The sequence below is a fragment of the Marivivens donghaensis genome (assembly GCF_011806565.1).
Lineage (GTDB): Bacteria > Pseudomonadota > Alphaproteobacteria > Rhodobacterales > Rhodobacteraceae > Marivivens > Marivivens donghaensis_A.
The window spans coordinates 1-114375 of record NZ_JAATOP010000008.1 but is presented as its reverse complement, the minus strand read 5'-3'; the positions used below and the strand labels follow the sequence as shown (position 1 = coordinate 114375).

At 60.6% G+C, this 114375-nt stretch carries 104 protein-coding genes and 2 tRNA genes (1 of these 106 only partly in view); 53 read left to right on the top strand and 53 right to left on the bottom strand.

All coding sequences use genetic code 11. The features are described from left to right. From yaaA to pbpC, 3 genes are all read left to right on the top strand, one after another. A protein-coding gene (yaaA, locus tag HCZ30_RS12580) for a peroxide stress protein YaaA (protein WP_167638646.1) crosses the window boundary here: on the top strand, window positions 1-157 show its 3' end. Its footprint begins 617 nt before the window's first position; the window shows 157 of its 774 coding nt (coding positions 618-774); the start codon falls outside the window, past its left edge; it ends in the stop codon at window positions 155-157. An 87-nt stretch (window positions 158-244) separates the two neighbouring features. Continuing rightward, complete coding sequence (locus HCZ30_RS12575; protein ID WP_167638645.1) at window positions 245-5677, top strand: alpha-2-macroglobulin family protein; 5433 nt, start codon at window positions 245-247, stop codon at window positions 5675-5677. After that, window positions 5641-7698 (top strand): penicillin-binding protein 1C, encoded by a 2058-nt coding sequence (gene pbpC / locus HCZ30_RS12570; protein WP_167638644.1) that lies wholly within the window; start codon window positions 5641-5643, stop codon window positions 7696-7698. Before HCZ30_RS12575 ends, pbpC begins: the two co-directional genes overlap by 37 nt. On the opposite strand, the gene HCZ30_RS12565 is transcribed toward pbpC, so the two are convergent. Beyond that, window positions 7695-8870: an acetyl-CoA C-acyltransferase family protein gene (locus tag HCZ30_RS12565; RefSeq protein WP_167638643.1), complete on the bottom strand. Its 1176-nt coding sequence runs from the start codon at window positions 8868-8870 to the stop codon at window positions 7695-7697. The two genes, pbpC and HCZ30_RS12565, sit on opposite strands and share 4 nt — an antisense overlap. A gap of 74 nt (window positions 8871-8944) precedes the next feature. On the opposite strand from HCZ30_RS12565, the gene HCZ30_RS12560 reads away from it, so the two are divergent. From HCZ30_RS12560 to selD, 5 genes are all read left to right on the top strand, one after another. Continuing rightward, complete coding sequence (locus tag HCZ30_RS12560) at window positions 8945-9097, top strand: hypothetical protein (RefSeq protein ID WP_167638642.1); 153 nt, start codon at window positions 8945-8947, stop codon at window positions 9095-9097. A 64-nt stretch (window positions 9098-9161) separates the two neighbouring features. Next, window positions 9162-9815 carry an ABC transporter ATP-binding protein gene (locus tag HCZ30_RS12555; RefSeq protein WP_348640390.1) on the top strand — a complete coding sequence of 218 codons (654 nt, stop codon included), beginning with the start codon at window positions 9162-9164 and terminating at the stop codon, window positions 9813-9815. Beyond that, complete coding sequence (locus HCZ30_RS12550) at window positions 9812-12175, top strand: ABC transporter permease (protein WP_348640389.1); 2364 nt, start codon at window positions 9812-9814, stop codon at window positions 12173-12175. Before HCZ30_RS12555 ends, HCZ30_RS12550 begins: the two co-directional genes overlap by 4 nt. Then, a complete protein-coding gene (locus HCZ30_RS12545; RefSeq protein ID WP_167638641.1) occupies window positions 12165-13184 on the top strand; it encodes a lipocalin-like domain-containing protein in 1020 nt (339 codons plus the stop codon). The genes HCZ30_RS12550 and HCZ30_RS12545 overlap by 11 nt, the downstream gene beginning before the upstream one ends. 12 nt (window positions 13185-13196) lie before the next feature. Beyond that, window positions 13197-15347 (top strand): selenide, water dikinase SelD, encoded by a 2151-nt coding sequence (gene selD / locus HCZ30_RS12540; protein ID WP_167638640.1) that lies wholly within the window; start codon window positions 13197-13199, stop codon window positions 15345-15347. Here the strand turns inward: selD and mnmH are convergent. The 4 genes from mnmH to HCZ30_RS12520 form a co-directional block, all read right to left on the bottom strand. Continuing rightward, window positions 15334-16383, bottom strand: coding sequence for a tRNA 2-selenouridine(34) synthase MnmH (gene mnmH / locus HCZ30_RS12535; protein WP_167638639.1), 1050 nt, complete (start codon window positions 16381-16383; stop codon window positions 15334-15336). The two genes, selD and mnmH, sit on opposite strands and share 14 nt — an antisense overlap. 9 nt (window positions 16384-16392) lie before the next feature. Then, window positions 16393-17106 (bottom strand): metallophosphoesterase family protein, encoded by a 714-nt coding sequence (locus HCZ30_RS12530; protein ID WP_167638638.1) that lies wholly within the window; start codon window positions 17104-17106, stop codon window positions 16393-16395. Between the two features lie 114 nt (window positions 17107-17220). Beyond that, window positions 17221-18816, bottom strand: a complete 1596-nt coding sequence (serA, locus tag HCZ30_RS12525) for a phosphoglycerate dehydrogenase (protein ID WP_167638637.1) — start codon at window positions 18814-18816, stop codon at window positions 17221-17223. 76 nt (window positions 18817-18892) lie between these two features. Beyond that, complete coding sequence (locus HCZ30_RS12520; protein WP_167638636.1) at window positions 18893-20038, bottom strand: phosphoserine transaminase; 1146 nt, start codon at window positions 20036-20038, stop codon at window positions 18893-18895. A gap of 230 nt (window positions 20039-20268) precedes the next feature. Here HCZ30_RS12520 and serB point away from each other — a divergent pair, with 230 nt between their 5' ends. From serB to HCZ30_RS12495, 5 genes are all read left to right on the top strand, one after another. Further along, window positions 20269-21144, top strand: a complete 876-nt coding sequence (serB, locus tag HCZ30_RS12515; RefSeq protein WP_167638635.1) for a phosphoserine phosphatase SerB — start codon at window positions 20269-20271, stop codon at window positions 21142-21144. A 38-nt stretch (window positions 21145-21182) separates the two neighbouring features. Beyond that, the gene (locus HCZ30_RS12510) at window positions 21183-21911 is read left to right on the top strand and encodes a TSUP family transporter (protein WP_246212797.1); all 729 of its coding nucleotides are present in this window, start codon (window positions 21183-21185) and stop codon (window positions 21909-21911) included. A gap of 179 nt (window positions 21912-22090) precedes the next feature. Further along, entirely contained in the window at window positions 22091-22621 is a 531-nt protein-coding gene (locus HCZ30_RS12505; protein WP_167638633.1) for a hypothetical protein, read from the top strand. 103 nt (window positions 22622-22724) lie between these two features. Then, the gene (gene rlmN, locus HCZ30_RS12500; RefSeq protein ID WP_167638632.1) at window positions 22725-23906 is read left to right on the top strand and encodes a 23S rRNA (adenine(2503)-C(2))-methyltransferase RlmN; all 1182 of its coding nucleotides are present in this window, start codon (window positions 22725-22727) and stop codon (window positions 23904-23906) included. Window positions 23907-23957: 51 nt separating this feature from the next. Then, entirely contained in the window at window positions 23958-24176 is a 219-nt protein-coding gene (locus HCZ30_RS12495) for a DUF2945 domain-containing protein (RefSeq protein ID WP_167638631.1), read from the top strand. 26 nt (window positions 24177-24202) lie between these two features. Here the strand turns inward: HCZ30_RS12495 and HCZ30_RS12490 are convergent, their stop codons facing one another. The 7 genes from HCZ30_RS12490 to HCZ30_RS12460 all read right to left on the bottom strand — a co-directional run bounded on the left by HCZ30_RS12490 (window position 24203) and on the right by HCZ30_RS12460 (window position 32667). Continuing rightward, window positions 24203-25336, bottom strand: a complete 1134-nt coding sequence (locus HCZ30_RS12490; RefSeq protein ID WP_167638630.1) for a Gfo/Idh/MocA family protein — start codon at window positions 25334-25336, stop codon at window positions 24203-24205. A gap of 11 nt (window positions 25337-25347) precedes the next feature. Beyond that, window positions 25348-26088: a sugar phosphate isomerase/epimerase family protein gene (locus HCZ30_RS12485; RefSeq protein ID WP_167638629.1), complete on the bottom strand. Its 741-nt coding sequence runs from the start codon at window positions 26086-26088 to the stop codon at window positions 25348-25350. 12 nt (window positions 26089-26100) lie between these two features. Then, window positions 26101-28464, bottom strand: a complete 2364-nt coding sequence (locus HCZ30_RS12480; protein WP_348640388.1) for a beta-mannosidase — start codon at window positions 28462-28464, stop codon at window positions 26101-26103. Beyond that, entirely contained in the window at window positions 28461-29540 is a 1080-nt protein-coding gene (locus HCZ30_RS12475) for an ABC transporter ATP-binding protein (protein WP_167638628.1), read from the bottom strand. The genes HCZ30_RS12480 and HCZ30_RS12475 overlap by 4 nt, the downstream gene beginning before the upstream one ends. Before the next feature lie 7 nt (window positions 29541-29547). After that, complete coding sequence (locus HCZ30_RS12470) at window positions 29548-30453, bottom strand: carbohydrate ABC transporter permease (RefSeq protein ID WP_167638627.1); 906 nt, start codon at window positions 30451-30453, stop codon at window positions 29548-29550. A 10-nt stretch (window positions 30454-30463) separates the two neighbouring features. Then, window positions 30464-31357, bottom strand: coding sequence for a carbohydrate ABC transporter permease (locus HCZ30_RS12465; protein ID WP_167638626.1), 894 nt, complete (start codon window positions 31355-31357; stop codon window positions 30464-30466). An 86-nt stretch (window positions 31358-31443) separates the two neighbouring features. Then, a complete protein-coding gene (locus HCZ30_RS12460) occupies window positions 31444-32667 on the bottom strand; it encodes an extracellular solute-binding protein (RefSeq protein ID WP_167638625.1) in 1224 nt (407 codons plus the stop codon). A 219-nt stretch (window positions 32668-32886) separates the two neighbouring features. On the opposite strand from HCZ30_RS12460, the gene HCZ30_RS12455 reads away from it, so the two are divergent. From HCZ30_RS12455 to HCZ30_RS12445, 3 genes are read left to right on the top strand one after another with little or no spacing between them, the layout of a single operon-like run. Continuing rightward, window positions 32887-33924 carry a LacI family transcriptional regulator gene (locus HCZ30_RS12455; RefSeq protein WP_167638624.1) on the top strand — a complete coding sequence of 346 codons (1038 nt, stop codon included), beginning with the start codon at window positions 32887-32889 and terminating at the stop codon, window positions 33922-33924. Window positions 33925-33942: 18 nt separating this feature from the next. Next, window positions 33943-34998, top strand: coding sequence for a sugar phosphate isomerase/epimerase family protein (locus HCZ30_RS12450; protein ID WP_167638623.1), 1056 nt, complete (start codon window positions 33943-33945; stop codon window positions 34996-34998). Further along, window positions 34995-36104, top strand: coding sequence for a Gfo/Idh/MocA family protein (locus HCZ30_RS12445; RefSeq protein ID WP_246212796.1), 1110 nt, complete (start codon window positions 34995-34997; stop codon window positions 36102-36104). Before HCZ30_RS12450 ends, HCZ30_RS12445 begins: the two co-directional genes overlap by 4 nt. Window positions 36105-36134: 30 nt before the next feature. On the opposite strand, the gene HCZ30_RS12440 is transcribed toward HCZ30_RS12445, so the two are convergent. Beyond that, a complete protein-coding gene (locus HCZ30_RS12440; protein ID WP_167638622.1) occupies window positions 36135-36626 on the bottom strand; it encodes a gluconokinase in 492 nt (163 codons plus the stop codon). Next, window positions 36623-37474, bottom strand: a complete 852-nt coding sequence (locus HCZ30_RS12435; protein ID WP_167638621.1) for a TIGR00730 family Rossman fold protein — start codon at window positions 37472-37474, stop codon at window positions 36623-36625. The genes HCZ30_RS12440 and HCZ30_RS12435 overlap by 4 nt, the downstream gene beginning before the upstream one ends. An 88-nt stretch (window positions 37475-37562) precedes the next feature. Between HCZ30_RS12435 and dapD the strand changes: the two genes are divergently transcribed. After that, the gene (dapD, locus tag HCZ30_RS12430; protein ID WP_167638620.1) at window positions 37563-38390 is read left to right on the top strand and encodes a 2,3,4,5-tetrahydropyridine-2,6-dicarboxylate N-succinyltransferase; all 828 of its coding nucleotides are present in this window, start codon (window positions 37563-37565) and stop codon (window positions 38388-38390) included. Window positions 38391-38722: 332 nt separating this feature from the next. Continuing rightward, window positions 38723-39070, top strand: a complete 348-nt coding sequence (locus HCZ30_RS12425) for a hypothetical protein (RefSeq protein ID WP_167638619.1) — start codon at window positions 38723-38725, stop codon at window positions 39068-39070. Here the strand turns inward: HCZ30_RS12425 and HCZ30_RS12420 are convergent, their stop codons facing one another. Continuing rightward, on the bottom strand, window positions 39071-40150 hold the full coding sequence (locus HCZ30_RS12420; RefSeq protein ID WP_167638618.1) for a Hint domain-containing protein: 1080 nt from the start codon (window positions 40148-40150) through the stop codon (window positions 39071-39073). Then, on the bottom strand, window positions 40147-41724 hold the full coding sequence (locus HCZ30_RS12415; RefSeq protein ID WP_167638617.1) for a Hint domain-containing protein: 1578 nt from the start codon (window positions 41722-41724) through the stop codon (window positions 40147-40149). Before HCZ30_RS12415 ends, HCZ30_RS12420 begins: the two co-directional genes overlap by 4 nt. A gap of 286 nt (window positions 41725-42010) precedes the next feature. On the opposite strand from HCZ30_RS12415, the gene dapE reads away from it, so the two are divergent. From dapE to HCZ30_RS12400, 3 genes are all read left to right on the top strand, one after another. Further along, a complete protein-coding gene (gene dapE, locus HCZ30_RS12410; protein WP_167638616.1) occupies window positions 42011-43156 on the top strand; it encodes a succinyl-diaminopimelate desuccinylase in 1146 nt (381 codons plus the stop codon). Between the two features lie 77 nt (window positions 43157-43233). After that, window positions 43234-45492, top strand: a complete 2259-nt coding sequence (gene rnr, locus HCZ30_RS12405; RefSeq protein ID WP_167638615.1) for a ribonuclease R — start codon at window positions 43234-43236, stop codon at window positions 45490-45492. A gap of 80 nt (window positions 45493-45572) precedes the next feature. After that, window positions 45573-46757: a lytic murein transglycosylase gene (locus tag HCZ30_RS12400; RefSeq protein ID WP_167638614.1), complete on the top strand. Its 1185-nt coding sequence runs from the start codon at window positions 45573-45575 to the stop codon at window positions 46755-46757. Here HCZ30_RS12400 and HCZ30_RS12395 read toward each other — a convergent pair. The 5 genes from HCZ30_RS12395 to mbfA all read right to left on the bottom strand — a co-directional run bounded on the left by HCZ30_RS12395 (window position 46754) and on the right by mbfA (window position 52364). Next, window positions 46754-47236, bottom strand: a complete 483-nt coding sequence (locus HCZ30_RS12395; protein ID WP_167638613.1) for an RNA pyrophosphohydrolase — start codon at window positions 47234-47236, stop codon at window positions 46754-46756. The two genes, HCZ30_RS12400 and HCZ30_RS12395, sit on opposite strands and share 4 nt — an antisense overlap. A 48-nt stretch (window positions 47237-47284) precedes the next feature. Then, on the bottom strand, window positions 47285-48619 hold the full coding sequence (locus HCZ30_RS12390) for a S41 family peptidase (RefSeq protein ID WP_167638612.1): 1335 nt from the start codon (window positions 48617-48619) through the stop codon (window positions 47285-47287). Between the two features lie 10 nt (window positions 48620-48629). Then, complete coding sequence (locus HCZ30_RS12385; protein ID WP_167638611.1) at window positions 48630-49751, bottom strand: murein hydrolase activator EnvC family protein; 1122 nt, start codon at window positions 49749-49751, stop codon at window positions 48630-48632. Continuing rightward, complete coding sequence (gene gpmI, locus HCZ30_RS12380) at window positions 49751-51271, bottom strand: 2,3-bisphosphoglycerate-independent phosphoglycerate mutase (protein ID WP_167638610.1); 1521 nt, start codon at window positions 51269-51271, stop codon at window positions 49751-49753. The genes HCZ30_RS12385 and gpmI overlap by 1 nt, the downstream gene beginning before the upstream one ends. A 115-nt stretch (window positions 51272-51386) precedes the next feature. Next, a complete protein-coding gene (gene mbfA / locus HCZ30_RS12375; RefSeq protein ID WP_167638609.1) occupies window positions 51387-52364 on the bottom strand; it encodes an iron exporter MbfA in 978 nt (325 codons plus the stop codon). A 193-nt stretch (window positions 52365-52557) separates the two neighbouring features. Here mbfA and HCZ30_RS12370 point away from each other — a divergent pair, with 193 nt between their 5' ends. Continuing rightward, window positions 52558-53178, top strand: a complete 621-nt coding sequence (locus tag HCZ30_RS12370; RefSeq protein WP_167638608.1) for a TetR/AcrR family transcriptional regulator — start codon at window positions 52558-52560, stop codon at window positions 53176-53178. A 30-nt stretch (window positions 53179-53208) separates the two neighbouring features. Here HCZ30_RS12370 and HCZ30_RS12365 read toward each other — a convergent pair whose 3' ends face one another. Next, complete coding sequence (locus tag HCZ30_RS12365; protein WP_167638607.1) at window positions 53209-54339, bottom strand: S-(hydroxymethyl)glutathione dehydrogenase/class III alcohol dehydrogenase; 1131 nt, start codon at window positions 54337-54339, stop codon at window positions 53209-53211. Window positions 54340-54523: 184 nt separating this feature from the next. Here HCZ30_RS12365 and HCZ30_RS12360 point away from each other — a divergent pair, with 184 nt between their 5' ends. Together HCZ30_RS12360 and HCZ30_RS12355 are read left to right on the top strand one after the other, a co-directional pair. Beyond that, entirely contained in the window at window positions 54524-54748 is a 225-nt protein-coding gene (locus tag HCZ30_RS12360) for an I78 family peptidase inhibitor (RefSeq protein ID WP_246212794.1), read from the top strand. A gap of 57 nt (window positions 54749-54805) precedes the next feature. Then, window positions 54806-55144 carry a DUF2794 domain-containing protein gene (locus tag HCZ30_RS12355; RefSeq protein ID WP_167638605.1) on the top strand — a complete coding sequence of 113 codons (339 nt, stop codon included), beginning with the start codon at window positions 54806-54808 and terminating at the stop codon, window positions 55142-55144. On the opposite strand, the gene HCZ30_RS12350 is transcribed toward HCZ30_RS12355, so the two are convergent. From HCZ30_RS12350 to HCZ30_RS12340, 3 genes are read right to left on the bottom strand one after another with little or no spacing between them, the layout of a single operon-like run. Then, entirely contained in the window at window positions 55141-55947 is an 807-nt protein-coding gene (locus HCZ30_RS12350) for a C40 family peptidase (protein ID WP_167638604.1), read from the bottom strand. The genes HCZ30_RS12355 and HCZ30_RS12350 overlap by 4 nt on opposite strands. Further along, on the bottom strand, window positions 55944-57317 hold the full coding sequence (locus HCZ30_RS12345) for a leucyl aminopeptidase family protein (RefSeq protein WP_167638603.1): 1374 nt from the start codon (window positions 57315-57317) through the stop codon (window positions 55944-55946). The genes HCZ30_RS12350 and HCZ30_RS12345 overlap by 4 nt, the downstream gene beginning before the upstream one ends. Window positions 57318-57374: 57 nt before the next feature. Then, window positions 57375-57794: a hypothetical protein gene (locus HCZ30_RS12340; protein ID WP_167638602.1), complete on the bottom strand. Its 420-nt coding sequence runs from the start codon at window positions 57792-57794 to the stop codon at window positions 57375-57377. 114 nt (window positions 57795-57908) lie between these two features. Between HCZ30_RS12340 and HCZ30_RS12335 the strand changes: the two genes are divergently transcribed. Then, window positions 57909-58556, top strand: a complete 648-nt coding sequence (locus HCZ30_RS12335; protein ID WP_167638601.1) for a carbonic anhydrase — start codon at window positions 57909-57911, stop codon at window positions 58554-58556. 141 nt (window positions 58557-58697) lie between these two features. Here the strand turns inward: HCZ30_RS12335 and HCZ30_RS12330 are convergent, their stop codons facing one another. The 4 genes from HCZ30_RS12330 to hemN form a co-directional block, all read right to left on the bottom strand. Continuing rightward, window positions 58698-58859: a hypothetical protein gene (locus HCZ30_RS12330; protein ID WP_167638600.1), complete on the bottom strand. Its 162-nt coding sequence runs from the start codon at window positions 58857-58859 to the stop codon at window positions 58698-58700. Between the two features lie 1022 nt (window positions 58860-59881). After that, complete coding sequence (locus tag HCZ30_RS12325) at window positions 59882-60904, bottom strand: aspartate-semialdehyde dehydrogenase (RefSeq protein ID WP_167638599.1); 1023 nt, start codon at window positions 60902-60904, stop codon at window positions 59882-59884. Window positions 60905-60979: 75 nt separating this feature from the next. Continuing rightward, entirely contained in the window at window positions 60980-62158 is a 1179-nt protein-coding gene (locus HCZ30_RS12320; RefSeq protein WP_167638598.1) for an MFS transporter, read from the bottom strand. Window positions 62159-62219: 61 nt separating this feature from the next. Then, a complete protein-coding gene (gene hemN / locus HCZ30_RS12315; RefSeq protein WP_167638597.1) occupies window positions 62220-63575 on the bottom strand; it encodes an oxygen-independent coproporphyrinogen III oxidase in 1356 nt (451 codons plus the stop codon). Window positions 63576-63645: 70 nt separating this feature from the next. Between hemN and fnrL the strand changes: the two genes are divergently transcribed. Continuing rightward, complete coding sequence (fnrL, locus tag HCZ30_RS12310) at window positions 63646-64389, top strand: transcriptional regulator FnrL (protein WP_167638596.1); 744 nt, start codon at window positions 63646-63648, stop codon at window positions 64387-64389. 29 nt (window positions 64390-64418) lie between these two features. Here the strand turns inward: fnrL and HCZ30_RS12305 are convergent, their stop codons facing one another. Further along, window positions 64419-65261: a universal stress protein gene (locus tag HCZ30_RS12305; RefSeq protein ID WP_167638595.1), complete on the bottom strand. Its 843-nt coding sequence runs from the start codon at window positions 65259-65261 to the stop codon at window positions 64419-64421. A 180-nt stretch (window positions 65262-65441) separates the two neighbouring features. Between HCZ30_RS12305 and ccoN the strand changes: the two genes are divergently transcribed. The 8 genes from ccoN to ccoS all read left to right on the top strand — a co-directional run bounded on the left by ccoN (window position 65442) and on the right by ccoS (window position 73411). Then, window positions 65442-67049 carry a cytochrome-c oxidase, cbb3-type subunit I gene (gene ccoN, locus HCZ30_RS12300; protein ID WP_167638594.1) on the top strand — a complete coding sequence of 536 codons (1608 nt, stop codon included), beginning with the start codon at window positions 65442-65444 and terminating at the stop codon, window positions 67047-67049. A 12-nt stretch (window positions 67050-67061) separates the two neighbouring features. Then, window positions 67062-67787 (top strand): cytochrome-c oxidase, cbb3-type subunit II, encoded by a 726-nt coding sequence (gene ccoO / locus HCZ30_RS12295; RefSeq protein WP_167638593.1) that lies wholly within the window; start codon window positions 67062-67064, stop codon window positions 67785-67787. Between the two features lie 11 nt (window positions 67788-67798). Then, a complete protein-coding gene (locus HCZ30_RS12290) occupies window positions 67799-67990 on the top strand; it encodes a cbb3-type cytochrome oxidase subunit 3 (protein WP_167638592.1) in 192 nt (63 codons plus the stop codon). Further along, window positions 67987-68919 carry a cytochrome-c oxidase, cbb3-type subunit III gene (gene ccoP, locus HCZ30_RS12285; RefSeq protein ID WP_167638591.1) on the top strand — a complete coding sequence of 311 codons (933 nt, stop codon included), beginning with the start codon at window positions 67987-67989 and terminating at the stop codon, window positions 68917-68919. Before HCZ30_RS12290 ends, ccoP begins: the two co-directional genes overlap by 4 nt. Before the next feature lie 263 nt (window positions 68920-69182). Continuing rightward, window positions 69183-70613: a cytochrome c oxidase accessory protein CcoG gene (gene ccoG / locus HCZ30_RS12280; RefSeq protein WP_167638590.1), complete on the top strand. Its 1431-nt coding sequence runs from the start codon at window positions 69183-69185 to the stop codon at window positions 70611-70613. After that, window positions 70613-71080: a FixH family protein gene (locus HCZ30_RS12275; protein WP_167638589.1), complete on the top strand. Its 468-nt coding sequence runs from the start codon at window positions 70613-70615 to the stop codon at window positions 71078-71080. Before ccoG ends, HCZ30_RS12275 begins: the two co-directional genes overlap by 1 nt. 1 nt (window position 71081) lies before the next feature. Further along, entirely contained in the window at window positions 71082-73247 is a 2166-nt protein-coding gene (locus HCZ30_RS12270) for a heavy metal translocating P-type ATPase (RefSeq protein ID WP_167638588.1), read from the top strand. A gap of 5 nt (window positions 73248-73252) precedes the next feature. Beyond that, window positions 73253-73411, top strand: a complete 159-nt coding sequence (ccoS, locus tag HCZ30_RS12265) for a cbb3-type cytochrome oxidase assembly protein CcoS (RefSeq protein ID WP_167638587.1) — start codon at window positions 73253-73255, stop codon at window positions 73409-73411. Window positions 73412-73489: 78 nt separating this feature from the next. Here the strand turns inward: ccoS and HCZ30_RS12260 are convergent. From HCZ30_RS12260 to HCZ30_RS12225, 8 genes are all read right to left on the bottom strand, one after another. Beyond that, a tRNA-Pro gene (locus HCZ30_RS12260) sits at window positions 73490-73566 on the bottom strand. A 68-nt stretch (window positions 73567-73634) separates the two neighbouring features. Next, window positions 73635-74618, bottom strand: a complete 984-nt coding sequence (locus HCZ30_RS12255; protein ID WP_167638586.1) for a DMT family transporter — start codon at window positions 74616-74618, stop codon at window positions 73635-73637. Between the two features lie 146 nt (window positions 74619-74764). Further along, on the bottom strand, window positions 74765-75871 hold the full coding sequence (leuB, locus tag HCZ30_RS12250) for a 3-isopropylmalate dehydrogenase (protein ID WP_167638585.1): 1107 nt from the start codon (window positions 75869-75871) through the stop codon (window positions 74765-74767). A gap of 87 nt (window positions 75872-75958) precedes the next feature. Next, a complete protein-coding gene (locus HCZ30_RS12245) occupies window positions 75959-76837 on the bottom strand; it encodes an endonuclease/exonuclease/phosphatase family protein (protein ID WP_246212792.1) in 879 nt (292 codons plus the stop codon). 23 nt (window positions 76838-76860) lie between these two features. Next, a complete protein-coding gene (locus tag HCZ30_RS12240) occupies window positions 76861-77664 on the bottom strand; it encodes a hypothetical protein (protein WP_348640385.1) in 804 nt (267 codons plus the stop codon). A 359-nt stretch (window positions 77665-78023) separates the two neighbouring features. After that, entirely contained in the window at window positions 78024-78629 is a 606-nt protein-coding gene (leuD, locus tag HCZ30_RS12235; protein ID WP_167638582.1) for a 3-isopropylmalate dehydratase small subunit, read from the bottom strand. Next, on the bottom strand, window positions 78629-80035 hold the full coding sequence (gene leuC / locus HCZ30_RS12230) for a 3-isopropylmalate dehydratase large subunit (RefSeq protein WP_167638581.1): 1407 nt from the start codon (window positions 80033-80035) through the stop codon (window positions 78629-78631). Before leuC ends, leuD begins: the two co-directional genes overlap by 1 nt. Before the next feature lie 266 nt (window positions 80036-80301). Beyond that, window positions 80302-82221: a calcium-binding protein gene (locus tag HCZ30_RS12225; RefSeq protein WP_167638580.1), complete on the bottom strand. Its 1920-nt coding sequence runs from the start codon at window positions 82219-82221 to the stop codon at window positions 80302-80304. 340 nt (window positions 82222-82561) lie between these two features. Between HCZ30_RS12225 and rsfS the strand changes: the two genes are divergently transcribed. From rsfS to HCZ30_RS12195, 6 genes are read left to right on the top strand one after another with little or no spacing between them, the layout of a single operon-like run. Then, the gene (rsfS, locus tag HCZ30_RS12220) at window positions 82562-82927 is read left to right on the top strand and encodes a ribosome silencing factor (RefSeq protein ID WP_167638579.1); all 366 of its coding nucleotides are present in this window, start codon (window positions 82562-82564) and stop codon (window positions 82925-82927) included. Beyond that, on the top strand, window positions 82927-83397 hold the full coding sequence (rlmH, locus tag HCZ30_RS12215; RefSeq protein ID WP_167638578.1) for a 23S rRNA (pseudouridine(1915)-N(3))-methyltransferase RlmH: 471 nt from the start codon (window positions 82927-82929) through the stop codon (window positions 83395-83397). The genes rsfS and rlmH overlap by 1 nt, the downstream gene beginning before the upstream one ends. A 45-nt stretch (window positions 83398-83442) precedes the next feature. Next, window positions 83443-84369, top strand: coding sequence for an AEC family transporter (locus HCZ30_RS12210; RefSeq protein WP_167638577.1), 927 nt, complete (start codon window positions 83443-83445; stop codon window positions 84367-84369). Between the two features lie 14 nt (window positions 84370-84383). Further along, window positions 84384-85214 carry an S-formylglutathione hydrolase gene (fghA, locus tag HCZ30_RS12205; RefSeq protein WP_167638576.1) on the top strand — a complete coding sequence of 277 codons (831 nt, stop codon included), beginning with the start codon at window positions 84384-84386 and terminating at the stop codon, window positions 85212-85214. Then, window positions 85211-85663, top strand: a complete 453-nt coding sequence (locus HCZ30_RS12200; RefSeq protein WP_348640384.1) for a YaiI/YqxD family protein — start codon at window positions 85211-85213, stop codon at window positions 85661-85663. Before fghA ends, HCZ30_RS12200 begins: the two co-directional genes overlap by 4 nt. Next, window positions 85660-86280 (top strand): HAD family hydrolase, encoded by a 621-nt coding sequence (locus HCZ30_RS12195; RefSeq protein WP_167638575.1) that lies wholly within the window; start codon window positions 85660-85662, stop codon window positions 86278-86280. The genes HCZ30_RS12200 and HCZ30_RS12195 overlap by 4 nt, the downstream gene beginning before the upstream one ends. Here the strand turns inward: HCZ30_RS12195 and HCZ30_RS12190 are convergent. Then, a complete protein-coding gene (locus HCZ30_RS12190; protein ID WP_167638574.1) occupies window positions 86277-87512 on the bottom strand; it encodes an MFS transporter in 1236 nt (411 codons plus the stop codon). The genes HCZ30_RS12195 and HCZ30_RS12190 overlap by 4 nt on opposite strands. A 141-nt stretch (window positions 87513-87653) precedes the next feature. Between HCZ30_RS12190 and zapE the strand changes: the two genes are divergently transcribed. Next, a complete protein-coding gene (zapE, locus tag HCZ30_RS12185; protein ID WP_167638573.1) occupies window positions 87654-88721 on the top strand; it encodes a cell division protein ZapE in 1068 nt (355 codons plus the stop codon). A gap of 234 nt (window positions 88722-88955) precedes the next feature. Continuing rightward, a complete protein-coding gene (locus HCZ30_RS12180; RefSeq protein WP_167638572.1) occupies window positions 88956-90227 on the top strand; it encodes a 4-aminobutyrate--2-oxoglutarate transaminase in 1272 nt (423 codons plus the stop codon). Between the two features lie 109 nt (window positions 90228-90336). Here the strand turns inward: HCZ30_RS12180 and HCZ30_RS12175 are convergent, their stop codons facing one another. The 3 genes from HCZ30_RS12175 to HCZ30_RS12165 all read right to left on the bottom strand — a co-directional run bounded on the left by HCZ30_RS12175 (window position 90337) and on the right by HCZ30_RS12165 (window position 93619). Continuing rightward, on the bottom strand, window positions 90337-91605 hold the full coding sequence (locus HCZ30_RS12175; protein ID WP_167638571.1) for a bifunctional folylpolyglutamate synthase/dihydrofolate synthase: 1269 nt from the start codon (window positions 91603-91605) through the stop codon (window positions 90337-90339). 108 nt (window positions 91606-91713) lie between these two features. After that, on the bottom strand, window positions 91714-92652 hold the full coding sequence (gene accD, locus HCZ30_RS12170; RefSeq protein ID WP_167638570.1) for an acetyl-CoA carboxylase, carboxyltransferase subunit beta: 939 nt from the start codon (window positions 92650-92652) through the stop codon (window positions 91714-91716). 58 nt (window positions 92653-92710) lie between these two features. Beyond that, window positions 92711-93619: a CPBP family intramembrane glutamic endopeptidase gene (locus HCZ30_RS12165; protein WP_167638569.1), complete on the bottom strand. Its 909-nt coding sequence runs from the start codon at window positions 93617-93619 to the stop codon at window positions 92711-92713. Between the two features lie 121 nt (window positions 93620-93740). Between HCZ30_RS12165 and HCZ30_RS12160 the strand changes: the two genes are divergently transcribed. The 3 genes from HCZ30_RS12160 to HCZ30_RS12150 all read left to right on the top strand — a co-directional run bounded on the left by HCZ30_RS12160 (window position 93741) and on the right by HCZ30_RS12150 (window position 95545). Next, on the top strand, window positions 93741-94334 hold the full coding sequence (locus HCZ30_RS12160; RefSeq protein ID WP_167638568.1) for a hypothetical protein: 594 nt from the start codon (window positions 93741-93743) through the stop codon (window positions 94332-94334). A gap of 76 nt (window positions 94335-94410) precedes the next feature. Continuing rightward, window positions 94411-95169: a DUF6478 family protein gene (locus HCZ30_RS12155; protein ID WP_167638567.1), complete on the top strand. Its 759-nt coding sequence runs from the start codon at window positions 94411-94413 to the stop codon at window positions 95167-95169. 13 nt (window positions 95170-95182) lie between these two features. Then, complete coding sequence (locus HCZ30_RS12150) at window positions 95183-95545, top strand: hypothetical protein (RefSeq protein WP_167638566.1); 363 nt, start codon at window positions 95183-95185, stop codon at window positions 95543-95545. Between the two features lie 3 nt (window positions 95546-95548). Here HCZ30_RS12150 and HCZ30_RS12145 read toward each other — a convergent pair whose 3' ends face one another. Continuing rightward, window positions 95549-96610 carry a saccharopine dehydrogenase gene (locus HCZ30_RS12145; protein ID WP_348640381.1) on the bottom strand — a complete coding sequence of 354 codons (1062 nt, stop codon included), beginning with the start codon at window positions 96608-96610 and terminating at the stop codon, window positions 95549-95551. Next, window positions 96585-97229, bottom strand: a complete 645-nt coding sequence (locus tag HCZ30_RS12140) for a histidine phosphatase family protein (protein WP_167638564.1) — start codon at window positions 97227-97229, stop codon at window positions 96585-96587. The genes HCZ30_RS12145 and HCZ30_RS12140 overlap by 26 nt, the downstream gene beginning before the upstream one ends. A gap of 375 nt (window positions 97230-97604) precedes the next feature. Between HCZ30_RS12140 and HCZ30_RS12135 the strand changes: the two genes are divergently transcribed. Beyond that, the gene (locus HCZ30_RS12135; RefSeq protein WP_167638563.1) at window positions 97605-98444 is read left to right on the top strand and encodes a DUF481 domain-containing protein; all 840 of its coding nucleotides are present in this window, start codon (window positions 97605-97607) and stop codon (window positions 98442-98444) included. Between the two features lie 286 nt (window positions 98445-98730). Further along, window positions 98731-98979: a hypothetical protein gene (locus HCZ30_RS12130; protein ID WP_167638562.1), complete on the top strand. Its 249-nt coding sequence runs from the start codon at window positions 98731-98733 to the stop codon at window positions 98977-98979. 87 nt (window positions 98980-99066) lie between these two features. On the opposite strand, the gene HCZ30_RS12125 is transcribed toward HCZ30_RS12130, so the two are convergent. Next, window positions 99067-99918: a hypothetical protein gene (locus HCZ30_RS12125; RefSeq protein ID WP_167638561.1), complete on the bottom strand. Its 852-nt coding sequence runs from the start codon at window positions 99916-99918 to the stop codon at window positions 99067-99069. A 231-nt stretch (window positions 99919-100149) separates the two neighbouring features. Here HCZ30_RS12125 and HCZ30_RS12120 point away from each other — a divergent pair, with 231 nt between their 5' ends. After that, the gene (locus HCZ30_RS12120; protein ID WP_167638560.1) at window positions 100150-101811 is read left to right on the top strand and encodes a peptidoglycan-binding protein; all 1662 of its coding nucleotides are present in this window, start codon (window positions 100150-100152) and stop codon (window positions 101809-101811) included. A 29-nt stretch (window positions 101812-101840) separates the two neighbouring features. Here HCZ30_RS12120 and HCZ30_RS12115 read toward each other — a convergent pair whose 3' ends face one another. The 3 genes from HCZ30_RS12115 to HCZ30_RS12105 form a co-directional block, all read right to left on the bottom strand. Next, window positions 101841-103124, bottom strand: coding sequence for a DVUA0089 family protein (locus HCZ30_RS12115; RefSeq protein WP_167638559.1), 1284 nt, complete (start codon window positions 103122-103124; stop codon window positions 101841-101843). Between the two features lie 149 nt (window positions 103125-103273). After that, entirely contained in the window at window positions 103274-103399 is a 126-nt protein-coding gene (ykgO, locus tag HCZ30_RS12110) for a type B 50S ribosomal protein L36 (RefSeq protein WP_008231708.1), read from the bottom strand. 72 nt (window positions 103400-103471) lie between these two features. Next, window positions 103472-103546 (bottom strand) — tRNA-Val (locus HCZ30_RS12105). Window positions 103547-103696: 150 nt separating this feature from the next. On the opposite strand from HCZ30_RS12105, the gene HCZ30_RS12100 reads away from it, so the two are divergent. Beyond that, window positions 103697-104554, top strand: coding sequence for an N-formylglutamate amidohydrolase (locus HCZ30_RS12100; RefSeq protein ID WP_167638697.1), 858 nt, complete (start codon window positions 103697-103699; stop codon window positions 104552-104554). On the opposite strand, the gene HCZ30_RS12095 is transcribed toward HCZ30_RS12100, so the two are convergent. After that, entirely contained in the window at window positions 104555-106288 is a 1734-nt protein-coding gene (locus HCZ30_RS12095) for a glycosyltransferase family 61 protein (RefSeq protein WP_167638558.1), read from the bottom strand. Window positions 106289-106318: 30 nt separating this feature from the next. Further along, the gene (locus HCZ30_RS12090) at window positions 106319-107572 is read right to left on the bottom strand and encodes a DNA polymerase IV (RefSeq protein ID WP_167638557.1); all 1254 of its coding nucleotides are present in this window, start codon (window positions 107570-107572) and stop codon (window positions 106319-106321) included. Between the two features lie 30 nt (window positions 107573-107602). On the opposite strand from HCZ30_RS12090, the gene HCZ30_RS12085 reads away from it, so the two are divergent. Further along, window positions 107603-108055, top strand: a complete 453-nt coding sequence (locus HCZ30_RS12085; RefSeq protein WP_167638556.1) for an NUDIX domain-containing protein — start codon at window positions 107603-107605, stop codon at window positions 108053-108055. Between the two features lie 88 nt (window positions 108056-108143). On the opposite strand, the gene HCZ30_RS12080 is transcribed toward HCZ30_RS12085, so the two are convergent. The 3 genes from HCZ30_RS12080 to HCZ30_RS12070 form a co-directional block, all read right to left on the bottom strand. Then, on the bottom strand, window positions 108144-108365 hold the full coding sequence (locus tag HCZ30_RS12080; protein WP_167638555.1) for an orotidine 5'-phosphate decarboxylase: 222 nt from the start codon (window positions 108363-108365) through the stop codon (window positions 108144-108146). Between the two features lie 85 nt (window positions 108366-108450). Beyond that, window positions 108451-109149, bottom strand: coding sequence for an orotidine-5'-phosphate decarboxylase (pyrF, locus tag HCZ30_RS12075; protein ID WP_167638554.1), 699 nt, complete (start codon window positions 109147-109149; stop codon window positions 108451-108453). 58 nt (window positions 109150-109207) lie between these two features. Then, complete coding sequence (locus HCZ30_RS12070; RefSeq protein ID WP_167638553.1) at window positions 109208-109525, bottom strand: hypothetical protein; 318 nt, start codon at window positions 109523-109525, stop codon at window positions 109208-109210. Between the two features lie 220 nt (window positions 109526-109745). Here HCZ30_RS12070 and clpB point away from each other — a divergent pair, with 220 nt between their 5' ends. The 3 genes from clpB (at window position 109746) to msrQ (ending at window position 114041) form a co-directional block, all read left to right on the top strand. Further along, window positions 109746-112361, top strand: coding sequence for an ATP-dependent chaperone ClpB (gene clpB / locus HCZ30_RS12065; protein WP_167638552.1), 2616 nt, complete (start codon window positions 109746-109748; stop codon window positions 112359-112361). Between the two features lie 151 nt (window positions 112362-112512). Beyond that, on the top strand, window positions 112513-113406 hold the full coding sequence (gene msrP / locus HCZ30_RS12060) for a protein-methionine-sulfoxide reductase catalytic subunit MsrP (RefSeq protein WP_167638551.1): 894 nt from the start codon (window positions 112513-112515) through the stop codon (window positions 113404-113406). Continuing rightward, on the top strand, window positions 113406-114041 hold the full coding sequence (gene msrQ / locus HCZ30_RS12055; RefSeq protein ID WP_167638550.1) for a protein-methionine-sulfoxide reductase heme-binding subunit MsrQ: 636 nt from the start codon (window positions 113406-113408) through the stop codon (window positions 114039-114041). The genes msrP and msrQ overlap by 1 nt, the downstream gene beginning before the upstream one ends. The last annotated feature ends 334 nt before the right edge of the window (window positions 114042-114375 follow it).

Below are 114375 nucleotides of genomic sequence, written 5' to 3'. Positions count from 1 at the left end.
CAAGCGCGCACGCGGTGCGATGGCGCGTTTCGTCATGGAGAACCGCCCCCTCGACGTCGGGGATTTGAAGGCGTTCGACTTGGGCAGGTATGCCTATAACGAGGAAATGAGCGAAGGCGATAACCTCGCGTTCACAAGGGCTTACCCCGAAGGGTAAGGATTTCCGCGCGGAGCATTTCCAGTCCCTTGTTGCGGGAGCAGCAGAGCCTGTGTCAGCCTGACCGTGGGTCATGGAGGAACAGACATGCGTATCATGTGGGTTGCGGCTGCCGTGCTGGCAGCGACGCCGGTACTCGCTCAGGATCAAAGCTTCGTTCCAGAGAGGCGGCTCGAATACACGCTGAATAACGATCTGCCCGGCGGTGATATCCAGTCGATCCGCGACACGACGCTGCAAGTCTGCGAGTCCTCCTGTCTGTCCGATACCTCCTGCGAGGCGTTCACGTTCAACCAGCGCTCCGCTGCCTGTTTCCTCAAGGCGGGTGATCTGGAGGAGGAATATTTCGCGGGCGCCTATTCGGCCCATATCCGCGAGACCACCGATGCGGCGCAGGCGCTGGGCGCGATGCGGGCGCAGGATCTGACGCTCTTCGTCAGCGACAGCCTGCTGGGTCAGGTGCAGACCCTGTCGCGTGATATCGGTAAATACCACGTTGCGAACGGCTTTGACCGCGATGCGCTGCTGGGGTCGGCTCAGAAAGCCTCTGGTGAGGGCGACTATCTGACGGCAGCGCGAAATTACGGCGCTGCCCTCTCCATCGCCGAGGACGTCGATACGTGGCTGTCCTACGCGTTTGCCGCGCGGCGGATGCCGCAGAACGCGCGAGACGAGCAGCGGGAGATCAAGCGCCGCGCCGACCTTGCGGCGATCAACGCGTATCTCCGTGCGTCCTCGAACGTGGACCGCCGCCGCTCGCTGGTGGCATTAGCGCAAGCCTTCGAGAACGAGGATCGCGGCCGCCAGATGATCCCCGCGCTGCGCCTCGCGATGGAGGTGTCGCCCGACCGCGAGGTCGAGGCGTTGCTTGAGGACGCAATCAACGAATACGGGTTTCGCGTTGTCGACACCGAGGTCGAGAGCGACAGCGAAACGCCCCGCATCTGCGCGATCTTCAACGAACCGCTGGTGAAAACCGGTGTCGATTACGCGCCGTTCGTTCAGTTGCCCGATCAGGCGATGACGGTCGAAGTGAGTGATGACCGCCTCTGCCTCGACGGTGCAGAGCATGGCCAGCGCTACACCTTCACCCTCCGCGAAGGGATGCCGGCGGAGTCCGGTGAGACGCTGGCACGGAACACGGAGCTTGCGCTCTATGTGCGCGACCGTTCCGCCTCTGTCCGCTTCATGTCGAACGCCTATGTGCTGCCGCGTCTGGGCGACGTGGCGATCCCGATTGAGACGGTGAACCTGAATGAGGTCGACCTGCGACTGCGCCGGATGAGCGACCGTAATCTGCGGCAAATGATGCAGGAGCGCACTTTCGGCCAGCCGGTCTATCCGTGGAACGACGAGTACCTTGATGACACTGTGCTGACCGATGTCTGGGACGGCACGGTCGAGGTCTCGGGCGATCTGAACGCCGATAGCCTAAGCCGCATTCCGCTGGCAGAGGCGCTGGGCGATCAGCCTGCCGGTGTCTACTTGCTGACCGCGATGATCCCCGGAAGCGATACCGAATGGGAAGCGCCCGCAACGCAGTGGTTCATTCTGTCCGATGTGGGCATCTCGACGATGCTGGGGTCAGACGGCCTGACCGTCGTGACCCGTTCGCTGGCCGATAGCAGTGCGCTCGAAGGGGCGGAGGTGCAGCTGGTCTCCGTCGGTAATGCCGTGCTCGGCACGGCGACTGCGGACGCGGTGGGTGTGGCCAAGTTCGACGCGGGACTGACGCGCGGCACTGGCACGTCTGCGCCTGCGTTAGTGACTGTGCGCAATGACACGGACATGGCGTTTCTGTCTCTGGACGGGCCTGCGTTCGATCTGTCCGACCGCGGTGTCGAGGGGCGCGAGCCCGCCGGACCCATCGACGTGTTTCTGACCACCGACCGCGGGGCCTACCGTGCGGGCGAAACCATCCACGCCACCGCTTTGCTGAGGGACGAGGATGTCACGGCACTCACGGGCGTGCCGCTGACGGCGATCCTGCGCCGCCCCGATGGTGTCGAATACAGCCGCTCCACGCTGACCGAGGACCACTCGGGCGGCTATGTCTACGACCTGCCGATTGCCGGAACTGCTCCGCGCGGCGCGTGGCGTCTGGAGGTCAAAGCAGACACTAATGCAGCGCCTTTGGCGAGCGCCCGCGTGCTGGTCGAGGATTTCCTGCCCGAGCGGATCGACTTTGACATCGACCTGCCGGAGGTCATCAACCTCGATGACATTGCCGATGTACCTGTCACCGCGAACTACCTGTTCGGTGCACCCGCTGCGGGCCTCGATGTCGAGGGCGAAGCGATCCTCAGCGCGCAGGCTTCGGTCGCGGGCTGGGAGGGCTACAAGTTTGGTCGCTACAACGAACGTTTCAACACCCGCACAGGTTACGTCTACGGCGATGCGACGGGCGATGACGGCTCCACGCTGGTCGAACTCGACCTGCCGATTTACGAACGCGTGACCCGCCCGTTGTCGATGGCGCTGAACGTGCGTCTGGTGGAAGGCTCGGGCCGTCCGGTCGAGCGCCGCGCGAGTGCGACGGTGCTGTCGGGCGAGAACCTCATCGGGATCAAACCGCTGTTCGACGCCGACGTGGCCGAGAACGCGACCGCCTCGTTCGAGGTCGTCGGCGTCGGCTCCGACCTTCGGGAAACCGCGATGGAGGCCGACTGGACCGTTAACCGTCTGACCAACCGCTATCAGTGGTACTCGATCGACGGCCGCTGGGACTGGAACCTCGTGACCACGCGCGAACGGGTGGCCTCGGGTCACATCACGCTCGGCAACGGCGCGGTGTCCGTTGAGGCACCGACGACGTGGGGGGAATATGAACTGGTGGTGGAGAGCCGCGAAGACGCGGAAATCGCGTCCTCGGTGAGCTATTACGCGGGCTGGTACGTGCCCGCCGATAGTCAGAAAACGCCGGACGTCCTGGACGTTTCGCTGGACGCCGAAGCCTACGCCGTGGGCGACACTGCAACCCTTCGCATCGTGCCTCGCTATGCAGGCACTGCTCTGGTGAGCGTCCTGTCGAACCACGTCATCCACATGGAAGCCGTCGAGGTCAGCGAGGGCGAGAACCTGATTCCGCTGAGCGTCACCGACGAATGGGGCGCGGGGGCATATGTCACCGCATCGGTCATCCGCCCGATGGACGTGGCGGCGGGTCATAATCCGGCGCGGAGCATGGGGCTTGCCTATGCCGCCATCGCGCCCGGAGATCGGGAACTTGCCGTATCGCTGGACCTGCCCGAGCAAATGCGCCCGCGCGGTCCGATGGATATCACGGTCGATGTGGACGGTCTGGTCGAAGGGGACGAAGCATGGGTAACTGTTGCCGCTGTCGATGTCGGCATCCTCAACCTCACCAATTTCAAAGCGCCCGAGCCGACCGATTACTACTTCGGTCAGCGGCGCCTCGGTATCGAACTGCGGGACATCTATGGCGATCTGATCGACGGGCTGAATGGTAGCCTCGGCAATGTGCGGTCGGGTGGTGACGGGATCTCTCCGATGGGGATGGAAGCGCCGCCGCCGACCGAAGAGCTCGTCGCCTATTTCTCCGGTCCTGTCGCGGTCGGCGCGGACGGCAAAGCGCGTGTGAGCTTCGATCTGCCCGCCTTCAACGGCACGGTCAAAGTCATGGCGGTCGCGTGGTCTGACACCGGCGTCGGCGAGGCGTCGCAGGACGTGATCGTCCGCGATCCGGTAGTCCTGACGGTCTCGGCACCGCGCTTCATGTCGCCCGAGGATACCTCTCGCATCCTGATGGAGATCACGCATACCGACGGCCCTGCGGGGGAGTTGGGCGTCGCCGTCAGCGCGGATGGCGTGGTCATCGACGCCAGCGCCATTCCGTCCTCGGTCAATCTTCCGAAAGGCGAAAATGTGACCCTATCCCTGCCTGTTTTTGCCGAAGAGGTCGGGCTGCATCATGTGACTTTCACGCTGACGACGCCCGACGGTGAGACACTGGACAAGGTCATCACCATCCCTGTCGAAGTCAACGATCCCGCCATCGTCCGCCAGTCGCGGATGACGCTGGCGGCCGGCGATACCTTCATGTTCGACCGCTCGGTCTTTGACGGCCTGATGGACGGCACGGGCGAGGCGACGCTGTCGGTCGGTGCACTGGCGCGGCTTGATGCGCCTGGTCTCTTGCTTGCGCTCGACCAGTATCCCTACGGCTGCACCGAACAGATCACATCCCGCGCCATGCCGCTGCTCTACATGGGTGCGCTGGCCAAGGTGATGGGGCTGGATACGGCGGGCGATCTGGACGAGCGGATCGGACAGGCGATCACCGAGGTGCTCGGCAATCAGGATAGCAACGGGGCCTTCGGCCTCTGGAACCCGTCGTCGGGCGATCTGTGGCTGGATGCATACGTGACCGACTTCCTCAGCCGCGCGCGTGAGCTGGGTTACGACGTGCCCGACCGCGCGTTCGGAAGCGCCGTCGATAACCTGCGGAACGCGGTGAACTACTATCCCGACTTCGATGGTGGCGCGACCGACCTTGCCTATGCGCTCTATGTGTTGGCCCGCGAGAATGCCGCTCCAGTCGGTGATCTGCGGTACTATGCGGACCAGAAAGCCGCCGATTTCGGCTCTCCGCTGGCGCTCGCGCAGCTTGGTGCGGCGCTGGCGAGCTACGGTGAGCAGCAGCGCGCTGACCGTCTGTTCGGCATGGCGGAGGACCGGATTGTCGCCCGTGACGCCGGAGCAGAGCCGAATACGTGGCGGAGCGACTACGGTACCTACCGCCGCGATACCGCTGCCGTGCTGACCCTCGCGAGCGAGGCGAATAGCGATGCGGTGGATGAGGATGCGATGGTGTCGCGTCTGGTCGGCGTGGGCGAGCGTGCCTCGACGCAAGAGGCCGTCTGGACCCTGCTTGCCGCCAATGCGCTGACGAACAGCTTTGCCGATGCGGGGATCACGCTAAACGGCGAGGTGCCTGACGGCCCGCTGGTGCATATGCTGGAGAGCGCGGCGGCGAACCCCGTGCTTGTCGCGAACAATGGCAAGCAGGGCACCGCGCTGACGGTCACGACCTATGGAGTGCCGGAGCAGCCGGAACTCGCTGGCGGCAAAGCCTATGCGATCAGCCGTGCCTACTATGATCTGGACGGCAATGCGGTCGATCTGAGCGAACCTGTCGCCGCCGGAGCGCGCCTCGTGGCTGTCGTTCGCGTTGATCCGCTGGGTGATCAGGAGGGCCGCCTCATGGTCAACGATCCGCTGCCCGCCGGTTTCGAGATCGACAACCCCAACCTCGTGAGTGGCGGTGCGATTGCGAACCTGAACTGGCTGGAGTCGGTTGATGCGGAGTCGTCGCAGTTCCTCGCCGACCGTTTCCTTGCGGCGGTCGACTGGCGCTCTGACGATCCGTTCACGCTGGCCTACATCGTCCGTGCGACGACCCCCGGCGCGTACCATCATCCCGCCGCGAGCGTCGAGGATATGTACCGCCCCGACCACCGTGCATGGAGCGATGCGGGCACTGTCGCGGTTATCGAGTGAAACGGCTCGGCGCAGCGCTGATCTGCCTGTCGGCGGGGCTTCTGGCCTTTGCCGAGGGTCGCGCTGCGCTTGATCGCTGGATCGACACGACCGAGCTGCCGAGCCTGCTGGCGGAAACCTCGGTCGAAGTGCTGGACCGCGACGGTGACCTGCTGCGCGCCTATACGGTCGCGGACGGGCGCTGGCGGCTGGAGGCGGCGATCAGGGATGTGGACCCCGACTACATCGCCATGCTCATCGCCTACGAGGACCAGCGGTTCATGCGCCATCACGGCGTCGACTGGATCGCGGCTGCACGTGCTGCGGGACAGGCTGCGATGAACGGAGAGGTCGTATCGGGCGGCTCCACCATCACGATGCAGGTCGCACGTCTGCTGGAGGATAGCGGGACAGGATCGTGGCAAGGCAAGCTGCGGCAAGTGCGCGTTGCGCTGGCGTTGGAGCGCGTTCTGGACAAAGAGCAGCTCCTGACGCTCTACCTCAACCGCGCGCCATTCGGGGGCAATTTGGAGGGCGTCCGTGCGGCGTCTTTGGCGTATTTCGGAAAGCCCCCGCGCCGTTTGACGACGGCTGAGGCGGCTCTGCTGGTAGCTCTGCCGCAGTCGCCCGAGGTGCGCAGGCCAGACCGGCATCCGCAGAATGCCGAAGCCGCGCGGGCACGGGTTCTGGAGAGGATGCTCGGGCAGGAGGTGGTGGATGCAGACACCATCGCGGCGGTCCAAACAGAGCCTATTCCGAGCGAAAGGCAGGATTTTCCCGCGCTAGCGCCCCACCTCGCGGACCGTGTGACGGACGGCACGGCGCAGCGCTATTGGCTGACCATTGACGGCGATATGCAGCGGCGGCTGGAGAGTCTGGCCTCCGAGACGGTGATGAACCGCAGCGACCGCGTGCAGGTGGCAATCATGGTGGCGGACCACACGACGGGCGAAGTGCTCGCCTCGGTCGGGTCTGCGGGATACGAGGCGAACCAGTCGGCGGGTTTCGTCGACCTCACGCAGTCGGTTCGCTCGCCAGGTTCGACGCTGAAACCGCTGATCTACGGCCTCGCCTTCGATCAGGGCATGGTCCATCCCGAGACGCTGGTTGCCGACCGCCCCGTCGATTTTGACGGCTACGCGCCGCAGAACTTTGACGGCATGTTTCGCGGTGAATTGCGGGTGCGCGCCGCGCTGCAACTGTCTCTGAATATCCCCGTGGTGTCCCTGCTTGATAGCATGGGGCCGCAGCACCTTGTCTGGGGGCTGAGGCGGACCGGAGTGCAGCCTGACATTCCCGGCGGCAAACCCGGCCTCGCGATTGCGCTGGGCGGTCTGGGTGTGTCGCTGGAGGATCTGATGCGGGTCTACGCCAGCATCGCGCACGGGGGCACGCAGGTTGACCTGCGCCACTTTGCCAGCCCGACCAAGGGCTTTGCGCCGCGCCGGATCATGGGTGACGTCGCCGCGTGGGAACTGGCCGATATTCTGCGCGAAGTGCCGCGCCCTGCCGGCTATCTGTCCGAGGGCATCGCCTACAAAACAGGGACGAGCTACGGCCACCGCGATGCATGGGCGATCGGGTTTGACGGGCGGCATGTGGTTGGCGTCTGGATGGGCCGCGCGGACGGAACGCCCGTGCCGGGGGCCTTTGGTGGAGAGCTGGCCGCACCCGCAATGTTCGAGGCATTCGCGCGGGTTAAAGCCAGAATAGACCCTATTTCAGCGCCGCCCGAGGCGACGTTGATCGTCGGGACGTCAGACCTCCCGCGTCCGCTGCAACGGTTCCGTCCGCGTGGAGAGGTCGTGATCGAGACGGGGCCGGAGTTCGCCTTTCCTCCGTCCGGAGCCATCGTCGAAGGGCGCTCTGTCTTTGCGCGCGTGAACGAAGGCGCGCCGCCGTTCACGTGGCTCGCGAACGGCGATGTGGTGCTGACCTCCCGCGAGAGGGAGATGCAATTCGACCTCGGCTTGGGCTTTCAGACGCTCACCGTGATCGACAGCGCGGGCCAGTCGGCCCGCACCGAAATCGAGCTGCGTTAGAGCCTTTCGATCGCCAGCGCGATGCCCTGACCGCCGCCGATGCACATGGTGACGAGGCCGAGGCGTTTTCCCGTGCGCTCTAGTTCGTACATCGCCTTGACCGTGATGATCGCGCCCGATGCGCCGACCGGATGCCCGAGCGCGATGGCGCCGCCGTTGGGGTTCACCTTGGCGGGGTCGAGGTCCAGTTCCTTGCTCACGGCGAGGGCTTGGGACGCGAAAGCTTCGTTCGATTCAATGACATCGAAGTCGGCAATGCTGAGTCCGGTGCGCTTGAGCAGGTTGCGGACGGCGGGGATCGGGCCCAGACCCATGACGGTCGGATCGACGCCAGCGTGTGCGTAGCCGACCACGCGGAACTTCGGCGTGAGGCCAGCGGCTTCGGCCGCATCGGCGCGGGCGAGGACCAGCGCGGCGGCACCATCGTTGATCCCGCTCGCATTGCCTGCGGTGACCGTGCCATCCTTCTGGAAAGCGGGGCGCAGTTTCGCGAGGCCCGCCGCGTCCGTCGCCTTGGGGTGTTCGTCGCGGGCAAAGGCGACGGTGTCCCGTTTGACCTTCACATCCACAGGGACGATCTGGCTGTCGAAGTGGCCTGCCTCAATCGCGGCTGCGGCGCGCCTCTGGCTTTCCAGCGCGAAGGCGTCCTGATCTTCGCGGGTCAGGCCGTAGCGGGCGGCGACGTTCTCGGCGGTGACACCCATGTGGCCGGTGCCGAAGGGGCAGTTCAGCGCGCCGAGCATCATGTCGAGCGCGCGGACATCGCCCATCTTCGCACCCCATCGCGCGTCGGGGAGGATGTAGGGAGAGCGGGTCATGTTCTCGGCCCCACCGGCAAGCGCGAAGTCGGCATCGCCCAGCATGAGACCTTGAACCGCAGAGACAATCGCCTGCACGCCGGACCCGCAGAGGCGGTTCACGTTCATCGCGGGAGTTTCCTGCGGCACGCCAGCCTGCATCGCGACGACGCGGCTGAGGTACATGTCGCGCGGCTCGGTGTTGATGATGTGACCGAAGACGGTGCTGCCGATCCGATCAGGCTCTATCCCAGCGCGTTCGATGGCGGCGTTCGCGGCGACTGTGCCCAGTTCGATCGGCGGCGTTTGCGCGAGGGTCCCGCCGAAAGTGCCGATGGCGGTGCGTGCGCCGGACAGAATTACGATATCGCTCATGGGGTTCCTCCTGTTGAGGGGACGATATTGCGCCCGAACAAGGCAGAGAAGCGGAACGTCCCGTCACCGAGCGTATGAGCCGTGGCTCGGACATCCCCCTCAAGCTCGCGTTCACGGCCAAGAACTGGATGAACGATCCGAAGGAGGTGCCGCTGCGTAATGCTTTCCACGGGCTGACGCTGCTATTTCTGGCGATGGCGGCCTGTCTTGCAGCGGCAAATCCCTGACAGGTCATAGACTGTCCGGCAGGGGGTGCTAGTTTTGCAGCAACCCTGACTGCCGGAGGCCGATGTGCTGAAAATTCGCGACCTGCAAAAGAGTTACGTGAGCGCGGGCCAGACCGTTCAGGTGCTCAAAGGCGTCTCTCTGGACCTTGCTGGCGCTGAGACTTTGGCGCTCACGGGCGAATCCGGTAGCGGGAAAAGCACGCTGCTCCATCTGGCTGCGGGGCTGGATGTGGTCGACGCGGGTGACGTGTTTGTCGGCGAGACGAATGTCGGCAAACTCAACGAGGCGGGGCGCGCCCATCTGCGCCGCGATGTGGTCGGCGTCATCTTCCAGCAGTTCAACCTGATCCCCTCGCTGACCGTCGAAGCGAACATCGCGTTCCATGCGCGGCTGGCGGGGAAATACGATGCCGATTGGTGCAAGCGTCTGGCGGACCGGATCGGGCTGACGGAACAGCTCGGTAAGTATCCAGAGCAGCTTTCGGGCGGGCAGCAGCAACGCGTCGCGATTGCGCGGACGCTTGCAGCGAAGCCCGCGCTGGTGCTGGCGGACGAGCCGACTGGCAACCTCGACGAAGAAACCGCCGCGCAGGTGATCGCGCTGATGCTGGAGCTTGTCAGCGAAACGGGTGCCGCGCTGCTCATGGTGACCCATTCGAGCGCGCTGGCCGCGATGCTGGATCGGCGGCTCCATCTTCGGGCGGGACAGGTCGCGTGAGGCGGCAGGCCCTCATCGCGCTGCTTTCTTACTGGCGGCGCAACTGGCTTCAGTTTTTCACGCTGCTGGCGGGATTGGCGTTGGCGACCGCGCTGTGGTCCGGCGTGCAGGCGATCAACGCCGAAGCGCGGGCAAGCTACGATGCCGCCGCCGCGACCTTGGGCGAAGGGCAGTACACGCAGATCACGGCGAACAACGGACTGCCGATCGCGGTCGAGGACTACGTGGCGCTGCGACGCGTGGGTTGGCTGGTGTCGCCGGTGGTCGAGGGGCGCTTGGATGGCGTGCGGCTGATCGGGGTCGAGCCGCTGACCGCGCCGCAAGGGATCGGAACGACGGCCCTGTCGATTGAGGCGGAATTGCCGAGCGAGCCGACGCTGTGGGTGTCCTCAGGCGTGTCTGTGGACGGCGTGACGACGGTCGAGACGCCCGAGCTTGCGCCGAACACCGCGATTGGCGACATCGGGCTCGTCTCTGATTTGCTCGGGGCCCAAGGGATTTCGCGGCTGCTGGTCCTATCTGACCAGCCGGTGCGCCAACCGCCCTTGGAAAGCGTTGTTCAGGGCCTCAACGTCCAGACGCCGCAGGGTGGGTCGGACATCGGGCGGCTGACCGATAGCTTCCACCTCAACCTCACAGCCTTCGGTTTTCTGTCCTTCGTCGTCGGCATCTTCATCGTCAACGGCGCTGTCGGTCTGGCGTTCGAACAGCGCAGGCCATTGGTCCGCACCCTGCGGGCGCTCGGCGTGCCGCTCAGGACCGTCATCGCGATTATGGCGGCCGAAATGGCGGTGCTTTCGCTGCTCGGCGGTGTGATCGGCGTGGTCATTGGGTACTTCATCGCGGCGGCGTTGCTGCCTGACGTGGCGGCGACGTTGCAGGGCCTCTACGGTGCGGATGTCGGCGGCACTCTGGCGATCAGGCCGGTGTGGTGGCTGTCGGGTCTGGGCATCGCGCTGCTCGGCGGGATGGCGGCGTCTGCCTCTGCCTTATGGAAGTTGTCGCGGATGCCGTTGCTGGCGGGCGCTCAGCCGCGCGCGTGGTCCATGCAGGCGGGACGCGGGCGGGTCATCCAGACCATAGCGGGGCTATTCATGTTGGCGGCGGCTGGCATCTTTGCCCTGATTGCTGACGGATTAGTCACTGGTTTTGCCTTGCTAGGCACCCTGCTGCTGGGCGCTGCGCTCTTGTTGCCGATGGTGCTCAACGCGGCGCTGGCATTGGGCCAGCGGCTCGCCAAAGGGCCGGTGTGGGAGTGGTTCTGGGCCGATACGCGCCAGCAATTGCCCGGATTGTCTCTCGCCTTGGCGGCGCTGCTACTGGCGATGGCTGCGAATATCGGCGTGTCGACGATGGTGTCGTCGTTCCGGCAGACCTTTGTCGGTTTTCTCGATCAACGGCTCGCGGCGGAGCTTTATGTGACTGCCCGCGACGAAGAGGACGCCGTCGCGCTTGAGCAATTCCTCGCGGGTAAGGTGGAGTCGGTTTTACCGATCGAGCAGATCGACGTGGAGGCCAACGGTCTGCCTGCCGAACTCTACGGCCCGATTGACGACCGTACTTACCGCGATAACTGGCGGTTCCTCAGCCAAGTCCCGCAGATGTGGGACATCGTGCAGGCGGGCGAGGGCGTGGCGATCAACGAACAGCTATCGTATCGCGGCGACCTTCAGCTCGGCGACATGCTGGAGCTTCCGGGGATCACTCTGCCCGTCGTCGGGATCTACGGCGACTACGGGAACCCCATCGGACAGGTCATCATCGGGCGCGAGGTGTTCAAGGAGCTGTATCCCGATAGTCAGGCGCTGCGATACGGTGTCCGCGTCCTGCCCGAGGATGTGGCCGCGCTAACCGATCAGCTTGTGAGTGAATACGGTCTGCCCGAGGCGAACGTCATCAATCAGGCGGGGATCAAGGCGTACTCGCTCGATATCTTCGAGCGGACGTTCACTGTCACTGGCGCGCTGAATTGGCTGACGCTGGGGGTGGCGGGGTTTGCGATCCTGATGAGCTTGCTGACGCTGTCGGGAATGCGCATCCCGCAACTTGCGCCGCTCTGGGCGCTAGGGCTGACGCGCGGGCGGCTGGAGCGGTTGGAGATCCTGCGGACCGTCATGCTGACCGCGTGGACGTTCGTCTTTGCGCTGCCTTTGGGGCTGGCGCTGGCGTGGGTGCTGCTCGCGGTGGTCAATGTGGCGGCCTTCGGTTGGCGGCTGCCGATGTTCGTTTTCCCGACGAGCTACGTGTTCCTGCTCGTGCAGGCGCTGATTGCTGCGGGAGCGGCTGCGCTATGGCCCGCGCTGAAACTCGGGCGCACGCCGACGAGCCATTTGCTGAAGGTTTTCGCCAATGAACGCTAGAGTGCTCGCCCTTCTCCTGCTCTGGCCGCTCGCAGCGTTTGGACAAGGTTTCGCTGGATTAGGCTCCGATGCGGACGGTTTTGCGTTGCCTCAGAGGGGGTACACCTTTGACTTTCCGACCGACCACGGTGCGCATCCAGAGTACCGGATCGAGTGGTGGTATGTGACCGCAAACCTGACAGGCGATGACGGTGCGGAGTATGGGGTCCAGTGGACGCTGTTCCGAAGCGCCCTCGCCCCAGAAGAGGCGGCGGGGTGGTCCTCTCCGCAGGTCTGGATGGGTCACGCCGCGCTGACAACGGAGGATGCGCACTTCACCGCAGAGCGGTTCGGGCGCGGCGGGATCGGGCAGGCGGGCGCGTCGGATCAGCAGCTCTCCGCTTGGATCGACGACTGGGAACTGGACTTCAGCCACATGACGGCCTCGGGCACCGATTGGCGCTATGACCTTTCACTGAGCGAAACGGGGCCGCTCGTGTTTCATGGGGCCGAGGGCTACTCCGTCAAATCGGCGGGCGGGCAGGCGTCTTACTACTATTCCCAGCCGTTCCTTGCGGTCGACGGGACCCTTACTATTGGCAACGAAGACATCCACGTCACCGGCAACGCGTGGCTCGATCGCGAGTGGTCGTCCCAGCCGCTCGCTGAGGATCAAAGCGGGTGGGACTGGTTTTCGCTGTCTTTTGATGACGGCGACAAGCTGATGGGGTTCCGCCTGCGCGGGGCCGATACCTACACCTCGGCCACCTGGATCGATGCGGATGGCGGGACGACAGCATATACCGACGGTGCCTTTATGGCAGAGCCGCTCGAAAACAGTCCGACGAGCGGTCCGGAGGTGCCTGTGCTGTGGCAAGTCCAGTTGCCTGAGCGGGGCTTGGATGTCACTGTATCCGCTATTAATCCGGATTCATGGATGCCGCTGACGACCCAGTATTGGGAAGGTCCCGTTACTGTGACGGGAACCCATACGGGCCGCGGTTATCTGGAAATGACGGGCTACGAATAACCGAGGCAGAGTATGCAGACCACCATTCCCCTGACCCGCGATCTGGTGCTGATCGGTGGCGGGCATACCCACGCTCTGGTCCTGCGGATGTGGGGAATGAAGCCTCTGGCTGGCGTGCGCGTCACCGTCATCAACCCCGCGCCGACGGCGCCCTATTCGGGGATGCTGCCGGGGTTCGTGGCAGGGCACTACACCAAGGACGAGCTGGACATCGACCTCATCAAGCTCGCCCGTTTCGCAGGTGCGCGGATCATTACCGGTAAGGCCAGCGCGATTGATACGAAGGCAAAGGCGATCACCGTCGGGGATCGCAAGGTCGCCTATGATGTGGCGTCCATCGACGTCGGGATCACGTCCGAAATGCCCGATATGGACGGCTTTGCCGATCACGCCGTGCCTGCAAAACCGCTCGACCGGTTCGCCGAACGTTGGGACGGCTACCGCAAATCCGCATCCCGTCCGCGTGTGGCGCTGATCGGCGGCGGTGTCGCGGGGGCTGAACTTGCGATGGCGATGGCTCATGCGCTGCGGCACAAGGATCACCGCGTGACGCTGATCGACAGCGGCAAGGTGGTGTCCCAATTTGGCGATGATGCCCGCAAGCACTTGCTGGAGGCGCTGGAGGAGAACGGCGTCGAGGTTGTCGCGGATGCAAAGGTCGACCGGATCACCTCTGACGCGGTTCTGCTGGAAGGCGGGACACCCATCCCTGCGGATTTCGTCTGCGGTGCGGCGGGGGCGCGTCCGCATGAGTGGCTGAAAAAGACGGGCCTGACGCTCTATGACGGGTTCGTCAGTGTCGGGCCGACGCTGCAATCCAGCGATCCCCACGTCTTTGCGGCGGGGGACTGTTGCTACATGCGCCACGCGCCGCGCCCCAAGGCGGGCGTGTTCGCGGTGCGCTCGGCCAAGACGCTGTTCCATAACCTGAAAGCCGAACTGTCCGGCGAGCCGCTGAAGGGCTACCAGCCGCAGAAAGACTACCTGAAACTCGTGTCCTTGGGTGGTCAGTCGGCGCTGGCCGAAAAGATGGGCCAGTCGTTCAAGGGGCCGCTTTTGTGGAAGTGGAAGAACCACATCGATACCAAATTCATGCGCAAATTCAGTGAGCTGCCGCAGATGGGCCTCGCGAAGCTGCCCTCTCAGGTGGCCAAGGGCGTGCGCGAGGAACTTGGTGATGCGCCGCTATGCGGTGGTTGCGGGGCGAAGGTCGGGCGGTCCGCTTTGAAAGAGGCGCTGGCCGATCTGCCGCAGAACGACCGCCCCGACATCCAGTCCGTCAAAGGCGATGATGCCGCAATCATGGATGTGAACGGCCAGAAACAGGTGATGACCACTGACCACCTGCGGGCTTTCACCGAAGATCCAGTTTTGATGACACGCATCGCTGCCATTCATGCGCTGGGCGACGTCTGGGGCATGGGCGGAAAACCCTCTGCCGCGACGGTCCAGATTATTCTGCCGCGCATGTCGGACGCGCTGCAACGGCGCACGATGGCAGAGATTATGGGCGCTGCTGCCGATGTCCTCGGCCAAGCCGGTGCGGCGATTGTCGGCGGGCATTCCTCCATCGGCAGCGAGCTGACCATCGGCTTTACGATTACGGGCATTTGCGACCGTCCGGTCACCCTCGAAGGGGCGGAGGCGGGCGATGAGATCATCATCACGCAGCCCATTGGCGCGGGTGTTGTGATGGCGGGAGAGATGCGCGGGCTCGCCAAAGGGCGGGATGTCGTTGCGACCTATGAAGCGATGCTACAGACGCAGGCGGAGGCGAGCCGTATCCTCACGCCTGATGCCCGCGCGATGACGGATATTACGGGTTTCGGGTTGGCAGGGCACCTCGCCAACATCTGCGAAGCCAGCGGCCTTGGCGCGCAGATCAAGCTGATAGATGTGCCGACTCTGGCGGGTGCGGAGGAGCTGTCAGAGCAAGGCGTTCGCTCGACTATCTGGGCCGAGAACCGAGGCGGCGCGGGTGCAATCTATGGCAACCGCAGCCCGAAGTTCGACCTGCTGTTCGATCCCCAGACGGCGGGCGGCTTGATGGCTGTTGTGCCTGTCGAAAAGGCGGAAGAGTTGCACGAACAGCTCCTCCTGAGCGGTTACAAGGCTGCGATCATTGGGAAAATGACCAAGTCTGACGGGATTACAGTGAGTTGACGATCTCTGCGATCTGCTCCGCAAGGAGGGTCTGCCCTGCATCGTCCAGCTTGTCGGCCTCGACGGTCGCAAGCAGCGCAAAGTCGTGGACGCTGCGCGATTTGTTGTAGGCCGGATCGTAGTGATCGATGATCAGCGACGCGGCGAGGGCGGGGAAATCCTCGGCCTCCAGCAGCTTTTCCCACTGATCGACGGTCTCGTTGCCACGGAATGTGCGGAGCGGCTGGATCAGCGTTTTCAAGCGGCGCGGAGCGGCAGTGACGTCGTCATAGGCGCGTGTCAGATACTCGACGCGGGCCTCCAGCGGGGCTGAAATGTCAATGCGCGGCGCGGCGCACATCGCTTTCCAGACCATCGGCGGAACGATCATCTTGCCGATCTTGCTGCTCTCGGCCTCGACCAGAACGGGCTTTGCGGGGTCAAGCTGGGCGAGGGCACAGGCAATGCGGGATTCGAACATCTTCTGGCTGGGCTGATCGCCCATCGCGCCGAGCATCGAACCACGGTGATTTGCCATGCCTTCGAGGTCGAGCGTCTGCACGCCCATTGCGGCGAGCTTCTTCAGGACGTCGGTCTTTGCCGTGCCGGTGTTGCCGTCCAGCAGGATGAAACGGTGCGCGACTTCGTTGTCATAAAGCGCGTGATGCACCAGACGGCGGTAGGTCTGATAGCCGCCCTGAATGGTGTCCGTGCGCCAGCCGATCTGCTTGAGAATAATTGCCACAGAACCAGACCGCTGACCGCCGCGCCAGCAGTAGACGAGCGGCTTCCAGCTGCCATTTTTCTGCTGCATGTGGCGGTCGATGTGGCTAGCTACGTTGCGGGCAACGATAGAGGCGCCGACCTTTTTGGCCTCAAATGGGCTGATCTGTTTGTAGATCGTGCCCACACGCGCGCGTTCGTCGTTCGACATTGCCGGCATACTGACAGCGCCGGGGATGTGATCCTCGGCATATTCGGCAGGCGAGCGCACGTCGATAACGGTGTCGAAGCCGTGCGCCAGAAGGTCGGCCAGTGTCTTGAATTCCTGCGGCATTTTCTCTGATCAGACTGTGGGTAGCAGTGGCACGCGTCTAGTCTCGGTCAGGATGAAACAGTCGGTTCCTTCAAAGACGGCAGCGGTCAGCGGCCGACCATAGCCCGCGCCGCTATCGATGTCGATGCGGTTGCCGAAGTGGGTCGGCTGCTCGAGCGCGGTGTGGCCATGCACGATGAGCTTCTCGAAGGGCTCTTCGTGGTCAAGGAAACCTTCGCGAATCCAGATCAGGTCGTCTTCGTCCTGTTCGTCCATCGGCACGCCAGGTTTGATACCTGCATGGACGAACAGCAGATCGTCGGTTTCGTACCAGAGCGAACGGCTTTCGAGGAACGCGAGGTGCTCGGGCGGGACGGCGGCCTGTGCACGCTTGAGGATGTCGCCCTCTTCGATGTTAACGCCGTAGCTGGCAAGGGTCGTCGGGCCGCCAAGTGAGGGGTTCAGCCAGCCTTTGCCGGATTTGATACGCTCGTCGTGTTCATTGCCGTCGGTGAGGTAGCGGCAGAACATGCGGTCGTGGTTGCCGCGCAGGACGGTCCAGCGGCGGCCTTGGCTGACGCCGTTGATCAGACGGTCGAGAACGCCGCGGCTGTCGGGGCCACGGTCCGTGTAGTCACCGAGAAAAACGATGTGGGCATCCGCGCCGCCGTCCGCCTCGATCAGGCTGAGAACGCGGTCCAGTTCGACCAATTGCCCGTGAATATCACCAATAGCATAAATCATAATGTGCTCCGTTTGCAGGAGAGGGATATGTCGCGGAGGGTAACAATGTCACGTCCGCAACATGAAAAAGGGGCGGATTGTCCGCCCCTTTCGGTCACTGTGTCGCTGAATTGATCAGGCGATGTCGAAGGTCAGCGGTTTGACCTGCTTGAACTTGCCGGTCGCTTCGAGAGCCTTCAGCACGTCGGTCGAAAGCGCATCGTCGACGTAGAGCAGCGCGATCGCCTCACCGCCCGAGTTCGAACGGCCGAGGGTAAAGTTCGCGATGTTCACGCCGTGATCGCCAAGGGTGCCGCCGAGGGTACCGATGATGCCCGGAACGTCTTCGTTGGTGGTGTAGAGCATGTGCTCGCCGACTTCGGCGTCGACGTTGATGCCCTTGATCTGGATGAAGCGCGGCTTGCCATCCGAGAAGACGGTGCCTGCAACCGAACGCTCTTTCTTTTCGGTGACGACGGTCACTTTGATATAACCTTCGAACGCACCCGACTGGTCCTGCGTGGTGGTCGAGATCTTCACGCCGCGCTCTTTGGCGATGACCGGAGCCGAAACCATGTTCACGTCGGGGTTGGCTTTTTTCATGATGCCGGCGACGACGGCGCAATCGAGCGCCTTGAGGTTCATGGTCGACGAAACACCGTCATAGAGGACGTTGATCGCCTTGATCGGCTCGTCGGTCATCTGACCGATGAAGTTACCGAGGTGACCGGCCAGCTTGATCCACGGACCCATGACCTTTGCTTCTTCGGCGGTGACCGACGGCATGTTCAGCGCGTTGGTGACTGCACCGGTCAGCAGGTAGTCCGAGATCTGCTCGGCAACCTGAAGGGCGACGTTTTCCTGCGCTTCGGTGGTCGACGCGCCGAGGTGCGGGGTGCAGACGACGTTCGACAGGTTGAACAGCGGCGAATCCTTGGCCGGTTCGGTTTCGAACACGTCGAATGCAGCGCCTGCGACCTTGCCCGACTTCAGGGCTTCGGCCAGTGCGGCTTCGTCAACGAGGCCACCACGGGCACAGTTGATGATGCGGACGCCGTCTTTCATCTTGGCGATGGCTTCGGCCGAGATGACGTTGCGGGTCGTGTCGGTTAGCGGAACGTGCAGGGTGATGAAGTCGGCGCGCGCGAACAGCTCGTCGAGTTCGACCTTGGTCACGCCCAGTTCGGTTGCGCGTTCGTCCGAAAGGAAGGGATCGTAAGCCACAACCTTCATCTTCAGGCCGACAGCACGCTGGCAGACGATACCGCCGATGTTACCTGCGCCGATCACGCCGAGGGTCTTGCCGGTGAGCTCGACGCCCATGAACTTCGACTTTTCCCACTTACCTGCGTGGGTCGATGCCGATGCTTCGGGAATCTGGCGGGCAACGGCGAACATCATGGCGATGGCGTGCTCGGCGGTGGTGATCATGTTGCCGAACGGGGTGTTCATCACGATGATACCTTTTTTCGAGGCATTCGGGATGTCCACGTTGTCGACACCGATACCGGCGCGGCCGACGACTTTGAGGTTGGTGGCGGCTTCGATGATCTTCTCGGTCACTTTGGTGGCCGAACGGATGGCGAGGCCGTCGTAGTTGCCGATGATCTCGGCCAGCTTGTCCTTGTCTTTGCCAAGGTCGGGCTGGAAATCGACGTCAATACCGCGGTCCTTGAAGATCTGGACGGCAGCGGGGGAAAGCTTATCGGAAATGAGGACTTTGGGGGCCATGATGGGCTCCTTTAACTGGCGGGCACTTCGCCCGTGGAATGGGGAAAGGAGGGGCGCGTCAGGGCGCCCCGTCAGATCACGCTTGTGCTTCGATTTCGGCTTCGAAGGCCCATTCGAGCCACGGCAGCAGAGCTTCGATGTCGGCGGTTTCGACCGTCGCACCACACCAGATACGCAGACCGGCAGGCGCATCGCGGTACGCGCCGATGTCCAGCGCAACGCCTTCTTTTTCGAGGCGCTTTGCAACGGCCTTGGCGAAGGTTGCGCCGTCCTTGATGCGGTCGTCGGTGAACTTCAGGCAGACCGAAGTGTTGGAACGGGTCGCATCGTCCTCTGCGAGGTTGGCGATCCAGTCTTTCTGCGCGCAGAAGTCCCAGATGGCTTTGGCGTTGGCGTCAGCGCGGGCGAACAGAGCCTTGAGGCCACCGATCGAACGGGCCCAGTCCAGCGCGACGAGGTAGTCTTCGACTGCCAGCATCGACGGGGTATTGATGGTCTCGCCGACGAAGATGCCTTCGATCAGCTTGCCGCCCTTGGTCATGCGGAAAATCTTCGGCAGCGGCCAAGCGGGGGTGTAGCTTTCGAGACGCTCTACGGCGCGCGGCGACAGAACGATCATGCCGTGAGCAGCTTCGCCGCCCATGACTTTCTGCCACGAGAAGGTGGTCACATCGAGCTTGTCCCACGGCAGGTCCTGCGCGAATGCAGCCGAGGTCGCGTCGCAGATGGTGATGCCTTCGCGGTCAGCGGGGATCGCGTCGCCGTTCGGCAGGCGGCAGCCCGAGGTGGTGCCATTCCAAGTGAACACGACGTCGTTGTTGAAGTCGACGGTGTTGAAATCGACGATCTGGCCGTAGTCGGCGGTCTTCACGGTAGCGTCGAGCTTGAGCTGCTTGACGACGTCGGTGACCCAGCCGGAGCCGAAGGATTCCCATGCCAGCATTTCGACGTGGCGTGCGCCGAGCATCGACCACATGGCCATTTCGACAGCGCCGGTGTCCGACGCCGGAACGATGCCGATGCGGTAGTCTGCGGGGATGTTCAGAAGCTCGCGGGTTTCCTCGATGGCGGCTTTCAGCTTCGCCTTGCCCACAGCAGCACGGTGCGAGCGGCCCAGCGGCGCGTCAGCAAGCTTTTCCAGTGCATAGGTGGGGATTTTGGCGCAGGGGCCAGAGGAAAAACGCGGGTTTGCCGGCCGCGTAGCCGGTTGTGCGGTAGTCATCGGTGTTACCCTCTCAGATATACGCTCCTCGTTGGGGAGGAGTGTCCCGCCGACCGAGATAGAGCCGAGTCGGGAGGAAGGCAATGAGGAAAGTGACGGCATTTTCCGACAAATGGTCGCAAACAGACGATCCCGGTTCACGATAGGAAACACGCGGAAACTTCGGTTGTACTTGGCACCGCTTCGGGGATGTGCGACATCGCCTTAGTAACAACGCTCGGAGCCTTGATATGTACGTCGTCACCCTGCTTTGCGCGCCCGCCGAGGGCCGACTGGAAGCCGCGCTGGTCGAGAACCTCAGAAATGCGTGGGGTGGCGGTGAAGCGCAGTGGCTGGCCGTCGAAGAGGCCGCCGAATTCCGCGTTCCGACGATGCCGACGAACTTCTGGCAGGTCTGGGAAAGCCTCCAGTCGTCGGCGATTGACCTCGTCATTCAAGAGACCAAAAACCGTAAGAAAAAGATGCTCCTCGCGGACATGGATTCGACCATGATCCGTCAGGAATGCATCGACGAACTGGCTGCCGAGGCCGGTGTCGGTGAACGGGTGGCCGACATTACCGCCCGCGCTATGAATGGCGAGCTGGACTTTGAAGGTGCGCTGACAGAGCGGGTCGGACTGCTCAAGGGGCTCGACGAATCCGTCATCCCGCACGTTCTGGAAACCCGCATCACCTTCATGCCCGGCGGTCACGAACTGGTCGCTACGATGAAGGCCAACGGCGGCTATGCTGCGCTCGTGTCGGGTGGTTTCACTGCCTTTACCGGCCGCGTGGCCGAGGCCATCGGTTTTGATGAAAACCGCGCCAACACGCTGATCGCCGAAGACGGCAAGCTTACCGGCGAGGTGGGCCGTCCCATCCTTGGCCGCGAGGCGAAGGTTCAGGCGCTTGAAGAAATTACCGCCAAGCTTGGCATCGAGGAAGCCGACGTGATTGCTGTCGGCGACGGTGCCAACGATCTGGGTATGTTGGGCCGCGCCGGTACGGGCGTCGCGCTGCATGCCAAACCGAGTGTTCAGGCCCAGTGCGATGTCCGCATCAACCACGGCGACCTGACCGCTCTTCTCTTTATCCAAGGGTACGCCCGCTCCGAGTTCACCTCATAATGCCTATTGAAATTGCCGGCGACGTTTTGGCGTTGCTCATGCTGGCCGCATTCGCTGCCGGTTTCGTCGACTCCATTGCCGGAGGCGGCGGTCTGATTACCGTTCCCGCGCTGATGATCGCAGGGATCAATCCCGTCGCCGCTCTAGCGACGAACAAGGTTCAAGGACTGTTCGGCGCAGGGATGGCCGCATTCAATTATGCCCGCGCGGGCCATGTAAACCTGCGCCGCCAGTTGCCTGCCGCGCTGGTGTCCGGCGCTGCTGCCGGTGTCGGTGCGTGGCTGGCGAGCAGCCTGCCCGTCGACGTGATCCGCCTTGGCCTGCCTGTCCTGCTGATCGCGGTGGCGGCGTTTTTCGCGTTCCGCCCCGGCCTCGATGACATCGACCGCGAGCAGCGGATCTCTCCGACCGTATTCATGTTTACGCTCGTTCCATTTGTGGGCTTTTATGACGGCCTTCTGGGGCCGGGAACTGGCGCGTTCTTCATGCTTGGGTTCGTGGCGCTGGGTGGCTACGGCATTCTGAAAGCGACCGCGCACACCAAGCTGCTGAACTTCGCATCCAACGTGGGCGCAGTCCTCGTCTTTGCGACGACGGCCAAGCCGCTGTGGATCACGGGCCTTTGCATGGGCGCTGCGCAGATGGCGGGAGCCTACGTCGGATCGCGCCTCGCCATGTCGATCGGCAGCCGTGTCATCAAGCCGGTGCTGGTCATCGCGTCGACGGGCATGGCTCTCAAACTGATCGCGGATGCCATGGGACTCTGACACGATCCCGTGAGGACAGCGGAAAACTACCTATAATCATGGTAGGCACGGGCTTTCCAATCCGGCATCTTTCTTGCTAGGTCTGAGATATCGGGTGAACACCGCTCCGCTGATCCTATTGCGCCGGAGAACGCGCAGGAACGCTGGGGCAGAGGCAATGACAGCTTGGAGGCTGTAAGATGATTTCAGGAATGATGCGCGCCGCTTGCGTTGCTCTGGCCCTCGGGGCCGGTACTTCGGCTTTTGCTCAGAGCAGCGAGCCGCAACGTGTAGCAGCAAACACCGACTGGAGCGTTTTCGAAGTTGCGACCCCGCATGATTGCTGGGCCGTCTCCGCTCCGAAGGAAACCGTAAACAGCCGTGACGGCGAAGTAGTCGAAGCCCGCCGTGGCGATATCCTGCTTTACGTTTTCTACCGTCCCGAAGCCAACGTTCGGGGTCAGGTCGCGTTTAACGGTGGTTACCCGTTCGCGACTGACTCGACCGTCGAACTGGACGTCGGCGGCACCAAGTTCGAGCTCTTCGTCGACGGCGAATTCGCTTGGCCGACCAACGCCGAGGCAGACGCACAGATCGTCAACGCACTCAAGGCTGGCGCCAGCGCGACTGTCGTTGGCCGTTCGGGCCGCGGCACCGTGACGACCGACACGTTCTCGCTGCTCGGCTTCACCGCGTCTGTTGAAGAGGCTGCACGTCGCTGCGGCGGCTGACGCAACCAAAAAAGCGTGATAATGGAATTTAGGGGCGGAATTCTTTTGAATTCGGCCCCGAATGCTATATGAGCGCCCATCTCATTCGATTCCGGAGGCTGCCATGACTGCGACCGCACCGATTACCCAAGACGTCCTGACCATTCCGCGCAAAGCGCCGGAAGGGGCCAAGAACCTTGTGGGCATGACCCGCGACCAGATGCGCGAGGCGCTGATCGAAGCCGGCACCGCCGAAAAGCAGGCGAAGATGCGCCTCAATCAGGTGTGGCAGTGGATTTACCACTGGGGCGTCACCGATTTCGACGTGATGACCAACCTGTCCAAGGATTACCGCAAGCTGCTCTCCGATAACTTCGTGATCGAGCGACCGGAGCTTGTGACCAAGCTCGTGTCCGAAGACGGCACCCGCAAATACCTTGTCCGCATCGCAGGCGGCCATGAGGTCGAAATCGTGTATATCCCCGAAGAAGGCCGCGGTACGCTCTGCGTGTCGTCGCAGGTGGGCTGTACGCTGACCTGTTCGTTCTGCCACACTGGCACGCAGAAGCTGGTGCGCAACCTCACTGCCGCAGAGATCGTCGGTCAGGTCATGCTGGCCCGTGACGATCTGGGTGAATGGCCGGAACCGGGCACCGGCACTGGCGAAGACGGCCCGCGTCTGCTGTCGAACATCGTTCTGATGGGCATGGGCGAGCCGCTCTATAACTTCGAGAACGTGCGCGACGCGATGAAGGTCTGCATGGACGGCGAAGGCATCGCGCTGGGTCGCCGCCGTATCACGCTGTCGACTTCGGGCGTTGTGCCGGAAATCGCCCGCACCGCCGAGGAAATCGGCTGTCTGCTGGCTGTCTCGTTCCACGCCACCACCGACGAGGTGCGCGACAAGCTCGTTCCGGTGAACAAGAAGTGGAATATCGAACAGCTGCTGGCCGCGCTGCGCGAATATCCCAAGGCGACGAACTCGGAACGTATCACGTTTGAATATGTGATGCTGGAAGGTGTGAACGACACATTCGAAGACGCGCACCGTCTGGTGAAGCTGCTCGAAGGTATCCCCGCCAAGGTGAACCTGATCCCGTTCAACGAATGGCCGGGAGCACCTTACAAGCGGTCGTCGAACAACCGTATCCGTGCGTTTGCGACCATCCTGATGGAAGCCGGTTACGCCTCGCCGATCCGCACTCCGCGCGGCGAGGACATCATGGCCGCCTGTGGTCAGTTGAAGTCCGCGACCGAGCGTGAGCGCAAGTCGCGTGCGCAGATCGCTGCCGAGGCCGGTCTCTGATCGGAACGCTTTCGGCTCTGGCCTGTTGTCTTCCCAACCAAGGAGGACATCATGTCAGCAGGCTACAACGAAGGCGATAAAGTCAAGTGGGAGTGGGGCAACGGCACCGGAACGGGCAAGATCGACAAGGTCTATACCAAGAAGGTGACGCGCAAGATCGACGGTTCGGAGATCACGCGCAAAGCGTCGAAGGACGAACCCGCGTACTACATCAAACAGAATGACGGCGACGCGGTGCTCAAATCGCATAGCGAAGTCAAGAAAGCGTAAGGGCGGTCAGTGACCGCCCTTTTCTTTTAGACCATCAGTGCCTTGGCCGCTTCGGGTGGCAGGGCATCGGGTCGTTCACAGGTGGTCGTCATCTCAACGCGCTGCTGCTGTTCGCCCGACTTGAGAATCGAGGTCATCACTTCGACGACGTGAACCGCGAGGTCGAGGTTACAGCGGTGCTGACGGTCTTCGCCAATGGCCGCGACCATGTCGGCAAGGCCCGCACAGCGGTAGTTCGCAATCGGGTTGCCCAGATGGTCTTCCTGGTTCGGCTTGGAGTACGGATGGTCGCCGTGGTCGAGAGTCTTTTCCTCGCCGCTTTCGCCAACCAGCTTCACATCACCGCTGAAGAAGTTCGGATCCGGCACGTAGAGCGAAGCCTTCTCGCCATAGAGATCCATGTTCGGGTGACGGTGCGCCCACACATCCCACGACATGCCCAGCGTGACGATCGCGCCGTTCTCGAACTCCATCAGAGCGTTGATGTTGGTCGGGGTGCTGACGGGGATAACCTCGCCATTGCGGGCACCATTGCCGATGGTTCGGGTCGGGAAGGTGATCGCGGTCATCGCGCTCACGGCCTTTACCGGACCAAGCAGCTGGACGAGGTTGGTGATGTAGTACGGACCCATGTCGAGCACCGGACCCGCGCCAGGCTGGAAGAAGAAGTCCGGATTCGGGTGCCAGCCTTCCATACCGTGACCCATGAAGTGACACGTACCGCCGATGATGCGGCCGGTTTCGCCGCTGTCGATGGCCGCGCGGGCTGCTTGGTGCGAGCCGCCAAGGAACGTGTCAGGCGCAGAGCCGACGCGCAGGTTCTTCGACTTAGCGAGCGCACGCAGCGACTCGCCTTCTTCGAGCGTGAGGACCAGCGGTTTTTCCGAATAGGCGTGCTTGCCTGCTTCGAGGATGCGCTTGGTGATCTCGTAGTGGACCGCCGGAATGGTCAGATTGACCACAACGCCGATGTCGTCGGCAGCCAGCAGGTCCTCGACCGTCTCGGCGCGCACGCCGAATTTCTCGGCCTGCGCTTTGGCGGTATCCATGTTGATATCGGCGACTGCACGGACCTCGATGCCCTTAAACAGCGGGGCATACTGGAGGTAGGTGGTCGAGATATTGCCGCATCCAATGATGCCAACACCCATATTTTCCATGGTGATTGTCCTTAGAATTTCTTGACTGCGTCCAGCGACCGCTTGGCAAAGACTGCGTGGTCGGCGGGGTGGTCGTTTTCGATGACGTAGCGGTCAACGCCAGCAGATTGCAGGGCAGCATGGATCGGTGCCCAATCGACGGTGCCGTCACCCACGTCGGCCCAGCCGTCGTATTGGGTGTTTTCGCCTTCGGGAGCGCGGTCCTTGATGTGAACGGCGACGAGGCGGTCGGCGTATTTGTTGATCCACTCGACAGGGTCCTTGCCCGCGCGGATCGTCCAACCGAGGTCAAGTTCGAGGCCGACGACATCGCCGCCGTCCATGATCAGATCGAGCGGCAGTTTGCCGTCGGACTGTGCGTCGAATTCGAAGTCGTGGTTATGCCAGCCGAACTTCAGACCAGCATCGACGATGGGCTTGCCAGCAGCGGCGAGGCGTTCGCCGAACGCGGCCCAGCCTGCGCTGTCGGTCGGGCGGTCGTCGGGCATGATGAACGGCACGATGACGGTCTTGATGCCGAGCTTTTCGCAAATTTCGAGTGTCTTGGCGGTGTCCTCGGCGACTTCGATGGCAAAATGGCCGGTGGGCATGGACAGGCCGTTGGCGTCCAGCATGGCCTTGGTCGCGTCGAGGTCTTCGTACATCGGGCCGTAGCCTTCGACGGCGTCATAACCGGCCTCGGCCAGCATTTTGAGGGTTTCTTCGATCCCGTGGTCGCGGGAGCAGTACATCTGGTAGGAAATGCCGGGCATTGTGGAATCCTTTCAGCCGTTACGGGCTACTGTGGCGCTGTAGAGGTCACGCAGAGAGAACGTGGGCGTCGCGTTCTCGTCCTGCGGTGTGAAGGTGACGGTGACAGGCAGGCCGGGGAAAACGGCGAAGGCGTTGTTCGAGAAACGCCCAGGCACGTCGGCTTCGACGCTGGCGAAGAGCGAGAGCTGCTTGGCCGTGATCGTGAGCTTGTTTCCGTCCTGCTTCATCTCCAGCCCGCTGTCGGGCAGGTCGTAGGTTTTGTAGGGCCAAGGCGCGAAGTGATCGCCCCCCGCCTCGCCGTCTTCGGCGTGCCAGATAAAGACGATGATCTCGCCTTCCTTGACCTGATCGGCGGAGATATCGAGCATGACTTCGGACTGAGCGCCGATGGTCATCTTGGTCTTGCCGAGTGCGCGGCTTTCGCCCTGCATGTCGAGCGTGCGGGCACTGACGGTCAACTCGACCGGATCGAGGTGATCGTTGACGCCCTTGAGCTGGTAGCCGCTGTCGGTCGGTGCGCAGATCACAGTCACCGGCGCGTAGAAACGCTGGATCATGTAGTGCAGCATCTTCCAGCCGCCGCCGTAGTCGAGCGATGACCACGAACAGACCGGCCACGTGTCATTGAGTTGCCAGATCAGCGTACCCATGCAGTGCGGTTTCAGGCCGCGCCAATGGGTAACGGCGGTCTTGATCGCCATGGCCTGCTGGATTTGCGAGAGCCAGACAAAGTCCTCGAACTTCTCGGGCCAGCGGAAATAGCGGAACATGGTTTCGGCGATGCGCGCATTGCCGCCCTTGTTCTTCTGGTGGCTTTCAAAGACGGGGGCCGCGATGTTCCAGTCCTTCGGATCGGCGAAGGTCTTGATAATGTTCATCGACGGATAGGACTGGAAGCCGAACTCCGAACAGAAGCGCGGAGAAACGTCGCGGTAGTGGTCGAAGTCGCGGCCTTCGTGCCAGACCGACCAGAAGTGCATGTCGCCTTTGCTGTCGTCGTGCCACGCATCACCGTAGTTCATCGGGCCGGCACAGGGCGAAGACGGCCACCAGATCGCATTCGGATCGGTCGCTTTGAGTTCCTGTTCGATAGTGCGGTTCAGGCGGTCATAGCTGACGAGATAGGTGTCGCGGTTCTTGCGGCTGACCTCGAACCAGTCGAAGGCACCCACCAGTTCGTTGTCGCCGCACCAGACGGCGATACAGGCGTGGTGGTGCATCCGCGAGACGTTGTCGCGGACTTCGGCCTTCACTTCGGACAGGTAATCCTCGGTCGAGGGATAGAGGTTGCAGGCGAACATGAAGTCCTGCCAGACCATCAGGCCCATCTCGTCACAGGTGTCGTAGAACGAAGTCGGCTCGTAGCGGCCACCACCCCAAACGCGGATCATGTTCATGTTTGCGTCGAGCGCGGATTGCAGCAGATCGCGGGTCGCGGCGTCGGTGATGCGGCCAGCCAGAGCGTCGGCGGGAATCCAGTTGGCACCTTTCGCAAAGACGTCGACATCATTGACGCGGAACTTGAACATGGAGCCCGTGTCGTCCTTGTCGGTGATGAGCTCCATTTTGCGAAGACCGATGCGGCGGGTCTCGGTCGCGTCACCTGCCTGCACGGTCAGATCATATAGCGGCTGTTTTCCCAAGCCCGCAGGCCACCACAGCTTCGGCTGGTCGATGGTGATCGTCGCGGTGCCATCCGCCTCGACCGTTTGACCATCGAGAGTGACAGTAAACGGGCCCTCGTGATTGACCGTTTTGGCCGAGATAGACACTGATACGGTGCCGTTCTCGTGGGTCTGCGTGATGTAGAGGTCTTCGATCCTCGCGGCCTTGCGGGATTGCACGGCGAGCGTGCCGTACTGGCCGAAAGGCGCTAGCGCGATGTTCCAGTCCCACCCGAAATCGCACTGCACCTTGCGCAGCATGTTGCCGTTCGCGATGGGCGAGTTCTGTTCATGCCACGGCACAAAGAACGGCTGGCGGGCCTGCTCTTCGGCACCGGCTTTGGTGCTTGAATGGAAGACGATCTCGACCTCGTTTTCGCCTGCACGGGCCACATCGGCCAGCGACACGCGGTAGTCGCGGAACATATTTTTGGAGGAATGCACCTCCTGACCGTTCCAGCGGATCGTTGCCACGGTATCGAGATCGCCGATCACCAGATCTACGTCGGTATCGGTCAGGTCGATCGTGCGTTTTGCGGTCCAGTCACGGTCTGCGATCCAACGCAGGTCATATTCGTTGCGACCCCAATACGGGTCAGGGACCAGGCCGGCGTCATAGAGGGCCGAAACACCATCGCCGGGAAGGGTGATCGGGCAAGTAAACTCGCCCGATGCATCGGTAAGGGTCCAAAGACCCGATAGTTGAATCACAATCTTTCCTCGGATTTTGCGTCGAATACCGAAGCCCGCGACGGGTCGATGCCGATTTCCAATGTGTCGCCGACTGCCACGGTGGCCTGTCCGTCCATACGAATGCGGAACGGCTCGCCGGCGATTTTGGCCCAGACGAGCGTGTCGGAGCCCATGGGCTCGACCAGATCGACGGTGGTCGTAGTGCGGTAGGGCGCAGAGGCGACGAGAGGGCCGGTAACAATATGCTCGGGACGGATACCAACAGTGATCGCGCCGCCCTCAACGGGCTGTGTCGCGAAGGCGTAGCCTTGCACCGGGATCGACAGGTCACCTTTGACAAAGGTGCCATTGCGATATTCGCCGTCAAGGAAGTTCATAGACGGGCTACCGATAAAGTCGGCCACATAGCGGTTCTGCGGACGATTATAGATTTCGTCCGGAGAGCCGAGCTGCATGATCACGCCGCCCTTCATGATCGCGATCCGGTCGGCAAGCGTCATCGCTTCGACCTGATCGTGGGTCACGTAGATCATCGTGTTCTTGAGCTGGTTATGCAGGCGCTTGAGTTCGACGCGGAGGTCGGCGCGCAGCTTGGCATCAAGGTTCGACAGCGGTTCGTCAAAGAGAAACACATCGACGTCGCGGACCAAAGCGCGGCCGATGGCGACACGCTGGCGCTGACCACCCGACAGTGCGCTGGGCTTGCGGTCGAGCAGGTGGGTGATTTGCAGGATCTCCGCCGCGCGGTTCACGCGGGTTTCGATCTCGGCCTTCGGCACCTTGGCGTTCTTGAGGCCGAAGGACATGTTCCCGCGCACGGTCATCTGCGGATAGAGAGCGTAGCTCTGGAACACCATGCCGATGCCGCGCTTGCTGGGCTCTTCCCACGTGACGTTGTTGCCTTTGATGAAGATCTGGCCGTCAGTCGGCTCCAGCAGGCCCGCCACGCAGTTCAGAAGCGTGGACTTGCCGCAGCCGGACGAGCCCAGAAGCACGATGAACTCGCCTTCACTGATGTTGAGGTTCAGACCCTGAAGTACTTTGACCGCACCGAAATGGAGGTCGAGGTCTTTGATCTGGACAGAGTAAGTCATAGCGTCGTCAGCCTTTCACGGCGCCGGCGGCAATACCGCGGACAAAGAGTTTTCCGGAGATGAAGTAGATGACCAGAGGAACGAGGCCCGTCAGCATGGTCGCGGCCATATTGACGTTGTATTCCTTCACGCCCTGCACCGAGTTCACGATGTTATTGAGCTGGACGGTCATCGGATAGATCGAGGGTTTGGTGAAGACGACACCGAAGAGGAAGTCGTTCCAGATACCCGTGACCTGCAAGATGACGGCAACCACGAAGATGGGCAGCGACATCGGCAGCATGATCCGGAAGTAGATACCCCAGAAGCCTGCGCCATCCACGCGTGCGGCCTTGAACAGTTCTTCGGGGACGGAAGTGAAATAGTTGCGGAAGAGCAGCGTCAGGATCGGCATACCGAAGACCGAGTGCACGAGCACCAGACCGCCGAGCTTGCCGTATAGACCCAGTTCCCGCAACATGATCACGATCGGGTAGAGCATGATCTGGTAGGGAATGAAGCTGCCGAAGATCAGGATGGTGAAGAACAGCTCCGACCCTTTGAACTTCCAGTTCACCAGCGCGTAGCCGTTGACCGACGCGATTGCGATGGACAGGAAGACCGACGGAATGAGGATCTGCACCGAATTCCAGAAGCCGCGGCTCAGGCCGTCACAGTTGAGGCCGGTACAGGCGCTCGACCATGCTTTGACCCACGGCTCGAAGGTGATCTCGACCGGCGGGGCAAAGATGTTGCCCATGCGGATTTCCGGCATCCCTTTGAGCGAGGTCATGACCATCACCCAGAGCGGCAGGATGTAGTAAAGGCTGACCATCAGCAGAATGCCGTAGATCATGATATTGCGGCCGGAGAGCGCCTTTTTCGGCTTTTTGCCACGCGGACCGGACATTGCGTCGACAGTGCGATCGACCATTTTCGAGGCCTCAAGCATGCTTTTTGCCTCCGAATTCGAGGTAAGCCCAAGGGATCAGAACGATCAGAACGCTGAGCAGCATCATGGTCGATGCGGCAAGGCCCTGGCCGAGGTTCTGTGCTTGGAAAAGGTAGTCGTAAACGTACATCGCGGGCACCTGGCTGGCGTTGCCGGGACCGCCGGACGTCATAGCGACGACGAGGTCGTAGAGTTTGATGATGCCGGCAGCGACGATCACCAGCGTGGTGATGAACACCGGACGCATCATCGGAATGACGACGCGGAGGTAGGTCTTCCACGCAGGGATGCCGTCCACACGCGCTGCTTTCCAGATATCTTCGTCGATACCGCGCAGACCGGCGAGCATGATGCACATGACAAAGCCCGTGCCCTGCCAGAGCCCCGCCATCAGCAGACCTATGAGCACCAAGTCCGGATTGTATAACGGATCGAAGGTGAAACTCTCCCAGCCCATGCTGCGGACGATGTGCTGGATACCCATCTCGGGGTTCAGCAGCCACTGCCACACAAGGCCGGTCACGATGAAGCTAAGTGCAAACGGATAAAGAAGAATGGTGCGGAACGTGTCCTCGAAGCGGATCTTCTGATCCAGAAGGACGGCCAGCAGGAAGCCGATTGCGATCGTCAGGACCAGAGCGAAAATGCCGTACCAGAAAAGGTTCTCGATCGAGATTTCCCAGCGGCTGTTGCTCCACAAACGGTCATATTGCTTGAGGCCGACCCACTTGAGCTTGGGCAGAAGTTTCGAGCCTGTGAATGAGTAAACTACGGACCAGATCGTCCCCCCGAGAAAGACCACAAGTGTGGTGATAATCATCGGTAGTGCCGCGATCTTGGCGTTTAAATTGCGCGTAAGCCGTGCGCTCAACGGTTTTGATGCCATCCCGATCCCCTCGCCGTTTCGGAACGCTAAAGACAAATCGGGCCGCCCCTTGGGAGTCAGGGCGGCCCGCACTTAGAGCCGGACGATTAGTCCATGCTCAGGATTTCGACCCAACGCTCGTGCGCTTCGGCAGCCGGCATGTCGCTCATCCAGAACTCGACCATGAGGTCTTCGACCTGCTTCTGAGTGTCCGGAGTCCACAGCATGTCGCCCGACGGCATCACGTTGCCCGAAGCGAGCAGCTCAAGGCCCTTCTGCATACAGTCGTTGGCTTCCGAGAGGTCTACGTCGCCACGGATCGGCAGCGAGCCTTTCTTCAGGTTGAAGGCAACCTGGACTTCCGGCGAAACGAGCAGAGCTGCGAGGCGCTTCTGCGCGGCTTCCTGTTCCGGATCATCCAGCTTCGGGAAGTAGAAGGCGTCACCACCGGTCGACAGGTAGGCGTTGAGGCCCAGACCCGGCAGACAGGTGTAGTCTTCACCGGCAACTTCGCCTGCGACAGCGAATTCACCCTGCGCCCAGTCACCCATGATCTGGCCAGCGGCCTGATCGGTGATCACGAGGTTGGTAGCCTGGTTCCAGTCCTGAACGTTCGAGCCGACAGCGAGCTCGCGAGCAGCGGCAGCGGCTTCGAAGACAGCGGCGTAGGCGTCACCGGCAGCAACGTCGAGGTCCTGATCCATGTTGACGGCTTGCCAGTTCTCAAGACCGGCAACGGCAACCTGAATGGCGCCGAATGCGGTGTTTGCCTGCCACGGCTGGTTACCCAGCGCGAGCGGCACTTTGCCTGCTTCGCGAACCGCCGGTGCGCTTTCGACGAACTCGTTCCAGTTCTGCGGAACCGGCAGACCGAGGTCTTCGTAAACTTTGTTCGAAATCCAGAGCCATTCGGGCGAGTGGATGTTCACCGGAGCACAGTAAACGCGGCCGTCAACGGTACATGCGTCGAGCAGCGACTTCGGGAAGATGACCTCCTCCCAGTTGTTTTCTTCGGCAACGTCAGTGAGGTCGAGCATCAGGCCGGCTTCGACGAGTTCGAGTGCCTGTTGGCCGTGGTTGAACTGAGTCGCACCCATCGGATCACCGCCGGTGATTCGGCTGATCATGATCGGACGTGCGGTGCCGCCGGAACCTGCAATTGCGCCGTCGACCCAGTGATCGCCCGATGCGTCGAATGCTTTCGCGAGTTCAGCCACAGCGGCAGCTTCGCCGCCCGAAGTCCACCAATGGGTGACTTCAAGATCAGTGGCCGATGCGCCGGTCGCGCTGACAATTGCGGTCGCGGCCAGCAGTTTGGTGGTCAGTTTCACGATTCTCTCCTCCCTGGTTCTAAATCGTTGCAGAAAGTCCTATAACGTTTTAGATGGATGGAGCAAGAAATATTCTAGAAAGTTATTTGCTGCGGTCGCAATATTCGTGCGCGGCGCTGCGGCGCTGCGGCGTTATCGATATCGGTTAAGGGAGTGTGGTGCGTAGGGAGAATGGCAGGTAGGCTGTCTGCTGGAACGGAGAACTGAGGGAACACGTTCATGACAAACGAAAAAACAGCGTCGGGCTACGTTCTCGAAAAGGGCGAAAAGCCGACGCTCAAAACCATCGCAAGGCTGAGCGGCCTCGCGGTGCCCACAGTGTCCCGTGCCCTCTCCGGCGCGCCCGATATCGGTGCCGCAACCAAGAAACTCGTCAGGCGAATCGCTGATGAAATAGGCTACGTCCCGAACCGTGCGGGGGTGCGTCTTCGGACCGGTAAAACGAACGTGATCAGCCTGATCCTCGCCCCCGAGTCGGACATGATGAACCACACGGCAAGGTTGATAAACGCGATCGCCGAAACGTTGCGCGGAACGCAGTACCATCTCATCATTACGCATATGTTTCAGGACGAGGATAAGCTCAAACCCGTCCGGTATATTGTCGAGACTGGCTCTGCCGATGCGATCATCATGAACCAGACCGAACCGAACGATCCGCGCGTTGCCTATCTGATGGAAAAGAAATTCCCCTTTGCGACCCACGGACGGACGGGAAGCGAGAAGCACGCGTATTTCGACTTCGACAACGTAGAATTCGGCCGGATCGGGGTTGAGGAGCTGGTCAGGCGCGGCCGCAAACACCTTATCCTCATCGCGCCGCCGCAGAGCCAGTATTACGCCAAGAATACGATCGAAGGTGCGAGCGCTGCTGCCGAGGCCGCTGGCGTGTACCTGCGCACGGTCAGACGAACGAACAGTGACGAAAGCGGCGAAGGCGTGCGCGCCATCGTCCAGAACATCCTTGAGCACGAACCCGAGGTCGATGGCATTATCTGTAGCTCGCCCACTGCGGCGATGGGCTCGGTAGCGGCTGCCGAACAGATGGGGCGTGCCGTCGGGGCGGACATCGACATCTTCGGCAAGGAGGCTGTCCCGTTCCTCAAACTGTTTCGAAAAGAGATTATCGTGATGCCCGAAAACGTCAGCCAGGCTGGCGAGTTTTTGGCCAGAGCGGTCATGCAAGCAATCAACGAGCCGGATCTTCCGCCGCTTCAGGCGCTGGAAGTCCCCGATCCGGCGAAACTTAACAAATGACGAGTGGAGGAGGCGTTCATGCCAACACAGATTGAGGGGCCAGGTATTTTTCTGGCACAGTTCGCGGGGTCGGAAGCTCCGTTTGACTCCCTTGAAAATATTACGAAATGGGCTGCGGGCCTCGGCTACAAAGGCGTGCAGATCCCGACGTTTGTCGGCCACCTGTTCGACCTCGACAAAGCTGCCGAGAGCGACACCTATTGTGACGAAGTCAAAGGCATTTGTGCCGACGCAGGTGTCGAGATTACCGAACTTTCGACCCACCTTCAGGGCCAGCTGGTTGCCGTGAACCCCGCCTACGACGAAGCGTTCGATGCGTTCGCTCCGGCGTCGGTCCACAAGAACCCGAAGGCTCGCACCGAGTGGGCGATCGATCAGGTCAAGAAAACCGCAGTCGCGTCTCGCCGCCTTGGTCTGGAGCATTCGGTATCTTTCACCGGCTCGCTGGCGTTTCCGTACCTCTATCCGTGGCCGCAGCGCCCCGCAGGTCTGATCGAGGAAGCGTTTGCCGAACTTGGCCGTCGTTGGACCCCGATCCTTGACCACTACAAAGACAACGGCGTCGATATCGGCTACGAAATCCACCCCGGCGAGGACGTGTTCGACGGCGCGACTTTCGAGATGTTCGTCGACGCTTGTGGTGGCCACGAAGCTGCGATGATCAACTACGATCCCTCGCACTTCTTGCTTCAGCAGCTCGATTACCTCGAGTTCATCGACATTTACCACGACCGTATCAACGCCTTCCACGTGAAGGATGCGGAGTTCAATCCGAGCGGCCGTCAGGGCGTCTATTCGGGCTATCAGAGCTGGACCAACCGCGCGGGGCGTTTCCGCTCACTCGGTGACGGGCAGGTCGATTTCTCGGGCATCTTCAGTAAGATGACCCAATACGGCTACGACTCGTGGGCCGTACTTGAGTGGGAATGTTGCATTAAATCTCCCGAACAGGGCGCTGCCGAAGGCGCTCCGTTTATTGAAAAGCACCTGATCGAAGTCACGGGCAAAGCCTTTGACGATTTCGCAGGTGCCGAACGGGATGACGCACAGATTAAAAGGATGCTTGGACTATGAATAAAGTACGACTGGGTATGGTCGGCGGCGGACAGGGCGCGTTTATCGGCGGCGTCCACCGCATTGCATCGCGCATCGACGGCAAGTTCGACCTTGTCGCGGGCGCGCTGTCGTCCAACCCCGAACGCGCGGCCGCTTCGGCCAAGGAGCTGGGCATCGCGCGCAGCTATTCGAGCTACGAAGAAATGGCCCGCGAGGAAGCCGCCCGCGAGGACGGTATCGAGGCTGTTGCCATCGTGACCCCGAACCACATGCACGCCGGTCCCGCGATTGCGTTTCTGAACGCAGGGATCAACGTGATCTGTGACAAGCCGCTTGCCGCGACGCCCGAACAGGCAGAGGAAATGGCTGCGGCGGTGAAGTCGTCCAAGGCGCGGTTTATCCTGACCCACAACTACACCGGCTACCCGCTGATCCGACAGGCGCGCGAAATGGTGGCGCGCGGCGATCTGGGCAAAATCCGCGTCATTCAGGCGTCCTACTCGCAGGACTGGCTGGCAGAGGCGCCAGATCCGGACAACAAGCAAGCTGAATGGCGCACCGATCCGGCCAAGGCTGGTGGCGGCGCGATCGGTGACATCGGCAGCCACGCTTTCAACCTTCTGTCCTTTGTTTCGGGTCTGAAAACCGAGGCTCTGCTGGCCGAACTGCACAGCATGGTTGACGGTCGCCGCGTGGACGACAACGCGCACATCCTGCTTCGCCTCGAAGGCGGCGCGAAGGGTATGCTCTGGGCTTCGCAGGTTGCTATCGGTCAGGAAAACAACCTGTCGCTCCGCATCTACGGCGAAAAGGGCGGCATCGAGTGGAACCAGGAAAATCCGAACGTCATGACTTTTGCCCGCTTTGGCGAGCCGAAGCAGTTGCTGACCCGTGGTGGCGCTGGCCTCGGTTCGGGTGGCGGTGACTGGACCCGCATCCCGCCCGGCCACCCCGAGGGCTACCTTGAGGGCTTTGCCAACCTCTACTCCGACGCGGCCGATCTGATCCGCGGCGAAGGCGACGGTAGCCTCCTCCCCGGTATCGACGCCGGTATGGACGGGATGTGGTTCATCGCCTCCTGCATTAAATCGCAGGATGCCGGAAATACGTGGATCACACGGTAAACAAAGAGGGCGGCCAACGGGCCGCCCTTTTCATATGGCGTTGATGACGGCCTTGACCGTCTGTTCAACTGTGCCCTCGGCATTGACGCGGATGACGTCCTCATCGCTGCTCGGCTCTTCCAGCGTTGCGAACTGGCTTTGCAGCAGCGATACCGGCATGAAGTGGTTCGCGCGGTGCGACATGCGTTCGGCAATCACGACAGCGTCCGCCGCCGGATACACGATCACCAGATCAGGTACCCATTTGCGCAGGCGGTCACGATAGACCCGCTTGAGGGCCGAACACGCCAGCACGACGGGGCCTTCCTCGCGGTGCGAAGCCATTTCCTGTCCGCATTTATCCAGCCACGGCCAGCGCATTTCGTCGTTCAGCGGGTGACCAGCAGCCATATGGGCAACGTTTTCCTCGGGGTGTAGATCGTCCGCGTCGATAAAAACAGCGCCCAAGTGAGCCGCAAGTTCGCGGCCCACCGTCGATTTGCCCGAACCGGACACACCCATTACTACATACGCAGGTTTCATTCGCGGCCCGGAATGTTCTGACGGCGTTCGTCGGGGTGTTCCCAGTTATCAAGTGCGTGGATCGCCTCTTCCGCGGTCTCGACATACTGGAACAGCTTGAGGTCTTCGTCCGCGATGGTGCCTGCGTCGGCGAGCACATCCCAGTTGATGATGCCTTCCCAGAACTCCTTGCCGAACAGCAGGAACGGCACTTTCGACATGCGGCCGGTCTGGATGAGGGTCAGGGCTTCGAACATCTCGTCCAGCGTGCCAAAACCGCCAGGGAAGACGCAGATCGCGTTGGCGCGCATCAGGAAGTGCATCTTGCGGATCGCGAAGTAGTGGAAGTTGAAGCACAGCTCTGGCGTCACGTAGGGGTTCGGAGCCTGCTCGTGCGGCAGAACGATGTTCAGACCAATCGAGCGACCGCCCGCATCGGCAGCGCCTCTGTTGCCTGCTTCCATCACGCCGGGACCGCCGCCCGTTGCGATGACGTTCTCGGAGCCGCCGTCGGCCATCGAACGCTTCGTGATGATCTCTGCGAACTTCTGGGCTTCGGCGTAGTATTTCGTCAGGTCGGCGAGCGTCTTTGTCCGCGCTGTTTCGCGCTTCTCCGGCGACGGGATGCGTGCGCCGCCGAACAGAACGACGGTCGAATTCACGCCTGCTTCGTCCATCGCAAGCTCGGGTTTCAGAAGTTCGAGCTGGAAACGGAGCGGACGCATGTCTTCGCGCAAAAGAAAATCGGTATCGGCAAATGCGAGCTTGTAGGTCGGCGACCGCGTTTGGGCCGTATCAGGGACTGTTTTCGCGGTTTGTTTGTCCTCGCCGCTGAAACGGAGGGGGTGGCGGCGGTGGCTCTTGGTCATAGGGTCGTCCATTTTGTTGCTCTGCGGGGGGTATTCGGTCTATAGCCCCTCGGAAGGTTCACCCTCATACTTAACACCGAGAGGCCACATGTCTAACGCCCAGCTCGAAGCAGCTATCGAAGCCGCGTGGGAAGCCCGCGATACCATCACCCCCGCTACCACCGGCGAAACCCGTGAAGCTATCGAAGATACGCTGAACGCGCTCGACAGCGGCAGCCTGCGTGTTGCCGAAAAGCTGGAAAACGGCGACTGGCATGTGAACCAGTGGGCGAAGAAAGCTGTACTGCTCGGCTTCCGCATCAAGGACATGGAGCTTCACGAAGGTGGCCCGCAGGGTCATAACTGGTGGGACAAGGTTGACAGCAAGTTCAAAGGCTGGGGCGACAACCAGTTCCGCGCCGCAGGTTTCCGCGCTGTGCCGAACGCCGTTGTCCGCAAGTCGGCCTACATCGCCAAGGGCGTTGTCCTGATGCCGTCGTTCGTCAACCTCGGCGCTTACGTTGACGAAGGCACCATGGTCGACACTTGGGCCACCGTTGGTTCCTGCGCGCAGATCGGTAAGAACGTCCACCTCTCGGGCGGCGTCGGTATCGGCGGCGTTCTAGAGCCGATGCAGGCCGGTCCGACCATCATCGAAGACAACTGCTTCATCGGTGCACGTTCGGAAGTCGTCGAAGGCTGTATCGTTCGCGAAGGTTCGGTGCTCGGCATGGGCGTCTTCATCGGCAAGTCGACCAAGATCGTCGACCGCGAAACCGGCGAAGTCATGTACGGTGAAGTGCCGCCGTATTCGGTCGTTGTTGCAGGCTCGATGCCGTCGAAGAACAACGTCAACCTGTACTGCGCCGTCATCGTGAAGCGCGTCGACGAAAAGACCCGTTCCAAGACGGGCATCAACGAGCTGCTCCGCGACTAAGCGGACTGCGGGGCGCCTTCGGGCGCCCTTTTCGTTTCAGGAAAAAAGAAACCCCGCCACAAAGGGCGGGGGAAGAGTTTCCCTAGGACAGACGACGGTCCGGGGAGATGAAAGACTGAAGCGACGCTCCGCATGGTGTGGAATGGGACATCCAGCGCGGACCGGCCACATCAACTGTAGCGTGGGATAATGCGACCGCAGAATCCATAGAGGCGAAAGTCTAGCATTTGGCGCAAAAGTATAGGTTCGCCCGTTTCTGCAATTTCGGATTCGGGAATTGCAACGGCGCTGGCTTTGCGCGAAACAGTGCACCGTCAAACGAGGATACCGATATGGCCAACAAGCCCAACAAGCAGAAAGTATATACGCTTCTTGTCGAAGTGGGCCGTAAGCAGGACGACGGTCTGCCCGAGGGCAGCACCGGAGCCGCGCTGATGTGCTATGCCAGCGGTGTGGATGAGGCAGAAGCCGTCCGCGAAACCGTCGCGATCCTCAAGCAGGCCGACCTCAATCCCCTCGACGTGACCGGCTACGGCACGCTCGAAGAGCGTCAGGAAATGGGCCACGACATCGAAGCTGACGAAATCGAGTTGATGAACCGTGCGCTGGAAGAAAACAGCGTCATCGTCGCTCAGATGACGCCGTTCTTCGGTGATATGAAAACGGCAGGCGAAGCCTGATCAGAAGCCGATCGACATTGCCTCGTAAGGGGCGAGCGTCTTGACCGGCTTGGATTTGAACGACGGTACCAGCAATTCGGGCGTGTCGCGCAGGATGCTGTGACGATGCAGTCCGCGATCCTGCGCCAGAAGCTCGGCGCGGGATGCAGTTGCGGGAACGCCCGACAGCGAGAGCGTCACGTCCTCGTCCAGAAGCAGGTGATAATAAGTCGCCGTCATCGCTCCGCGAAGGCGCACTGCTTCGCGCCCGTCATCAAGCGAACCGATCTGGGTGTGCACGCGCTCTTCGTTGAAGAGGTACTCGATTTTCGGGCCGTTCAGTTCGACCAGATGGTTCTGCGCGAGCATTAGGTCCGACTTTGCGCCGTAGTACGGGCTGCGGATCATCATCGGCTTGAATCGACCCATAGCCGGCAGAACCTGCTTCGCGACAGAGCGGATCTGAACGATCGTTTCGTCTTCGGTCAGCAGCAGATCACCGGGTTTCAGGTCGCTGATCAAGCGCTGTCCGTTGATTGTGCGCAGCATGGCATTCGCGCCGATGGTCGCCCAAGGACCGACAGGTTCGACCTCGTCCGAGATGGCGAGGAAGGTGAAGCCCTTCACGTTGCGCACGACCTGACCGTCCGTGCAGATGCGTTTCGCATCGAGGACCGACAGCGGGAACGGGCCGGTGAGTTCGGTGTAGAACATCTCTCCGTCAGGACCCATCGCGGCCAGCAGACCGCGGCGCGCAGGGGCGTCCCACGTGTACCAGAGCGTGATCGTGCCCTTGGCCTGTTCCATCGCGGTGGGCAGTTGGAATTCGATCTTCTTATCGCCCTGCTGGCAAACGAGCGTGATCAGGCCGTCTGCCTCCAGTACCAGCCGGAACACCGAATGCCACGGATCACGCGAGATGTAGCGCAGCAGGTTCTGGCGGCGTGCATTCGTTTCGCGGCTGTATTCGAACTCCATGACCAAGGTGCCGCGCGGAAGCAGCGACAGGGTGTTGAGCGGGTTCGACTTCGCCTTCTGCTCCAGCCCTTCGGGCTTGAAGTAGCACTGTCCGTGTTGGTCCCTGACGCCGATCCAGCTCATGCCGCACCTGCCAGAAGTACTGTCACTTCGTGTTGTTTCAGGGACATACGCGCCGTCGGGCCGTAGGAGGAATTGTCTGCCAGCTCTGGAAAGAGCGTCAGGAGTTCCTCTCTTACTTCTTCTTCGAAAGACGCGAGAACCGTGAAGCCGGGGTGGAAGCTTTCGGTCGGCAGCCCCTCGGCCAGAACGATCTCATGGGTGTCAAACAGCAGGTGGAAGTAGGTGACATCGCCGCCTTCGAGGCGGCGGACCGTGTCGTCATTCACCAGATCTTTGGCCTTGATCAGTACTTCGTCATGGCCGAACAGGAGCGCCGCGAAACCGTCGGTCAGATAGACGCGGTGCTGCGGGGAAACGGTGATCTCGCCGTGTCCGCCGAAGGTGTTTGCCTTGATCCGGATCGGGGCAAGGTTGCCGGTCGCAGCGACCGTGCGGGACCCGATCCAGCGGATCGGCTGCGGGCCGTTGTCGAAGGTGATGACCTGATCGCCGACTTCCAGTTCCTCGATCGCGATCAGGCCGCGCGTGGTCTGGATGCGTGTGCCTTTGGTAAAGCACGGCACGGTGTCGATGGTCGCCATGCCGACGTCGCTCTTGATGAGCGTATCACCGTCGAATGCACCGACCTCGTAAGTGAGGTTGATGGTCTCTTCGTCGCCGTCCGCCTGCACGGTGATCGTGCCGTCGCCGTTGACGGTGATGACCTGTCCGGTTTGCAGATTGATGACCGAGCCCGCAACAACCTCTTGATTGTTGATGTGCGTGATGCGCAGCACGCCGTTCGTGCCGTTGTAGTCGTTCGCTAGCAGGTCGAAGGTCTTTGTCTGATCCGGCGCGATATCAAGCTGGTCGTGACCCGCCACGAGCGATGTCTGCACGGAGTCCGCAGCGATGATCAGGTTGGAGTCATACTGGGCGTCACCAACGTCGGCGATACCGATGCGGATGGTGTTCACCTCGCCGCTGTTCACCGGCATGACGAGCGTCATCTTGACGGTAAAGCCGTCCATCTCGGTGTTGTACTGGCTTTCGGTGTTGGAAACGAAGAGGTTGAGGTTGGTCGACTGGTTGATGTTAGAAATCGCGGTGCTGCCGTCGCCGACAGACACGGGGATGTTTTCTCCATTCACCCAGACGCCGACGACGTCGTTGTAAATCGAACCGGTGTATTCGGGGTATTCTTCGGACGAGAACACGAAGGTCATCGTCATCACATCGCCGTCCGGAATGAATGTCACATCGAGGTAGGACGCGTCATAGGTGTTGGTCCCTGCAAGCTCGTTGAAGCCCGCATCGTTGTCGTTGTTCCACCAATGGTCGGTCGACGTGTTCGTGTTCTGGTTGGCTTGGCCGCGGCGGTTGGTGAAATCTTCCGCATCGCCCGTCGACAGGATCAGGCCGGTTTCTGATGGAACCACGCCGTCCGACAGATAGCCGTTGCTGTAGATTGCGGAAGATCCCGCGTCGCCGGTGAAGGATGCGTCAAGGACAGTGGTGCCGTCACCGAAAATCGTCTGCGCCATATCCACAGCGCTTGCGTTGGAGTCATACCCCAACTCACGTGCTTTAACCATTCGATCGCCTCAGCCTCAGCCAAGGTCAGTACGTCCAATTATTTTTATTGGCGGCTAACGCACACACCGCAGAGTTGTGACAACAAACACACGTCACGAATCTGGCTCGCCCTGCCTCGGGTCATTTTTATGAATATGAAGAATATACGAATGGTCATTCTGACCTAGTCTTATTGGACAGAGTTGCAAAATCGCACAGGAGTCTGTGACAGACTCGACACATGCACTTTCTGGTCCGATTGCATCACGCGGCGCGTGGGGCTACGCATCGGAAAAGGAGACCCGCATGACCGCCATTGATCCCGTCGATCTGACTGCCCGCCTTGTCCGTTGCCCGTCCGTAACCCCCGAAGAAGGCGGCGCGCTGGTTCTGCTCGAAGCGGAACTGTCGGCAGCAGGTTTTGAATGCACGCGGGTCGACCGCAATGGCACCTCGAACCTCTATGCCCGCTGGGGTCGCAAGGGCGCGAACCGGACGTTCGGTTTCAACGGTCACACGGATGTCGTGCCGGTCGGTGATCTGGACGCCTGGACCGTCGATCCGTTCGGGGCCGAGGTCAAAAACGGCTTTATGTATGGTCGCGGCACCACCGACATGAAATCCGGCGTGGCCGCTTTTGCTGCCGCTGCGATTGATTTCGTGCGCCAGACCCCGCCCGATGGTTCGATCGCACTTGCGATTACGGGCGATGAAGAAGGCGACGCTGAAGACGGCACGACCGCGCTGCTCGATTGGATGGCTGCCGAAGGCGAGGCGATGAGCGTTTGTCTCGTGGGTGAGCCGACGTGTCCCAACGAGATGGGCGAGATGATGAAAATTGGTCGCCGTGGTTCGCTGACCGCTTGGTTCACCGTGATCGGTGTTCAGGGCCACGCCGCCTATCCGCACCGCGCGAACAACCCGATGCCCGCCATGGCGCGCCTGATGGATCGTTTGTCTTCGCACGAATTGGATCAGGGCACCGAACATTTCGACGCCTCGACGCTGGCCGTTGTCACCATCGACACCGGAAACGCTGCGACGAACGTCATTCCTGCGCAGAGCCGTGCGACTGTGAACATCCGCTACAACGACCTCCACAGCGGGCAGAGCCTCACTGAATGGCTGCAAGCCGAGGCCGATAAGGTGGCCGCCGAATTCGGCCTCCAAGTCCAGATGAAGGTGAAGGTGTCTGGCGAAAGCTTCATCACCCCGCCGGGTGAACTGTCTGATCTGATTGCGAAATCAGTTGAGGCAGAGACCGGCCGCAAGCCCGTGCTCTCCACGTCGGGCGGCACCTCGGATGCGCGTTTCGTCAAGAACCACTGCCCCGTGGTGGAGTTCGGTCTGGTCGGCAAAACCATGCACCAAGTCGACGAACGAGTCGCGGTGGAGCAGATCGGACAGCTCAAATCCATCTATACACGCATCCTCACCGACTATTTCGGCTGATTGCGGGCCAAAACGGACTAGGTTTGCAGTATGATTTGGACGGTGCGTTCCCTGCGCACCGATGATAGTGCTGCCGAATGACCCGTATTCCTTCGAAAGAAGAAATCCTTCAGTGGATTTCCGACAACCCCACCCACGCAGCGAAGCGTGACATCGCCAAAGCCTTTGGCATCAAAGGTGCTGCGCGTATCGACCTCAAGCGCGTCCTGCGCGAGATGGAGAACGACGGCACGCTGACCCGCCGCCGTTCGTCCTATCGTGACCGCGAGAAGCTGCCGCCTGTGTCGCTGCTGCAAGTTCTGCCGCCTGACAGCAATGGCGACCTCTGGGCGCGACCGCTCGAATGGCATGGCGAAGGTGATGCGCCGACCATTTTGATGATGCAGAATGACGAAGACGGGCTCGGTCAAGGCGACCGCATCCTTGCGCGGATGACCGAGGTCGGCGGCGAGGAATACGACTACACGGCGCGCCTGATCCGCAAGGTCGGCACCAACCCGCTGCGCATCGTTGGCATTTACCGCAAGGCTCACGAAGGCGGTCGGATCATTCCGGTCGACAAGGGCTCCGACAAACAGTGGATCGTCCCCGCGAGCGCCGAACACGGCGCCAAGGACGGCGAACTGGTCGAGGCTGAGCAGTCGGGTCCGAAAGGCCGCCTCGGTTTGCCGAAGGCCCGCATCGTGTCGCGTCTGGGCGATCCCAGCGCGCCGAAGGCCGTGAGCCTTATCGCGATCCACCAGCACGGCATTCCCGATCAGTTCCCCGACGAGGTGATCGCTGAGGCCGATAAGTGCAAACCCGCTGGTCTGAAGGGCCGCGAAGACCTGCGCGATCTGCCTCTGGTCACGATCGACCCGCCAGACGCGCGTGACCGCGACGACGCGGTGCTGGCGATCCCTGACGATGATCCGAATAACAAGGGCGGCTTCCTGCTCTGGGTCGCGATTGCTGATGTGGCTCACTACGTGCGTCCGGGTTCCGAGCTTGACCGCGAAGCCCGCAAGCGCGGCAACTCCAGCTACTTCCCCGACCGCGTTGTGCCGATGCTGCCCGACCGTCTGTCGGGCGACCTGTGTTCGCTGCACGAAGACGTCCCGCGCGCCTGCATGGCTGTGCAGATGAAGATCGACAAGGACGGCCGTAAGCTGTCCCATCGTTTCACCCGCGGCCTGATGCAGTCGAAGGCGTCGCTCGCCTATGAGGACGCGCAGAAAGCCATCAACGGCGAGCCTGACGAACGCACTGAGCCGCTGCTCGACACCGTTCTGCGTCCGCTCTGGGGTGCCTACGCTGCGCTTAAACGCGCCCGCGAAGCCCGTCAGCCGCTGGAGCTCGATCTGCCCGAACGTCAGATCGTTCTGAACGACGAAGGGCAGGTCGCCTCGATCCAGTTCAAGGAACGCTATGACGCGCACAAGCTGATTGAAGAGTTCATGGTGCTGGCAAACGTCGCCGCTGCCGAAGAACTGGTGAAGCACAAGACCCCGCTGCTGTTCCGTGTCCACGAAGAACCGGGTCAGGAAAAGCTGGAGAACCTGCGCGAAGTCGCGCAGGCCAGCGGTCTGGTGCTGGCGAAGGGGCAGGTGCTGCAAACCCGTCACTTGAACCAACTGCTCCAGCAGGCCGAGGGCACGCCGAACGACGAACTGATCAACATCGCCACGCTGCGGTCGATGACGCAGGCGTATTACAGCCCAGAAAACTTCGGGCACTTCGGTCTGGCGCTGCGCAACTATGCGCACTTCACCTCGCCGATCCGCCGCTATTCGGACCTCATTGTCCACCGCGCGCTGATCAAGGCGCACAAGTGGGGCAACGACGGTCTGTCGGATTGGGATGTCGAACACCTCGACGCCACGGCAGAGCAGATTTCCAACACCGAGCGCCGTTCCATGATGGCGGAGCGCGACACGACCGACCGTTATCTCGCGGCGTTCATGTCCGAACGTGTGGGCGAGATCATCGGCGGCCGCATCAACGGGATCGCCAAATTCGGCGTCTTTGTGAAGCTGGACGAAAGCGGCGCCGACGCGCTGGTTCCAATCCGCACGCTTGGCACGGAGTTTTTCGAATATCATCAGGACACGCAACAACTGGTCGGCACCCGATCGGGCATGGTCGTTGCGATGGGCCAGCGCGTCACGGTCAAACTGATCGAGGCGCTGCCCGTCACCGGCGGCATCACGGCAGAGATCGTGACGCTTGACGAAAAACGGATCGCCAATGGCGGCGGCGCACGTGGCCGCGGCGGTAAGCCTATGAAGAAGAAGCTGAAAACGTCCAAGAAGAAAGCGGCGATCAAAGAGCGCAAGGTGAAGCGGACCCGCCGTTAACGGCGGTTTTCCGCGGGCCGATTTGGCAGGCAGAGGGTGCGGGCTAGTTCCGGTGTAAAGTAATTTACTAGGTGCCCATCATGCCCTTCTCCCGCCGCTCGCTCCTCGCAGCTCTAGCAGTTTTTCCCACCTTTGCTCACGCCCAGTCAGGGTTCGATGCGTGGGTGAGTGCGTTCAAATCCCGCGCGCGGTCGCGTGGCATCCGGCAGGACTGGCTAGACGTCGCCTTTGCCAACGTCCGCTACAATTCGGACGTGGTCGAGCGGGACCGTAATCAGGCTGAATTCAATCGCCAGATCTGGGAGTACCTCGACCTCGTTGTGTCTGACAGTCGTGTGTCCAACGGGCGCGAAGCCTATCGCCGACAGCTCAATACTCTTGGCCGCATCGAGGCGACCTACGGCGTGCCCGCCAATATCGTCGCTGCGATCTGGGGGATGGAGAGCGCCTACGGCACCCGTCGCGGCGATGTCCCCGTGATCGAGGCGCTGGCAACGCTGGCTTACGACGGACGGCGCGGGCGGTTCTTTGAAACGCAATTGATGGCCGCGCTTCGTATTCTTCAGGCAGGCAACGTCGCCCCCGCGCAATTCACCGGAAGCTGGGCAGGCGCGATGGGTCACACGCAGTTCATCCCAACGTCGTTCGAAGCCTATGCCGTTGATTTCGACGGCGATGGCCGCCGCAATGTCTGGTCTGACGACCCGACCGATGCGCTGGCATCTACGGCTTCCTATCTGTCCCGTTTTAACTGGCGGCGCGGTGTTCCGTGGGCAGTAGAGGTCCTGCTGCCGCGCACGTTCGATTTCAGCCAGTCAGACCGCAGCGTCAGCCGTATGCCGTCCGAGTGGGCGCAGCAGGGCGTTGTCGGCACCAACCGCCAGCCTGTGCCGGACTACGGCAGCGCGGGCATTCTGACGCCAGCGGGTGCGAGCGGCGTCGCTCTCATGACCTTCGCCAACTTCCGCACCATTGAACGCTATAACAATTCCGAAGCCTACGTGATGGGCGTCGGGCACCTTGCGGACCGGATCGCGGGTGGCGGTCCGTTTGTGGCGAGCTGGCCGCGCGGTGACCGCTCGTTAACCTCGGCAGAGGCGGCGGACATGCAAAGACGTTTGAATGCAATGGGTTATGATGCCGGTCCCGTCGATGGAAAGCCCGGTAGCCAGACACGTTCTGCGCTGCGCAACTGGCAGCGCAACGTTGGCCTGCCCGCAGACGGGCGGCCAAGCTTGCTGATGCTGAGGTACCTGAGGGGTTAGACCTTCGGGCCTAGTTCCGCGACGACCTGTTCGTAAACGGCGCGCTTGAACGGCACGATCGCATCCACCAGCTCATCCACAGCGATCCACTTCCAAGTGGTGAACTCGGGATGTTCGGACTGAATGTCGATCTGGTCGTCGGTGCCTTCGAAGCGGAACAGGAACCACTTCTGTTTCTGGCCGCGATACTTGCCCTTCCAGATGTGCGGAACGACGTCATGTGGCAGATCGTAGGCGACCCAATCTTCGGTTTCGGCTTCGAGAACGACAAGATCATCGGTCACGCCGGTTTCTTCCCAGAGCTCGCGAATGGCAGCGGTTTTGGCCTCTTCGCCGTCGTCGATACCGCCTTGGGGCATCTGCCAAGCATCATGATCGCGGTCATTGCGCTGACCGACGAACACCTTGCCCTCTTTGTTGGCGAGCATCACGCCAACGCAGGGGCGGTAAGGAAGTTTGGCGATGTCTTCGGGTGTCACAGTGTCGTCCTTGGCGAACCGGCGGCGCAGAACGCCGCCGGTGTTTCTTTACTCTTTGGTGTTCAGCGCGCTGAGGCCGCGGATAATGTCGATGGCGTAGGCCAGCTGGTAATCCTCGTCACGAAGCGCCGCAGTTGCTTCGGCTTCGGCAGCGTCTTCCTCGATCTGACGGATTTCGTCTTCGCTCAGGCTGTCGTTGACCAGAGCACCGCGCAGATCGGCTTCGGAACGCTGGGCGCGCTGGTTGCCTTCGTCCTCTTCGCTCACATCGGCAGGCATCGGCTGTTCGACGATGATGTCCGGCTGAATGCCGAGCGACTGGATCGAGCGACCCGAAGGCGTGTAATAGCGCGCGGTCGTCAGACGGATCGCACCGTCACCACGCAGCGGCATCAGGGTCTGAACCGAGCCCTTACCGAAGGACTTGGTGCCAACGACGATAGCGCGGCGGTGATCCTGAAGGGCGCCCGACACGATCTCGGACGCAGAGGCCGAGCCACCGTTGATCAGCACGACGATCGGCAGACCTTCGGCCAAGTCACCCGGCGTTGCGTTGAAGCGATCACCGTCTTCGGCGCTACGGCCACGGGTCGAAACGATCTCGCCCGCGTCAAGGAACGCGTCGGCAACGTAGATCGCCTGATTGAGCAGACCGCCGGGGTTGTTGCGAAGGTCTAGGATCACACCGTTAACGTTCTCGATGCCGCCAGCCTCTTCGACCTGTTCTTGCAGACCCGCTTCGAGGTCGGAGAAAGTCTGGTCGCTGAAAGTCGCGATACGCAGGACGACGGCTTTGCCTTCGGTACGCGCGCGGACGGCGGTCAGCTTGATGGTATCGCGGATGATCGACACATCGAACGGCTCGGCAGTGTCTTCGCGCACCAGCGTCAGAATGGTTTCGGAGCCGACCGGACCGCGCATCAACTCGACCGCCTCGTCCAGCGTCAGGCCAAGCAGGCTCTCGCCATCGACGTGGGTGATGAAGTCACCGGACATGACGCCAGCTGCATCGGCAGGGGTGCCGTCCATCGGGGAAACGACTTTGACCCAGCCTTCTTCCTGCGTGACTTCGATGCCGAGGCCGCCGAATTCACCGGTGGTCTGGATGCGCATGTCAGCAGCGTCGTCGGGCGACAGATAGCTGGAGTGCGGGTCGAGCGAGGTCAACATACCGTTGATCGCCGCGTCGATCAGTTCCTTCTCGTCGACTTCTTCGACGTATTGTGCGCGGATACGGTCGAAGATGTCGCCGAACATATCCATTTGCTCGTAGATGGTAGCGTTGCTGTCGTTTTCCTGTGCGATCAGCGGCCCCGCCAGCTGTGTCGTTGCCAGAACACCGAGCACGGTGCCGGTCACTGCGGCGAAAGCGAATTTTTTCATATTCCTACCTCTATTCGATCGCGAACCAAGTCGCGGGGTCTACCGGAGTTTGCCCCTCTCGCACTTCGAGATAAAGGCTCTCCGTCGCGCGTGCGCCCGCTCCTGCGTCGAGATCGGTCAAAATCTCGTCAACGAGAGGCGCATCGCCTCCCATCAGGCCGACCGGCGTTCCGGCTGGCAGCACGTCACCGACCTCACCAAACACATCTGCCAGTCCGGCGTAAATGAAAAGGATGCCCGCAGCGGGCTCAGTCACCACGACGTTACCGTAGTCGAGCAATTGTCCGCGAAAACGGAGCGTCGCCGCGACCGGAGTAACCACCATCGTGCGAGGCTGTGTTGCAATCAGCGTGCCCGGACGGACGATGCCGGCAAGGTCTTCTTCGTTGAAGCCGCGCAGGATGCGGCCCTGTACGGGCAGCGGGATTTCACCGCGCAGCGCCAGCGCATCGGGGGCCACGCCGGTGACGTCACCGTTGATCGTATCGTCGAGCCCGCTTGCCAGCGCATCGAGCGTTTCAACGGACGCGATCAGCAGAGCCATCTGCACCTGATCTTCGACGAAGCGTTGGGGCATGTCTTCGCGCTTGGAAACGGCTTCCGAAAGCGCGGTGCGCGCCGCTTGCGCTCCGTCGAGGCCCTCCGACAGCATTTCCGCAGCATTCGCCTGAATGTCGCGGAGGGTGGCGACCTCTTCCAGCTCGGCCTTCAGCTCGTTCGCCTGATCCTGAAGCGCAGGTGTCACATCCGCCACGATCATACCCGACCGCGCCGTGCCGAGTGCACCGGAGGGGTGTAGCAACAGAACAGGAGCGGGAGAGCGGCTCATGGATTGCAGCACGCCCAGCAGGTTGCCGATCTCGTCCGACTTCGCTTCGAGCTTCTGTTCGAGGGTGGTCTGGCGGATTGATGCCCTGCGCAGCCCCTCGCGAAGCGAAATCAGGCCTTCCTCGTAGGCTCGGACAGTCTCGGTCAGTGCCGCAACGCGGTCATCAGCCGAGGACGCATCGTCGAGCATAAGCGCAGCGGACTCGATCCGCTGCACCGCCGCCTGCGCAGCCTCTGCCGGACCGGTTTCCGCGATTGCGGCACCGGACCAGAGAGCAAATACAATTGCCGCTGCGCGGATCATCACTTGATCAGGCTTTCCCCGGTCATCTCTTCCGGTTTCTCCAGTCCCATCAGGTCCAAAATGGTCGGAGCGAGATCCGCGAGGCGACCGTTGCGGAGTGTCGTGCCTTCGGGCGCGCCGAATACAGCTACCGAAACGTGGTTCAGCGTGTGCGCAGTGTGTGCGCCGCCGGTTTCAGGGTCGATCATCGTTTCGCAGTTACCGTGGTCGGCAGTGATCACCATCGCGCCGCCAGCTTTTTCGAGCGCTGCAACGACCTTGGTCAGGCCCTGATCGACAGCTTCGCAAGCCTTGATCGCGGCATCCAGATCACCGGTGTGACCGACCATGTCGGGGTTGGCGTAGTTGGTGACGATCAGATCGTACCCTTTTTCGATGGCTTCCACGAACTTCTCGGTCACTTCGGGCGCCGACATTTCGGGCTGGAGGTCATAGGTCGCGACCTTGGGCGATTTCGGCATGTAACGGTCTTCGCCTTCCTCGGGCTCTTCTTTGCCGCCGTTGAGGAAGAACGTGACGTGCGGGTATTTTTCGGTCTCCGCCAGACGGAACTGGGTCAGGCCGTGCTTGGCAACCCAAGCGCCAAGAGTGTTGACGATTTCGCGCTTCGGGAAAACGGTCTCGTACCACTCGTTGTGGGCCGACGAGTACTGCACCATGCCGAGCAGCGCGGCGAACGGCGGCAGCGCTCCACGATCGAAGCCGTCAAACTCGGGGTTGCCGATTGCGGCGAGGATTTCGCGGGCACGGTCAGCGCGGAAGTTCAGGCAGAACAGGCCGTCACCCTCTTTCACGCCATCATAATCGCCGATGACAGTCGCCTTGATGAACTCGTCCATTTCGTCGCGACCATAGGCATCTTCGACGGCCTGCGCAGCGTTGTCGGCAGTGAATTGGCCTTTGCCGTCGACCATTGCCTCGTAGGCGGTCGAAACGCGTTCCCAACGGTTGTCGCGGTCCATCGCGTAGTAGCGGCCTGTCACGGTGACGACGTCGCAGCCCTCCGGCAGACGGTCGAGCAGGTCTTTTATGAAACCGTCAGCCGACTTCGGCGCGACATCGCGACCATCGGTGATCGCGTGCAGCACGACAGGCAGGCCAGCATCGCGCAGAACCTTGGCGGCGGAGACGATGTGGTCGATGTGACCGTGAACGCCGCCGTCCGACACAACGCCCATCAGGTGCGCGCGGCCGCCGGTTTCCTTGATCTTGTCGATGAAGTCGACCAGCGCTTCTTTTTCACCGAAGCTGCCGTCTTCCATCGACAGGTCGATCTGGCCAAGGTCCATGGCAACGACGCGGCCCGCGCCGATGTTGGTATGGCCGACTTCGGAGTTGCCCATCTGGCCGGTAGGAAGGCCGACGTCCGGACCGTGCGTAATCAGCTCTGCCGTGGGGCATTCGGACTGAAGACGGTCGAATGTGGGGGTGTTCGCAAGGGTCGGCGCGTTGGCGGTGCTGTCCGCGCGCTTACCCCAACCGTCGAGAATACACAGGACAACGGGTTTGGGTCGGCTCATAATCGGCTCCTTCATACTCGGGCAAGTCTTAGCGTTCCGTCGGGCCAAGGAACAGCCCTACGGTTTCGGCGGTATGAAAATACTGCGTGGAACAGCGATTTTTCGCAGATCGTGACTAGCCCGCCCCGATCAGGGCACCTGCGGCAAACACCAGTGCGCCGCCGACGACGACTTGGAATGCGGCGCGGAAGAACGGGGTGTCCATGTATTTGTTCTGGATCCACGTAATTGCCCAGAGTTCAACGAAGACGATGATCAGCGCGATGACGGTCGCCGTCCAGAAATGCGGGATGAGGTAGGGCAGGGCGTGACCCAGACCGCCGAGCGTGGTCATCACGCCCGTTGCGACACCGCGTTTGACCGGCGAGCCGCGGCCCGAGATTTGACCGTCGTCCGAAGCGGCCTCGGTAAAGCCCATGGAAATGCCCGCACCGATCGACGCGGCGAGGCCGACCTGAAGCGTGGTCATCGGGTCTTCGGTCGCAAATGCGGTTGCAAAGATAGGGGCGAGGGTCGACACCGAGCCGTCCATCAAACCCGCCAGACCCGGCTGGACGTAGGTCAGGACGAACTGACGGTGCGCGGCTTTTGCTTCGTCGTCGATGTGCTCGTCGGTCAGGTGCTCGTGTTCGAGGTCGACGGCTTTCTGGTTATGGCCCGCTTCCGCCGCAGCCAGATCGCCGAGCAGTTTGCGGGTGCCTGCATCCGAGGTCGACTTGGCCGCAGCAAGGTAAAACCGCTCCGCATCGCGCTCCATGTTGGCGGCTTCTTCGCGGATACGCTCGATGCCGAGGTTTTCGACCAGCCAGACGGGGCGGCGGGTGTAGTAGCCGCTGACGTGTTCGCGGCGGATCAGCGGAATCACATCACCAAAGCGGCGCTGGTGCTCTGCAATCAGGCGTTCGCGGTGCGTGTCTTCCTCTGCTGCCATCTCGTCGAAAACGGCCGCGCTGGCGGGGAATTCGGCGCGGAGGCTCTTGCCATACATTCTGTATATACGCGCATCGTCCTCCTCGGACGAAATTGCGAGAGCCAGAATTTCCTGTTCTGTCAGATCCTTAAACCGACGGCGCTGGGCGAGTGCAGAGAGCATGGCGACCTCCTAGGGTGTCTGCGTTCAGCCTATGCCGAATTGCCGGATTAGCAACCGTGACAGATTGGCCAAGCTCCGATACGGCGAGTGTGACTGACGAAAACGCCACGACACCGTGTGTCATGCAGTCATAAGCTTTGCTTGTGAGTTCGGCGTCGATGCGGCTAAACTCGGCTATCTCAAAGGAGTGGCCATGCCGGACGGCGATCAGGACATCAAACGCGGACGCAAGTTCGAACAGGTTATCGAAGGGGCACGCGAAGTGTTCCTGAGGGATGGCTTTGACGGAGCCAGCGTGGACGACATCGCCAAAGCGGCGGGGGTCTCCAAGGCAACGCTCTATAGCTACTTTCCCGACAAGCGCCTGCTGTTCATGGAGGTTGCACGTATCGAATGTCAGGTGCAGGCGGAGAATATCTCCTCTCGCGTCGATCTTAAGCTGTCCCTGCCTGACATGCTGAACTTTGCCGCGCGCGAGTTTATCGAAATTCTGACCCGTCCCTTCAATCGCCGCATGTACCGCATGTGCGTTGCCGAGGCCGAGCGTTTCCCTGCCGTTGGTGAACAGTTCTACACCTGCGGCCCTTCAAACGGGCGCATGAAAATCGGGAAATTCCTGAAGAAATACGTCGAGCGCGGTGAGCTGGCTATCGAAGACATCGACCTCGCGGCTGATCAGTTCGAGATGCTTTGTAAGGCCGACATCGTCGACCGTGGACTGTTCCTGAACCAGTCCGAATTCACCGACGCCGAAAAGAAGCGTGTCGCCGATGGCGCGGTCGAGATGTTCCTCGCCCGCTACGGTGTGAAGTAAGCCCCCGCCCGAAGGCGAGGGCCGTAAAGTTTAGTACACGACGACCGAACGGATCGACTTGCCTTCGTGCATCAGGTCGAAGCCCTTGTTGATGTCATCCAGCGAAAGCGTGTGGGTAATCATCGGGTCGATTTCGATCTTCCCTTCCATGTACCAGTCGACGATCTTCGGAACGTCGGTACGCCCGCGGGCGCCGCCGAACGCGGTGCCTTTCCAGACGCGGCCGGTGACCAGCTGGAACGGGCGGGTGCTGATTTCTGCGCCAGCAGCAGCCACGCCGATCACGATCGACTGACCCCAACCACGGTGCGAACATTCCAGCGCCTGACGCATGACAGTCGTGTTGCCGGTGCAGTCAAAGGTGTAATCCGCGCCGCCGATCAGGTCGCCACGACGCTTGGTCATATTGACGATGTACGGCACGATGTCTTCGCCGATTTCCTTCGGGTTGACGAAATGGGTCATGCCGAAGCGTTCGCCCCATTCCTTTTTATCGTTGTTGAGGTCGACGCCGATAATCATGTCGGCACCTGCGAGGCGCAGACCCTGAATGACGTTCAGACCGATGCCGCCGAGGCCAAAGACGACGGCGGTCGCGCCTGCCTCGACCTGCGCGGTGTTGATGACAGCGCCCACGCCGGTGGTGACGCCGCAGCCGATGTAGCAGACCTTGTCGAACGGCGCGTCTTCACGGATTTTGGCGAGCGCGATTTCCGGCAGGACCGTGTGGTTCGCGAAGGTCGAGCAGCCCATGTAGTGCAGGATCGGCGTGCCATCGAGCATCGAGAAACGCGAGGTGCCATCGGGCATCAGCCCCTGACCTTGGGTGCCACGGATCGAGGTACAGAGGTTGGTCTTCTGGCTGAGGCAGCTCGGGCACTCGCGGCATTCCGGCGTGTAGAGCGGAATGACGTGGTCGCCGGGCTTCAGGTTTTTAACGCCGGGTCCTACTTCGACAACGACGCCAGCGCCTTCGTGACCGAGGATGGCGGGAAACAGACCTTCGGGGTCAGCGCCCGAAAGGGTAAATTCGTCGGTATGGCAAATGCCGGTGGCCTTGATCTCGACCAGAACCTCGCCCTCTTTCGGGCCTTCGAGGTTCACGTCCATGACCTCGAGCGGTTTGCCAGCCTCAAGGGCGACGGCGGCACGGGTACGCATTAAGAAATCCTCCTCTGAATGGGTCCAAACTGCGATAAAGCGAGGGTGAAAACAACGTTGCTATTGATGGGTCTTCCCATTTCCTTTCAAATCGTTTCACCCGCTATGACAGGAGTAACAAGTGCGACGTTTTTCTTTCGTTTCCGTCATTTGCGCGATTTTGACCGGATGTGGAACCACCGAGTTGACACCACCACCGGCTTTTCCCGAAGAAGCCTACGACACTTGCGGTGGTTCGCAATACGCCGATTTGATCGGACAGCCGGACTACGCGCTGGAGAAAGTGCTCATCCTCGACGAGGTGCGAATTCTACGCCCCGGCGACATTGTCACGATGGAATACCGGATGCGCAGGCTCAATTTCGAGATCGATGAAAACGGGATCATCGACCGGATTTATTGTTCTTGAGACAGGTCAAACGGGCAGGGTGCTTGATTTGCGAAGAAAATACCGCAACTTTGAAGTATGACGCTGCAACCGCCCACCCCGTTTATTGGCTCGTCAGAGCAGGTGTCGTTTCACCGGACCGAGCTGCACATTATCCTCGGCCTTTACGGGCGGATGGTCGCTGCGGGCGAATGGCGGGACTACGGCATCTCCGCGCTGAAGGATGTCGCGGTGTTTTCCGTGTTTCGGCGGACCGCCGAATTTCCGCTTTACCGCATTGAAAAACGACCCAAATTTCGCATGAAGCAGGGCCAGTATTCCGTGATTTCGGCAGAGGGCATGATCCTCAAGCGGGGCAACGATCTGAAACAGGTTCTGGTGCCGCTGGAGCGCAAACTGATTCGCGCCGTCGATTAGATCCTGCGGTGGGTCCGGACGGGCCCGGTCCTGCGCAGCGCGTCATCCATATCCTCGATCGCGACTGCCATGTGATGCGCGTTGGCGTGGATGATGTTCTTATCGTCGTAAACAATCGCCACGTGACCCGGCCAGAAGAACAGATCGCCGCGCTCCGGTTTTGTGTCGGTTAGCGCCGCGCCGCAAGACTGTTCTTGCAGGTCACTGTCACCCGCGCAGTGTACCCCGCATGCCCCAAATGATGCGGACACCAAGCCCGAGCAATCGATCCCGCGTGTGGAGTTGCCGCCCCAGAGATACGGGACATTGAGGTGCAGCTCGGCAACAGCGACGGGGTCCTTGCGGCTGACGTCATTGCGCTCGATATGCTGGACCGGAACGTAGCCGAGCGGGGTCTTCGCGAATTTGTCGCTCGTGTCTAACACAGGCAATTCCGCGCCAAATCCGATGAAACTGAGGTTCGGCGATTTTATCGACGCTTCGCGGTAAATGTGCGTTCCGAAGGAGCTAATCCGGTGATCAGGAGCCCAATCGGTGCTGAGTTGCGCGGACAGAACGTAGCCGACGTAGCCGGTGCGTTGCGACTGGACGTAGCTCCAGCCGGCATCGTCTTCATACACGGTCAGGGGCGTGCCTGCCTGAAGCTGCCTGTCACGCCGACCGCCCGGAATGTCGAGTAATTCGACGAGCGGGGCCGCGACATAGGCGGTATGACCTTCGGTGTATCGCGGCGCGGTAACCGTCCCCTTAAGGTAAGCCGCCGCAACCCGCGAATTGGCAGGCGTGGTCCGTCTGTCGGTCATAGGCCGAGCATTTTTGGCAGTGCTTCGAGCAGAGCGCGGGCACCTTGGCCGACGCCGCCCTGCGGGCGCGCGGGCGCTGCGGAAGGCTGCCAGCCATAAATGTCGAAGTGCATGTAGCGCGGCGCATCGACGAAACGGCGCAGGAACAGGGCGGCCGTTATGGACCCTGCAAAACCACCCTTCGGCGCATTGTCGAGGTCCGCGACGCCCGGTTCGATCATCGCCTCGTAGGGATTGTGGAACGGCATCCGCCAGACCGGATCGGCGACCTGAACGGCAGCAATCGCCAGCGCGGATGCATCGTCATCATGATCGGTGTAGAACGGCGCCAGGTCAGGGCCGACAGCCACGCGGGCCGCACCGGTCAGCGTCGCCATGGAGACGATCAGATCGGGGTTTTCTTCGCTGCCATAGGTCAGCGCGTCGGCGAGGACGAGGCGGCCTTCGGCGTCAGTGTTGTTGATCTCTACCGTGAGACCCTTGCGGCTGTTCAGAATATCCTGCGGACGGAAGGCATTACCGGCGATGGAGTTTTCGACGGCAGGGATCAGGACGCGCAGGCGCAGCTTCAGCCCGAGGCCCATGATCATATGCGCAAGGCCGAGCACAGTGGCAGAGCCGCCCATATCTTTCTTCATCAGACCCATCGACGACGACGGCTTGATGTTCAGGCCGCCGGTGTCAAAACAGACACCCTTACCAACCAACGTCAGCGTCGGACCTTCGCTGCCCCAACGCATATCGATCAGACGGGGCGCGCGGTTCGCAGCGCGGCCGACGGCGTGGACCATCGGGAAGTTCTTTTCCAGCAGGCCGTCGCCAACGGTGACTTCGATGCTTGCGCCGTGTTCCTCGGCCAGTTTGCGGGCGGCGGCTTCCAGATCGGGCGGGCCCATGTCGGAGGCGGGCGTGTTAATCAGATCGCGCGTCAGGCGCTCGCCCTTGGCGATGGTCAGAATACGGTCTGCGTCGATGCCCTTAGGTGCGACCAGCGTCGCCTTCATCTCGCTCTGCTTGCGGTATCGGTCGAAACGGTAGGACGCCAGCAGCCAGCCAAGCGCGGCTTCTTCAAGTGCAGCGCCTTCGAGGCCTTTCAGGTCATAGGCACCTTCGGGCAGTTTCGCGGCACCCGCAGCGACAATAAACCTTTGGCGGCTTTGCGCTTTTTGGTCGCCCATTCCGATGAATGCGCGCTCGATGCCGCCATCCGTGTTCGGCAACGTCAGAACCTGACCCGCGCCGCCGTCGAACCCCTGCACCTTGGCCCAAGCCTGGGCGTTTTCCGTCAGTCCATTCTGGACAGCGGACCAGTTTGCAGAAGTGACGGCTTCGAGGGTGATTGCGGGGGCGTCGGGCGCAGCAAAGTTCAATTCGGGCTCCGTGGTTTTCGCCCAGCGTATCCATCCGCGCGGTGCCTGCAAGTCACTTCATTGCGCGTCTCGTGCGGTCCATAGATGCTCTGGTGCACGATGGACAAGCCGGCCCAAACGCGCCACAACGGCCGCCAGAGCCATCGGATCGTGGATTCTGGCACAGTTGATCATGTCCATCGCGACTTTGCCGATCTTGTCGAGGCCGTAGTGCTTGGCTGTGGCGGCGACTTCGTAACCCAGATCGGGCAGGTCGCCGAAATCACAGTCGAAATGTTTGGCCCTGATGCGGGCGAAGAGCACATCGAGCTCCTCGGTCGCGTTGGCGATAAGGTCCTCGGTATCAGTCAGACTGAGCCCGTGGAAAAGTTGGTAGGCGCGCGACGGATCGGTCGTGCCTGTGTCGGATGGATCGAGCCGCACGACGTTGCGGGTCTGAGGCGCGGGGGCGATACGATGTGTCTGTGTGTCTTGCATGAGTAGCTGGTTACGATCACTGTGGTTCCAAAGCGGTTTACGTCGCGTCGAGAAATGTTTCGAACTTCGCGCAAATGCCGCCTAATTAGCCGTGAATAAACGAACGGAGAGATGATGCATTCCGCCCGCCCGCTTCCCGAATATCTGGTCCGCCGCTACCAAGGCTGGAAAGCCACGGCATACACCGAAAACCGCGCTTGGTATCGCCGCCTTGCCGATGAGGGCCAGCGCCCCCGCGCGATGGTGATTTCCTGCTGCGATAGCCGTGTGCATGTCACTTCCATTTTCGGTGCGGAGACTGGTGAGTTCTTCATTCACCGCAACATTGCAAACCTCGTGCCGCCCTACACTCCCGATGGCGATCACCACGGTACGTCGGCAGCGGTCGAATACGCTGTCAGCTCGCTCAAGGTTGCCCACATCATCGTCATGGGTCACTCGCAGTGCGGCGGCGTCGCCGGTTGTCACGCGATGTGCCACGGCAATGCGCCTGAATTGGAAGAGAAAACGTCCTTCGTTGGCACTTGGCTGAACCTGCTTCGTCCTGGTTTCGAGCGCGTCTCGGAACTGCCGGAAGAGCAGCAGGTCAAGGCGCTTGAGCGTGAAGCCGTGCTGGTAAGCCTCGAAAACCTGTCGACCTTCCCATTCGTGCAGAAGGCGATGGAAGATGGAATGCTGACGCTCCACGGTCTCTACAATGACATCGGTGAAGGAACGCTGGAGTTCCTCGATCCGACGGACAGCAAGTTCCACCTGATCTAAGAGAGAGGCGCCGCGAGGCGCCTTTTTCACATCTGGATCATGCCTCGACCGATAACGCGGCGCATCCAACTCTGGCGCATGTAACGACGAAGAAGTGCGTTGCGGCGGCCTTGTCGGGCTTTGTCCAGAAGCGTCATCTATCTATCCCATGCGGCGGGGCTTCCTTCGCGAGCGATAGCCCAGCTCTTCGGCAAAGAGCGAAGCGATCTCGTCGCGCGTAACCCTGTTTTCGTCCTTCGCACGCCGCGTGGGCGCGCTGGTGGCAAAAGGCGTTTTTCGCCAAAGGATATCCTTGATGGTCATTTCACATGTCCATTCCAGAGTGCCTTCGGGGGCAAGGCCGTTAAATTTTAAGGTGACCGCTCGCATCCGGTGACGTCAGTGGATTGGGACACGGACGCCACCGGACCGAGGAAGGTTGGTCGAGCGAGCGAGGCGTTAGCGGATTGGGACACCACCGCCTCATGTCCAACACTACCTCAAGGTGTGATTCCATTCAGCTTCTACAACGGGGAAGATGTGGTGCAAAAGTACATAATGGAATATTCGTTCGATATTCCCGTATCGGGTTATGGAGATAGGAAGTTCTGCCTTCAGGCAGGCAGATGCCCGTCAAAAATGCGAACAGCCCGACCGAAGCCGGGCTGCTCTGCCAAGGTTGTAGCTGCTTAGCGTCCTTAGCGCTTCTTCAGCAATGGTCGCGGGCGATGCGGGTACTCGTTACCCTGTCCAAAGATATTCCGTTCCCACATTTCCAAAGAGGCCAATGCCGTGCGGCGGCCGTCTCTCGCTTTGACAAGAAGGTTCATTTTTCCGAGCCTTTCGAACTAGTTACCGTGAGAAAAGCACATGACGCGGTTTTGCAGCGATACGCGAACCACACAGGTGCTGCGAACTGAATTGCCAACCCGTACTCTTAACGCGGAACAAAGACCCATCGGGTTGTGGCAGTTGATGCTTTGTCATGGCGCTTTCCCCCTTGGCCGAGACACCTCACTGAGAAGATTTCGAGGCCCCCGCCCGTTTGTCTTCTCAATAGTGAGATTATCGCCGCGAGGGTTGGGCGGCAGTTGACCAAAGGACTGATCAAAAGCTGAAAAAGTCTATCAAATAATACGAATGTATATTTCTCAGGATCGGATGAATTCTCAAAAATAGACTTAGGTGGTGCAACATTTCCCGCACCACTGTCGGCGCCCCGGCGCGTTCGGTGAAATGACCTAGCGAAAGGTATCGGTGAGTCGCCAAGAGAATCGGCCTATCCCGAAAAGAATAAGGCCGCCCACCTTTCGGTAGACGGCCTCGAATGTTGCTGAAGGCTGGGATCAGCCCTTTTTCAGGCAGCGTTGGCCGAGGACTTCCGCGATCTGAACCGCGTTCAGAGCAGCGCCCTTACGCAGGTTGTCCGAGACGCACCAGAAGTTGATGCCGTTTTCGACGGTCACGTCCTGACGGATGCGGCTGATGAAGGTCGCGAAGTCGCCAACGCATTCGACCGGAGTGACATAGCCACCAGCTTCGCGCTTATCGACGACCATGATGCCCGGAGCTTCGCGCAGGATGTCGGTCGCTTCTTCCCAGTCGAGGAACTCTTCGAACTCGACGTTGATCGATTCGGCGTGGCCGACGAAGGTCGGGACGCGCACGCAGGTCGCGGTGACCTTGATGCTCTTGTCGACGATCTTCTTGGTCTCGGTGACCATCTTCCATTCTTCCTTGGTGTCGCCGCTGTCCATGAAGACGTCGATGTGCGGGATCACGTTGAAGGCGATCTGCTTAGGGTAAACCGACGGAGCGACTTCCTGACCGGGGACGTACATGCCCTTGGTCTGGTTCCAAAGCTCGTCGATGGCTTCCTTGCCGGTGCCCGAAACGGACTGGTAGGTCGACACGACGACGCGCTTGATCTTGGCGCGGTCATGCAGCGGCTTCAGTGCCACAACCATCTGCGCGGTCGAGCAGTTCGGGTTCGCGATGATGTTTTTCTTCGTGTAGTTCACGACTTCGTCGGCGTTCACTTCCGGAACGATCAGCGGAACATCGGGGTCGTAGCGGTAGAGCGACGAGTTATCGATGACGACGCAGCCTTGGCTGGCAGCCTTCGGTGCGTACTTCTTCGTCGCGTCCGAACCGATCGCGAAGAGAGCGATGTCCCAGCCGGTGAAGTCGAACTGTTCGAGGTCCTGGGTCTTCAGAGTCTTGTCGCCAAAGCTGACTTCGGTGCCGAGCGATTTTCGGCTGGCCAGCGCAGCAATTTCATCAACCGGAAACTCGCGTTCAGCGAGGATGTTGAGCATTTCGTGGCCCACGTTGCCCGTGGCGCCAACGACGACGACTTTGTAGCCCATCGGCCTCTCCTTGAATAAACCGTGTGCGCTATAGACCCAAAGCTGCGCGAGGGAAAGGCCCCGCGCAATTCTGTGTCATTCTGAACTATCTTTTGCGAACAGATAAATCAGCAGGCCAGCGCCCAGCAGCACCGCATATCCGGCAAAGATAATGGCGTAGCTGTCCGTGAGGCTCCGGTCATCGGTAAAGATGACCTTTGACAGGGGCGCGGCGGTGAACTGCACCACGCCCACGGTGCCCAGCGAGAAGAGGTTCAGCAGTGTCACGCCGCGGCCCACGAGGTGCGGCGGGATGAAGCTGCGACCGTGCGCCATGATGAGCGGGAAAGATGCGCCGAAGAAACCGATAATCGCCAGCATGATGGTAGCGTAGCCGACACCTTTGTTCGGGACGACGGCCAGCGCGAGCAGGGCAAACAGACAGATCGCATTCCCTGCCCAGACGACCCATTTGCGCGAACCGACCATGCGGTCAACGGGTCCGTAGGACAGGTTGCCGAAGATCATGGCGAGGCCCATCACCAGTGTCACCTTGCCGATCAGCGCTGCGTCCGCGCCAAAAACGTTGGAGAGGTACTGACCCGACCAAAGGCCGCGAAGCGAAGCGGCGGGGACGTAGTTCACGGCGACCATGGCGAACACAGGCCAAAGCGCGGGAATCTTCAGAACATCGATCACGCTACCGCGTTTGTCAGAGGTAACTTTCTCGGGGTCTTTCACAGTCAGTAAGACGAAAATCGCCACAACGAACGTAAAGCCGGCCATCGCCCAGATCGTCGCGCGCCAGCCGAACGCGTCGACAGCCCACGCGGTCGGGGCAGAGCTGAGGATATTGCCAAGCGATCCGATCCCGAGCGTCATGCCCGCCAGCGATGCGAAGACCGCAGCCGAGAAAACGCGGGCGAAGATATAGTAGGACGCCATCAACACCGGCGCGCAGCCAGCACCGATCAGCCCCATCGCAAGCGAGATGTGCCACGGCTCGGTCGCCATCGCGAAGACCGCTGCACCGCCAGCACCGCAGAGGGCAAAAAGCACCGTTGTCGTCAACTTTGGGCCTATGCGGTCGAGCGCCTCGCCCACGGGGATTTGCATCGCCGCGAACACCAGAAACCAGATGCCGGACGCGGCGCTGAGCGCCTCTCGCGTGGCGCCGATGTCGGCCTCCAGCGCAGGTGCGAGCACCGCGAGAAAGGCACGATAGAACTGACTCAGCCCGTAGGCTGCGATCAACACGATGATCCCGAGACGCATGAGAATTCCTCCGACGTCTCAGGTTGCATGTGGCCCGCGTTTGCGCAAGCTCCGTGAACGGTCAGAGTGCGCGGCTATGGCGACCTTCGGGCATGTGGTAGCCATCGATCTCTTGCGCGCAGAGGCGGGCGATCAGGCGCGCGGACTCGCTCAGCTGGATCACGTCGTTGGAGACTGTCAGGTGATCGCGGAAGCGTACAACCATGTTCTCGGTCATGCTGCGCAGTGCCTCGATCGACACGCCATGTTTGGCCGCGATCCGCGACAGGTCGAGCGAGAAGCTACACATCAGTTCCTCGATCATATCGGAGCGCAGGCGGTCATCCTCAGACATGGCATGACCGCGAGCGGTGGCGAGGCGGCCTTCGGAAATCGCGGTAGCGTACTGGGAAGAGGTCGAGATGTTCTGCGCAAAGCCCTGTGGATAACGCGAAATCGCGGAGGCCCCGATCCCAATCAGTACGTCTGCTGTGTCGTCGGTGTAGCCTTGGAAATTGCGGTGCATCGTGCCTCGCTCTGCCGCGATAGAAAGGCTGTCGCTCGGCAGCGCATAGTGGTCGATGCCGATCTCGTCATAGCCATCGGCCACAAACAGATCGCGGGCGATATCGAACAGGTCGAGGCGCGTTTCTGCATCGGGCAGCGCATCGGCGGGGATCATGACCTGACGCTTTGCCATCCACGGTACGTGCGCATACCCATACAGCGCCACGCGGTCGGGGTTCAGTGACAGCACGGCCTGCACCGAATGCGACATCCGCTCGCGGGTCTGGTGCGGCAGGCCATAAAGGATATCCATGTTGATCGAACTAACACCGGCCTTGCGCAGCATGTCGACCACGTCGCGGGTTTGTTCGAAGCTCTGCGCACGGCCGATGGCATTTTGAACGGATTCGTCGAAGTCCTGCACGCCAATCGACGCGCGGGTCATGCCTGCATCGCGAAGCGCATCAATACGGGCCTGATCTACCTCGGTTGGGTCGATCTCGACCGAGAATTCGAGGTCCTCGGCAAGCGGGCGGAAAGCACGCAACTCCGCACCAAGTTCGGCGATCAAGTCCGGCGGAAGCAGGGTAGGGGTGCCGCCGCCGAGGTGGATCTGGCTGATCAGCACATTTTCAGGAAGATGACGGTCCACCAGAGCCAGCTCGGCCTTCAGTTGGGCGAGGTACGGGACCAGCGGACGATCCGTCGACGTGCCTTGTGTGCGGCAAGCACAGAACCAGCAAAGCCGCCGACAGTAAGGTATGTGTACATAGAGAGAGACGCGCTGCCCCTCTGGAACGGCCTGCAACCATTGGGCTGTCGTGTCGGGAGAGACGTTGCCGTTAAAGTGGTTCGCGGGCGGATAGCTGGTATAACGGGGTGCGCGGGCGTCAAAAAGTCCCAGCTCTCGGAGTTGCTTACGACAAGCCATTGCACTTCCTTTCCAAAAATGGGTTACCATGTGCCCAGATGCGTGTGCGCAAATAGGGACTGTTGGTGATATGAGTGGTTTGATTTTGGATACGCACGTCCACTGCGAGGAGTGCCCGATCCGGCACCGCGCTGTGTGCGCAAGTTGCGATACCGACGAGCTCGAAGCGCTTGAACAGATCAAGAATTACCGCACCTACGAACCGGGTCAGTCGATTGTCTGGGCAGGCGACGAGATGTCGTTCGTCGGGTCGGTGGTGCGCGGGGTCGCCAGCCTGAGCCAGACGCTCGAAGATGGCCGTAAACAGATGGTTGGCCTGCTGCTGCCGTCCGATTTCATCGGTCGTCCGGGTCGCACGACGTCCCCCTACGATGTGGTTGCGGTGAGCGAGGTTGTCCTCTGCTGTTTCCGCCGCAAACCGTTCGAGAAAATAATGACCACAACGCCGCACGTTTCGCAGCGCCTGCTTGAAATGACGCTCGACGAACTGGATGCGGCCCGTGAATGGATGCTGATCCTTGGCCGTAAGACTGCGCGCGAGAAGATCGCCAGCCTTCTGGCCATTATCGCCCGCCGCGAGTCGACCATCGGCATGATGGACCTCAAGGGCGAGATCACGATCGAACTGCCGCTCACCCGCGAAGCGATGGCCGATTACCTTGGCCTGACGCTCGAAACGGTCAGCCGTCAGATTTCGGCTCTCAAGCGCGAGGGCATCATCGCTCTCGACGGCAAGCGCCGCATCCGCGTCGATGATTTCCAGGCTCTGCTCATGGAAACCGGCGACGATATGGACGGCGGAATGATCGCCTGATCGCATCATTTGACGGGCGCGCTGGAACATCAGTGCGCCATCAGGATCGGTAGGTCGGAATTTTCGAGGATTTCACGCGTTGCGCCGCCAAGAATCGCCTCGCGGAAGCGCGACGTGCCGTAGCCACCCATAACGATCAGGTCGTTTGAGTGGTCGGCCGCAAAGCGCAGGATGACATCCGACACCTTCGGCATCGTGCGGGCCAGAATGGCGATGTCGGGGCGCAGGCCATGACGGGACAGCATCTGGCACACCACACCGCCCGGATCGGAGCGCTCGGGCGAATGGCTCGGCGGGGCGATCATAATCATGTCGACGTTCTTGGCTTCTTTCAGCAGCGGAATCGATTTGCGGATCGCCGAGAGCGACTCGTCGCTTTCGTTCCACGCCACAACGGGCCGCGCGAAGGCGAGGTCGCCGACCGCGCGATCATCCGGAACAATCAAAACGGGTGCGTCGGTACCGAAGAGCTGCGATTCGAGCAAATTGACGTGCAGCGCATTACGACCGGGGCCGTAAGGCTTCGTCACAACAATCAGGTCCGAATAACGTGTGAGGCGCGAAATAGCGGTTTCGATGCCCATCTGCGCGATGGCGACCGTTTCGACAGTGGTTTTGGACATGTTCGGACCAAGCTGCGCAGTCGCCCATTTCCCCAGTTTGTCGGCTTGCTCCTGTGCTTCCTGAATGGAGGACTCCAGCAGGATGACAGAGCTACCGATCGGCATCGGGTCATAGCGAGTCGGGTCGACGGCGATGCAGTAAACATCGAGGTGCGCATTCACACGGGCAGCGAAATCCCGAGCAGTCGCTAGGGCGTGTTTGTCGGTCTTGTCGTCTGAAACGACAACAGAAACAGTCTTGTAGGACATCAGACCCTCCTAGATCCACGGACTCGCACGTCTCCCGCGAGCGGCTAAACGAGGACTAGCAGATGGTCGGCGGTGAATAATTGACATGGATCAAGGCATCACGTCCTCGCGAATGAGAAACCCCACCAAGAGCAAAACCCGTGGATGATTCCGGACGGGTATAAGAAGGGAACGCTTGATATGTGGGATTGGATCAAGATCGTGGTGCTGGGGGTTGTGGCCCTCTTCGCCGCTGTCGCTGCGAATTTCGCACGTGACCTGGCCTATCAGGTCCACGCGCTAATCGTTATGGCCGTCGCCGCCGGTATGTTCATCTGGACTGTCCGGCAAGTTGGAGAAAACAAACAGCCCGTCATCGACACCGGCTACAACGATGGGGTGATCCGCTACGGCGTCATCGCCACCGTGTTCTGGGGTCTGGCAGGGTTTCTGGTCGGCACATTCATCGCCTTCCAGCTGGCCTATCCGTCACTGAACTTCGAATTTCTGCAAGGCTACGGCAACTTCGGTCGCCTGCGGCCGCTGCACACCTCTGCGGTGATCTTCGCCTTCGGTGGTAACGCGCTGATCGCAACGTCGTTCTACATCGTCCAGCGAACCAGTGCTGTGCGCCTGTGGGGCGGTAACCTGCCGTGGTTCGTGTTCTGGGGCTACAACCTGTTCATCGTTCTGGCTGCGACCGGCTACCTGCTCGGTGCCACGCAGTCCAAGGAATACGCAGAGCCTGAATGGTACGTCGACCTCTGGCTGACCATCGTCTGGGTCGCTTACCTGCTGGTGTTCCTCGGCACGATCCTAAAGCGCAAAGAGCCGCATATCTACGTGGCAAACTGGTTCTTCCTGTCGTTCATCATCACCGTCGCGATGCTGCACATCGTGAACAACCTCGTCATTCCGGTCTCGTTCTTCGGTGCGCGTTCGGTTCAAGTGATGGCCGGCGTACAGGATGCGATGACCCAGTGGTGGTACGGCCACAACGCTGTGGGCTTCTTCCTGACCGCAGGCTTCCTCGGCATGATGTACTACTTCGTGCCCAAGCAGGCCGAGCGTCCCGTCTATTCGTACAAGCTGTCGATCATCCACTTCTGGGCGCTGATCTTCCTGTACATCTGGGCCGGTCCGCACCACCTGCACTACACCGCGCTGCCTGACTGGGCTTCGACCCTCGGCATGGTGTTCTCGATCATCCTCTGGATGCCTTCGTGGGGTGGTATGATCAACGGTCTGATGACGCTCTCGGGCGCATGGGACAAGATCCGCACCGATCCGATCATCCGTATGATGGTCATCTCGCTGGGCTTCTACGGTATGTCGACCTTCGAAGGTCCGATGATGTCGATCCGTGCCGTGAACTCGCTGTCGCACTACACTGACTGGACCATCGGCCACGTACACTCCGGTGCGCTGGGCTGGAACGGTATGATCACGTTCGGTGCGCTCTACTTCCTGACGCCGCGCCTCTGGGGTCGCCAGTCGCTCTACAGCCTCAAGCTCGTCAGCTGGCACTTCTGGCTCGCGACCATCGGCATCGTTCTCTACGCCTCGTCGATGTGGGTCACCGGCATCATGGAGGGCCTGATGTGGCGTGAAGTCGATGCGAACGGCTTCCTCGTGAACACCTTCGCCGACACCGTTGCCGCCAAGTTCCCGATGTACGTGGTCCGCGGTCTGGGCGGTGTCCTCTACCTCGGTGGCGCACTGATCATGGCCTATAACCTCTGGATGACCGCGTTCAGCAAACGCGTACCGTCCGCCCGCTCGGCTGCTATCGCAACCGCTGCCGAATAAGGAGATCGGAAAATGGGTATCCTTGATAAACACAAAGTTCTTGAAAAGAACGCCACCCTGCTTCTGGTTTGCTCGCTTGCCGTAGTGACCATCGGCGGCATCGTGGAAATTGCACCGCTCTTCTATCTGGAGAACACCATCGAGGACGTAGAGGGCGTGCGCCCCTACTCCCCGCTGGAGCTCGCGGGCCGCGAAATCTACATCCGCGAAGGGTGCTATGTCTGCCACAGCCAGATGATCCGCCCAATGCGCGACGAACAGGAGCGCTACGGCCACTACTCGCTGGCTGCGGAATCGCAGTACGACCACCCGCACCAGTGGGGGTCCAAGCGGACCGGTCCCGACCTTGCCCGTGTGGGCGGTCGTTATTCGGACGAATGGCACGTCGACCACCTCACCAACCCGCAGTCGGTTGTGCCCGAGTCGGTCATGCCCAAGTACGGCTTCCTCCTCGATCGCAACATCGACGGTGAGTACATCACCGATCTGTTGGAAACCCACGCGATGGTCGGCGTTCCGTACACCGAGGAAATGATCGCCAGCGCCAACGCCGACTTCCGCGTTCAGGTGAACCCCGATGCGGATTGGGACGGTCTGGTAGAGCGTTATCCGGGTGCGGTCGTGTCTAACTTTGACGGTCAGCCGCAGCTCACCGAAATGGATGCGCTGGTCGCCTATCTTCAGATGTTGGGCACGCTGGTCGACTTCTCGACCTTCACGCCTGACGCCAGCCGCTGACGGAGGGTGCGATGAACTACCACATCTTCCGCGAAATCGCTGACAGCTGGGTGCTTCTGGCCATGTTCATGGTCTTCGTCGGTGCAGGTTTTTGGGCATTCCGCCCCGGCAGCCGCCCCATTCACGACGACGCGTCCACCGTGCCCTTCCGGCACGAGGATGCGCCCGCACCCGACACGACTGATCTGGAGGCTCTGAAATGAGCAAGCACGACGACAAGAAAGAAGTCGAAACGACCGGCCACTCGTGGGACGGCATCGAAGAGTACAACAACCCTCTGCCGCGTTGGTGGGTCTGGGTGTTCTACGCCACCATCGTCTGGGGCATCGGCTACACCATCGCTTACCCCGCTTGGCCGGGCCTGCGTTCGGCAACCGCTGGTATCCTCGGGTTTTCGACCCGCGCTCAGGTGCAGGAACAGATCGACGCTGTGGATGCTGCCAATGCAGCCATGGTGAGCGAGCTGGAAAGCGTTGATCTTGCCACCCTCGCGGATCACCCCGAGCTCAACGGCTTTGCCGAAAACATGGGCGCCGCCGTCTTCCGTGCGAATTGCGTGCAGTGTCACGGTTCGGGCGCGGCGGGTGCCAAGGGCTACCCGAACCTGCTCGACGATGACTGGATCTGGGGCGGCCGCATCGAAGAGATCGCATTTACCGTCACCAACGGTATCCGCAACGAACAGTCGATGGACACCCGCGGCTATGGCGGCGTGATGCCTTCGTTCGACGGCGTGCTGTCGCACGAGGAAATCACCAACGTTGCCAGTTACGTGCAGCTTCTGGCCGGTGAAGCCACCGATGAGGCCGCCGCTGCCGAAGGCGAAGATATCTTCCTCGACAACTGCGCCTCGTGCCACGGCGAAGAAGGTCAAGGCAGCCTCGCCACAACCCGCGAATTCGAAGATCCGGAATATGCGACGGCTTCGGACGAAATGACGGGTGCTCCGCGTCTGAACGACAAGGTCTGGCTCTACGGCGGCGATCTCGCCACCCTCGAAGAAACTATCCTGAACGGTCGCGGCGGTGTCATGCCCGCTTGGCTCGAAGATTACCGCCCCGCAAGCGGTCTGACCCAAGCCGAAGTCAACGCGGTTGCCGCATATGTCCACCAGCTTGGCGGTGGTCAGTAAGCCATTCCACGCGGCGTTGCAGCCGCCGCGTGGCATACATCGGTCTGCCCCCTGTTCGCGCAAAACGCAGGACCGATGACTTTCCTCTCTGGCGAGAGGTACACCCCTGACCCTGTGTTTGGTCGGGGGTGTTTTTTTGCCTTACCCTACGTTTTTATTCCTGAATCGGGCACGCAGCTTTGACGATTGATCTGAGTCAAAGCACGGGCGCTCAAGGGGACGCAAAAGGAGGAACACGCGTCCACTCAAGTCAGGATAGTTCTATGTCAGCTCCGGCTCCCCAAGACCAACTCTATGCAGCGCGCGAGCCTGTATTTCCTCGCCGGGTCAAAGGAAAATTCCGCAATCTCAAGTGGGTAATCATGCTGATCACGCTCGGCATCTATTACCTCGCACCCTGGATTCGCTGGGATCGCGGGCCTGAGTTGCCGGATCAGGCCATCCTTGTGGATCTCGCCCATCGCCGGTTCTTTTTCTTCTGGATCGAGATCTGGCCGCACGAGTTCTATTTTGTCGCAGGGTTGCTGATTATGGCGGGCCTCGGCCTGTTCCTGTTCACCTCTGCCATGGGCCGCGTCTGGTGCGGATACACCTGTCCGCAAACAGTCTGGACCGACCTTTTCATCCTCGTGGAACGCTGGGTCGAAGGCGACCGCAACGCCCGCGTCCGCCTCTGGAAGTCGAAGTGGGACGCCCGCAAGCTGCGCCTTCGCCTGACGAAATGGGCCGCTTGGGTGGTCATCGCGCTGGCAACCGGCGGTGCGTGGGTCTTCTATTTCACCGACGCGCCGACGCTGGCAGTGGACCTCGTGACGGGGCAGGCTCACCCGATCGCCTACACCACGATGCTGATCCTCACGGCGACCACCTTCTTCTTCGGCGGCATCGCCCGTGAACAGGTTTGCATCTACGCTTGTCCGTGGCCGCGCATCCAAGCCGCGATGATGGACGAAGACACGCTGACTATCGGCTACCGCGACTGGCGGGGGGAGCCTCGCGGCAAACTGAAAAAGGCCGAGCCGGGTGTGCAGCAGGGCGATTGCATCGACTGTATGGCCTGCGTCAACGTCTGTCCGATGGGCATCGACATCCGCAACGGCCAGCAGATGGAATGCATCACTTGCGGCCTGTGCATCGACGCTTGTGATGACGTGATGGCCAAGATTGGTAAACCGCGTGGTCTCATCGACTATCTCGCGCTGAACGACGAGCCGCGCGAACGTGCCGGCGCGCAGCCGCGTCCGGTCTGGAAGCATATCTTCCGCCCGCGCACTATCCTTTATACCGCGCTGTGGAGCATCGTTGGCTTCGGCCTCGTCTTCGCGCTGTTCATCCGTCCGGACATCGAAATGACGGTCTCGCCCATTCGCAATCCGACCTTCATCACGCTCTCCGACGGTACGATCCGCAACGTGTACGACGTGCGCCTGCGCAACAAGCACGGCTCTCAAGAGCTCTTCGGCCTCGCGCTGAACTCCGAGACGGACCTCGAGCTTTCGGTCGAAGGCGTAGACGGCTCGTTGGTTCTTGTGCCCGCCGACTCGATGGAAATCATCCGTGTCTATGTCCAAGCCGGACCGGACAGCACAGCGGCGACGACCGACCGCACGGACTTCACTTTCTGGGTCACCGACCTGTCGACCAACGAACGCGCTTCGGTCGACACCATCTTTAACGGTAAGGAGACGAACTGATGACCGGTTTCTTCCGCGGCCCTATCACCGGCTCTAAATTCTTCGCGATTTTCGCATCGTTCTTCATCGTCATTATCGCCGTGAATATCGTTATGGCCACTTCGGCGATCGAGACCTTCCCCGGTCTGGTGGTGAAAAACTCCTACGTCGCCAGCCAATCGTTCGACCGTGACCGCGCCGCGCAAGAAGCGCTGGGCTGGACCGTCGATGCCACCGTAGATGGCGACCACATCGAGATCGCGATTACGAATGTGAACGGTTCTGCGGTCGAACCCGCGACCGTCGTGGCCACCTTCGGTCGCCCGACCACGACCCGTGATGACCAAGTGCTCGACCTGACATTCGACGGCTCCGTTTTCCGCGGCCCCATCGACTATGAGCCCGGCCAATGGCGCTTGTGGATCACCGCCACTGCCGACGACGGCACCGAGTTCAAACAGGAACTCCAAGTCCATATCAGAGGCTAAAATGGTTTACGTTGAAGCCCCCGGAGTTGCTGCCTGTCCTGCCTGCGTGGCCACCCCGATTGCAACCAACCGAGCTGCGAAATTGGCAAGTGAGGGGAGCCGTGAGCTGCACCTTTCGCTGCCGACAGTCCACTGCGCTGCTTGCATCCAGTCTATCGAAGGCGGTCTGTTGGCGCGTGACGATATCGAGGATGCGCGCGTCAACCTGACCCGTAAGCGCGCCACTGTCCGCGTCCCCGCAGGTATGTCGGACGAGCAGGTCGTGGCTGCGATTTCGGCGCTTGGCTATGAGGCAACGCCACTCGACGCTGCGACCTTGTCCGCCGGCGAAAGCGACCGCGCGGCCCGTGATCTGGCCATGCGTTTGGGCGTCGCGGGTTTTGCGATGATGAACGTGATGCTGCTGTCCGTCGCCGTCTGGTCTGGCGCAGCGGATGCCACACGGCAGTTGTTCCACTGGCTCTCGGCGCTGATCGCGCTGCCGACCATCGTGTTCTCGGCCCGCCCGTTCTACACCAGCGCGTGGCGCGTTCTGCGTGTTGGCCGCCTCAATATGGATGTCCCGATCACGCTAGCGATCCTTCTCGCCGCCGGAATTTCGGTGATGGAGACGGCCTATCACGGTGAAGACGCCTATTTCGACGCAGCTCTTTCACTGACGTTTTTCCTGCTCGCGGGCCGCTACCTTGATCAGAAAATGCGGAGCGTTGCGCGATCTGCTGCGACTGAACTGGCCGCGATGGAAACGCCGACGGCGCTGCGATTGACGGAACACGGGTCTGAAACTGTCCCCATCGGCACCATCGCGGTGGGAGACCTCCTGCTCGTACAACCCGGCGCACGGATGCCTGTTGATGGCGTGGTCGAGGACGGCACTAGCGACGTCGACCGGTCCTTCCTGACGGGCGAAGCCGATCCGGCGACCATAGGGACCTCCGACCAAGTCCGCGCGGGTGAGGTCAATCTGACCGGCGCTCTCAAGGTTCGCGCAACAGCCGTGGGCGAGCAGACCGTGCTTCACGCGCTGGCCGACCTTGTATCGGTCGCCGAGCAGGCGAAGTCCCGCTACAATTCGCTTGCCGACCGTGCTGCCAAAATCTACGCGCCGCTGGTGCATATCCTCGCATTCGCCGCGTTCGTGTTTTGGTTATGGGCGACAGCGGGAGACGTGCGCTATGCCCTTAACATCGCGGTGGCGGTCCTCATCATCACGTGCCCCTGCGCCCTAGGGCTAGCTGTGCCCGCTGTCTCAACTGTGGCGTCGGGCAAGCTGTTCAAGGCCGGTATCTTGGTCAAACATGCGACCGCGTTAGAACGCCTTGGCGAAATCGACGAAGTGGTTTTCGACAAAACCGGAACGCTGACGAAGGGCATCCCGCAGATCGTAACCCAACTCACGCCTGCTGATCTGGCGATTGCCGCAACCTTGGCCGAAGCGTCTGGCCACCCCCGTTCCAAGGCCATTGTCTCAGCCGCCTTCGCCAGCCGCGCGGATGTGCGTGACATCCACGAGATCGCGGGCATGGGCGTCGAAGGTATACTGGAGGGCCGCAAAGTGCGCCTCGGTCGCGCATCCTGGATCAGTGGCGGCGACAGTTCAACCGTGCTGGATCTTGGTGACCGCCATATCGCGCTCGAATTTGTCGACAGCCTGCGGCACGGCGCAGAGGATCTCATTGCGACGCTCAAATCCAAGGGCGTTCCGGTCACTCTGCTTTCCGGTGATACCGAAGCGAACGTCCGCCGGATGGCCGACACGCTTGGCATCGACAACTGGCAGGCAGGCATTCTCCCCCACGAGAAGGCTGATGTGCTCCAAGCCAAAGCTGACGCGGGCAAGCGCGTTCTCATGGTCGGGGACGGTCTGAACGACGTTGGCGCGCTAGCGCTGGCGCATGTGTCGATCGCACCTGCCTCTGCGCTGGAGGCCACGCGCGTGGCCGCTGACATGGTACTCGTGAAGTCCGACCTTTCGCAGATCGCGGTGGCGATGGAGACAGCCCAAAAAGCCCGTCGCCGGATCATCGAGAACTTTTCGGTCGCGGCGATCTACAACACCATCGCGGTGCCTCTTGCATTGATCGGCCTCGCGAGCCCGCTTTCGGCTGCTATTGCGATGTCGACCTCGTCGATTATCGTCTCACTCAACGCACTTCGCCTTCGGTAACCGCTATGGAAGTCCTCGCCCTTTTGATCCCTGTCTCGCTGCTCCTTGGTGGAGTGGGGCTCGCCGCGTTTTTCTGGACCATGCGAAACAGGCAGTACGACGACCCTGACGGGGATGCGCAGCGCATCCTGCGGACGGACTTCGACGACCAACCCAAGCAGTAAAACTGCCCTAGAACGCGAAACGCCGCATCGGATGATCCGCTGCGGCGTTTTCGTGAATTCGCGATAAATCGGGAAAATTGGTCGGAGCGAGAGGATTCGAACCTCCGACCCCCTGCTCCCGAAGCAGGTGCGCTACCAGGCTGCGCTACGCTCCGACCGTGGATCGCGAACTACCGATTCCGCATGGAAAGTGCAAGTGCGAAACAGGTAAAAACGCAGGTTTTTATTGGCTCATCTTCCGGCTGGGTTTGCCCGTCATGATCCGCCACAAAATCGATGCCCGCGGAGAGGTAACGGTTTCCGTCCGCAGTCGCGTGCGAGTGACCGGACGCTCGGTCGAGGTGCCGCCGCTGGCTTCGCGGAGAACGATGTAGATGCCCGAGGCGATGATCACCGAAGCACCGATCAGAACGGCGGTCGTCGGCGTCTCGTCAAAGAACAGATAGCCGTAAAGCGTTGCCCAGAGGATCTGGCTGTACTGCATCGGCGCCACGATGGCAGCCTCGCCCGCGCGGTACGCTTTGATCGTTAGGAAGCCGCCGCAGAGGCCGAAGATCGCGATCATGGCGAGCAGACCCATGTCGGTGATCAGAACCGGCTTGTAGAAGAACGGAAGCGCGCAACCCATGACGACGAAGTTGCCGATCATCGGGTAGAGCATCATGACGACCGAGCGTTCCTCTGCGCCGATCTTGCGCACGATGACCGCAGCCGATGCGCCGCAGATCGCAGCGGCAAGCGCAGCAAGGTGGCCGAGCGCCAGTTCTGTCGCGCCCGGTTGCAGCGCGATGATCACGCCGACCATGCCGACGCCGACCGCTCCCCAGCGATGTGGGCCGACCTTTTCGCCCAGCACGGGGATCGAAAGAATGGTGATCAGCAGCGGGGAAGAGAACAGAATCGCGTAGGTTTGTGCCAGTGGAAGCACTGTAAACGCATAGAAAGCAGAGATGCCGGTGATGACGGTCAGCATCGTACGCAGCATCATCCACCACGGGTGAACGGGCTTGAGCGTGCCCGCGGTCTTGTCGCTCATCAGGATAATCGTGACGACCGGAAAGCTCAGCAAGGCGGCGAAAAACACGATCTGGAAGGCCGAATAGCCGCTGCCGAGTGTCTTGATGACGGCGTCGTGGGTTGCGTAAACGCCCATTGCCATTAGGGCAAAAAGCGCCCCTTTGACGTTGTTCTTTACCACTTCGACCATCTTCAACTCCTGTAGTGCCGAATCCGCTATCACCCGCCTGATATGAGTCTTGCAACCCTAAAGGCGAGTATCCAAGCCACTTTCATTCCAAACAAAAACGGGCGCCCGCGCGGGACGCCCGATTGTTGTGCAGTGATCTTAAAAGCTTAGAGCGAAGCGTCCAGTGCTTCGACGATCTTGTCACCCATTTCGGTGGTCGACACCGGGGTGACGCCTTCGCCTGCCAGCAGGTCAGCGGTGCGAACGCCATCGGCGAGCACTTTTTCCACGGCCTGCTCGAGACGGGTTGCTTCGTCGCCCTTGTCGAACGAGTAGCGCAGCGCCATCGCGAACGACAGGATACAAGCGATCGGGTTGGCCTTGTTCTGGCCTGCGATGTCCGGAGCCGAACCGTGTACGGGCTCGTAGAGTGCTTTCGGACGACCGTTGGCCATCGGCGCACCGAGCGACGCGGACGGCAGCATGCCGAGCGAGCCGGTGAGCATTGCAGCAGCGTCGGACAGCAGGTCGCCGAACAGGTTGTCGGTGACGATGACGTCGAACTGCTTTGGCCAGCGGCAAAGCTGCATGGCGCCTGCGTCTGCATACATGTGCGACAGCTCGACTTCCGGATACTCTTCGTCGTGGATCTTCTGGACGACTTCGCGCCAGAGAATGCCCGATTCCATCACGTTGGCTTTTTCCATCGAGCAGACTTTGTTGCCGCGACGCTTGGCCAGTTCGAAGGCCGAGCGCGCAACGCGAGCGATTTCCGACTCGGTGTAGCGCTGGGTGTTGATGCCGACGCGCTCGTTGCCTTCGGTGATGATGCCGCGCGGCTCACCGAAGTAGATGCCCGAGGTCAGTTCGCGCACGATCATGATGTCGAGGCCGGCAACGACGTCTTTCTTCAGCGACGAGAAGTCGGCCAGAGCGTCGAAACACTGCGCCGGACGCAGGTTCGAGTAGAGGTCCATTTCCTTGCGCAGACGCAGCAGGCCGCGCTCGGGCTTCACCGAGAAGTCCAGAACGTCATACTTCGGGCCGCCTACCGCGCCGAGCAGAACGGCGTCGGCTTCTTGAGCTTTTGCCATGGTGTCATCGTGCAGCGGGGTGCCGTGCACGTCGTAAGCCGAGCCGCCGACCAGATCTTCGCTGACGTCGAATTGCAGGCCGCGCTTGTCGCCGTACCAGGTGATGATCTTCTTAACTTCACCCATGACTTCGGGGCCGATGCCGTCGCCGGCGAGGATCAGGATCGAGGGGTTGGACATCTCGTTCTTCCTTGTCTGAAAAGGTCTGGCACGAGGTATCCGTTTGCTGCCCAAGGGTCAAGAAAACAAGGTGCCACAATCAGGGCTTCAAGGGACAACGACATCTACCCAGACGAGCGCATGTGGCCCGCTATCGGAACGTTCGATTCCGGCAGTTCGGACCGTCAGATCGGCAGACGGTAGAACGTAGGACACGCGCAACGCACCGGGGCCGTCCGGCCAGTCGGCGGTCGTTTGATCGGGAAGCGGGTCCTGTAGCCGCGGGTCCGCGAGAAGCTGTGCGATAGCGGTGCGATTGCCCTCGCCGCCGTTTGGGTCGAGGTTCGCGTTCCCAGCTATAATGGGGTGGGGGATGCCGAGATGTTCGAGCCAGAAAAGCACCTCGTCGGCATTGCGCCGGTCATTGCGGTTTTCGGGGCCATCAAACACGGGCGGCGTCGCAGAGAATGCGAGGATGTTGAGGGCCGTCTCTCCGACCGCAATCGGCACAATCCAATGACCCGTCGTGGATAGCCACTGAATTTCGGCGAGCTCGGGCGGATCGGTGGAGCGGCTGTTAGGTGCGTCCCTCCAGAGGGTGTGGTCGAAAGAAACCACCTCGCCGATTGGCAACTTGGACAGGATAGCCATCCCGCCGTCCCCTTCGAACCGCCCGTAGCCTTGGGCATCGCGGGCGTCACCAAAGTATCCGTTCCTGTCGACATCGAGGCCCGTAGGCACTCCTGTATTGGGCGGTTTGGCAAACACGTTTGGGTAATCCAGCATCATCGCGAAAGCGGTTAGAGCAGCGCCGCCGTGGTCAAAGTCGAAATCGGTAAGGACAATGATGTCAGGGTCGACCGCCCTGATCGTCTCGACCGCCTGCAAGACCTGCTCTTCGCTCTTCAGAATGTCGCGCAGTAGTAACCCCGGCCCTCGACGTGACAAAGGCGCGGCGAAGGTGGCGATCCGGACGGTCTCGGCCAATGCCGGACCGACAGTCAGGAAAATCAGGCAGGCTGCAAGGAATCGGCGGAGGACGCGCGCTTGCGTTTGTCTTCGATCATCTGCGCCACGCGGCCCATTGCGATGCCGCGCATGAGGAGTGACGAAGGAATGAAGGCCCATGCCGATACCATCCAGATCAACGTGTGAGGATCGGACAGGCTGGCCGGATTGATCAGGCTGGAGCCGAGTTTCACAATTGCTGGGACCAAGAATGGCAGCAAAAAGCCTACGATCAGGTTAATCTGGCTGTCACGCTGAAGGCGGCCCACGATGTCTTCGCCCGTGGTCGGGTCAAACGTCGGCAGGTTCGTCCAGATATTCAGCGAACTGTTCCGACCAGGCCATTGGTGAACGCGGAGGCACAGGACGAAGTACGCGAGCGACAGGATCGACGTCACATAGGCGACGGCGGCGGCGGTGCGCACTGCGGTGCCAAGCGACGCGGGCGCGTCTTGCGGCAGCATCAGAACCATCAGGCGCACAGGTGAATAAGGGAAGTCGAGCAGCGCGCCGAGGCGGTAACCCATCGCGGTGACGAACATGGACAGCGTGGTGCTTTCGGTCGCGCCGCGCGCGATCATCGACAGCAGGAACACAGCAATGAACAGCGACAGGAAGCGGGTGCGGTTGTAGGGCGGAGCGTCGCGGAACTCGATCAGGCTGGGACATGCAGAGCTGTATTCCATGAGCGCGAACCCGCCCGCAGCCATGGCAATGAGCGCCACGATCTGGGACGTATCGGTGCTCGTGTTCGGCAGCAGAAGTGCGGGAGTTGCGATCAGCAACACCACGAACGCTGCGCGCACGATTGCTCCTGCAATACGTGAAATCACGTCCTGTCTTTCCTCGATATCGCTGGCTCCGATACTTTGCCGGGCCCGCTTCTTGTTTTTGAACCGCAGCGTGAAAGCGGTCTGCCTCATCTTTGACAAAATTCTGCCCACTTTAGGTTTCGTCTGCAACTCATGGGTAAATTTACATAAATTAAGGTGGCGGTTTTGGGGCAGAGGTGATGCGCGATTGCCACCATCCAGAACGGACCCGTCGTTCTCCCCGTGGTTGCCACAGTTTGTGACACAACATCTTGTGTTTTAGCCTGCCCAACAAAAAAGCGCCCCCGAAACCGGAGGCGCTCTGCGTACACATCAGTACTAGTGCTATCGAATCATGCCCAAGGGCGGTCGGCAGCGTTTTTGGCTTCGAAAGCGTCGATTGCATCGACGTTCTGCATCGTCAGACCGATGTCGTCGAGGCCGTTCAGGAGGCAGTGCTTTTTAAACGAGTCGACCTCGAACGAGAACGACTCGCCGTCCGAAGTGGTGACGGTCTGGCCTTCGAGGTCGACGGTCATTCGGGCGTTGGAGCCTTTCTCGGCGTCCTTCATCAGCACATCGACGACTTCCTGCGGGAATACGATCGGCAGAATGCCGTTCTTGAAGCAGTTGTTGTAGAAGATGTCGGCGAACGAGGTCGAGATCACGCACTTGATGCCGAAGTCGGCGATGGCCCACGGCGCGTGTTCGCGCGACGAACCGCAACCGAAGTTGTCACCGGCAACGAGGATCTCAGCATCGCGGTACTGCGGCTTGTTCAGGACGAAATCCTCTATCTCGTTGCCCTGACGGTCGTAGCGCATTTCGTCGAACAGGTTCACACCAAGGCCCGAGCGCTTGATCGTCTTCAAGAAGATCTTGGGGATGATCATGTCGGTGTCGATGTTCACGAGCGGCATCGGAGCTGCAATGCCCTGAACTTTTTGGAACTTTTCCATTACATCATCTCCCGAACGTCGGTCAGGTGGCCAGTGATTGCAGCGGCAGCAGCCATTGCAGGGGATACGAGGTGGGTACGGCCTTTGTAGCCCTGACGACCCTCGAAGTTACGGTTCGAAGTCGACGCACAACGCTCGCCTTCGGACAGCTGGTCGGGGTTCATCGCAAGGCACATCGAGCAGCCCGCCATGCGCCATTCGAAACCGGCTTCCTTGAAGATGTCGGCGAGACCTTCTTCTTCGGCCTGAGCGCGGACGAGGCCCGAACCCGGAACGACCATGGCACGCATACCATCCTTGACCTTCTTGCCCTTAAGGATCGCAGCGGCAGCGCGCAGGTCCTCGATGCGGCCGTTGGTGCACGAACCAATGAACACGGTGTCGATCTGGATGTCGGTCAGCTTCTGACCGGCGGTCAGGCCCATATACTCGATCGAACGCTTGGCTGCGTCGACTTTACCGCCCTTGAACGATTCCGGTGCCGGAACGACGGCCGAGATCGGCAGCACGTCTTCGGGCGAGGTGCCCCAGGTCACAACCGGTTCGATCTCTTCGCCCTTGAGTGTCACAACCTTGTCGAAGTGCGCGCCTTCGTCGGTGAAGAGGGTTTTCCAATATTCGACGGCTGCGTCGTACTGTTCGCCCTTCGGAGCGTGCGGACGGCCTTTGACGTAGTCGAAGGTTTTCTGGTCCGGAGCAATGAGACCGGCGCGAGCGCCGCCTTCGATCGCCATGTTACAGACGGTCATGCGACCTTCCATCGACAGATCACGGATGGCTTCACCACAATATTCGATGACGTAGCCGGTGCCGCCGGCGGTGCCGGTTGCGCCGATGACAGCGAGGGTGATGTCCTTGGCGGTCACGCCCGGCTTCAGCTTGCCGGTGATTTCTACCTTCATGTTCTTGGACTTCTTCTGGATCAGCGTCTGGGTGGCCAGAACGTGTTCAACTTCCGAAGTACCGATGCCGTGAGCGAGCGCACCGAATGCACCGTGGGTCGCAGTGTGCGAGTCGCCGCAAACAACGGTCATGCCCGGCAGGGTCCAACCTTGCTCAGGGCCGACGATGTGAACGATGCCCTGACGAACGTCCGACACGGGGTAGTAGTTGATGCCGAATTCCTTGGCGTTCGTGTCGAGAGCTTCGACCTGAATGCGCGAATCTTCGGTCATGGTCGACGCGTTTGCACGGTCGAGCGTGGTCGGCACGTTGTGATCCGGAACCGCGATGGTTTTTTCCGGCGCGCGCACCTTGCGGCCCGCCATACGCAGACCTTCGAACGCTTGCGGCGAGGTCACTTCGTGGACGAGGTGGCGGTCGATATACAGCAGACAGGTGCCGTCTTCGGATTCATGGGCGACGTGAGCGTCCCAGATTTTGTCATAGAGCGTCTTGGGCGACATGGCTCTTACCTTTTAGAATGTTGTGCTAGTCAGATCTTTCGGACGGGCGCATGACGATGCGCCCCGCGCGGACATCACAGTCGGGCGAGGATCGAACGGCTTTCGCCGTAGAACCGTTCACGCAGTCGCGTGCGGTCATCCATGTCAAAAAGGCGGATCATGGGTGGGCAGATATGCCTTTTTCGCGAGTCTCGCAAGGAATCTCTGTGTGCAACGAAAAAGCCCGCCGGTTTGGCGGGCTTGAACATTGTTTTGGTCGGGCCGGATCAGCCGAGGTAGACGACGCCTTTCGCATAGCTGCCGCTGGCCGCCGCGATGCCCGCGACATTTGCCGTACCGCCGAAGTCGGTGACCGCGATGGTGAAGACGCTCGTGTCCACATCTTCGGGCGCAACGCCGACCAGCACGAACGATGCGTTCACGAAGCTGCCGTTGAAGCCGTCGGGCGTGGTGACTGACATCGTCACGAGCGAGCCTGTGCCGTCATCAGTCGAAACGGACTGAACGTCGAAGCTAAGGTCGGCGTCGGTGATCGATGGAGCGGAGTTGCCGTCCTCGCCCACGATGTACGAGGTCTCGACGACCATGACGTCACCTTCGTTGGCAACGTAGTCATTGATGATCGCGATCTCGTCAGCGCCTTGGTTGTCGAGCCAGAACACGTCCGATCCGGTGCCGCCTGTCATCTGGACAGCCGAGCCTTCGGCATAGAGCACGTCGTCACCGTCGCCGCCGAAAAGAGCAGCGGATAATTCGGTGTTGCCACGCAGAATGATCGAGTCGTTGCCCGCATCACCGAACGCGACATCGGTCGGGGTCGCGCCGATGAAGTCATCGCCGCTGCCGCCGTGCAGAGTGTCCGCACCGTCGATACCATAGAGCGCGTCGTCACCCGAACCGCCGTAGAGCTCGTCATCGCCGTTGTTGCCGACGAGCACGTCGTCGCCGCTACCGGTGGTGATCGTGTCGTTGCCAGCACGGCCATAGATGGTCGCATCGCCGTCGGTGTAGGTCAGCGTGTTATCGTTCTCATCGCCCTCAAGGATCGTGGGAACGCTTTCGCCATTGTCACCATCACCGCCGCCCGGATTATCGAGATTCGTGGGAATATCATTGCCAAAGGCGCTGTCGTCGATTGCGACCGCAGCATCAATATATTCGGTGCCGTCGAGGTCTTCGGAGAAGTAGATGCCGATCTGGTCGGTGTCGATCTCCTCAGGCTGATAACCCATCACGGTGACAGAGTTCAGCGGGTCGTCGTAGCCGTCCATGTAGACGTCGATCTGCGTGCCGAAGTTATCGCCGTCCTCGATGTAGGACATGACATAGTTCAGGCTGTCGATGTCGCCGAGGCCGGCGGGCAGCTGAAGAACAAGCGTATCCTGACCCTGCTGATAGTCAGTCATGACCTGACCTGATTCAGCACTGTCGATCCAGAAGTAGTCCGATCCGTAGCTGCCGCTCAGCGTAGCAATATCGCTGCCGGTCGATCCGTCGCCGTCAAATACGAGAAGGTCGCCGCCAACATTGCCTTGCAGGGTGTCGCCCGCGCCGCCAATCAGCACGTCGTCACCTGTGTTGCCGACAAGCAGGTCGCTGCCTTCGCCGCCGGTCAGGAAGTCGTCGCCGTATCCGCCAACTAGCACGTCGTTCCCGTTGCCGCCGTCGAGGTAGTCTTCGTCTTCGTTACCTGCGAGGAAGTCGGCGCTCGCTCCGCCGTAGACATAGTCGCGACCTTCGCCGCCATACAACTTATCGACGCCGTTACCGCCAAAGAGGTAGTCAGACGCGCCGCCGCCAAAGAGCGTATCCATGCCGTCGCCGCCGGCGATGAAGTCGTCACCATCGTCGCCGTCGTCATCATCGCCATAGACGGTGTCGTCGTTTGGGCCCGCATCAATCGCGTCGCTACCTGCACCGCCGTAGATCAGGTCATCGCCAAAGCGGCCATTGATGACGTCGTCGCCCGCACCTGCCGTGATCGTATCGCCGCCGCCCAGAGCGTCGATGATGTCGTCGCCATCGGTGCCGATGATGTCGTCGGCAAGGTGGGTGGCGTCCATGGTTTCGTTTTCGTCGCCACCACCGCCATTTTCGTCATCGGTAACGTCGCCGCCGTCACCATCGAAAATTGCGGAGATACCCCAAGCGGCAAGCAGAATGCCGGGAAGAAAAAGTAACAGCATGTGAACACCCAATCCAAATATACGAAAGGATTAAGTGCCTACCCATTATGCGTCAACGTATAAGCATGTTTTGTGCCTTATTTACGCCCCATTTCACGAGTTGGGTTTCTGACCGCGAAACAGAAAACAGCAAGGGTTTGTATTGTCGGCAATTCGGCACTGTGCGAAAGGCAGCGCAGACAGAGAATCGTGATCGTCAGGTCGTGTTGAAAACACCCGTGGGTGCTGTTATTTTAAAACTACACTCAGCGCCGGGGTGGATCGGCGGCGCGTAACCTTGGAGGACGACGTTCTGTCTCTCAATGAACCGGCAGCTGGTGCTGCTCAGAAGGAGCCTGTGATGACGTCGGCTCAGAAAGCCGCAAAGAGCGATCAAGTGCTCGCGGCAATCCAGACCTCGCTTGATGACGACAAAGCCGAAGACGTGGTGAGCATTCCGCTGCGTGGCAAAACTCAGATGGCCGATCACATGGTCATCGCATCGGGCCGTTCGTCGCGTCAGGTTGCGGCCATGGCACAGCACATGGTGGAGCGGCTCAAAGCCGACCACAGCGTTCTGTGCAAGGTCGAAGGCGCCGATATCGGTGACTGGGTTCTGATCGACGCAGGCGACGTGATTGTGCACCTGTTCCGTCCCGAAGTTCGCGAATTCTATCAGCTGGAAAAGATGTGGCTGCCTGAGGGCGGTGCTTCCCAGACAAGCTGATGCGCGTTCACATTGTCGCGGTAGGACGCCTTCGGGCGGGTCCGGAGCGCGACCTCATCGACGACTACCTCAAACGGTTCGACCGTACGGGGCGGGCCCTTGCGCTCGGCCCGGCTAACGTGATCGAAGTCGAAGATAAGAAGAACGCAGGCATGGCCGCCGAGGCGGCTCTCATCGAAAAAGCGATACCGAATGGCGCGCTCGTCTGCATCATGGACGAGCGTGGCAAGCTCATGACGTCGCCGGACTTTGCCGACACGATTGGCAACTGGCGCGATACGGGGCGTCAGGATGTTGCCTTTGTCATCGGCGGTGCGGATGGGATCGACCCTGCGTTCCGTGCCAGAGCGGACGCCGCGCTATCCTTCGGTAAAATGGTCTGGCCGCATATGCTGGTCCGCGTAATGCTCACCGAGCAGCTTTATCGGGCAGCGTCGATCCTTTCAGGAAGTCCGTACCACCGCGCCTGACCGAAACGCTTTGCATGAGACAAGGGGCGTGCTAGCCCTTTGCGCATGTGGGCAATTTTCCTTCAAACACTTCCTTTTTTCGCATTGATCGCGCTTGGTTACGGCTCTGGCAGGACCGGTTTTTTTAGTACCGAAGCCACTGCCTATCTGACCAAATTCGTTTTCTATTTTGCTCTGTCAGCCATGCTCATCAGGTTCTCTGCGAACCTGTCGTTCGAGCAGTTGATCGACTGGCCCTTCATGGGCGCTTACCTCCTCGGCACGATGGCGATTTATATCGTCGTGACCGTCGTCGCGATGATACGGGGCAGGGGCGTCGCCGAAGCGGCGGTCGAGGCGCAGACCGGCGTCATCGGTAACGTCGGCTTCCTCGGCATTCCGATGCTGGTTTTGCTGCTCGGAGAGCAAGCAATCGGGCCAGTCATGATGGTGCTGGTCGTCGACCTGATCGTGTTCTCATCGCTCATCGTGATCCTGATAACCGGCAGCCGCGATGGCCGCGTGTCGCCGCGCATTCTGGCAACCGTCGGCCTCGGGCTGGTGAAGAACCCGATGATCGTGTCGATCGTTGTCGGCATGTTGATATCGGCGTCCGGAATGCCGATCCCCAAGCCCGCCAATGATTTCCTGTCGATGCTCGGCGCTGCTGCCACGCCCGGTGCGTTGTTCGCTATCGGGGCATCGCTCGCCAGCAAATCGGCCGAGCGTCTTGCGGTGGCGGGGTGGCTGAGCTTCTCCAAACTGATCCTGCATCCGGCGGCGGTGGCCTTCTGTGCCTATGTGGTCTTTGATATCGCGGCCTATCCTGCGTCGGTCATGGTCGCCGCCGCGTCGCTGCCTGTCGCGGGCAACGTTTACATTCTCGCGCAACATTACGGTGTTGCACCTGCACGCGTGTCGGCAGCCATTCTGGTCTCCACGGCACTGAGTATTTTCACGATCTCGGCGGTCATCGCCTGGGTCAGCGTTTGATGATGGAGGTTTCAATGGAAACTGTTTCCGAAAACCGCTGCTTTGGCGGCGTTCAGGGCGTATATCGCCACAAATCCGAAGCCACCGGCACCGATATGACGTTCGGTCTGTTCCTGCCCGAAGAGGCAGAAGACGCCCCCGTTCCTGTTCTCTGGTACCTCTCGGGTCTGACTTGCACGCATGAGAACGCCATGACCAAAGCAGGCGCTCAGGCATGGGCAGCAGAGGCAGGCATCGCGCTGGTGTTCCCCGACACCTCGCCGCGCGGCGAAGATGTTGCGGACGATGACGCTTACGATCTGGGCAAGGGCGCGGGCTTCTACGTCAACGCGACCGAGTTGCCGTGGGCGCCGCATTTCAAGATGTGGGACTACGTGGCCGAGGAGCTTCCCGCGCTAGTCACATCGAACTTTGCGATCAACGAGGACCGCCAGTCGATCACCGGTCACTCGATGGGTGGCCACGGTGCGCTGACGTTGGCGATGTCGCTTCAGGGACGCTACCGCTCGGTTTCGGCGTTCTCGCCGATCTGTAACCCGACCGCTAGTGACTGGGGCCGCAAGCAGTTCGCCAGCTACCTTGGCGAGGACGAAGCCAAGTGGGCCGCACACGATGCGTTGCTGCTGATGGCTGAAAAGGGCCTCGATATCCCGCTGCTCGTCGACACCGGCACCAACGACCAGTTCGGCGATCTGCTGATGACCGAAAAGCTGGCCGAAGCTGCAGTGAAAAAGCGCGCCGAGGCCGCGATCCGTCTGCAAAAAGGCTACGATCACAGCTACTTCTTCGTGTCGACATTCATGGAAGAGCACGTCGCATTCCACGCAAAGGCGCTCTGGGCGTGATCTACATCGACGCCGACGCTTGCCCGGTGAAAGCCGAGGTCGAACGGGTCGCCACCCGCCACGGTTTCAAGACGTTCGTGGTGTCGAATGGCGGCCTGCGCCCATCGCAAAACCCGCTGGTTGAAAATGTCATCGTGCCCGAAGGCCCGGACGTCGCCGACATGTGGATCGCTGACCGCGCCAAGGGGGGGGACATCGTCATTACAGGCGATATCCCCCTTGCTGCGAAATGCGTTGAGGCCGGCGCCCGCGTCCTCAAACACAATGGCGAGGCACTGACTCAAGCCAACGTCGGCAACGCGCTCGCAATGCGTGATCTGATGGCCGATCTGCGCTCTGCCGACCCGTTCCGCCAAGGTGGCGGCAAACCGTTTTCCAAAGCGGACCGCTCGCGTTTTCTCGATGCTCTCGAGCGCGAGGTCCAGAAAGTCAAAAGAGAATTTCCATGACGATTGAAGCAGTTATCTTCGACATCGGCAATGTGCTGATCGAATGGCAGCCCGAGCGGGTCTACGACAAATACATCGGCGAAGAGCGCCGTAAAGAAATGTTCGCCAGCGTCGATCTGCACGGCATGAACGATGGCGTCGATCGCGGCGCGAACTGGGAAGAGGCGGTGAAAGCACTCGCCGAGGCCAACCCCGCGTTCCGCGACGAAATCCTGATGTGGCACACCCACTGGCTCGAAATGGCGTCGCCGACGATCGAGCATTCCGTGCGTCTGCTCCGCGCTTTACGTGCCAAGGGCATCCCCGTATTCGCGCTGACCAATTTCGGCATCCAGACCTTCGAAATCGGAGAGACCGAGTACCCGTTCCTCAAGGAATTCGATCGCCGCTACGTGTCCGGCCACATGGGTGTCATCAAGCCCGATGCCGAAATCTACCGTATGGTCGAAGAGGATTGCGGCGTCGCGCCCGAGAAGCTGATCTTCGTTGATGACCGCGCCGACAACATTGCTGCCGCCGATGCGCGCGGTTGGAGAACCCACCAGTTCACCGGCCCGCAGGGCTGGGCGGACCGGCTGGTTGCCGAAGGTCTGCTGACCAAAGAAGAAGCGGCCTAAGCGGCGACCGCAGCGGGGCGCTTTTCGCGGATCGGCAAGTGCACGATCGCCGAGAACGCCCCAACGCCAACGCCGACCCACCACACGTAGGTGTAGGTGCCGTAGAGGTCATAGAGCGTGCCGCCCAGCCACACGCCAAGGAAGCTGCCCAGCTGGTGACTAAAGAATACGATGCCGTAGAGCGTGCCCATGTAGCGCAGGCCGTAAAGGTGCGCGACGAGGCCCGACGTGAGCGGCACGGTGGCCAGCCACAGCGATCCCATCATCACAGAGAACACGATCACAGTGACAGGCGTCATGGGTGCGAGGATGAACCACGCGGCGACCACGGTGCGCGCGAGGTAAACGCCTGCCAGTAGGTATTTCTTGGAATAACGCTTGCCTAGCCAGCCAGCCGCCAGCGTTCCCATGATATTGGCCACGCCGATAAGCGAAATAGCGGCTGCGCCCAGAGTCGAGGTGGTCGTGATACCCATGCCTGCAAGCAGACCACCGCTGGCGATGGGCGAGCAGACTTCGGCGACGAACGCAGGGAAGTGCGCAGTGACGAAAGCCAGCTGGTAGCCGCAAGAGAAGAACCCGAGAAAGATCATGGTGTAAGACGGATCGCGGAAAGCGCGGCCAAGGATCTGGCCCATGCTTTCTTGCAGTTCGGCCTTGGACGCCTGCGGGGCTTTCATCATCGGCAGCAGTGCCAGCACAGCGATGATCGCGGCTGCGAACCACAGGAAAACGGTCTGCCACGACATGAAGCCCAGCATGTATTCAGCGAGCGGCGCACCGAAGACCTGACCGGCAGAACCGGCGGCAGTCGCAATGGCAAGGCTCATGGAACGGTTTTCGTCCGAACTCGCGCGCCCGACAACGGCCAGAACAACGCCGAAGCCCGTACCCGCAACGCCGAAGCCGACGAGAACTTCGTACATCTGGTGCTGGATCGGGAGCGTCGCGCCCGCCGACAGGACCAGACCAACTGCATAAAAGATCGCGCCGAGAATGATGGCCTTACGGTCCCCAACACGCTCCGCAAGCGCACCAAAGATCGGCTGGCCGACGCCCCAAGCAAGGTTCTGGATTGCGATGGCGAGGCTGAAATCCGCGCGGAGCCAGTTGAACTCTTCCGCAATCGGAATCTGGAACACCCCGAACGATGCACGAATGGCAAAGCCGATCATCACGATGATACAGCCGGCGATCAAAACGGGGCTCAAGAGCGGGGTTTTCTGTTCCATGGTGCGATCTTTGGTGCGGGTTTTTCATCGCGTCAATTCATCGCGCAGCCGTCTACGATGAAAAATTGTGATGGCCCGTCGTTATAGTTCTGATCCGTCACAATCTTCCCAAGGCAGCAGGCAGGCGCTATGTCGCAGAATATGACCACAGTGATTGAAGCATACCGCGCTGCCGTCGCGTCCGGAAAACTGCGTGCCGACCCCGCTCAGGAAGGGGTTCTGGACGCGCTTGAACGCATTCGCGATGGGCTGACGAAACCGCCCGTGAAAAAGGGCATTTTCCGGTCCGCAAAGTACGAACCCGTAAAGGGTCTGTACCTTTGGGGCGGTGTCGGGCGCGGTAAATCCATGCTGATGGACCTGCTCTACGACCTGATCGAAGCGCCCAAACGGCGGAACCATTTTCACGCGTTCATGCAATGGGTGCATGCCGAGATGGGCAAAGCCCGTGCGCGCGGTGTCGATGACGCGATCGCTCCGGTCGCGGAGGAACTGGTCAAAGAAGTCCGTTTCCTCGCTTTCGACGAAATGCAAATCACCGACATCACCGATGCAATGATCGTCGGTCGCCTGTTTGAAAAGCTGTTTGCAGGCGGCGTGACTGTCGTGACAACGTCGAACCGTCATCCCGATGAGCTCTACAAAAACGGTCTGAACCGTCAGCTGTTCCTGCCGTTCATTGCGCTAGTGAAGGAAGAGCTAGAAGTCCGCGAACTCGTCAGCCCGAACGATCACCGTCAGGGTCGTTTGGCGAATGAGGAGCGGTATTTTACGCCGATCACGCCCGAAACCCGCGCCGCGGTGAACGCCGTTTGGGAGGATTTCTCAAAGGGCCGCAGCGAGTCGCTTGTGATCAAAGTCAAAGGCCGCGACGTCGAAATTCCGCGCTATAACAACGGCGTCGGGCGTGCGAGCTTCCATGACCTTTGCGCCAAACCGCTGGGTGCTGCGGATTATCTTGCGCTTGCTGACGCGGTGCGCGTGCTGATCGTCGACGACATCCCGTCATTGGGTCGCACGAACTTTAACGAGGCGAAGCGCTTCGTGACGCTGATTGACGCGCTGTATGAGGCGAAGGTGCGGCTCATCTGCTCCGCTGCGGCCCAGCCCGAAAGCCTCTACATGGAAGGTGAGGGTGCGTTCGAATTCGAGCGAACTGCGAGCCGCCTGCGCGAAATGCAGGATGCGAACTGGGGCAAGGACGCCTAGGCCACAAACAGAAAGACGAGCCGTTTTGGCCCGCCTCCCCGCCCTGCCTGGACTGGTGCTGTGAGGCTATGTGCCGGACAGCGAATGCTGCAACGAATCTAGCGAATCGAATGATTCGCGGTCAAGTGTCCTGAAGGTCGGAAACAGACTAATCTGCGTCGAAATAATTTGATCATATTGACCGCGCGGCGGTAAGGTCAGGCAGTTTTCCGATCCGTGAAAGATTCTCTTCCTATGAAAAACGCTGAAATCGCTGAACGTCGCACGTCTGCAATCGCTCGTGGGGTCGGCATGATGACCCAGATTTACGTCGACCGCGCCGAAAACGCCGAGGTGTGGGACGTCGAGGGTAACCGCTACATCGATTTCGCCGCAGGCATCGCCGTCGTGAACACCGGCCACCGCCATCCGAAGGTCATGGCCGCCGTTGAAGAGCAGCTTGGCCGCTTCACACACACCTGCCATCAGGTGATGCCGTACGAGAACTACATTCGTCTGGCCGAGCGCCTGAACAACGCCGTTCCGGGTGATTTCGAGAAGAAGACGATCTTTGTCACCACGGGTGCCGAGGCCGTTGAAAATGCGGTGAAAATCGCGCGCGCCTCGACTGGCCGCCAAGCTGTCATCGCCTTCGGTGGGGGCTTCCATGGCCGTACGTTCATGGGCATGTCGCTGACCGGCAAGGTGCAGCCGTACAAGGCCGGTTTCGGTACTATGATGCCCGACGTCTACCACGTGCCGTTCCCGATCGACCTGCACGGCACCTCGGTTGAGGATGCGATGGGCGCGATCCGTCAATTGTTCAAGGCCGACCTCGATCCCGCACGCGTCGCTGCGATCATTCTTGAGCCCGTACAGGGCGAGGGTGGCTTCTATCCGGCGCCTGCCGCTCTGGTCCGCGAAGTTCGTGCGATGTGCGACGAAATCGGCGCGCTGATGATTGCGGATGAGGTCCAAACGGGGTTTGGCCGTACTGGCACCCTGTTCGCGATGGAGCAGTACGACGCGGCGCCCGACCTCACCACAATGGCAAAGGGCCTTGCCGGTGGTCTGCCGCTGGCCGCTGTCACGGGTAAGGCTGAAGTTATGGACGCTGCCAACCCCGGCGGTCTGGGCGGTACTTATGGTGGTAATCCGCTCGGTATCGCTGCGGCGAATGCTGTGCTGGATGTCATCGAAGAAGAGGACCTCTGCGCGCGTGCCAACGAGCTTGGCTCCAAACTGCGTCAGCGTTTGGAGGGAATGCGCGAGTGGTGCCCGAATATCTCGGACATTCGTGGTCCGGGCTTCATGGTGGCCGTGGAGTTCGCCGCGCCGGTGGGCAAGGCACCTGACGCCGAATTTGCGGCGCGTGTGCGTGCAGAGGCGCAAAAGCGTGGCCTCATCCTGCTGACCTGCGGTGTCTACGGCAACGTTATCCGCTTCCTCGCGCCGATCACTATTCAGGACGAAGTGTTTGCGGAAGCGCTTGAGCTTCTGGAGCAGTCGGTCAAAGCAGCGATGTAATTCAAATGAGCGGCGCCTTCGGGCGCCACACTTTTTTGTCTCGCGCTGGTGCGCTCGGGCAAGGGGCGCTGCCCCTTGGACCCTGAGGTATTTTCGTCAGCGTGAAGGGTCAGCCGTTTTCGCGTAGGATGTGACCCGCAAGATAGAGAGAGCCGCAGATCAGGATGCGAGCCTGCGGGTTCGCCGCAGTGATTGAGCGGATGGCTTCGAGTGCGTTATCTGCGATGGCGACATTTTCGAAACCGGCGTTCTTCGCAGCTTTGGCGGTGATTTCGGCGGGAAGGGTGTTTGGCTCGCCGGGGATCGAGACAGCGGTCAGACCTTTGGCGATTTTTGCGAGGGGGCGCATGTAGCCGCCGGTATCCTTGGTATTGAGCATGCCGCAGACGAGGAAGGTGTCCTTGTCTGACATTCGGCTGAGGGTCGCGGCGACGGCTTCGCCGCCGGCGGCATTATGGCCACCATCCAGCCAGAGCTCTGCGGTGCCTGCCGCGTCGACCAACGGGCCGGTCTTGAGGCGCTGCATGCGGGCGGGCCAGAAGGTTTTGGTCACGGCGCCTTCGGCAGCTGCCTCGTCGTAGCCGAGATGGCGGAGAGCGGCGATGGCAGCACCTGCGTTTTGGATCTGGTGCGGGCCGGGCAGGGCGGGCATCGGCAGGTCGAGAAGGCCGCGTTCGTCCTGATAGATCAGGCGGCCGTTTTCCTCGTAGCTGTGCCAGTGCTGGCCGTAGGCGATGAGGGGCGCGCCGAGGCGGGCGGCGGTGCCCTCGATGACCTCCATCGCTTCGTCCTGCTGCGGGCCCACGATGCAGGGTACGCCGCGCTTGATAATGCCTGCTTTCTCTGCCGCGATCTTGGCGAGCGTGTTGCCGAGGAACTGTTCGTGGTCGATGGAGACGGGCGTGATGATGGTCAGCGCGGGTTGGTCGACTACGTTCGTGGCGTCGAGGCGACCGCCGAGGCCGACTTCGAGCAGGGTGTAGTCGGCAGGCGTACGCGACATGGCAAGCAGGGCGGCGACTGTCGTGATCTCGAAGTAGGTGATCGGTTCGCCGCCGTTCGCGGTTTCGCATTCCTCCAGCACGGCCATCAGATGCTCTTCGGTAATCAACTCACCAGCAAGGCGGATGCGTTCGTGGAAACGGGCGAGGTGGGGCGAGGTGTAGGCGTGGACCGACTTGCCCGCTGTTTCGAGACCGGCGCGGATCATCGCTTGGGTCGAGCCTTTGCCGTTGGTGCCCGCGACGTGAATGACCGGCGGCAGTTTTTGTTCTGGGTGGTCTAGCGCGTCCAGCAGACGCCACACACGGTCGAGCACGAGGTCGATCACTTTGGGGTGGAGGCTCATCAGGCGTTCGAGGACGACGTCGGAGGTCATTCGGGGCTCCAAGGGTGGTTATAAGTGTCTTTTACGAAAAACGCGCCGCGAAATAACTCGCGGCGCGGCATAGGTCGTTCGGATTACGGCATGGCCGCAGAAACCTGATTACTTCTCGGCTTCCGGCTGTGCTGCCGGAGTTTCGGGAAGGGCGATCGCTTCGTTTTCAGGCTCGGGCAGCTCGGCAATCACGGCGGGCTCCATGTTCATCATCAAGCGGATGATCGTCGCCAGCTCTTCTTTCTGCTTCGTGCGCGGGGTCACGCGGTCAAGCATACCGTGGTCGAGCAGGTATTCGGCGCGCTGGAAACCTTCGGGCAGTTTCTCGCGGATGGTCTGTTCGATCACGCGTGGGCCAGCGAAGCAGATCAGCGCGTTCGGTTCAGCGATATGAACGTCGCCCAGCATTGCGTAGGAAGCCGTCACGCCGCCGGTCGTCGGGTGGGTGAGCACGACGATATAGGGCAGGCCGGCTTCTTTGAGCATGTCGACCGCAATCGTGGTGCGCGGCATCTGCATCAGCGACAGGATGCCTTCCTGCATACGGGCGCCGCCCGCAGCAGAGTACAGAACCAGCGGACGACCCAGAGCGACAGCGCGCTCCGCTGCGGCGATGATGGCGTTGCCGACGTACATGGACATCGAACCACCCATGAAGCTGAAGTCCTGAGCGGCAGCGACGATGGGCGTGCGGAAAATCTCGCCCTCGGCCACGAGCATGGCTTCTTTTTCGCCCGTCTTCTTCTGGGCGGCCTTCATGCGGTCGGTGTATTTCTTCTGGTCGCGGAATTTCAGCGGATCTTCGATCGGCTCCGGAACGCTGACTTCGGTGAAGACGCCGCCGTCGAACAGAGCGTTGAAACGCTCGCGCGGGGTGATCGCCATGTGGTGACCGCAGTTGGTGCAGACGTTCTGGTTGTCGGCGAGCTCACGGTGGAACAACATCGTTCCGCACTCGTCACACTTGGTCCACAGATTGTCAGGTACTTCGCGGCGGGCGAAGAGCGATGTAATCGTGGGGCGGACGTAGTTTGTAATCCAGTTCATTCCGAAAGCCTTTATTCGCTGTCACAAGGGACATAAGCCTGCCCTTTGGGAAATGCAATCAACGCCTGATAATGTAGCGCGCCAGCAACCAAAGCGGCGCGATCTGAATGGCGCAAACCAATACGAGGCCGAAAATAACGGCAATTCCCTGAGGTTGCAAAAAGACATCCGCCTCGAACGGTGCGCCATCGGACATGACGTTCACGCGTAAAAGCGCAAGCGCAGCGAACGGTGTGTCGTCCGAGCCGACGACAAACATGCGGCTGAAGTTGATGGCAAAGTGCAATGCGATGGCCGGACCGATGGTGCCGTGGCGGGCTGTCAGGTCGGCAAACGCCAGTCCGAGCATCGTGGCCCAAATGGAATAGGCGATGCCGTAGTAGGTGGTTTCGGCGTTAAAAAAGTGCGCTCCGCCAAAGATGACCGACGGCAACACCATCCAGAGCAGTGGGTTTTCTGTCCGTGCTGCGATCTGTTGCTGGAGGTAGCCGCGGAAAAGGATTTCTTCGAAGCTCACCTGAATGAGCAGGAGCGGGAGGCCGATCACCATGGTGATGAACCAAGGCACTAATGGCGCGACTTCGAACGGGACGACCCAAGGTGGCAACAGCATCGCGACGAGCGAGATCAGCAGGGCGAATGCTCCGATCGGCACTGCGATATTGGCTGCTGACAACGAATTACCCATCGCGCTACGCAGCCCGCGCCCATGGAGGCGGTAGAGGACGAGGCGCAGAAGTAGCAGACCAACCAGCGGAGCCAGCAAAAGCAGCAATCCGTCCAGCGGCATCGGGTCCGACATCTCAAAGTCGTCGCCGTAGACAAACGGGCCGAAGACTAACGGAAACAGCAGGTAGTAGCCCATTCCGACCATGAGGAAGCCGGTGAGCGTACGGATCGGTGCATCATTCGGGCGGGCAGCTTCGGCGAATGCGCGAAGGGGCCGGTACGCGGCGGGCAATGTCATGGGGCTCAATGTAGTGCGCCGTATCCGCTGTCCGCAAGATCGCCGCAATTTTATAACTCATTGGAGTTGTTTGACTTGGCCGAGTTCCGTACACCTCTTGGCGGGACAAACGGGAGCACTCATGCGTTACGGCTTGTGGATCAAGGGCACACTGATCGGTGCGTCGCTCTTTCTGGCCGCTTGTGCCGAAGGGGCGCTGCGATTGCCGGTGCGCAATCAGGCGGTCTATGGCGGCGAAGCGCGCGTGAAAGCTCCTGAAGGATATTGCATCATCACCGAGGCCAGCCTGCCCGAGCACGGATTTGTCGCGATGGCGCCGTGCTACGTGCAATCGATCTCGACCACGCGGCCCGGAACGGATGCGGTGATTACGGTTCAGGTCGGCTCCGCCGGCTCTGCCGTCATTGCGGGGAACGAGTCAAAGCTGCGCGACATGCTCGGCACCGAAGCGGGGGGCGGCGTGCTTGCCTCCGACGGCAATGCGCAATCGATCCAGATCGACGCGGTCGAGGTCGTCGGCAACACAGTCGAAGTCCACTTCACCGATATGGGGCGTCCGCGTTTTGCCAACCTCGAACAGAGCGAGTGGCGGGCGTTCTTCGATGCAGGCGGTCGTCTGATGACCGTTTCGGTGCGTGGCTATGCGCATTTACCAGTCGAAAATGCCGAGGGGCTATCTCTTTTACATCAGACAGTTGCAGTGAATCGGGAATAGCGGTTACCAGCTTGACCCGACGGCGTGTCGGTGTTGAAGTTTCAAATCGCAGAATGTTAGCAGGAACCTACCGGATATGGGTCTGATCAGCCGCTGGAGAAATCGACTGACATCTGCGCGTATCGAGCGACTTCGTCAGGATGTCTCTAAGCTGACATTCGAAGACCTACGCCCCGCGCGTTCCCGTATGCGCCGTTGGCGCGCACTTTTGGACAACGGCATCAGGCACGCGAACGATCGTTTGCTGCTGCCGGCTGTCGGGTCGGAGCAATTCCCCCGCCCGCGCGGCACTGATTGGTCGTGGCGGCCCAATACCTGGCGCGTCCCGCTGGCAGAGCGCGGCGTTGTGTCTGTCGCCTCCCGTACGGTGATCGGCGACGAGATCACGCTGTTCCACGACTGCCGCTACAACGAGATGGCGTTCCGCCAGTTGCGCAACACGCGAGAGGCCGACCTTGCACCGTTCGGTCTGCGGCTGGAGGTGTACGAATTCGCGGGCACGTTCCTCAGCCTCGCGATCGACCTGCCGGATAGTGCGTGTGACGCTCTAAAAACCCGCCACCTGATCCGGATGGAGCCGATCGTCCAGTGCGAACGCCCTATCGAGATTTTTGCTCGCCTCAACATCAAACACGGCCCGAACGTCGAACAGATCGTGCGGGAGCTGGACCTTAATGCCGATCATCTGAGCGTCGAGTTCGACTTGGGATATTCGGACCTGAACGAAAAACGGATCGAGCAGGCCTGGGTCGATCTGATTTTCGAAGGTCCGCAGATGAATCAGGTTACGATCCGCGATGTCACTTTCTGCCGCTATCCGCGTGCCGACCTCTGAACAGGAGCCTTGTATGACCCTCACAATCGGACAGTCGCGTATCTTGGGTGGCAAATGGGATGCCGTCGTCACTGGCGCATCAACGCCGCCGAAAATCGCCGTACGCATTCTGGGTGAAGAGTTGCCGAACGTCACCGTGCGCGAGGCGGACGGCGGCTACCGCGTTTCCTGTGCGATCCCGTCCGATTACATTTCCGACGGCATCCAGACCTTCCTCGTGATCGACGCGGAAACGGACGAAACCATCGGTGATTTCGTGCTCGTGTGCGGCGATGTCATGGAAGAGGATATTCGGGCGGAGGTGGCCCAACTCCGTGCGGAGATGGACCTTCTCAAGCGTGCATTCCGCCGTCACTGCGTCGAGACGGCGAACTAAGTCTCAGACTTTCTCGTCGAAAATCGCCTTTGCGCGGCCCCAGACGTTGTCGTCTATGCGGTCCAGCGTGGCCAGATGCGGCAGTAGTTGGGACGCGTAATCATCGCTGCTCTCTTTCGGCAGAAGCGACGGCAGGTTGTCGATCGCCATCACGTCGAGCACAGGATTGTCGTGAGCACGCACGACCGGCTCTGCCCAAGTCGTTTCGTGATCATAGACTTTGACCGGAGAGAAATCGCTCTGCGGGTCGCAGGCGATGTCACCGATGACCCGCAGGTTCCGCTTGGCGGTTTTGGCAGTTTCGGGGACGAATACGGGGCACCCCGGGCTGGCGAGGATGCAGTTGAAGAACAGGTCATGTTCCAGCACTTCGGGGAACGGGCCGCCGCTTGCGGTTTCGGCCAGATCCCATTTGGTGACGGAGATGCCAGCGCGCTCGCAAAGGTCGGTAGCGCCCGTTCCGACACGCCCCAAAGCACCGATAATCAGCGCGCTGGGCGTCGCGCCTGCCAATGCATCGCGAACGGCCTGCGCCATCGCTTCGGCGCTCACGAACGTATCGACGGACGGACAGGTTTCGCCCTTAGCCTGAGCCGCATAGGCCAATCCACTGACCGCAGCGCCTGCGTAGCCCGCCCAGTAGCCGAAGGCCGCAACGCGGCGACCGTTCGCCGCCGTCAGGTATTCGAGGTCATAAAGTTTACCGCCGCCTGCCTTGAACCGGTCCAACAGGACGCGGCCCGAAGCCTGACCTTTGTAGGCATGGCCGAACATGATGTGGCGGTGCTTCAGCGGCGTACCAGTCTCGGGCAGTTCCTTCAGGCCAAAGATAATCGCGTCGGAGGGCGCGTGTTCCCAGCTTCCCTCGGGCGCAGTTTCGCAGCCGACCGCAGTGTATTCGGCAATGGGGATAATGCGCTGGGAGCTTTTCTCGACCGTGACGCGGAAACCTTTGGCGATGAGTTCCGCCGCGCCATTGGGTGTCAGGCCGACACGTTCTTCGCGCGGGCGCTGCTCGGCGCGGACCCAGAGATGGACGTTAGAAGTGGGTGCGGGCGTGGACACGGTCTGCGGCCTCCAGATGGGGAATTGCATTGAAACCGGCGAGGAGCGGCCCCACCGGCGAAACATGAACGCGGTGAAGCGAGCTGTTGTAAATCGGAACGGTCATCATCGCCATCTGGCGCGGCGCGAGGTCGAGCAGGTGCCGCATGATCATGGCGATAACGCCGCCTGACGTGATGCAAAGCACATTGCGACCGGGCTGAACGGCGAGGTCCAAGACCTGCGCAACGCGAGTCTCGAAGCTGGCGAACGTCTCGTGACCTTTGATCTCCGCACGGTGCCACGCTTCGATCACGAGACCGATGTGGTGAACGAACTCTTCACCCGTCGGAAGGGGCGTTCCGTTCGCATCGGACAGCGCTTTGCTGAGGTTGAAATAGTCGAGCTCGTTTAGACGTTCATCGATATCGAACTCATCGAAACCAGCGCCACGCGCGGTTTCGAGATGACGGCGCATACTGCCTGTGATGACGTGATCAAAGGCCTCGCCCTGTGCGTCAAGCCACTCGCCAAGCCACTCGGCCTGTTGGTGACCGAGCTCCGAAAGGCGGTCGTAATCGTCTTCATTATCGGCATGGGAGTTGGCTTGCCCATGACGCACGAAAGTAATCGTACCCATGAAAATTCCTTAGACTTCCGGCTCGGTAAAGAGGGGTTCGAGCCTCGCGCGCAGGGTACGCACAGCGTCGCTTAAAGTTCCATAGCCCGACAAATAAATCTGCACATTGTATCTTGATGCGTGGATCTGTCGGCCAGTGGGTTACTTGCGGATGATCTTTTTATACAGCAAAAACAGGAACATATTTGTATCCATTGTTGGTGCTGCGTCTGCGCGAAACTTTTCGCACGAGCAGCGACCGTTACATTCATGATACTAAAACGCGCTGCCCCTCCTGATTGTTTCATCAAGCAGGAACAAACCCCCTCGCAGATTGATTTCCCTGCCGTGACCAACGCGCGTTTTTCAGCGCAAAAGACTTAAAGGACTAAAGTCATGGCAAAAAGAACCAGCATTTTTGTGCTCGCAGCAGCCGCAGCAGTAGCAGCATCGGCAGCCGCCGCGCAGACCTCGACCTTCGCGAACCAGAATATGGCAGCTGATCAGGTCGAAGACATTCAGGACGACATCGAGGACGCAGCAGAGCGTGATAACTTCACGTTCGGTAACACCGGCCGTCAGGTTGGATCGTGGGGTTCGGTTTCGCTTCGCCTGACCGACTCGGACGTTGCACAGGGTAACGACACCACCGACCTCGGCATCGGCGCCAACTACGGTTGGTATGACGGTGTAAACGGTCAGGAGATCAACCTTGCCTACGCCTACGGTGAAACCAATGGCATTGAAGACAAGAACACTCTGACCGCAGGTTACGACTACACCCGCGACATCAACCAGAAACTGTTCGGCTACGGCTCGCTCGACATCGCATACGACAACCTCGCCACCGGCACTTCGGTTCGTCGTGACGCACTGATCGGCTTCGGCGTCGGCTACCGCGTGATCGAAGACGCGCAGACCGACTGGGCTGTCAAAGCAGGTCCGGGCTACCGCTACATCGAATTCGGTAACGACAACGAAGAAACCGAAATCGCTTACATGGTCGAGTCGAACTACGCTTACGCTTTCTCGGAAGACGTAACGCTGACCAACGACACCACCCTGATCGGTTCGGACTCGGATACCCGCGTCGTTAACGATCTGGCTGTTGCAGTTGGCCTGAACGACTCGCTCGCTCTGCGGACCTCGTACACTTCGGAGTACGGCGGCGAAGATCTGGGTTCGCTCGACAAAGTCGAGAACCTGCTCGGCGTTTCGGTTGTCTACAACTTCTAAGACAACCCGCTAAAACCCTCGATTTGCATTCCCGAGGTCTGGACGGACAGGAGCCTATGCTTCTGTCCGTTCTGCTTTTTGGGGGTAGCGGCAACGTAAACTGCCGAATCCCTTGACGGAATGTCGCACCCACCTCACTATGATTCTCGTTGGAAGGCTGCCGAGCAGTTTTTCCGGCAAGGAGGAGATGCCGTTGTTGGTTTTGTCCGCGTCATCCTAGGCGCACATGTATGGGTTGCACGCTAGGCACTCGGGCAGGACCGCTCTTCTTGGGAGGGAAAGGCGAATGCACAAACTCATTGCAACGGTGAATGTTATTGCCTGGTCCGGTTTCTGGGCCTTTGGCTATCTCGCGCTTTCGGCCGATGTGTCGAATGTCTGGCAGATGGTGACCGCTGCGTTGCTGGCCTTTGGTGGCGCAGCGATCGGCGTGTCGGCCTATTTCTGGCTGGTGCGTTATTCCGAGAATTCGGGGTACGCCAAATGCTCGAACCAGGTTGCGAGAGAACATCACCGTGAGGCGGAACCGGCCTGAGGTCGGAGCCGCAAAGTCAGTGGTTCGGCCGAAAGGCCTGTGACCACAGGTGGCCGCGGGGGAAGGAGGAGCCCCCGCTGGCCCCGTTTAGGACCCGGCTTCCTGTTTCATCTCGTTTAGGCGCTCCAGCGCTTCGGCGCGGGTATTACGGATGTTCGGCCTGATGCCACGGGTTTCGTGGCGGAGGCGGATGTCGGTTTCCGTCTCACTTCCCATCGCAAAGCGCACCGATCCCAGCGAGAATGTGTCGTGGAAAGAACGACGCCGCGCATCGAACTGTACCCACGCAGGAGACTGGATACGGGTACCGTTGTAATTCATCAGGAACCACCATTTCTGGCGCGTCTGGCGCAACAGCTCTTCGATCCAGTTGAATACATCGTTCACATCGCGGGAGTGTTCGTAGCTCAAATCAGTGAGGTCGAGCTCGCAGATGTCATTTTCACGGTCGAAGCTGACACGCCTCTGAATGTCCGGCTTCATATAATTCGGCGTGTGGAACAGTCGTTCCCGCCGTTTGCTCGGCAATGACTTCAGGTAGGCGACCGCATCGTCGCGGCTGCCGAAGTTCGTCTTGTCGTGCTGATCGGTGCCTTTGACGCGCTCAATGTAGTTCCGGTTGAATTCGGACGTGTCGTAATGGGCGATGCCCATCGCGTGGTATTCCTTCATGTCCATGCCGCGCTTTGTGAACGCGAACCACGCATCGCCGTCGATTTTGTAGTCCTTTGTGTTCACGAGGAAAAACCACAGCGGCTCGCCGGTTTCCGAAAGGCATTCCTCCACATAGTCGAATAGTGCGTTGGCATCGCCGGAGGTGTGGAAATAGAGGCCCTCGTAGCTGATCTCGCAGATCATGAGCGCTTCGTGCAGGATCACGCGCCCTTCGAGTGCATCATGGGCAAAGTCCGGACTGATCGCCGGAAACAGCTGTTTCATGTCTCGTCTCCTCCGCATTGGGCCGTGAAATGCCGCCGCTATTGGATAGCAACCCCGATCCGGACCAGAATCAAGTCAGATCCATTGACCGTGTTCACTGGAACGTCACAGCGCCGAGAGGCGTTTACCTGACGACAATCTGGCACACATATTGTGTCATGAGGAGGATGCGAGCCGTTTTTCAGGTTTGCTTTAGGTGGGCCATGCGCGGCGCGCCGGAAAGGAATTGATATGCGCGACTTTCTTCTGGGGACCGCCCTTGCGGCTCTGACCGCCAGCGGTGCCATGGCCGAGGATGCGGCCCTTCTGCTTGGAAACGACAGCTATGAACGACTTGGCCGCGTGACTCGCGGTTCGAATGTTCTGGAAGCCAGCGATGGATTGGAAGCGCTCGGCTTTAACGTCATCACGCTCCGCAATGGACGCGCTGATACCACCCGCGATGCACTCACATCTTTTGCGGACCTTGCGGATGATGCGGACCGCATCGTGGTCGCCCTGTCCGGCCGCTTTGCCCACGACGGCGACCGTAATTGGTTCCTGACATCCGAAAGCGCGGAGCCGCGTCTGTTCACATTGGGTGAGCAAGCAGTATCGGTCGACTCACTGCTGAACGTCCTCGCCGAAGCGCCTGGTCGCGCGTTGCTGTTGATCGGTGACGAAAGCGAAGGCAGCCAGTTCGGCAAATGGCTCGCGTCAGGCACCGTCGAAGGCACTATTCCGCAAGGCGTGACAGTCGCGACGGGTCGCCCGCGTGATGTGGCGGCTTTTGCGAATGACGTGCTGAGCCAACCTCAGGAAAACATCGCACCGTACTTCGAGGATTACAGTCTGACCGTTACCGGTTACGCGCCGGATACGATGGTGTTTATGCCCCAGCGCCCTTCCACCGTTCCCGAACCGCCGCAGCCGACCAATCGCGATGACGGTGCCGAGCAGGCTCTGTGGGAGGGCTCCCGTGCGCTGGATACCGCAGAAGCTTACCGCAACTACATCCGCCGCTTCCCCAACGGTGAACATGCCGAAGAAGCCGAGCGTCTGATTGCCGAAATCCTCGCCGAGCCGAACCGTGATGCGCGCATGGCGGAAGAGGACCTGAACCTCAGCCGCGATGCCCGACGCGAGATCCAGCGTGACCTTTCGCTGCTGGATTATAACACCCGCGGTATCGACGGCATTTTCGGCAATGGCTCCCGTCAGGCCATCACGAACTGGCAGCAGCAGAACGGCTACTCCCAGACTTCCTACTTGACCGAAGAGCAAATTGCCCGTCTCGACGCGCAGGCCAGCCGCCGTGCGGCAGAGCTTGAAGCAGAGGCAGAGCGTCGCCGTCAGGAGGCAGAGCGCCTCGACCGTGCGTTCTGGGAAGAGACAGGCGCGCAAGGGGACGAGCCGGGTCTGCGTGCCTACCTTGAACGTTATCCCGACGGTAACTTTGCCGAAGTCGCGACAGAGCGCCTTGCTGCGATCGAAGAAAACAAGCGCGCTGCCGCTGCTGCCGAAGATCGCAACGCTTGGGACAAAGCCCGCGATGCCGACAACATGGCCGCTTATCAGGATTACCTGAGTGCTTACCCCGAGGGCGACTTCGTTGGTGAAGCGCAGGCGCGCATTCAGGAAATCACCGAGGAGCGCGAACAGCAGAGCTCCAATGACGCTGCCCGCGCTGAAGAAGAAGCGCTGGGCCTCAATGGACTGACCCGCCGTCTAGTTGAAACCCGTCTGGCACAGATGGAGCTGAACCCCGGTCCTGTCGACGGCAACTTCAACGGCCAGACCCGCCGCGCCATCCGCCGCTATCAGGATCAGAACGGATTGCCGGTCACAGGCTTCCTGAACGAGGCCACTATCGTCAGGCTCCTCGCCGACGCGGTGAACAGCCTAAACCGATAAAGAAAAGGCCCCTCGCGGGGCCTTTTTCGTTAGCGGGCAGGAACGTAACGTTCGAGCAGGATTCGCAGCGGCGTTCCTGTGCCATAGTTCAGGTCACCGACTGCCAGCATATAGCTGCCGTTGGTGATCTTCGTCGCTAGCATCGAATCCAGACCGGCAGGGCCGTCATCGTTGTAGCCAACTTGGCGGCCCAGATCGTCGTAAAGGTAGACGAACGGATCACCGCCTCCGTCGACCGTGATGGCCTCGATCAGCAGCAGACCACCTTCGGGAACGTAAAAGCTGAACCATTCCACGTCGCCGTTGATACGGACATCCTGACGGATACGCGTGGTCAGGTCGGCCAGTTCTGTCATCGGATAGCTACCGTCGAGCGGCGGAGCGGCCTCACCGGAGGCGTAGCTCTGCATCAGCACCTCTTCGGCATCGTACTCATAGACGCTCACTGTGATCGGAGAATAGCTGTCGCTCAGCGCCTCCATCGTGATGCAGTAATCACCAGGATCGAGTGGGTCGACCATATCGATGCGGGAGTTCAAACCGTCGTAATCGTCGTTCTCGGTCAGATAGCCGCCGTAGTCATCGTAGAGCGTGATGTACGGGTCAGCGCTGTCGCCCTCTGCGGTGATAGTGACGCTCATCGGCTCGTCGATGGTGAAGCGCCAGTACGGCACTTCGTTGACCGATGCGGTGCCACTGGAGCCGATCATCAGCGGCTCGGCGTACATCGACGAGTCGCAGGTGAGGCCCGGCATATCGAACATGCCGTCCGAGCTGAACATGTCGTCTTCCAGCGCTTCGTTGATTGCCTCCTCGACGCCCGAAATGACCTCTTCGTCCATCACACCCGAGGTCAGGCGCTCGTGCTCCTGACGACCGATGCGCAGGTAGCTGGTCATCGGAGAATTGTCGTAGCTGCGCAGCAGGACGCAGTAGGTGCCCGAATCGAGGCTCGTTTCGACCATAGCCGAAGTGCCGCCGCCCGAATCGTCGTCCGTCAGCAAGAGCGTACCCGTAGAATCATACAGCTCGAACATCGGGTCGGACATTCCACGACCTTCGGCCTCGATTCTGACATCGGTGGTCGAAGACAGTTCAAACTGGGAAACATAATTGGTGCCGGACAGGACCAAAGCCATCTGCTCTTCAAAATCGGAGACGGTACTGATGTCGGAACCACTCGCATCGCCGCCGATCCAGCGAACCGAATTGACGCCTAGTCCGCAGGCATCCTGGCTTTGTGCAAATCCTGCTGTCGCCGTGGCCATCAAGGCTATCGTCGACAGCCCTAGGGCTAGTTTGCTCTTGGTCATTCGTTCCTCCGCAATCACACACTTGGGGTCAGCGTACGGGTGGGTGAACGGGTGAAACAAGCAAAAAACGCGAATAAAAAGAGGAGGTCCGCGCAAAAGAAGAGGGCGCGTTCTAAAAGAACGCGCCCTCAATTCCGATGTCCGCTTGATTAGCCCTGACGAGCTTTGAAGCGGCGCTGCGTCTTGTTGATCACATAGACGCGGCCCTTGCGGCGCACGATGCGGCAATCGCGGTGGCGCTGCTTGAGCGAGCGGAGCGAGTTACGAACTTTCATAGTCCAATCTCCTATTCGCGGCGCGGCGATTGCGCCTGGTTGCGTTAAGCCCGGAAAGGCCAGTGAATTAGATGGTGGGCGGTACTGGGATCGAACCAGTGGCCACTACGATGTCAACGTAGTGCTCTACCGCTGAGCTAACCGCCCACTTTTACCTTAGGATCGTCGCTTTCCGATGGTTCGGACCGTAACTAATCGCGTCGGGTGAGCGGCTCTATAAAAGGAGTCGAAAGGGTGATCAAGGGCTTTTGGCAAATTCATTTCTCGCTCTATAATTTTTTTGAGAGAGGAAGCCTGATGACCGTCCAGCCCTTTGAAGTTCTTGAGCCAATTCGGCTGACGACAAGCGTCCTATTCGCTTCGCCCCATAGTGGCCAGAACTATCAGGATGCGTTCGGTGATGAGGTGCAGTTGACCCGTCCGGTGCTGCGGTCTTCCGAAGACGCCTTTGTAGACAGGCTCTTTGATTATGCGCCGGAGCTGGGCGCCACGATGCTTTGCGCGACTTTCCCGCGCGCATATGTGGATTTGAACCGCAGTTCCGACGAACTCGACCCTGCCCTGATCGAAGGGATCAGGCGCGTTTCGCACAATCCGCGCGTCGTTTCCGGCCTCGGTGTGATTCCCCGCGTCGTCTCCGGAGGGCGGGCGATCTATTGCGGAAAGCTGCCGATGGCCGAGGCGAAGCGGCGTCTGGCGATGATTTGGCACCCTTATCACGAAAAGTTGCAGGAGCTGATGGACCGGAATTCGGCGCTTTTCGGAGAATCGATTCTGGTCGACTGTCATTCAATGCCCCACGAGGCGCTCGAATGTTCGCGTCAGACCGGTGGCACGCCCGAGATCGTCATTGGCGACAGGTTCGGTGCATCGGCGTCCCAGCGGCTGGTCCAGCAGATTGCGGCGGCGTTTCGGGATGAAGGGCTGACAGTCGCCCACAACACGCCGTTTGCGGGGGCCTTCAGCACCGTCACCTACGGCCGCCCCTCGCGCCGCCAGCACGCGATCCAGATCGAGATTGACCGATCACTCTACATGGATGAGGCGACGCTGACGCCCCATATTGATTTCCCCGACTTCCGCGCGATGCTGCGGCGGGTCTCGACGAAGATCGCCGCGCTCGGCGAACGGGAGATGCCGCTGGCGGCGGAATAGTCAGGCGCCCTTGTACCAGCGGATCTTCTTGCGAAACTCCGCGTGGCGTTTCGGAAAGCGTTGCGCGTGCTCCGCGACCAGCACATCAGCCAGATCGCGGCGTCCCATGCGGCGCGTGAGCCAGATCATCCGCTCCAGCGGCCTCGGCCGTCCGGGTGCGATCCGACGGATGCGGGTCAGCGTGTCGAATAGGCCGTGCACGTCGTCCTTCGCGTCGAGGATCGTCGCGCGGGCTTGTAGCATCGGGATACTTTCGTTCACCAGCTCGCTGTATTGGTTCAGCACGGTCTGAAGCGCGTTGGTCGCGTTGGTCTTGGTCAGCATCTCTGCAAGCGCTTCGACCTCGGGCTTTGAGAGGCCCGTCGGCGCGGCGCCCACGAGCGCGCCAGTAAACTGTGAGACCCTTTTTATCCCATCTGTCCCGAGCGCCACGCCGATGTGTCCATGATCATCGAAATTCGGGACCTGATCGGGCGTATCCCAGTTATGGTCGGCAAAGAAGGTAACGTAATTGGTTCGCGACACATGCGCCGCGCCAAAGAAATCGCCCCACCGACCAAGCGCAGTCTGTGCTGTGCCGATCTCGATCACATAGGCATCGGGACTTGCGAACATCATGTTGGCAAAGGCCGCGCCGTGGTGGGAGGCCATGACCTCGGCATTCGCCATCAGCGCAATCTGTTCGAGAGGGCTGTAGTCTTCGAACCTTAGCGCGGTGAAACCCTGCTCTTGCAGTTTGGCAACGAGCCGGTCCTCGTTCAGCATGTCCCGCGACCGTTCCGAGGATGGATTGCGCTGCACCCAGAACTTGCGCGGCAGCTGCGACGTATCCAGCCGGCTGATCGCAGCAAGGGCCCGTTCCCGCAGCGACCGCAGATCGGCCATGTAGCTGTTGTGCCTGAAGATGCGGTAGGCGTGGCGGCTGGTGTTCTTCAGCAGATGGCCCTGTCCTTGCGGCATAGCCTCTGTCGCCGGCGGGATGATGTCGTCGCGGGCGGTGAAGTAGTAGTGATCAAACCCGAAATCGATGATCGCGTCATCGAACTCCTGCGGCGTTTCGAGGAATTCGACTTGCCCAGCGATCTCGGGGAAGAGGGCATCGACGTAGGCGCGGGCAAACGCGGAAGGCTTCTGGCCCTTGTAGCAGATGTAGATCGGGCCGCGGTGCTTGAGGTCGACAGCAATTTGCAGGCGCGGCAAGGTCTCGATCAGGAAGTGGTAGTAGTTAAAGAGGTTGCGGGCCTCGATCACGAAGGGCCGATCACCGAGGTCTTCGCTCGTCACGGGGATCGGCGAAACCGTCGGGTCGGTCTTCAGATCGCTCAGGAAAGCGTTGGTCTCGACGACCGATTCTTCCTGCGTGCGTCCCGCGCCGTGCCACGTGTAGCGGTTGCGGAGGCGTTCACCCGCAGCGCCCGACAGCAGCCATTTTTCACCAATACCAACGACATTTTTCACAAACCGAACATCATGCGCGACAGCAGGGACACGGTTGAATTCGATGCCCTGCGTAAAGTTTCTTACGGTCATCGCATCGGCGATCACCTGATTGGTCAGGGTGTTGTGGTCAGCATAGTCACTGACCGAAAAGGCGCAGATGTTTGCCTTGGGCACATAGCGCCAATACCACTTTGGCTCAGTCAGCAGAGACAGCCCCTCATCACGACCGGGGACAAAGAAAAAATCCTCCGGTGCGAGAGAGTTATCGACTTTCGCTTCGCTCTTTGGGGGCATGATGCGCTCTCGGGATATCCTGGCTGCAACCTAGCGCAGAGCGCGGCCCTTCAAAATGGCGTCCTTGCCAAATTTTTCACGAATGGCATCCGTGGCACGCTCGGTCCGCGCGCGCTTTTCGGCATCGGGGTCGAGCAGGTCGCCTTCGCGATCAGCGTCGTCGTGCGTGCACAGGTCGCTGATTCCCACGCCGATGAGGCGGTAGGCCGACACGTGTTCGACCTGATCGAAGAGGCCGCGTGCGGTGCGGTAGATTTTGTCAGCCATCTGGGTTGGCTGGTGCAGGCTGATGCGGCGGGTCAGGGTTTTGAACTTCGCGGTTTTGAGTTTGAGCGTCACAACGCGTCCCGCTTTGCCCTTTACCTTGGCGCGGGCGCTTACCTGTTCGGACAGACGCCAGATGTGACCGTCGAGCAAATCGCGGTCCGTCGTATCCTCGTTGAACGTCGTTTCTTTGGAGATGCTCTTGACGGGCGCATTGGCCGACACACGCCGGTAATCCTCGCCCCGCGCAAGGTGCCATAGCCGTTGCCCCATTTGCCCGAAGCGGCGCACCAGATCGTCCTGCTCCCAACGGGAGAGGTCTTCGAAGGTGCGAATGCCTGCCCGTTCAAGGCTGGCTTGCGCGGCGGGCCCGATTCCCCAGATCATGCGGACGGAGTTGGGGCGAAGAAACGCGACGGTCTCCGCCTTGCCGATCACTGAAAATCCGCGCGGCTTGTCGAGGTCGGAGGCGACCTTCGCCAGAAATTTGTTGTGCGACAGCCCGATGGAGCCGGTCAGACCCAGTTCCTCTTTCATGCGCTTCACCAGACGCGCCAGCATGACGGCGGGCGGCGCGCCATGCATCCGCGCTGTGCCCGTCAGGTCCATGAACGCCTCATCGAGCGAGAGCGGTTCGATGGCGGGCGTGAGTTCATCCATCAGCGCTCGCACTTGGCGGGATGCCTCTGAATACGCCTCCATGCGGGGTTTGACGATCACCGCTTCGGGGCAGAGTTTCAATGCCTGAAACATCGGCATCGCGGACCGCACACCTTTGATCCGCGCGATATAGCAAGCCGTTGAAACCACGCCGCGTTTGCCGCCACCGATGATCACGGGCTTGCTGCGCAAATCGGGATTGTCCCGTTTCTCCACACTGGCAAAGAACGCGTCGCAGTCCATGTGCGCGATCGACAGGTCCCAAAGCTCCGGATGCGAGACGACGCGCGGGCTGCGGCACGCGGGGCAGCGTGCGCCCGTGTCGAATTGCGTCAGGCATTCTTTGCAAAGTGATGGCATGGGATTTGGCTATCTGGTCCGGTTCGTAATATGGGGGAAGCGAAGACGGATCACCAGTGGAGCTTTCCGGTGCAGGAGCCATTTGACGGGGCGAAAATCGCGATCCTGCGCAGGAACGATGTGCTCGTCATCCGTCGAGACGACAAGCCCGGCATTCCGTGGCCTGATTATTTGGATTTTCCAGGTGGTGGACGCGAGGGATCTGAAACCCCGTTCGAGACTGTCGCGCGTGAGGCCAAGGAAGAGGTCGGTCTGACCGTCCCCGAAGAGCGCGTCGTGTTCCATTGCCAGATGATCGGACCCAACGATCTGCCGGTGCATTTCTTTGCGCTTATGTGGGACGGGCTAACGGACGATATGATCAGGTTTGGCGACGAGGGCCAGTCTTGGGCCTTCATGCCGATTGAGGCATTCCTGCAAGCCAATGACGCGATCCCGTCGCTTCAGCAAAGGCTCCGGCTCGCGTTAGCTGCCCTAGAATAAGGGAAGCCCCGATAGTCGGGGAGGACTACCGGGGCACGAAGCGCTGAAATTGGGAATGAGGGACAGGCGCCTCGTTGCAAACTTTAGGTCACATCAGGATTTCAGTGGAATCCATCGGGATCGGGCTATCCGACATGCGCAGCGCTTGAGTGGCGAGGCCGAAACGGACCTGCTCGTCTTCGGTGTTGCGCGGAGCCGCGAGGCGGCAGGGGTAGCGGAAAGTGCCCATCGGGCGGGTGACATCGACGCGTGCTTCGAATGCGCCAATCGCATCGTTGTAGCTGATGTTATGGAGCTGGATCTGTTGCATCGGTATCTCCTGTGTTGCCCTTCGATAAGACAACAAGGTTGTGCAATATAAGTTCCAGCTCCGTGCAGTTTTTGAGAAGTTTTTTTTAGCGGTTGATTTCGCGGACGATGCTTTCGGCCATCGCGCGCGGGTCATCCGCTTTATGGATTGGACGGCCGACGACCATATGGTCAACGCCGGCAGCGACAGCTTGTGCCGGTGTCATCACGCGCTTCTGGTCGCCAAGGGCTGCACCGGCGGGGCGGACACCCGGAGTGACGATCAGGCGGTCATTGGCGACGGGGAGCGCGCGGATCAGTGCGGCTTCCTGAGGGGAGGCAATGACGCCATCAGCGCCGGCCTCGAGTGCGCGGGTTGCGCGTTCGACGACGATGTCCTGAACATCGCCTTCTTTATAACAACTCGCGTCTAGATCGCCGCGGTCGAGCGATGTCAGAACCGTCACTGCAAGGATCTTAAGGTCGCTGCCCGCTGCGCCTTCTTTCGCGGCGCGAACAACATGCGGATCACCGTGGACCGTCAGGAAGTCGAGGTCGAACTGGGCAATGCCGCGCACTGCCGCTTCGACGGTCGCGCCGATGTCGAAAAACTTCATGTCGAGGAAGATGCGCTTGCCGCGTTCCTGCTTCAGCTCGTTGGCAAGAGCGAGGCCGCCACCGGTGAGCATTCCGAGGCCGATCTTGTAGAAAGAAACCGAGTCTCCGAGCTGGTCCACCAACGCCAGACCTTCGAGGACGTTCGGAACATCGAGAGCAACAATCAGGCGGTCATCTGCTTTGGTCATGGTGGGGCAACTCCAGTGGGGACAAACGGCCCCCTTCTGTAAATTTGCCCCCGTCGAGTCAAGCTGCGTTCTTGTGGAAGATATGCTCGAAGCTACCAAGCAGACGATGGAAGAAGCCTTGGCCGTGCAATTCGCTCAGCGGAGTCTCTTCGATCGGGGCGGTGGAACGCAGATCGCTGGTGCCCATCTCGTGCATCCGCTCGGCCCGTTTGATCATGGCGCGGGCGACCGCGTTGGTGCTTGCATCGATCGGCGCAACGAGGCGGATCGGGTAAGTATAAGAGGTGCCGTTATCATCGACGACGGCAGAGGTTTCGAATGCGCTTTCCGCAGGGTTGAAGCGGATATCGTGCAGGTGCGTTACTACGTTTGTCATATCTGTTCTCCTTGAAAACAGGAGAGGCGTTTCATGTCTCTCGGTTGGAGAAAGAACAATCTGCCCTGTGGAAAAGTTCCTGAACCGGAACTTCACGCCCTCTCGAGGCATTGAAAATGGGCGGAGGATTGCCCACCTATCGATAGAAGGTCCGCAACACAGGTACGCCTCTTTTGGGTGCCGATTATCCCCGCGGATGCTTGTTAGAGGAGAGTAACCGATGAACATGGAAAAGTTCACGGAACGGTCGCGCGGTTTCATTCAGGCTGCTCAGACCATTGCCATGCGGGAAAGCCACCAGCGTCTGGCTCCCGAACACCTGCTGAAAGCATTGATGGACGATGACCAGGGGCTTGCTGCCAATCTGATCACCCGCGCGGGCGGTGACGCGAATGCCGTGCGCATGGCCGTCGATACCGCCGTCGCCAAGAACCCCAAGGTTTCGGGCGATGCTGGGCAGGTTTACCTTGATAGTGCCACCGGCAAAGTGCTGGACGAAGCCGAGAAAGTTGCCACCAAGGCCGGTGACAGCTTTGTGCCGGTCGAACGTCTGCTGATGGCGCTTGCAATGGTGAAATCCAAAGCCGCCGACGCATTGTCGGCTGGTAAGGTGACGCCGCAGACACTCAACACTGCGATCAACGACATCCGCAAAGGCCGCACTGCCGACAGCGCGTCTGCCGAAGAAGGCTATGACGCACTGAAAAAGTATGCCCGCGACCTGACCGAAGCTGCCGAGCAAGGCAAGATCGACCCGATCGTCGGTCGTGACGAAGAAATTCGCCGCGCCATGCAGGTTCTGTCGCGCCGCACCAAGAACAACCCCGTTCTGATCGGTGAGCCTGGTGTCGGTAAAACGGCGATTGCCGAGGGTCTCGCGTTGCGCATCATCGACGGTGACGTGCCTGAAAGTCTGCGCAACAAGAAGCTGCTTGCTTTGGATATGGGTGCGCTGATCGCTGGTGCGAAATATCGCGGTGAATTCGAAGAACGTCTCAAAGCGATCCTCAAGGAAATCGAGGCCGCTGCGGGCGAGATCATTCTGTTCATCGACGAAATGCACACGCTGGTCGGTGCCGGTAAGACGGATGGCGCGATGGACGCGGCCAACCTGATCAAGCCTGCGCTTGCCCGCGGCGAACTGCACTGCGTTGGTGCAACGACGCTCGATGAATACCGCAAGTATGTCGAAAAAGACGCCGCCCTTGCCCGCCGCTTCCAGCCGCTCGTGGTTGAGGAGCCGACGGTCGAGGACACGATCTCGATCCTGCGCGGTATTAAAGAGAAGTACGAACTGCACCACGGTGTCCGCATCTCGGACTCGGCGCTTGTTGCTGCTGCCCAGCTTTCGCAGCGCTACATCACCGACCGTTTCCTGCCTGACAAGGCAATCGACCTTGTGGACGAAGCTGCCAGCCGCCTGCGGATGGAAGTCGACTCTAAGCCGGAAGAACTTGATGCGCTCGACCGCCAGATCCTGCAAATGCAGATCGAAGCCGAGGCCCTGAAGAAAGAAGACGACGCCGCTTCGGTAGATCGTCTTGCCAAGCTCGAAAAGGAACTGGCCGACCTTCAGGAAACCGCATCGGAGATGACGGCGAAGTGGCAGGCAGAGCGCGACAAGCTCGAAGGCTCGCGGGTTCTCAAGGAGAAACTCGATAAGGCGCGCGCCGACCTCGACATCGCGAAGCGTGAAGGCAACCTCGCCAAAGCAGGTGAGCTGTCCTACGGCGTGATTCCGCAGCTCGAACGCGAGCTGTCTGAGACCGAAACGCAGGAAGACGGCCTGATGGTCGAAGAAGCGGTACGTCCGGAGCAGATCGCCGAAGTGGTCGAACGTTGGACCGGCATTCCGACCAGCAAAATGCTGGAAGGCGAGCGCGAAAAGCTGCTGCAAATGGAAGACAACCTGCACAAGCGGGTTATCGGTCAGGCGCAGGCTGTTCACGCTGTGGCAAATGCCGTCCGCCGTGCACGCGCTGGGCTGAACGACGAGAACCGCCCACTGGGTTCGTTCCTCTTCCTCGGGCCGACCGGCGTGGGTAAGACCGAGCTGACCAAGGCCGTGGCCGAGTTCCTGTTCGACGACGATCAGGCGATGACTCGGATCGACATGTCGGAGTTTCAGGAACAACACTCGGTTGCACGTCTGATCGGAGCCCCTCCGGGTTACGTCGGTTACGACGAAGGCGGTGTCCTGACCGAAGCCGTGCGACGTCGCCCGTATCAGGTTGTTTTGTTCGACGAGGTCGAAAAGGCGCACCCGAAGGTGTTCGACGTTCTGCTTCAGGTCTTTGACGATGGTCGCCTGACCGATGGTCAAGGCCGGACGGTGGATTTCAAGAACACACTGGTGATCCTGACGTCCAACCTCGGCACCCAAGCTCTGTCGCAACTGCCGGAAGGCGAATCGAGCGAGATGGCGAAAGGTGAGGTCATGGCTGCTGTGCGGTCGCACTTCCGCCCCGAGTTCCTGAACCGTCTGGATGACATGATCATCTTCGACCGTCTGGCTCGTGCGGATATGGACGGCATCGTGAAGATCCAGCTCAAGCGGCTCGAAGGCCGTCTGGCTCAGCGCAAGATCGAACTCGACCTTGATGCGGATGCTTACAAGTGGCTGGCCGACGAAGGCTACGATCCGGTCTACGGTGCCCGTCCGCTGAAGCGCGTGATCCAGCGTTCGCTTCAGGACAAACTGGCGGAGCTTATCCTTGCCGGTGATGTCATGGACGGACAGACGATCCATGTCACCGCAGGTCCGAACGGGCTGATCGTCGGTGACAAGGTGACAGCCTCCAATCGGCAGTCACCGCAGGATGCCGTCATCCACTAAAGCGTACTGATTCTTGCTGCGCCCCGCCTTTTCGGCGGGGCGTTCGCGTTTGAATTGGGCGATTGTTACAGCTTCCAACCGTAACGTTATGCATCCGTCATCGCTTTTGGACGTATCACTATTAAATGCAGTCCAAATGAAGGAGACCGATATGGCCTACCGTTGGAAAAATAATTTGACCCAAGCCGACGTGACCCCGAAGGGCATGTGGCTCAATCGCCGCCAGATTATGGCGGGCGCGGTGGGTGCCGGTCTCATCGGTAACGTCGCCGGCGCGGCAGACGACCTCGAGCCGAATTCGCTCGAGGATATCCGCAGCTACAACAACTATTATGAATTCGGCACCGGCAAGTCCGACCCGGCTGAGAACGCAGGCGCGCTCGATACGTCAAACTGGACCATCAAGGTCGGCGGCATGGTCGACAATCCGGGTGAGTACACGCTTGACGAACTCGTCGGCGACCTGACCCAGGAGGAACGCATCTACCGTTTCCGTTGTGTCGAGGCATGGTCGATGGTCGTGCCGTGGAATGGTGTCGAGCTTGCCGACGTCCTGAACAAGGTCGGCGTGCAGTCGGGCGGTAACTACGTCGCCTTCGAAACCGTGGTGCAACCGGAGAATATGCCCGGCGTCCGCCGCAATGTGATTCCGTTCCCCTACAAGGAAGGTCTGCGCATGGACGAGGCGATGCATCCGCTGACCATGCTGGCGACCGGCATCTATGGCGAGCCGCTGGCAAATCAGAACGGTGCGCCGATCCGTCTGGTCGTTCCGTGGAAGTATGGCTTCAAGTCGATCAAGTCGATCGTATCTATCAATGTGGTGGCGGAACAACCCGAGACCACTTGGAAGGACATCAACTTCCGTGAGTACGGTTTCTTCGCCAACGTGAACCCGAACGTGTCGCACCCGCGCTGGAGCCAAGCGACCGAGCGCGTCATCGGTGGCGGCCTGTTCTCGGCCCGCAAAGACACCCTTCTCTATAATGGTTATGACGAGGTCGCATCCCTTTACGAAGGTATGGACCCGAACGCGCTGTACTGATGTCTGTCGCTGACCATATCAACCGCGTATCCCGACGCATTCCGCCGTGGACTATATATATCGCCGCTCTCGCTTGGGCCGGATGGCTATTCTGGCTCGGGCTGAGCGGTAACCTCGGGCCAGAGCCGATCAACGCGCTAGAGCGTGAGTACGGCTCCATAGCTTTAAAGCTATTGATAGCCGGTCTCTGTGTGACGCCGCTCCGGACGTACTTCGGCGTAAACCTCCTGCGGTTCCGCCGTCAGATCGGACTGTCTGCGTTCTTCTTTGTAGTGGCGCACTTCTCTGTATGGGCGCTCCTCGACGTGCAAAGCTTCGGTCGCGTTTGGACAGAGATCGTGAAGCGTCCCTATGTGACAGTCGGCATGGCAGCTCTGGTGATGCTCATCCCGCTCGCGCTCACATCGAACAACGCCAGCATTCGCAAACTCGGGAAGAACTGGCGCCGACTCCATTGGCTGACCTACCCGATCGCAGTCCTCGCGGGCATTCACTACGTATGGCTGGTGAAAGGTTTTCCCTGGGAGCCGTTCATCTACATGGCCATTATTGTGGTGCTTCTGGCCCTGCGATTCCTCCCGAAGCGGAAGAAATCGGCCTCTAAACGAAGCGGACAGCCACAGTCTGCACGCTAAGTTCATCTTCCTCCGAGCGTAGCGGTAATTTTCATGCGAATTGCCGCTACGTCCGCAGAAGGAAATTGCGCAATCCGCTGATTTTCATGGAAAAATCAGGCCGCAGACAAAAAAATGCGCATTTCTAAAACTTTTCCTGATTTTCGACTTGCGCCCATTCTGCAGTATCCGTAAAAGCCCCTTCACCGGCGGCGCTGAGGTGCGGCGGGGACGGACGGGGCGGCCACTGAGGCTAGCCGGTTCGGGAAATTTCGAGGCAGGACTGGCGAGGCGCGCCGACAAGTTAGGGCGCGGTGGATTGGTTTTGTTTCACGCTTTTTGACATTGATGCAAT

Bases quoted from the DNA above. Each gene is read 5' to 3' on its own strand.
- HCZ30_RS12575 (WP_167638645.1), top strand. From the start codon at position 245: ATGCGTATCATGTGGGTTGCGGCTGCCGTGCTGGCAGCGACGCCGGTA.
- pbpC (WP_167638644.1), top strand. From the start codon at position 5,641: ATGGAGCGATGCGGGCACTGTCGCGGTTATCGAGTGAAACGGCTCGGC.
- HCZ30_RS12565 (WP_167638643.1), bottom strand. From the start codon at position 8,870: ATGAGCGATATCGTAATTCTGTCCGGCGCACGCACCGCCATCGGCACT.
- HCZ30_RS12560 (WP_167638642.1), top strand. From the start codon at position 8,945: ATGAGCCGTGGCTCGGACATCCCCCTCAAGCTCGCGTTCACGGCCAAG.
- HCZ30_RS12545 (WP_167638641.1), top strand. From the start codon at position 12,165: ATGAACGCTAGAGTGCTCGCCCTTCTCCTGCTCTGGCCGCTCGCAGCG.
- selD (WP_167638640.1), top strand. From the start codon at position 13,197: ATGCAGACCACCATTCCCCTGACCCGCGATCTGGTGCTGATCGGTGGC.
- mnmH (WP_167638639.1), bottom strand. From the start codon at position 16,383: ATGCCGCAGGAATTCAAGACACTGGCCGACCTTCTGGCGCACGGCTTC.
- HCZ30_RS12530 (WP_167638638.1), bottom strand. From the start codon at position 17,106: ATGATTTATGCTATTGGTGATATTCACGGGCAATTGGTCGAACTGGAC.
- serA (WP_167638637.1), bottom strand. From the start codon at position 18,816: ATGGCCCCCAAAGTCCTCATTTCCGATAAGCTTTCCCCCGCTGCCGTC.
- HCZ30_RS12520 (WP_167638636.1), bottom strand. From the start codon at position 20,038: ATGACTACCGCACAACCGGCTACGCGGCCGGCAAACCCGCGTTTTTCC.
- serB (WP_167638635.1), top strand. From the start codon at position 20,269: ATGTACGTCGTCACCCTGCTTTGCGCGCCCGCCGAGGGCCGACTGGAA.
- HCZ30_RS12510 (WP_246212797.1), top strand. From the start codon at position 21,183: ATGCTGGCCGCATTCGCTGCCGGTTTCGTCGACTCCATTGCCGGAGGC.
- HCZ30_RS12505 (WP_167638633.1), top strand. From the start codon at position 22,091: ATGATTTCAGGAATGATGCGCGCCGCTTGCGTTGCTCTGGCCCTCGGG.
- rlmN (WP_167638632.1), top strand. From the start codon at position 22,725: ATGACTGCGACCGCACCGATTACCCAAGACGTCCTGACCATTCCGCGC.
- HCZ30_RS12495 (WP_167638631.1), top strand. From the start codon at position 23,958: ATGTCAGCAGGCTACAACGAAGGCGATAAAGTCAAGTGGGAGTGGGGC.
- HCZ30_RS12490 (WP_167638630.1), bottom strand. From the start codon at position 25,336: ATGGAAAATATGGGTGTTGGCATCATTGGATGCGGCAATATCTCGACC.
- HCZ30_RS12485 (WP_167638629.1), bottom strand. From the start codon at position 26,088: ATGCCCGGCATTTCCTACCAGATGTACTGCTCCCGCGACCACGGGATC.
- HCZ30_RS12475 (WP_167638628.1), bottom strand. From the start codon at position 29,540: ATGACTTACTCTGTCCAGATCAAAGACCTCGACCTCCATTTCGGTGCG.
- HCZ30_RS12470 (WP_167638627.1), bottom strand. From the start codon at position 30,453: ATGGTCGATCGCACTGTCGACGCAATGTCCGGTCCGCGTGGCAAAAAG.
- HCZ30_RS12465 (WP_167638626.1), bottom strand. From the start codon at position 31,357: ATGGCATCAAAACCGTTGAGCGCACGGCTTACGCGCAATTTAAACGCC.
- HCZ30_RS12455 (WP_167638624.1), top strand. From the start codon at position 32,887: ATGACAAACGAAAAAACAGCGTCGGGCTACGTTCTCGAAAAGGGCGAA.
- HCZ30_RS12450 (WP_167638623.1), top strand. From the start codon at position 33,943: ATGCCAACACAGATTGAGGGGCCAGGTATTTTTCTGGCACAGTTCGCG.
- HCZ30_RS12445 (WP_246212796.1), top strand. From the start codon at position 34,995: ATGAATAAAGTACGACTGGGTATGGTCGGCGGCGGACAGGGCGCGTTT.
- HCZ30_RS12440 (WP_167638622.1), bottom strand. From the start codon at position 36,626: ATGAAACCTGCGTATGTAGTAATGGGTGTGTCCGGTTCGGGCAAATCG.
- HCZ30_RS12435 (WP_167638621.1), bottom strand. From the start codon at position 37,474: ATGACCAAGAGCCACCGCCGCCACCCCCTCCGTTTCAGCGGCGAGGAC.
- dapD (WP_167638620.1), top strand. From the start codon at position 37,563: ATGTCTAACGCCCAGCTCGAAGCAGCTATCGAAGCCGCGTGGGAAGCC.
- HCZ30_RS12425 (WP_167638619.1), top strand. From the start codon at position 38,723: ATGGCCAACAAGCCCAACAAGCAGAAAGTATATACGCTTCTTGTCGAA.
- HCZ30_RS12420 (WP_167638618.1), bottom strand. From the start codon at position 40,150: ATGAGCTGGATCGGCGTCAGGGACCAACACGGACAGTGCTACTTCAAG.
- HCZ30_RS12415 (WP_167638617.1), bottom strand. From the start codon at position 41,724: ATGGTTAAAGCACGTGAGTTGGGGTATGACTCCAACGCAAGCGCTGTG.
- dapE (WP_167638616.1), top strand. From the start codon at position 42,011: ATGACCGCCATTGATCCCGTCGATCTGACTGCCCGCCTTGTCCGTTGC.
- rnr (WP_167638615.1), top strand. From the start codon at position 43,234: ATGACCCGTATTCCTTCGAAAGAAGAAATCCTTCAGTGGATTTCCGAC.
- HCZ30_RS12400 (WP_167638614.1), top strand. From the start codon at position 45,573: ATGCCCTTCTCCCGCCGCTCGCTCCTCGCAGCTCTAGCAGTTTTTCCC.
- HCZ30_RS12390 (WP_167638612.1), bottom strand. From the start codon at position 48,619: ATGAAAAAATTCGCTTTCGCCGCAGTGACCGGCACCGTGCTCGGTGTT.
- HCZ30_RS12385 (WP_167638611.1), bottom strand. From the start codon at position 49,751: ATGATCCGCGCAGCGGCAATTGTATTTGCTCTCTGGTCCGGTGCCGCA.
- gpmI (WP_167638610.1), bottom strand. From the start codon at position 51,271: ATGAGCCGACCCAAACCCGTTGTCCTGTGTATTCTCGACGGTTGGGGT.
- mbfA (WP_167638609.1), bottom strand. From the start codon at position 52,364: ATGCTCTCTGCACTCGCCCAGCGCCGTCGGTTTAAGGATCTGACAGAA.
- HCZ30_RS12370 (WP_167638608.1), top strand. From the start codon at position 52,558: ATGCCGGACGGCGATCAGGACATCAAACGCGGACGCAAGTTCGAACAG.
- HCZ30_RS12365 (WP_167638607.1), bottom strand. From the start codon at position 54,339: ATGCGTACCCGTGCCGCCGTCGCCCTTGAGGCTGGCAAACCGCTCGAG.
- HCZ30_RS12355 (WP_167638605.1), top strand. From the start codon at position 54,806: ATGACGCTGCAACCGCCCACCCCGTTTATTGGCTCGTCAGAGCAGGTG.
- HCZ30_RS12350 (WP_167638604.1), bottom strand. From the start codon at position 55,947: ATGACCGACAGACGGACCACGCCTGCCAATTCGCGGGTTGCGGCGGCT.
- HCZ30_RS12340 (WP_167638602.1), bottom strand. From the start codon at position 57,794: ATGCAAGACACACAGACACATCGTATCGCCCCCGCGCCTCAGACCCGC.
- HCZ30_RS12335 (WP_167638601.1), top strand. From the start codon at position 57,909: ATGCATTCCGCCCGCCCGCTTCCCGAATATCTGGTCCGCCGCTACCAA.
- HCZ30_RS12330 (WP_167638600.1), bottom strand. From the start codon at position 58,859: ATGACCATCAAGGATATCCTTTGGCGAAAAACGCCTTTTGCCACCAGC.
- HCZ30_RS12325 (WP_167638599.1), bottom strand. From the start codon at position 60,904: ATGGGCTACAAAGTCGTCGTCGTTGGCGCCACGGGCAACGTGGGCCAC.
- HCZ30_RS12320 (WP_167638598.1), bottom strand. From the start codon at position 62,158: ATGCGTCTCGGGATCATCGTGTTGATCGCAGCCTACGGGCTGAGTCAG.
- hemN (WP_167638597.1), bottom strand. From the start codon at position 63,575: ATGGCTTGTCGTAAGCAACTCCGAGAGCTGGGACTTTTTGACGCCCGC.
- fnrL (WP_167638596.1), top strand. From the start codon at position 63,646: ATGAGTGGTTTGATTTTGGATACGCACGTCCACTGCGAGGAGTGCCCG.
- HCZ30_RS12305 (WP_167638595.1), bottom strand. From the start codon at position 65,261: ATGTCCTACAAGACTGTTTCTGTTGTCGTTTCAGACGACAAGACCGAC.
- ccoN (WP_167638594.1), top strand. From the start codon at position 65,442: ATGTGGGATTGGATCAAGATCGTGGTGCTGGGGGTTGTGGCCCTCTTC.
- ccoO (WP_167638593.1), top strand. From the start codon at position 67,062: ATGGGTATCCTTGATAAACACAAAGTTCTTGAAAAGAACGCCACCCTG.
- HCZ30_RS12290 (WP_167638592.1), top strand. From the start codon at position 67,799: ATGAACTACCACATCTTCCGCGAAATCGCTGACAGCTGGGTGCTTCTG.
- ccoP (WP_167638591.1), top strand. From the start codon at position 67,987: ATGAGCAAGCACGACGACAAGAAAGAAGTCGAAACGACCGGCCACTCG.
- ccoG (WP_167638590.1), top strand. From the start codon at position 69,183: ATGTCAGCTCCGGCTCCCCAAGACCAACTCTATGCAGCGCGCGAGCCT.
- HCZ30_RS12275 (WP_167638589.1), top strand. From the start codon at position 70,613: ATGACCGGTTTCTTCCGCGGCCCTATCACCGGCTCTAAATTCTTCGCG.
- HCZ30_RS12270 (WP_167638588.1), top strand. From the start codon at position 71,082: ATGGTTTACGTTGAAGCCCCCGGAGTTGCTGCCTGTCCTGCCTGCGTG.
- ccoS (WP_167638587.1), top strand. From the start codon at position 73,253: ATGGAAGTCCTCGCCCTTTTGATCCCTGTCTCGCTGCTCCTTGGTGGA.
- HCZ30_RS12255 (WP_167638586.1), bottom strand. From the start codon at position 74,618: ATGGTCGAAGTGGTAAAGAACAACGTCAAAGGGGCGCTTTTTGCCCTA.
- leuB (WP_167638585.1), bottom strand. From the start codon at position 75,871: ATGTCCAACCCCTCGATCCTGATCCTCGCCGGCGACGGCATCGGCCCC.
- leuD (WP_167638582.1), bottom strand. From the start codon at position 78,629: ATGGAAAAGTTCCAAAAAGTTCAGGGCATTGCAGCTCCGATGCCGCTC.
- leuC (WP_167638581.1), bottom strand. From the start codon at position 80,035: ATGTCGCCCAAGACGCTCTATGACAAAATCTGGGACGCTCACGTCGCC.
- HCZ30_RS12225 (WP_167638580.1), bottom strand. From the start codon at position 82,221: ATGCTGTTACTTTTTCTTCCCGGCATTCTGCTTGCCGCTTGGGGTATC.
- rsfS (WP_167638579.1), top strand. From the start codon at position 82,562: ATGACGTCGGCTCAGAAAGCCGCAAAGAGCGATCAAGTGCTCGCGGCA.
- rlmH (WP_167638578.1), top strand. From the start codon at position 82,927: ATGCGCGTTCACATTGTCGCGGTAGGACGCCTTCGGGCGGGTCCGGAG.
- HCZ30_RS12210 (WP_167638577.1), top strand. From the start codon at position 83,443: ATGTGGGCAATTTTCCTTCAAACACTTCCTTTTTTCGCATTGATCGCG.
- fghA (WP_167638576.1), top strand. From the start codon at position 84,384: ATGGAAACTGTTTCCGAAAACCGCTGCTTTGGCGGCGTTCAGGGCGTA.
- HCZ30_RS12195 (WP_167638575.1), top strand. From the start codon at position 85,660: ATGACGATTGAAGCAGTTATCTTCGACATCGGCAATGTGCTGATCGAA.
- HCZ30_RS12190 (WP_167638574.1), bottom strand. From the start codon at position 87,512: ATGGAACAGAAAACCCCGCTCTTGAGCCCCGTTTTGATCGCCGGCTGT.
- zapE (WP_167638573.1), top strand. From the start codon at position 87,654: ATGACCACAGTGATTGAAGCATACCGCGCTGCCGTCGCGTCCGGAAAA.
- HCZ30_RS12180 (WP_167638572.1), top strand. From the start codon at position 88,956: ATGAAAAACGCTGAAATCGCTGAACGTCGCACGTCTGCAATCGCTCGT.
- HCZ30_RS12175 (WP_167638571.1), bottom strand. From the start codon at position 91,605: ATGACCTCCGACGTCGTCCTCGAACGCCTGATGAGCCTCCACCCCAAA.
- accD (WP_167638570.1), bottom strand. From the start codon at position 92,652: ATGAACTGGATTACAAACTACGTCCGCCCCACGATTACATCGCTCTTC.
- HCZ30_RS12165 (WP_167638569.1), bottom strand. From the start codon at position 93,619: ATGACATTGCCCGCCGCGTACCGGCCCCTTCGCGCATTCGCCGAAGCT.
- HCZ30_RS12160 (WP_167638568.1), top strand. From the start codon at position 93,741: ATGCGTTACGGCTTGTGGATCAAGGGCACACTGATCGGTGCGTCGCTC.
- HCZ30_RS12155 (WP_167638567.1), top strand. From the start codon at position 94,411: ATGGGTCTGATCAGCCGCTGGAGAAATCGACTGACATCTGCGCGTATC.
- HCZ30_RS12150 (WP_167638566.1), top strand. From the start codon at position 95,183: ATGACCCTCACAATCGGACAGTCGCGTATCTTGGGTGGCAAATGGGAT.
- HCZ30_RS12140 (WP_167638564.1), bottom strand. From the start codon at position 97,229: ATGGGTACGATTACTTTCGTGCGTCATGGGCAAGCCAACTCCCATGCC.
- HCZ30_RS12135 (WP_167638563.1), top strand. From the start codon at position 97,605: ATGGCAAAAAGAACCAGCATTTTTGTGCTCGCAGCAGCCGCAGCAGTA.
- HCZ30_RS12130 (WP_167638562.1), top strand. From the start codon at position 98,731: ATGCACAAACTCATTGCAACGGTGAATGTTATTGCCTGGTCCGGTTTC.
- HCZ30_RS12125 (WP_167638561.1), bottom strand. From the start codon at position 99,918: ATGAAACAGCTGTTTCCGGCGATCAGTCCGGACTTTGCCCATGATGCA.
- HCZ30_RS12120 (WP_167638560.1), top strand. From the start codon at position 100,150: ATGCGCGACTTTCTTCTGGGGACCGCCCTTGCGGCTCTGACCGCCAGC.
- HCZ30_RS12115 (WP_167638559.1), bottom strand. From the start codon at position 103,124: ATGACCAAGAGCAAACTAGCCCTAGGGCTGTCGACGATAGCCTTGATG.
- ykgO (WP_008231708.1), bottom strand. From the start codon at position 103,399: ATGAAAGTTCGTAACTCGCTCCGCTCGCTCAAGCAGCGCCACCGCGAT.
- HCZ30_RS12100 (WP_167638697.1), top strand. From the start codon at position 103,697: ATGACCGTCCAGCCCTTTGAAGTTCTTGAGCCAATTCGGCTGACGACA.
- HCZ30_RS12095 (WP_167638558.1), bottom strand. From the start codon at position 106,288: ATGCCCCCAAAGAGCGAAGCGAAAGTCGATAACTCTCTCGCACCGGAG.
- HCZ30_RS12090 (WP_167638557.1), bottom strand. From the start codon at position 107,572: ATGCCATCACTTTGCAAAGAATGCCTGACGCAATTCGACACGGGCGCA.
- HCZ30_RS12085 (WP_167638556.1), top strand. From the start codon at position 107,603: ATGGGGGAAGCGAAGACGGATCACCAGTGGAGCTTTCCGGTGCAGGAG.
- HCZ30_RS12080 (WP_167638555.1), bottom strand. From the start codon at position 108,365: ATGCAACAGATCCAGCTCCATAACATCAGCTACAACGATGCGATTGGC.
- pyrF (WP_167638554.1), bottom strand. From the start codon at position 109,149: ATGACCAAAGCAGATGACCGCCTGATTGTTGCTCTCGATGTTCCGAAC.
- HCZ30_RS12070 (WP_167638553.1), bottom strand. From the start codon at position 109,525: ATGACAAACGTAGTAACGCACCTGCACGATATCCGCTTCAACCCTGCG.
- clpB (WP_167638552.1), top strand. From the start codon at position 109,746: ATGAACATGGAAAAGTTCACGGAACGGTCGCGCGGTTTCATTCAGGCT.
- msrP (WP_167638551.1), top strand. From the start codon at position 112,513: ATGGCCTACCGTTGGAAAAATAATTTGACCCAAGCCGACGTGACCCCG.
- msrQ (WP_167638550.1), top strand. From the start codon at position 113,406: ATGTCTGTCGCTGACCATATCAACCGCGTATCCCGACGCATTCCGCCG.